Annotated in this window: 110 protein-coding genes, 4 tRNA genes and 3 rRNA genes (2 of these 117 only partly in view); 27 read left to right on the top strand and 90 right to left on the bottom strand. The window is 30.9% G+C overall.

From position 1 onward, the window contains the following. From QU666_RS01695 to QU666_RS01670, 6 genes are all read left to right on the top strand, one after another. Positions 1-909 carry the 3' portion of a PASTA domain-containing protein gene (locus QU666_RS01695; protein ID WP_021768080.1) on the top strand. The gene continues 45 nt to the left of window position 1, outside the view, so 909 of the gene's 954 nt are visible here — the last part of the coding sequence; the start codon falls outside the window, past its left edge; it ends in the stop codon at positions 907-909. Between the two features lie 57 nt (positions 910-966). After that, positions 967-1,878, top strand: a complete 912-nt coding sequence (rsgA, locus tag QU666_RS01690; protein WP_232218388.1) for a ribosome small subunit-dependent GTPase A — start codon at positions 967-969, stop codon at positions 1,876-1,878. Positions 1,879-1,911: 33 nt separating this feature from the next. Beyond that, positions 1,912-2,550: a ribulose-phosphate 3-epimerase gene (rpe, locus tag QU666_RS01685; protein ID WP_021768078.1), complete on the top strand. Its 639-nt coding sequence runs from the start codon at positions 1,912-1,914 to the stop codon at positions 2,548-2,550. A 64-nt stretch (positions 2,551-2,614) separates the two neighbouring features. Then, positions 2,615-3,277: a MarR family winged helix-turn-helix transcriptional regulator gene (locus tag QU666_RS01680; RefSeq protein ID WP_021768077.1), complete on the top strand. Its 663-nt coding sequence runs from the start codon at positions 2,615-2,617 to the stop codon at positions 3,275-3,277. A gap of 22 nt (positions 3,278-3,299) precedes the next feature. Beyond that, positions 3,300-4,931, top strand: a complete 1,632-nt coding sequence (locus QU666_RS01675; RefSeq protein ID WP_021768076.1) for an NFACT family protein — start codon at positions 3,300-3,302, stop codon at positions 4,929-4,931. A 123-nt stretch (positions 4,932-5,054) separates the two neighbouring features. Next, positions 5,055-5,315, top strand: a complete 261-nt coding sequence (locus tag QU666_RS01670) for an HPr family phosphocarrier protein (RefSeq protein ID WP_006805017.1) — start codon at positions 5,055-5,057, stop codon at positions 5,313-5,315. Positions 5,316-6,045: 730 nt separating this feature from the next. Here the strand turns inward: QU666_RS01670 and QU666_RS01665 are convergent. Continuing rightward, positions 6,046-7,659 (bottom strand): CTP synthase, encoded by a 1,614-nt coding sequence (locus tag QU666_RS01665; protein ID WP_021768075.1) that lies wholly within the window; start codon positions 7,657-7,659, stop codon positions 6,046-6,048. Positions 7,660-7,943: 284 nt separating this feature from the next. Here QU666_RS01665 and QU666_RS01660 point away from each other — a divergent pair, with 284 nt between their 5' ends. Continuing rightward, entirely contained in the window at positions 7,944-8,069 is a 126-nt protein-coding gene (locus QU666_RS01660; protein ID WP_304984854.1) for a hypothetical protein, read from the top strand. Between the two features lie 238 nt (positions 8,070-8,307). Here QU666_RS01660 and QU666_RS01655 read toward each other — a convergent pair whose 3' ends face one another. The 9 genes from QU666_RS01655 to acpS form a co-directional block, all read right to left on the bottom strand. Then, positions 8,308-9,291, bottom strand: a complete 984-nt coding sequence (locus QU666_RS01655; RefSeq protein WP_006805020.1) for a class II fructose-bisphosphate aldolase — start codon at positions 9,289-9,291, stop codon at positions 8,308-8,310. Between the two features lie 216 nt (positions 9,292-9,507). After that, positions 9,508-10,227, bottom strand: a complete 720-nt coding sequence (locus tag QU666_RS01650; protein WP_021768074.1) for a GH25 family lysozyme — start codon at positions 10,225-10,227, stop codon at positions 9,508-9,510. A 154-nt stretch (positions 10,228-10,381) separates the two neighbouring features. Further along, on the bottom strand, positions 10,382-11,653 hold the full coding sequence (serS, locus tag QU666_RS01645; protein ID WP_021768073.1) for a serine--tRNA ligase: 1,272 nt from the start codon (positions 11,651-11,653) through the stop codon (positions 10,382-10,384). A gap of 189 nt (positions 11,654-11,842) precedes the next feature. Further along, on the bottom strand, positions 11,843-12,622 hold the full coding sequence (locus QU666_RS01640; protein WP_021768072.1) for a hypothetical protein: 780 nt from the start codon (positions 12,620-12,622) through the stop codon (positions 11,843-11,845). A 137-nt stretch (positions 12,623-12,759) separates the two neighbouring features. Continuing rightward, positions 12,760-13,773 (bottom strand): tetraacyldisaccharide 4'-kinase, encoded by a 1,014-nt coding sequence (lpxK, locus tag QU666_RS01635; protein WP_021768071.1) that lies wholly within the window; start codon positions 13,771-13,773, stop codon positions 12,760-12,762. A gap of 28 nt (positions 13,774-13,801) precedes the next feature. Next, complete coding sequence (whiA, locus tag QU666_RS01630) at positions 13,802-14,704, bottom strand: DNA-binding protein WhiA (protein ID WP_021768070.1); 903 nt, start codon at positions 14,702-14,704, stop codon at positions 13,802-13,804. Between the two features lie 500 nt (positions 14,705-15,204). After that, complete coding sequence (locus tag QU666_RS01625; RefSeq protein WP_036069701.1) at positions 15,205-16,020, bottom strand: toxin-antitoxin system YwqK family antitoxin; 816 nt, start codon at positions 16,018-16,020, stop codon at positions 15,205-15,207. Positions 16,021-16,138: 118 nt separating this feature from the next. After that, positions 16,139-17,428: a thioredoxin family protein gene (locus tag QU666_RS01620; RefSeq protein WP_021768068.1), complete on the bottom strand. Its 1,290-nt coding sequence runs from the start codon at positions 17,426-17,428 to the stop codon at positions 16,139-16,141. A gap of 21 nt (positions 17,429-17,449) precedes the next feature. After that, on the bottom strand, positions 17,450-17,818 hold the full coding sequence (acpS, locus tag QU666_RS01615) for a holo-ACP synthase (RefSeq protein ID WP_036069698.1): 369 nt from the start codon (positions 17,816-17,818) through the stop codon (positions 17,450-17,452). A gap of 524 nt (positions 17,819-18,342) precedes the next feature. Here acpS and QU666_RS01610 point away from each other — a divergent pair. After that, positions 18,343-18,468, top strand: coding sequence for a hypothetical protein (locus QU666_RS01610; RefSeq protein ID WP_304984853.1), 126 nt, complete (start codon positions 18,343-18,345; stop codon positions 18,466-18,468). Positions 18,469-18,663: 195 nt separating this feature from the next. Here QU666_RS01610 and tyrS read toward each other — a convergent pair whose 3' ends face one another. The 28 genes from tyrS to QU666_RS01470 form a co-directional block, all read right to left on the bottom strand. Beyond that, the gene (gene tyrS, locus QU666_RS01605; protein ID WP_021768778.1) at positions 18,664-19,902 is read right to left on the bottom strand and encodes a tyrosine--tRNA ligase; all 1,239 of its coding nucleotides are present in this window, start codon (positions 19,900-19,902) and stop codon (positions 18,664-18,666) included. A gap of 220 nt (positions 19,903-20,122) precedes the next feature. After that, on the bottom strand, positions 20,123-21,049 hold the full coding sequence (locus tag QU666_RS01600) for a phosphatidate cytidylyltransferase (protein WP_021768777.1): 927 nt from the start codon (positions 21,047-21,049) through the stop codon (positions 20,123-20,125). Then, positions 21,039-21,848: a polyprenyl diphosphate synthase gene (gene uppS, locus QU666_RS01595; protein ID WP_021768776.1), complete on the bottom strand. Its 810-nt coding sequence runs from the start codon at positions 21,846-21,848 to the stop codon at positions 21,039-21,041. The genes QU666_RS01600 and uppS overlap by 11 nt, the downstream gene beginning before the upstream one ends. A 404-nt stretch (positions 21,849-22,252) precedes the next feature. Further along, positions 22,253-23,296 (bottom strand): glycosyltransferase family 4 protein, encoded by a 1,044-nt coding sequence (locus tag QU666_RS01590; protein ID WP_232218414.1) that lies wholly within the window; start codon positions 23,294-23,296, stop codon positions 22,253-22,255. After that, the gene (locus QU666_RS01585) at positions 23,190-24,446 is read right to left on the bottom strand and encodes a glycosyltransferase family 4 protein (protein ID WP_021768774.1); all 1,257 of its coding nucleotides are present in this window, start codon (positions 24,444-24,446) and stop codon (positions 23,190-23,192) included. Before QU666_RS01585 ends, QU666_RS01590 begins: the two co-directional genes overlap by 107 nt. Before the next feature lie 76 nt (positions 24,447-24,522). Then, positions 24,523-25,398, bottom strand: a complete 876-nt coding sequence (ylqF, locus tag QU666_RS01580) for a ribosome biogenesis GTPase YlqF (RefSeq protein ID WP_021768773.1) — start codon at positions 25,396-25,398, stop codon at positions 24,523-24,525. 206 nt (positions 25,399-25,604) lie between these two features. Then, positions 25,605-25,775: a hypothetical protein gene (locus QU666_RS01575; protein ID WP_021768772.1), complete on the bottom strand. Its 171-nt coding sequence runs from the start codon at positions 25,773-25,775 to the stop codon at positions 25,605-25,607. 462 nt (positions 25,776-26,237) lie between these two features. Next, positions 26,238-26,927 carry a 16S rRNA (cytidine(1402)-2'-O)-methyltransferase gene (gene rsmI, locus QU666_RS01570; RefSeq protein WP_021768771.1) on the bottom strand — a complete coding sequence of 230 codons (690 nt, stop codon included), beginning with the start codon at positions 26,925-26,927 and terminating at the stop codon, positions 26,238-26,240. 44 nt (positions 26,928-26,971) lie between these two features. Beyond that, positions 26,972-28,288 carry a S41 family peptidase gene (locus QU666_RS01565; protein ID WP_021768770.1) on the bottom strand — a complete coding sequence of 439 codons (1,317 nt, stop codon included), beginning with the start codon at positions 28,286-28,288 and terminating at the stop codon, positions 26,972-26,974. A 253-nt stretch (positions 28,289-28,541) separates the two neighbouring features. Beyond that, positions 28,542-29,279, bottom strand: coding sequence for a TlyA family RNA methyltransferase (locus tag QU666_RS01560; protein WP_021768769.1), 738 nt, complete (start codon positions 29,277-29,279; stop codon positions 28,542-28,544). A 216-nt stretch (positions 29,280-29,495) separates the two neighbouring features. Continuing rightward, positions 29,496-29,957 (bottom strand): divergent PAP2 family protein, encoded by a 462-nt coding sequence (locus tag QU666_RS01555; protein WP_021768768.1) that lies wholly within the window; start codon positions 29,955-29,957, stop codon positions 29,496-29,498. Positions 29,958-29,996: 39 nt separating this feature from the next. Further along, positions 29,997-30,329, bottom strand: coding sequence for a ribosome assembly RNA-binding protein YhbY (gene yhbY / locus QU666_RS01550; RefSeq protein ID WP_021768767.1), 333 nt, complete (start codon positions 30,327-30,329; stop codon positions 29,997-29,999). Position 30,330: 1 nt separating this feature from the next. After that, positions 30,331-32,202 carry a ribonuclease J gene (locus tag QU666_RS01545; protein WP_021768766.1) on the bottom strand — a complete coding sequence of 624 codons (1,872 nt, stop codon included), beginning with the start codon at positions 32,200-32,202 and terminating at the stop codon, positions 30,331-30,333. A 20-nt stretch (positions 32,203-32,222) separates the two neighbouring features. Next, positions 32,223-34,190, bottom strand: a complete 1,968-nt coding sequence (gene mrdA / locus QU666_RS01540; RefSeq protein ID WP_036070303.1) for a penicillin-binding protein 2 — start codon at positions 34,188-34,190, stop codon at positions 32,223-32,225. Positions 34,191-34,268: 78 nt separating this feature from the next. Beyond that, positions 34,269-34,634 (bottom strand): ribosome silencing factor, encoded by a 366-nt coding sequence (rsfS, locus tag QU666_RS01535; RefSeq protein ID WP_021768764.1) that lies wholly within the window; start codon positions 34,632-34,634, stop codon positions 34,269-34,271. Between the two features lie 184 nt (positions 34,635-34,818). Next, complete coding sequence (locus QU666_RS01530) at positions 34,819-35,532, bottom strand: 16S rRNA (uracil(1498)-N(3))-methyltransferase (protein WP_036070299.1); 714 nt, start codon at positions 35,530-35,532, stop codon at positions 34,819-34,821. A 128-nt stretch (positions 35,533-35,660) separates the two neighbouring features. Beyond that, complete coding sequence (gene ruvB, locus QU666_RS01525; RefSeq protein ID WP_021768762.1) at positions 35,661-36,671, bottom strand: Holliday junction branch migration DNA helicase RuvB; 1,011 nt, start codon at positions 36,669-36,671, stop codon at positions 35,661-35,663. 480 nt (positions 36,672-37,151) lie between these two features. Continuing rightward, positions 37,152-37,778 (bottom strand): DUF445 domain-containing protein, encoded by a 627-nt coding sequence (locus tag QU666_RS01520; RefSeq protein WP_036069890.1) that lies wholly within the window; start codon positions 37,776-37,778, stop codon positions 37,152-37,154. Positions 37,779-37,856: 78 nt separating this feature from the next. Next, complete coding sequence (locus tag QU666_RS01515; protein ID WP_021768305.1) at positions 37,857-38,279, bottom strand: flavodoxin domain-containing protein; 423 nt, start codon at positions 38,277-38,279, stop codon at positions 37,857-37,859. A gap of 66 nt (positions 38,280-38,345) precedes the next feature. Beyond that, on the bottom strand, positions 38,346-39,542 hold the full coding sequence (locus QU666_RS01510) for an acetate/propionate family kinase (RefSeq protein ID WP_021768306.1): 1,197 nt from the start codon (positions 39,540-39,542) through the stop codon (positions 38,346-38,348). 36 nt (positions 39,543-39,578) lie between these two features. Further along, positions 39,579-40,583 (bottom strand): phosphate acetyltransferase, encoded by a 1,005-nt coding sequence (gene pta / locus QU666_RS01505; protein WP_021768307.1) that lies wholly within the window; start codon positions 40,581-40,583, stop codon positions 39,579-39,581. A 33-nt stretch (positions 40,584-40,616) separates the two neighbouring features. Beyond that, on the bottom strand, positions 40,617-41,807 hold the full coding sequence (ftsY, locus tag QU666_RS01500) for a signal recognition particle-docking protein FtsY (RefSeq protein ID WP_021768308.1): 1,191 nt from the start codon (positions 41,805-41,807) through the stop codon (positions 40,617-40,619). Beyond that, on the bottom strand, positions 41,807-42,559 hold the full coding sequence (gene tsaB / locus QU666_RS01495) for a tRNA (adenosine(37)-N6)-threonylcarbamoyltransferase complex dimerization subunit type 1 TsaB (RefSeq protein ID WP_232218395.1): 753 nt from the start codon (positions 42,557-42,559) through the stop codon (positions 41,807-41,809). The genes ftsY and tsaB overlap by 1 nt, the downstream gene beginning before the upstream one ends. A 60-nt stretch (positions 42,560-42,619) precedes the next feature. Then, positions 42,620-43,072: a tRNA (adenosine(37)-N6)-threonylcarbamoyltransferase complex ATPase subunit type 1 TsaE gene (gene tsaE, locus QU666_RS01490; RefSeq protein WP_021768310.1), complete on the bottom strand. Its 453-nt coding sequence runs from the start codon at positions 43,070-43,072 to the stop codon at positions 42,620-42,622. 438 nt (positions 43,073-43,510) lie between these two features. Further along, positions 43,511-43,960, bottom strand: coding sequence for a D-glycero-beta-D-manno-heptose 1-phosphate adenylyltransferase (gene rfaE2 / locus QU666_RS01485; protein ID WP_036071041.1), 450 nt, complete (start codon positions 43,958-43,960; stop codon positions 43,511-43,513). Between the two features lie 576 nt (positions 43,961-44,536). After that, positions 44,537-45,007 carry a GNAT family N-acetyltransferase gene (locus QU666_RS01480; RefSeq protein WP_021769355.1) on the bottom strand — a complete coding sequence of 157 codons (471 nt, stop codon included), beginning with the start codon at positions 45,005-45,007 and terminating at the stop codon, positions 44,537-44,539. A 50-nt stretch (positions 45,008-45,057) separates the two neighbouring features. Further along, entirely contained in the window at positions 45,058-45,906 is an 849-nt protein-coding gene (locus QU666_RS01475) for a hypothetical protein (RefSeq protein ID WP_021769356.1), read from the bottom strand. A 313-nt stretch (positions 45,907-46,219) separates the two neighbouring features. Further along, positions 46,220-47,197: a cell division protein FtsZ gene (locus tag QU666_RS01470; protein ID WP_021769357.1), complete on the bottom strand. Its 978-nt coding sequence runs from the start codon at positions 47,195-47,197 to the stop codon at positions 46,220-46,222. 403 nt (positions 47,198-47,600) lie between these two features. Here QU666_RS01470 and QU666_RS01465 point away from each other — a divergent pair, with 403 nt between their 5' ends. From QU666_RS01465 to upp, 9 genes are all read left to right on the top strand, one after another. Further along, positions 47,601-49,433 carry a site-specific DNA-methyltransferase gene (locus QU666_RS01465; RefSeq protein ID WP_021769359.1) on the top strand — a complete coding sequence of 611 codons (1,833 nt, stop codon included), beginning with the start codon at positions 47,601-47,603 and terminating at the stop codon, positions 49,431-49,433. An 18-nt stretch (positions 49,434-49,451) separates the two neighbouring features. Next, entirely contained in the window at positions 49,452-50,141 is a 690-nt protein-coding gene (locus QU666_RS01460; RefSeq protein WP_021769360.1) for a hypothetical protein, read from the top strand. Beyond that, on the top strand, positions 50,142-52,160 hold the full coding sequence (locus QU666_RS01455) for a DEAD/DEAH box helicase family protein (RefSeq protein ID WP_021769361.1): 2,019 nt from the start codon (positions 50,142-50,144) through the stop codon (positions 52,158-52,160). A gap of 162 nt (positions 52,161-52,322) precedes the next feature. Further along, complete coding sequence (locus QU666_RS01450; protein WP_021769362.1) at positions 52,323-52,949, top strand: TetR/AcrR family transcriptional regulator; 627 nt, start codon at positions 52,323-52,325, stop codon at positions 52,947-52,949. A 22-nt stretch (positions 52,950-52,971) separates the two neighbouring features. Then, complete coding sequence (locus QU666_RS01445; RefSeq protein ID WP_021769363.1) at positions 52,972-54,246, top strand: TolC family protein; 1,275 nt, start codon at positions 52,972-52,974, stop codon at positions 54,244-54,246. 36 nt (positions 54,247-54,282) lie between these two features. Then, complete coding sequence (locus tag QU666_RS01440; protein ID WP_021769364.1) at positions 54,283-55,398, top strand: efflux RND transporter periplasmic adaptor subunit; 1,116 nt, start codon at positions 54,283-54,285, stop codon at positions 55,396-55,398. A gap of 152 nt (positions 55,399-55,550) precedes the next feature. After that, complete coding sequence (locus QU666_RS01435; RefSeq protein WP_021769365.1) at positions 55,551-58,616, top strand: efflux RND transporter permease subunit; 3,066 nt, start codon at positions 55,551-55,553, stop codon at positions 58,614-58,616. A gap of 67 nt (positions 58,617-58,683) precedes the next feature. Then, a complete protein-coding gene (locus QU666_RS01430; protein WP_021769366.1) occupies positions 58,684-58,944 on the top strand; it encodes a PG0541 family transporter-associated protein in 261 nt (86 codons plus the stop codon). A 55-nt stretch (positions 58,945-58,999) separates the two neighbouring features. Next, complete coding sequence (gene upp, locus QU666_RS01425; protein ID WP_021769367.1) at positions 59,000-59,623, top strand: uracil phosphoribosyltransferase; 624 nt, start codon at positions 59,000-59,002, stop codon at positions 59,621-59,623. A 540-nt stretch (positions 59,624-60,163) separates the two neighbouring features. Here the strand turns inward: upp and QU666_RS01420 are convergent. The 11 genes from QU666_RS01420 to msrB form a co-directional block, all read right to left on the bottom strand. Then, on the bottom strand, positions 60,164-60,343 hold the full coding sequence (locus tag QU666_RS01420) for a hypothetical protein (protein ID WP_084410133.1): 180 nt from the start codon (positions 60,341-60,343) through the stop codon (positions 60,164-60,166). Between the two features lie 27 nt (positions 60,344-60,370). Beyond that, entirely contained in the window at positions 60,371-60,544 is a 174-nt protein-coding gene (locus QU666_RS01415; RefSeq protein ID WP_232218449.1) for a hypothetical protein, read from the bottom strand. A gap of 666 nt (positions 60,545-61,210) precedes the next feature. Further along, the gene (locus tag QU666_RS01410) at positions 61,211-61,384 is read right to left on the bottom strand and encodes a hypothetical protein (RefSeq protein ID WP_021769370.1); all 174 of its coding nucleotides are present in this window, start codon (positions 61,382-61,384) and stop codon (positions 61,211-61,213) included. Between the two features lie 14 nt (positions 61,385-61,398). Next, complete coding sequence (locus tag QU666_RS01405) at positions 61,399-61,560, bottom strand: hypothetical protein (protein ID WP_021769371.1); 162 nt, start codon at positions 61,558-61,560, stop codon at positions 61,399-61,401. Positions 61,561-61,576: 16 nt separating this feature from the next. After that, on the bottom strand, positions 61,577-61,753 hold the full coding sequence (locus QU666_RS01400) for a hypothetical protein (RefSeq protein WP_021769372.1): 177 nt from the start codon (positions 61,751-61,753) through the stop codon (positions 61,577-61,579). Positions 61,754-61,767: 14 nt separating this feature from the next. After that, the gene (locus QU666_RS01395; protein ID WP_036071035.1) at positions 61,768-61,929 is read right to left on the bottom strand and encodes a hypothetical protein; all 162 of its coding nucleotides are present in this window, start codon (positions 61,927-61,929) and stop codon (positions 61,768-61,770) included. Between the two features lie 476 nt (positions 61,930-62,405). Next, on the bottom strand, positions 62,406-64,076 hold the full coding sequence (locus QU666_RS01390; protein ID WP_021769374.1) for a sensor histidine kinase: 1,671 nt from the start codon (positions 64,074-64,076) through the stop codon (positions 62,406-62,408). Further along, a complete protein-coding gene (locus QU666_RS01385; protein ID WP_021769375.1) occupies positions 64,073-64,855 on the bottom strand; it encodes a response regulator in 783 nt (260 codons plus the stop codon). Before QU666_RS01385 ends, QU666_RS01390 begins: the two co-directional genes overlap by 4 nt. Next, positions 64,856-65,326: a redoxin family protein gene (locus QU666_RS01380; protein ID WP_021769376.1), complete on the bottom strand. Its 471-nt coding sequence runs from the start codon at positions 65,324-65,326 to the stop codon at positions 64,856-64,858. Positions 65,327-65,452: 126 nt separating this feature from the next. Beyond that, a complete protein-coding gene (locus QU666_RS01375; protein ID WP_021769377.1) occupies positions 65,453-66,091 on the bottom strand; it encodes a cytochrome c biogenesis protein CcdA in 639 nt (212 codons plus the stop codon). A gap of 24 nt (positions 66,092-66,115) precedes the next feature. After that, positions 66,116-67,195, bottom strand: coding sequence for a peptide-methionine (R)-S-oxide reductase MsrB (msrB, locus tag QU666_RS01370; RefSeq protein WP_036071038.1), 1,080 nt, complete (start codon positions 67,193-67,195; stop codon positions 66,116-66,118). A gap of 322 nt (positions 67,196-67,517) precedes the next feature. Between msrB and QU666_RS01365 the strand changes: the two genes are divergently transcribed. Further along, positions 67,518-68,267, top strand: a complete 750-nt coding sequence (locus QU666_RS01365; RefSeq protein WP_021769270.1) for a vWA domain-containing protein — start codon at positions 67,518-67,520, stop codon at positions 68,265-68,267. Positions 68,268-68,450: 183 nt separating this feature from the next. Here QU666_RS01365 and QU666_RS01360 read toward each other — a convergent pair whose 3' ends face one another. Next, positions 68,451-70,118 carry a tetratricopeptide repeat protein gene (locus tag QU666_RS01360; RefSeq protein WP_021769269.1) on the bottom strand — a complete coding sequence of 556 codons (1,668 nt, stop codon included), beginning with the start codon at positions 70,116-70,118 and terminating at the stop codon, positions 68,451-68,453. 350 nt (positions 70,119-70,468) lie between these two features. On the opposite strand from QU666_RS01360, the gene QU666_RS01355 reads away from it, so the two are divergent. Next, a complete protein-coding gene (locus tag QU666_RS01355; RefSeq protein ID WP_021769268.1) occupies positions 70,469-73,411 on the top strand; it encodes an autotransporter domain-containing protein in 2,943 nt (980 codons plus the stop codon). A gap of 294 nt (positions 73,412-73,705) precedes the next feature. On the opposite strand, the gene QU666_RS01350 is transcribed toward QU666_RS01355, so the two are convergent. The 5 genes from QU666_RS01350 to nagB all read right to left on the bottom strand — a co-directional run bounded on the left by QU666_RS01350 (position 73,706) and on the right by nagB (position 82,167). Continuing rightward, positions 73,706-76,759 carry an alpha amylase N-terminal ig-like domain-containing protein gene (locus QU666_RS01350; protein WP_021769267.1) on the bottom strand — a complete coding sequence of 1,018 codons (3,054 nt, stop codon included), beginning with the start codon at positions 76,757-76,759 and terminating at the stop codon, positions 73,706-73,708. Between the two features lie 29 nt (positions 76,760-76,788). Further along, complete coding sequence (locus tag QU666_RS01345) at positions 76,789-78,162, bottom strand: aminopeptidase (RefSeq protein ID WP_021769266.1); 1,374 nt, start codon at positions 78,160-78,162, stop codon at positions 76,789-76,791. A 198-nt stretch (positions 78,163-78,360) separates the two neighbouring features. Continuing rightward, positions 78,361-79,719, bottom strand: coding sequence for a glucose-6-phosphate isomerase (locus QU666_RS01340; protein WP_021769265.1), 1,359 nt, complete (start codon positions 79,717-79,719; stop codon positions 78,361-78,363). A 447-nt stretch (positions 79,720-80,166) separates the two neighbouring features. After that, positions 80,167-81,318, bottom strand: coding sequence for an N-acetylglucosamine-6-phosphate deacetylase (gene nagA, locus QU666_RS01335; RefSeq protein ID WP_021768580.1), 1,152 nt, complete (start codon positions 81,316-81,318; stop codon positions 80,167-80,169). Positions 81,319-81,333: 15 nt separating this feature from the next. Then, positions 81,334-82,167: a glucosamine-6-phosphate deaminase gene (nagB, locus tag QU666_RS01330; protein WP_021768579.1), complete on the bottom strand. Its 834-nt coding sequence runs from the start codon at positions 82,165-82,167 to the stop codon at positions 81,334-81,336. 215 nt (positions 82,168-82,382) lie between these two features. Between nagB and QU666_RS01325 the strand changes: the two genes are divergently transcribed. Together QU666_RS01325 and rfbC are read left to right on the top strand one after the other, a co-directional pair. Next, positions 82,383-83,588, top strand: a complete 1,206-nt coding sequence (locus QU666_RS01325; RefSeq protein ID WP_021768578.1) for a dTDP-glucose 4,6-dehydratase — start codon at positions 82,383-82,385, stop codon at positions 83,586-83,588. A 30-nt stretch (positions 83,589-83,618) separates the two neighbouring features. Continuing rightward, positions 83,619-84,191, top strand: coding sequence for a dTDP-4-dehydrorhamnose 3,5-epimerase (gene rfbC / locus QU666_RS01320; protein WP_021768577.1), 573 nt, complete (start codon positions 83,619-83,621; stop codon positions 84,189-84,191). A gap of 470 nt (positions 84,192-84,661) precedes the next feature. Here the strand turns inward: rfbC and QU666_RS01315 are convergent, their stop codons facing one another. The 8 genes from QU666_RS01315 to QU666_RS01280 all read right to left on the bottom strand — a co-directional run bounded on the left by QU666_RS01315 (position 84,662) and on the right by QU666_RS01280 (position 92,080). Further along, positions 84,662-85,684: a family 16 glycosylhydrolase gene (locus QU666_RS01315; protein WP_021768575.1), complete on the bottom strand. Its 1,023-nt coding sequence runs from the start codon at positions 85,682-85,684 to the stop codon at positions 84,662-84,664. A 699-nt stretch (positions 85,685-86,383) separates the two neighbouring features. Continuing rightward, a tRNA-Asn gene (locus QU666_RS01310) sits at positions 86,384-86,460 on the bottom strand. Positions 86,461-86,475: 15 nt separating this feature from the next. Further along, positions 86,476-86,588 (bottom strand): 5S ribosomal RNA (rrf, locus tag QU666_RS01305). A 61-nt stretch (positions 86,589-86,649) separates the two neighbouring features. Next, a 23S ribosomal RNA gene (locus QU666_RS01300) occupies positions 86,650-89,555 on the bottom strand. 115 nt (positions 89,556-89,670) lie between these two features. Then, positions 89,671-91,182, bottom strand: a 16S ribosomal RNA gene (locus tag QU666_RS01295). The 16S, 23S and 5S rRNA genes sit together here with 1 tRNA gene alongside, the layout of an rRNA operon. A gap of 628 nt (positions 91,183-91,810) precedes the next feature. Further along, positions 91,811-91,887: transfer RNA gene (locus QU666_RS01290), tRNA-Met, on the bottom strand. A 3-nt stretch (positions 91,888-91,890) separates the two neighbouring features. After that, positions 91,891-91,967, bottom strand: a tRNA-Met gene (locus tag QU666_RS01285). A gap of 25 nt (positions 91,968-91,992) precedes the next feature. Beyond that, a tRNA-Leu gene (locus QU666_RS01280) sits at positions 91,993-92,080 on the bottom strand. A 284-nt stretch (positions 92,081-92,364) separates the two neighbouring features. Here QU666_RS01280 and QU666_RS01275 point away from each other — a divergent pair. The 5 genes from QU666_RS01275 to QU666_RS01255 all read left to right on the top strand — a co-directional run bounded on the left by QU666_RS01275 (position 92,365) and on the right by QU666_RS01255 (position 97,451). Continuing rightward, positions 92,365-93,261, top strand: a complete 897-nt coding sequence (locus QU666_RS01275; protein WP_021768826.1) for a peptidyl-prolyl cis-trans isomerase — start codon at positions 92,365-92,367, stop codon at positions 93,259-93,261. Between the two features lie 182 nt (positions 93,262-93,443). Next, on the top strand, positions 93,444-94,949 hold the full coding sequence (locus tag QU666_RS01270) for a hypothetical protein (RefSeq protein ID WP_036070401.1): 1,506 nt from the start codon (positions 93,444-93,446) through the stop codon (positions 94,947-94,949). 106 nt (positions 94,950-95,055) lie between these two features. Then, positions 95,056-95,805 (top strand): phosphonate ABC transporter ATP-binding protein, encoded by a 750-nt coding sequence (gene phnC, locus QU666_RS01265; RefSeq protein WP_021768824.1) that lies wholly within the window; start codon positions 95,056-95,058, stop codon positions 95,803-95,805. Positions 95,806-95,817: 12 nt separating this feature from the next. Further along, positions 95,818-96,612, top strand: coding sequence for an ABC transporter permease (locus QU666_RS01260; RefSeq protein WP_021768823.1), 795 nt, complete (start codon positions 95,818-95,820; stop codon positions 96,610-96,612). Positions 96,613-96,644: 32 nt separating this feature from the next. Beyond that, positions 96,645-97,451, top strand: a complete 807-nt coding sequence (locus tag QU666_RS01255) for an ABC transporter permease (protein ID WP_232218417.1) — start codon at positions 96,645-96,647, stop codon at positions 97,449-97,451. Positions 97,452-97,655: 204 nt separating this feature from the next. Here the strand turns inward: QU666_RS01255 and secY are convergent, their stop codons facing one another. The 27 genes from secY to QU666_RS01120 all read right to left on the bottom strand — a co-directional run bounded on the left by secY (position 97,656) and on the right by QU666_RS01120 (position 114,780). Further along, positions 97,656-98,963, bottom strand: coding sequence for a preprotein translocase subunit SecY (gene secY / locus QU666_RS01250; protein WP_036070397.1), 1,308 nt, complete (start codon positions 98,961-98,963; stop codon positions 97,656-97,658). A gap of 46 nt (positions 98,964-99,009) precedes the next feature. Continuing rightward, complete coding sequence (gene rplO / locus QU666_RS01245; RefSeq protein WP_021768820.1) at positions 99,010-99,624, bottom strand: 50S ribosomal protein L15; 615 nt, start codon at positions 99,622-99,624, stop codon at positions 99,010-99,012. A 5-nt stretch (positions 99,625-99,629) separates the two neighbouring features. Continuing rightward, complete coding sequence (rpmD, locus tag QU666_RS01240) at positions 99,630-99,809, bottom strand: 50S ribosomal protein L30 (protein WP_006806072.1); 180 nt, start codon at positions 99,807-99,809, stop codon at positions 99,630-99,632. Positions 99,810-99,830: 21 nt separating this feature from the next. Beyond that, positions 99,831-100,340: a 30S ribosomal protein S5 gene (rpsE, locus tag QU666_RS01235; protein ID WP_021768819.1), complete on the bottom strand. Its 510-nt coding sequence runs from the start codon at positions 100,338-100,340 to the stop codon at positions 99,831-99,833. A gap of 18 nt (positions 100,341-100,358) precedes the next feature. Beyond that, on the bottom strand, positions 100,359-100,721 hold the full coding sequence (rplR, locus tag QU666_RS01230; RefSeq protein WP_006806074.1) for a 50S ribosomal protein L18: 363 nt from the start codon (positions 100,719-100,721) through the stop codon (positions 100,359-100,361). A 13-nt stretch (positions 100,722-100,734) separates the two neighbouring features. Continuing rightward, positions 100,735-101,268 carry a 50S ribosomal protein L6 gene (rplF, locus tag QU666_RS01225; protein WP_006806075.1) on the bottom strand — a complete coding sequence of 178 codons (534 nt, stop codon included), beginning with the start codon at positions 101,266-101,268 and terminating at the stop codon, positions 100,735-100,737. Between the two features lie 32 nt (positions 101,269-101,300). Continuing rightward, a complete protein-coding gene (gene rpsH / locus QU666_RS01220) occupies positions 101,301-101,696 on the bottom strand; it encodes a 30S ribosomal protein S8 (protein WP_006806076.1) in 396 nt (131 codons plus the stop codon). Positions 101,697-101,717: 21 nt separating this feature from the next. Next, positions 101,718-102,005, bottom strand: coding sequence for a 30S ribosomal protein S14 (rpsN, locus tag QU666_RS01215; protein ID WP_006806077.1), 288 nt, complete (start codon positions 102,003-102,005; stop codon positions 101,718-101,720). Between the two features lie 30 nt (positions 102,006-102,035). Beyond that, complete coding sequence (rplE, locus tag QU666_RS01210) at positions 102,036-102,590, bottom strand: 50S ribosomal protein L5 (protein ID WP_021768818.1); 555 nt, start codon at positions 102,588-102,590, stop codon at positions 102,036-102,038. A 25-nt stretch (positions 102,591-102,615) separates the two neighbouring features. Beyond that, positions 102,616-102,999 carry a 50S ribosomal protein L24 gene (gene rplX / locus QU666_RS01205; RefSeq protein ID WP_021768817.1) on the bottom strand — a complete coding sequence of 128 codons (384 nt, stop codon included), beginning with the start codon at positions 102,997-102,999 and terminating at the stop codon, positions 102,616-102,618. 15 nt (positions 103,000-103,014) lie between these two features. Continuing rightward, positions 103,015-103,383 carry a 50S ribosomal protein L14 gene (gene rplN, locus QU666_RS01200; RefSeq protein WP_012806357.1) on the bottom strand — a complete coding sequence of 123 codons (369 nt, stop codon included), beginning with the start codon at positions 103,381-103,383 and terminating at the stop codon, positions 103,015-103,017. 96 nt (positions 103,384-103,479) lie between these two features. Next, entirely contained in the window at positions 103,480-103,683 is a 204-nt protein-coding gene (rpsQ, locus tag QU666_RS01195; protein ID WP_231284815.1) for a 30S ribosomal protein S17, read from the bottom strand. A 68-nt stretch (positions 103,684-103,751) separates the two neighbouring features. Further along, positions 103,752-103,943: a 50S ribosomal protein L29 gene (rpmC, locus tag QU666_RS01190; RefSeq protein ID WP_006806082.1), complete on the bottom strand. Its 192-nt coding sequence runs from the start codon at positions 103,941-103,943 to the stop codon at positions 103,752-103,754. Then, on the bottom strand, positions 103,943-104,368 hold the full coding sequence (rplP, locus tag QU666_RS01185; RefSeq protein WP_006806083.1) for a 50S ribosomal protein L16: 426 nt from the start codon (positions 104,366-104,368) through the stop codon (positions 103,943-103,945). Before rplP ends, rpmC begins: the two co-directional genes overlap by 1 nt. A 1-nt stretch (position 104,369) precedes the next feature. After that, on the bottom strand, positions 104,370-105,026 hold the full coding sequence (gene rpsC / locus QU666_RS01180; protein WP_006806084.1) for a 30S ribosomal protein S3: 657 nt from the start codon (positions 105,024-105,026) through the stop codon (positions 104,370-104,372). Positions 105,027-105,051: 25 nt separating this feature from the next. Beyond that, the gene (rplV, locus tag QU666_RS01175) at positions 105,052-105,390 is read right to left on the bottom strand and encodes a 50S ribosomal protein L22 (protein WP_006806085.1); all 339 of its coding nucleotides are present in this window, start codon (positions 105,388-105,390) and stop codon (positions 105,052-105,054) included. Between the two features lie 46 nt (positions 105,391-105,436). After that, positions 105,437-105,709, bottom strand: coding sequence for a 30S ribosomal protein S19 (rpsS, locus tag QU666_RS01170; RefSeq protein WP_006806086.1), 273 nt, complete (start codon positions 105,707-105,709; stop codon positions 105,437-105,439). Between the two features lie 212 nt (positions 105,710-105,921). Then, positions 105,922-106,749, bottom strand: coding sequence for a 50S ribosomal protein L2 (rplB, locus tag QU666_RS01165; RefSeq protein WP_021768816.1), 828 nt, complete (start codon positions 106,747-106,749; stop codon positions 105,922-105,924). 200 nt (positions 106,750-106,949) lie between these two features. Continuing rightward, positions 106,950-107,234 (bottom strand): 50S ribosomal protein L23, encoded by a 285-nt coding sequence (gene rplW / locus QU666_RS01160; RefSeq protein WP_006806088.1) that lies wholly within the window; start codon positions 107,232-107,234, stop codon positions 106,950-106,952. Continuing rightward, a complete protein-coding gene (gene rplD, locus QU666_RS01155; RefSeq protein ID WP_021768815.1) occupies positions 107,234-107,878 on the bottom strand; it encodes a 50S ribosomal protein L4 in 645 nt (214 codons plus the stop codon). Before rplD ends, rplW begins: the two co-directional genes overlap by 1 nt. A gap of 21 nt (positions 107,879-107,899) precedes the next feature. Next, entirely contained in the window at positions 107,900-108,526 is a 627-nt protein-coding gene (gene rplC, locus QU666_RS01150; protein ID WP_021768814.1) for a 50S ribosomal protein L3, read from the bottom strand. A 67-nt stretch (positions 108,527-108,593) separates the two neighbouring features. Then, positions 108,594-108,899 carry a 30S ribosomal protein S10 gene (rpsJ, locus tag QU666_RS01145; RefSeq protein ID WP_012806349.1) on the bottom strand — a complete coding sequence of 102 codons (306 nt, stop codon included), beginning with the start codon at positions 108,897-108,899 and terminating at the stop codon, positions 108,594-108,596. A gap of 193 nt (positions 108,900-109,092) precedes the next feature. Further along, positions 109,093-110,277, bottom strand: a complete 1,185-nt coding sequence (gene tuf, locus QU666_RS01140; protein ID WP_071123693.1) for an elongation factor Tu — start codon at positions 110,275-110,277, stop codon at positions 109,093-109,095. 78 nt (positions 110,278-110,355) lie between these two features. Further along, entirely contained in the window at positions 110,356-112,440 is a 2,085-nt protein-coding gene (gene fusA / locus QU666_RS01135) for an elongation factor G (protein WP_021769640.1), read from the bottom strand. A gap of 157 nt (positions 112,441-112,597) precedes the next feature. Next, positions 112,598-113,068: a 30S ribosomal protein S7 gene (rpsG, locus tag QU666_RS01130; protein WP_012806346.1), complete on the bottom strand. Its 471-nt coding sequence runs from the start codon at positions 113,066-113,068 to the stop codon at positions 112,598-112,600. Positions 113,069-113,100: 32 nt separating this feature from the next. Then, a complete protein-coding gene (gene rpsL / locus QU666_RS01125; protein WP_006806098.1) occupies positions 113,101-113,469 on the bottom strand; it encodes a 30S ribosomal protein S12 in 369 nt (122 codons plus the stop codon). 597 nt (positions 113,470-114,066) lie between these two features. Beyond that, complete coding sequence (locus QU666_RS01120; protein WP_036071325.1) at positions 114,067-114,780, bottom strand: N-acetylmuramoyl-L-alanine amidase; 714 nt, start codon at positions 114,778-114,780, stop codon at positions 114,067-114,069. Between the two features lie 260 nt (positions 114,781-115,040). Here QU666_RS01120 and QU666_RS01115 point away from each other — a divergent pair, with 260 nt between their 5' ends. Next, positions 115,041-115,343: the 5' end (the start) of a carbon starvation protein A gene (locus QU666_RS01115; RefSeq protein ID WP_021769637.1), read on the top strand. 1,173 nt of this gene lie beyond the right edge of the window; the window shows 303 of its 1,476 coding nt (coding positions 1-303); its start codon is at positions 115,041-115,043; its stop codon lies off the right edge, out of view.

The following is a 115,343-nucleotide window of genomic DNA, read 5'->3' as shown; positions in this document are numbered from 1 at the left end:
ATTATTGTACTGCTTTGTTTAGTGGCATTAATAAGATTTGGTAAGGATGTTTTTGAACGTCACTTTTTTAACACTAGGCTTACAGTTATTCCTGATGTTATGAATCTTGACAAGAAGGATGCTGTAAAATATTTGAAAAAAGCTGGGTTAAAAGTCAAAGTTATTAATTCCAAGACAGAAAAAGTACCGCTGGATACGGTTTATAATCAGGATCCACGTCCAGGCAAGGAAGTAAAGGTAAACAGAGTTATAAGAATCTGGGTAAATAATGGGGAAGATGTAAAAGTCCCTAATATTATTGGATTGGAGCTACTTGAAGCAAGATCTCGGTTAAAAGGGCAAAATATTCAGATTGAAACGATTGACTATTATCCGTCTAATCAGAAATATAATACAATTTTGGGAGTTTATCCAAAACCAGGTACAAAACTTGAGATTAACCAAAAAATTTCAATACTGGTTTCTTCACAGCAAATGGTAGATCCGTCAGTTATGCCAAATATAACAGGACTTGATTTAAACGATGCGAGAGAACTGTTAAAACAAATTGGGCTTGATATTGGAAATATTTCACGTACAAGTGACCCAACATTGCCTGTAAATACAATTATTTCAACAAATCCTGCGGCTGGAACGAAGATTCAGAGAGGACAAAAGGTATCAATTGTATTGAATACTGGAGCTGCTCCGCAAAAACGTGAAAAATCAACAGAGGAAATTATCAATCAATCTCAGGAAGAAATAGATAATCAAGAAATAGAAAGAATTATCGACAACACCATTAACCAAATGGATCGGCAAGGTACCGAACAGCAAAACAATGGAAATTCACAGTCTTCGCCACGTAATGGTTCAAGAGGCGGCGGAAATAACCACGATTCTGGTGGCGATGAAGATAGCGACGAATAGTTAAAAGGATTAAAAATTTAGAAAGGAGATGGGAGTTATTTTGAATGTTATTTTGAAATTTCTCCCAAATATTTTATCAAAGGAAAAGTTATTAGAAAAATAAAAGGATTTTACTATGTTTTAGATGAAAATTCCAAAAATTTGAATGAAGAAAATATTTATGAATGCAAGTTACGTGGAACATTAAAAGTGAAAAATAATAAAATGAACTGTATTATCGGGGATATTGTAGAATTTGACGAAAAGGAAAAAGTTATTGAAAAAATTGAAAAAAGGGAAAACTTTTTATATCGTCCACTAATTGCAAACATTGATTTTATTGGTATTTTATTTGCAATAAAAAGTCCAAATTTTGATTTTACAAATTTTCAAAAAATGCTGTTAAACGCAAATTCTCAAAATATTCCAATTGTGCTAATATTATCAAAAATTGACTTGGTTTCAGAAGACGAGCTGAAAGAATTTTTTAATAAGTTTAGACAAATTTTTAAAGAAACAATTTCTATTTTCCCAATTTCAACTGAAACGAATACTGGAATTAAGGAATTACAGCAATATATAAATAAAAAATCAGTTGTAATTTCAGGACCATCGGGAGCTGGAAAATCCACGCTTATAAACACTCTAATTGGTAAAGAAGTACTAGTTACAAATGATGTCAGCCAGAAAACAAAAAAAGGGCGACATACAACAATAGAAAGCCGATTTTTTATGTCAGCACCACATTCGTACATAATAGACACTCCAGGATTTTCGACATTGGACTTTCCAAAACTGGAAGAAAAAAAGGAACTGGAAAAGTTATTTCCAGAATTTTTAGAATTTATTCCTAACTGCAAATTTCGAGACTGTATTCACGTAAACGAGCCAAACTGTGCAATAAAGGAAAATGTGGAAAATGGTAATATTTCGCAAGAACGATATGATTTTTATCTATATTCATTACAAAATATAAAATTTAATAAATAATTTAAAAATAAAAAAAGGAAAGAGTTGATTTTTATGATTAAAGAAAAAAGGACAATAATCGCACCTTCACTGCTTGCTGCAGATTTTAGCAAATTAAAAGAAGAAATTACGGAAGTGGAAAAACTAGGAGCAGAATATCTGCATTTAGATGTTATGGATGGAAATTTTGTACCAAATATCAGCTTTGGAGCTCCTGTTATTTCATCTTTACGAAAACATAGCAATCTTGTATTTGACGTTCACCTTATGGTAAACGAACCAGATTACTTAATAGAAGATTTTGCACAATTCTCAGACATAATCACAGTCCATGCTGAAGCTACAAAGCACTTAAACAGAACAATCCAGCTAATAAAATCTTTTGGAAAAAAAGTAGGAGTTGCATTAAATCCTTCTACTCCACTGGATGTTATAAAATATGATCTGGATAACATTGATATGGTGTTAATTATGACAGTAAATCCAGGATTTGGCGGGCAGAAGTTCATTCCTGAAATGCTTCAAAAAATAAAAGATTTGCGAAAAATTAACCAAAATATTGATATTGAAGTGGATGGAGGAATCAACGCTGAAACTGGAAAACTTGTAAAAGAAGCTGGAGCAAATGTGTTAGTTGCAGGTTCATATATTTTTAGCGGAAATTATAAAGAAAAAATTGAATCTTTAAAATAATAATTTTAAAAAATAAATAAAGTTATGAAAAAGTCAGAAATAAAGTAAGAAAGGAACAATTAAAATGTATGAAAAAATAGAAAATCTATTAGACAAATTCTATAAAACATATTATAAAATTGAAGAAATAAATTTAAATCAGGTAATTAAATGCTTGACTACATCTGAACTTCATATTATTGAAGCGATTGGGGAAAATGAAATTACAATGAATGAACTGTCTGACAAACTAGGCATTACAATGGGAACAGCCTCAGTCGCCGTAAACAAGCTGACTGACAAACAATTTCTGGAACGCTCCCGGTCGGATATTGACAGGCGTAAAGTTTTTGTAAGACTTACTTCAAAAGGAAAAGTTGCGTTAAACTATCATGGAGATTTTCACTCAAATATTCTTGAAAAAATTACAGATGATATTCCATCAAAGAAATTAGAAACATTTATCGAGGTTTTTGAAACAATTGTACAAAATCTGGATAAAGTCAAAAAGGATATTCAGCCTGAATCAATACTAAATTTTGAAAAAGACGATTTGGTTCAAGTTTCTTCAATAAAAGGAAGTGTTGCAATCAGAAAATATTTAAATGAAAAAGGTGTTATGATAAAATCACTAATAAAAATCATAAATATTGATAAATATTTGATAACTTTGCTCGTAGATGGGGATGAGAAGATACTAAATATTGAAGATGCAGAAAATATTATGGTTAGAAAAAATGCTCTTTAAAATTGTGAGAAAGGAGTGAAATATGCTTTATTTAGATGGAATTGGAATTTCATTTTTGATAAAAGAGATAAAAGAAAAAATATTACGATATAAATTGACAAAAATTTTTCAATATGATAGAGTTTCATTTTCACTTTTTTTTGGAAAGAATAACTTGATTTTTCAAGTAAAGGACAATTCAACAATTTTTTACTTAAAAGACGAAAAAGATCCAAATACTGATTTTCAATCAAAATTTTTGTTATCACTAAAAAAATATTTACAAAATTCAATTTTAATAAATATTCGTCAGGAAGGTTTTGATAGAATTGTATATTTTGACTTTGAGAAGTTAAATCAGTTTGGAGATGTGGAAAAATACACATTAATTATTGAAATTATGGGAAAAGCGAGCAATATTTTCTTAACTAGCAAAGATAAAATTCTCTCTGTGCTTTATTTTACTTCAATTGATGTTGGAAACCGTGTTATTATGACAGGTGCAAGATATACTTTGCCATTTGAGGAAAAAAAGATTTCGCCACTTTATCTGGAAGACGAAAATTTTCCATTTGAAACTGAAACTTTTATGGAAAAAATCGAAGGTGTCGGACGTGCCTTTGCACTGGAATGTTCTCAGGATTACCACACTTTTAAAAAATATTTATCCAGTTATAAGCCAGTAATGTATGAAATCATAAATCGTGGAAAAATCCAGAAAGTGCTAACTTACAACGAATTTTCTGAATTTAATCAAAAGGAAAATGCAACTTTAGAAAATGAAAGAAAATATTTTGAAACTTTAAATGAAGGTTTAAATGCTTATTTTAAAACAACTATTACTTCCAACGTTATTAGTGAAAAAAAGAAAAATCTACTAAAATACGTTGATTCACAAATAAAAAAATTCAAAAAAATTAAGAAAAATATAAAAGTTGACTTAAAAAAAAATGAAAATTTTGAAAAATATAAAAATATTGGAGATATTTTGGCAGCAAATATGCATCAGATAAAATATGGAATGAAAAAAATCACGGTTTTTGATTTTTATAATAATGAGGAAGTTACAATAAATATGGATCCGCTTTTGTCTCCAAATGATAATTTAAACTTTTATTACAATAAATATAATAAAGGAAAACGTACAATTTCAGCCTTAGATTCCAGATTTTTAGACATTCAAAATGAAATAAGATATTTTGAGGAAATAAAAATGTTTATCGAAAAAGAAAATGATTTTATTGGAATTGAAGAAATTGAAAACGAACTGAATTTAACAAATAATGGACATAAATCAAAAAATAAAATTAAATTGAATAAACCAAAAAAACGTGATTTATTGTCGTTTGACTACAAAGGCTTTCAAATCTTCGTTGGAAGAAACAACAAGGAAAATGAAGAAATATCCTTTTCAAAAGGACAGCCTAACGACATTTGGATGCACATAAAAGACATTCCTGGAAGCCATGTCCTTATTTTGCGAAACAATCAGAAAGTTCCAGAAGATGTTCTCCTGCACGCTGCAAACCTTGCCTGTGAATATTCTAAAGCAAAAAAAGGGGACAAAGTTACAGTCGACTACTGCGAACGAAAATTTCTAAAAAAAATAAAAAACAGTAAACCAGGAAACGTGGTTTATACAAACTTCCACTCTTTATTAATTGATGTTCAATAATTTTTTTCTAAACAAACTATATTGTTTGACTGACTAACAGAAAAAATGTCTTTCATACTTATTGACAAATATCAAAAACTGTTGTAAAATTAAGGTAGAGATATAATTAAGGAGGATAAATAAATGGCAAGTAAAACAGTTACTATGACAAATCCTACAGGATTACATACAAGACCAGGTGGAGTATTTGTTGCTAAAGCAAAAGAATTTGAAAGTTCAGTAGAAGTGGAAAACGAAGGAAAAAAAGTAAATGGAAAATCTTTATTGAAATTATTATCAATTGGAATTAAAAACGGTTCAGAAGTTACAGTTCATGCTGAAGGACCTGATGCTGATGAAGCAGTTGAAGTATTAGGAGAATTATTAGCAACTATCAGAGACTAATAAATTTGTAGTAATTAAGTAAAATAAAAATATTGTTTTTTATAGATTTGTTATAGAAAATATGTTTTATTGAACTAGAAAAAAAGACTTTCTTATTTTTAAGATTGTCTTTTTTTATTTATTTTCAGACTAACTATTCTGTGAATTTATATTTTGAACTGTTTTGTTTAATAATTGTTTTTTCTTATACTAAATCCTATTTAAATAACGAATTTATTACAAACTTCTCCAATAAAGGATAAAAAACTAGTATTTCAAAATAATTAAAATATAATTTTTTTGTTTTAATAAACCGACGGAGCTTTTATTTGTTCAACTGCGACTGTTTGACGACTGTAAGGAGGAGTTTCGGAGTTGGGCAAATAAAAGTCGTAGTCTAGCCATAGGTTGTAGGATTTGCGGCAATGAGCAATCCTACGAAAAGAAAAAATTAAAAAGTTAAATGATTAGGAATCAGTTTATGAATTAGCTATTGAACAACCAAATTTATTCTCATTTTTAAACAGAAGATAATATAATAATTATTTTTTATTAATTTTATACTCAAATCTATTTAAAATTAAACTACTAAAAATTATACAAATTTAAGGTTTGAGTCAAATAGTCATAACTTTTGAATTCAGTTTTAAAACAGTTTTATATAGAATTATTTTAAAATTTATAAAAAAAGCAGAAAAACTCCTAATTAATAAAAATTTTCCTGCTTAAATTATTTTTTAATTAATTACTATTATTTTTCGCTTCGTTTCTTTAATGCCGCTTTTATCCAGCCTGTAAACAATGGATGTGGACGATTTGGACGGCTTTTGAATTCTGGGTGGTATTGTGAGGCTATGAAGTATGGGTGATTTTTTATTTCGATTACTTCTACGTAATTTCCGTCTGGAGATAATCCTACGATATCCATTCCAGCTTTTTCAAATTCTTCTCTGAAAGCGTTATTAAATTCGTATCTATGTCTGTGTCTTTCAGCAATCTGAGTTCTTCCATAAACTCTTGCAGCTAAACTGTCGTCTTTTAATATACATGGATATGCCCCAAGACGCATTGTTCCTCCCATATCTTTCAAACCTTTTTGCTCTTCCATAAGGCTTATAATTGGATATAAAGTGTCCTTTTCAAATTCTGTTGAAGTAGCACCTTTATAGCCAAGCACATTTCTTGCAAATTCTACACACGCCATTTGCATTCCAAGACAGATTCCAAAAAATGGAATGTTATTTTCCCTTGCAAATTTAATCGCTTCAACTTTTCCATCTATTCCTCTGTCGCCAAATCCACCTGGCACTAAAATTCCGTCATAATCAGCCAGTTTTTTCACGTCAAATTCTCCAGCCTTAAAATAGTCAATTTCAACTTTTGTATCAAGATTAAACCCAGCATGCTCTATTGATTCATGAATACTTATGTAAGCATCCTTTAATTCGATATATTTTCCAACAACTGCTACTTTTACAAGCTTTTTAGGATTTTTGAATTTTTCCACCATTTTAGTCCATTCAATCAGTAATGGCTTTTCATTTTTTATTTTAAAATGTTTACAGATTACATCGGCAAGTCCTAATTTTTCCATAGTTAATGGTATTTCATAAAGGCTTTTTGCATCAAGTGATTCAATAACCGCCTCTTCATCAATATCACAGAAAAGAGAGATTTTTTTCTTAATATTTTCATCAACAGGATGTTCACTTCTCACTACAATCACATCTGGCGAGATTCCAAGTCCTTGAAGCATTTTTACGCTGTGCTGTGTAGGTTTAGTCTTAAGCTCCCCAGCTGCTTTCAAATACGGCAATAACGTTACATGAATGTAAGCAATATTCTCTCTTCCAACTTCTCTTTTCAACTGACGAATCGCTTCAATAAACGGATCACTTTCAATATCTCCAATTGTCCCTCCAATCTCAGTAATTACAATATCCGAATCATTTTCTTCAGCTGCTTTTATAACATTGTACTTAATTTCATCTGTCATGTGAGGCACAGTTTGTACAGTTCCTCCTAAAAATTCCCCACGACGCTCTTTCGCAATAATTTTTGACATAATTTTCCCAGTTGTCAAATTATTATACTTTGTCAGATTCTCATTGATAAATCTTTCATAATGCCCCAAATCCAAATCAGTTTCTGCTCCATCCTCTGTAACAAAAACTTCCCCATGCTGATAAGGGCTCATAGTTCCTGGATCCACATTTATATATGGATCAAACTTTTGAATTGTAACCTTATAGCCTCTTTCTTTAAGTAATCTCCCTAAAGAAGAAGCCACAATTCCTTTTCCAAGCGATGAAACAACTCCACCTGTAACAAATATATATTTTGTTGAATCATTATGTGTATTCATTTTTCCTCCTATTTTCTATTCCTATTTATTCAATTTTAAATATTTTTGGCATTTTTATAAAATATCACTTAATTTAGTAAGCTATTATTTTTTAAATTATTCTATTAAATCTCTTTTTTTCTGTTTTAGTTATTCTGATTAATACTAATCCACATTTAAATAACGAATTTATTATAAACTTTTCTAATAAAAGATATAAACCTAATATTTTCAAGTAATTTAAGATATAATTTTTATTTTTTAAATAGAGATTAGTATAAACTAATCCGTCGGAGCATTTTTCTGTGCTGGCAAAACTGTCTGAGCATAGCGAGTTTTTTGTCAGTGCAGAAAAATATCGTAGACTAGCCATAGGTTGTAGGATTTGCGGCAATGAGCAATCCTACAAAAATAAAAAAGAAAAAAGTTGAATGATTGTAAATTAACTATTGAACAACCCTATTGTAAAAATTTATTCTCCTTTTTAAACAATAACTATTTTTCTATTTATTTTTAAATAATCATGTTGTTTTTTCCACAAAAAAAGAGGAAAAAAAAAATTTTCACCTCTTTTAAACAAATCTTATTTATGTAAAACTCAAAAGGAATATCCCAAGTTTGAGAATAAACTTGAGATAATCCAAATTAATTTTCATTTTTTATTTGTTATTATCTTGCAGCTCCAGCTTTGTAAGCTCCATTTGATCCAAATACGTTTCTGATTTTATCTTTGTAGTATTCTTTCATGTAATCTTTTGCAGGTCCTACATATTTTCTAGGATCAAATTCTCCAGGATTTTTAGCGAATACTTCTCTGATTCCTGCTGTGAAAGCTAATCTTCCATCAGTATCTACGTTAATTTTAGCTACTGCTGATTTAGCGGCTTTTCTTAATTCTGAATCAGGGATACCAATTGCGTCTGCAATTTTTCCACCATATTGATTAATCATTTCAACAAATTGGTGTGGTACTGCTGATGAACCATGTAATACGATTGGGAATCCAGGTATTCTTTTTTCGATTTCTTCCAAGATATCCAATCTTAATTTAGGATCGTCTCCTGGTTTGAATTTGTGAGCTCCGTGAGAAGTTCCAATTGCGATTGCTAATGAATCAACTCCTGTTTTTGTTACGAAGTCTTCAACTTCATCAGGTTGAGTATAAACGTGTTCTGCTGCTACTACATCGTCTTCAATTCCAGCTAAAACTCCTAATTCAGCTTCAACTGTAACATCGTGTTGGTGAGCGAAATCAGCAACTTGTTTTGCTTCTGCAACGTTTTCATCGTAAGGGTGGTGAGATCCGTCATACATTACTGAAGAGAATCCGTATTCGATACAGTCTTTTGCTTCAGCGAAGTTTGGACCATGATCCAAGTGCAATGCTACTGGAATGTCTGATCCTGATGCTTCTACATAAGCTGTTGCAGCTTTTGCAAGCCAAGGTAACATTTCTTTACCAATATATTTTCTTGCACCTGTTGATACTTGAAGAATTACTGGTGATCCTTCTTCAACACACGCTTCGATAATTCCTTGTAATTGTTCCATGTTGTTAAAGTTAAAAGCAGGTACTGCGTAACCTTCTTTATTTGCTTTAGCAAACATTTCTTTAGTGTTGCTTAATCCTAAATCTTTAAAATGATATTTCATTTTACGCCTCCTAATATTTATTAATTAGATTAACTTCTTTAATTATATGTTACCAAATTTTTGTATAAAAATCAATAGAAAACAAAAAATAATAGTTAAAAATAAAATATTTTTTTAAATATATGCTTAAATACCACCAAAATAAAATTTTAAATTAAATTTTGGTATTGGTAACTTACTTCCTATTAATTTTAAAACTTTTTATAACAATGGTTGTCAATTTATTTTATTTTGATTTATCAATTCTTCCACTGTCATTCCTTTTCTAAGTACATTTTTATCTGTAAAGCCTGGAATTCCTTCAATTCTTCCACGTCTTGAAACTTGCCAGATTATCCACCTGCTATCTTCTTCTATTTTAGGAAAATATTTATAATCTGTAATCCAAATTTTATTTTCAGGAAATTCACCTTTTATATATGCATTATAAGTGTTATAATTTACATAAAAAATTACTCTCTTTTGATAGTGTTTTTCAAGTTTTTCAACCATATCTTTTAAATGCTTGATTACATCTGGTTTTTTATATTTTTTTGTAGATATTTCCAAATCAATCATTGGTGGTAAAGTTTTGTCAGAAGCTGGCACTTTGCTTATGTAAAAATCAGCTTGTGCTTCTCCACTGCTCGTCATTGTAAAAAAATGATATGCTCCCACTATAAAGCCATTCAATCTGGCATTATTCCAGTTATATAAAAAATCTGTATCAAGAAAATTTTGTCCTTCAGTTGCTTTCAAAATAATAAATTTGTATTTCTTATCTACACGAGTCCAGTTGACTTTTTCCTGATGATGTGAAATATCCAGCCCCTGAACTTTATATCCAGCTAATTCCGCCAAAATATCATTATGATACAAATACCCGTTAAATTCCAAAAACCCCGCTATCCCTCCAAAAATTATCATAATTGTCAAAAATTTTATAAATTTCGCCATATTTTCTCCATTCAGTCGTTTTTAATAACAAAATTGTTTTCAAAATTTTAATAATTTATTTCTATTATTGAATTATTGAATTTCATTTTTAAGTGGTTTTTTAACAGTTTATGAAAAAATCAGATTAATTTGATAGCTGGTTATAACGATTTTATTATTTTATAACTGTCATTCCACCCATATAAGACACTAGTACTTCTGGAACTTTTATAGTTCCATCATCTTGCTGGTAATTTTCCATAATTGCAAGCAATGTTCTTCCCACTGCAAGCCCCGATCCATTCAGAGTATGGACAAAATGGCTCTTTCCAGTTTCTTTTTCCCTGTATTTAATCATTGCACGTCTAGCTTGAAAGTCCTCTGTATTTGAGCAAGAAGAAATTTCCCTGTATTTTCCTTGGCTTGGTACCCAAACTTCCAAATCATAAGTTTTTGCCGCACTAAATCCTATATCTCCGCTGCAAAGTGCCAGCACTCTATATGGCAATTCGAGTTTTTGCAATATTTTTTCTGCACAGTTTACCATTTTTTCAAGTTCATCGTAAGAAGTTTCAGGTTTTACAATTTTTACCATTTCTACTTTGTTAAACTGATGCTGTCTTATAAGGCCTTTTAAATCACGCCCTCCAGAACCGGCTTCCTTTCTGAAGCAAGCTGTGTATCCACAGTAATATTTAGGCAATTCCTCTTCATCCAGAATTTCGCTGTTATGTAAATTTGTAAGTGTAACTTCTGCCGTTGGAATCAAATACATTTCATCGCCTTCAATTTTATAGGCATCATCAGCAAATTTTGGAAGCTGTCCTGTTCCCACCATCATTTCCCGTCTGACTAATTGTGGCGTAAAAATCTCTTCAAACCCATGTTCCCCAGTATGAACATCAATCATAAACGCAATCAACGCTCTTTCCAGTCTTGCCGCCGCATTTTTATAAACTGTAAATCTTGAACCGCCAAGTTTTGCCCCTCTTTCAAAATCCAAAATCCCTAATTCTACTCCTAGTTCATCATGTGATTTTATTTCAAAGTCAAATTCTCGTGGAGTTCCCCATTTTCTAACTTCTACATTATCATCCTCATCTTTTCCAACTGGAGTTGTATCACTTAATTTGTTTGGAATCGTATAAGCAAGTTCCAACTGCTTTTCATCAATTTCTGCCACCTTTTGGTCAAGTTCCTTAATTTTTGCACTGACAGTCTGCATTCTCGCAAGTAGTTCAGCAGGATCTTTTCCTTCCTGTTTATATTTTCCTATCAATGCACTTGATTCATTTCTTTCTTTCTTTAACATTTCCACTTCCTGAAGCAAATTTCTTCTATCTTCATCAAATTTCAGCAACGAATCCAAATCAAAGTCACTATTTCTATTTTTTAAATATTCTCTGACTTTATCAGCATTTTCCCTTATATATCTCATCTCTAGCATAACTCTATTTAATTCCTTTCTTAATTAATATATCTATTTAATTTGTTTTTTACTATTAGCAATTTAGTAAATCTTTGTCTTAATATTACTTTGATTAACAATTTTATATTTCTAAACTTCCTTTTAACGTAAAGACATCATACGCCACGCTCTCTTTCACAATAATTAATCTTATAAAAACTAAAAACTTTAAAGATACTCATACAACACTTTTTTACTTTCACTTAAATTTTCAAAATCATAATTTTTACTAAATTCTATTTTTTTTACATTTTGAATATTATACTTTTCCACAATTTTATCATAATTTTCCACATAAATTTTTTTGTAAAGTTCATCAGCTTGATTTTCCACAAAATAGTTTAAGTTTTCCACATTTTCAAAATTTAGAAAAGCTGAATCAGATTTTATGAAATAATTTATGACATTTTTTATTATCTCATCTATTTTATCACGAATTTCGTTAAATTTTGAACCATTTTCAGTTTCAACTTTTTCTATCATTTTTTCTGCAAAAAAAGTTTTTACAAGTTTATTTGTATCTGTTGAAATTAATGAATAGTTGTATAAAATTTCAAAAAATTTATCTTTATTCCGATAAAGCAGTTCATTTCCCAATTTTACAGCATAAATTGATTCTTTATTAAAAATGCTTCTTCTAAATCCATCTATTAATTTGGGAAGTTCAACTTTGCTTAACCGTTCTATTTTTTTGTCTTTTTCTTTAAATGTTTCCAAAAATTGTTCACTTATGATTTGTTTTGTATCTTCATTTTTTTCATTTTCACTAAAATAAATATATCCCAATTCTAGTATAAATGATGGTTCTTTAGCTGTTATCTTAAAATTTTTGTCAAGCTGGAAATATTTTCGTTTTTCAAAATTATTTTTATATTTTAGAATAAATTGTGAAAAATTTTCTGTATTTAAAAATACATTTTCACTTTCCAGCTTTTTATTTTCAGTCAAAATTTAATTCCTCCCTCTTGCTTCATTTTATAGTCTTTGTAAAAAGCCTAAAATTTTTAATAATTACAATATTTTTATATTTGATTTTATAACTTTTATTTGTAAAATTTTGATTTCACCAAAACCTTAAATTCAATTTATTTTTCAACAATTTTAAATTGCATTTTCAAAATCATTAAATTTTCTATATTTTTATCAATTTTCACAATATCCTTTTCCGTTGTCAAAACATAATCATAATTTTGAGATTTTTCCTTTATTTTCAAAATTTCTTCATTTGTGTAAACGTGATGATCTGTAAATTTTATTTCATCAATATTACTTGGGTTTAATTTTTTTATTGTCTGATAAAATACAGCTGGATTTGCTATTGAAGAAAAAATCAGAACATTTTTATTTTTAATAATTTCTAATGGAAATTTTTCATTTTTTATATTGTTTTCATTATTTATTTTACCAAACTTTTTCCTATTTTCAAAATTTAATTTATAAAAATAACTTTCTTCAAAAGTGGCAACAGAAATTGGTTTTTGATATTTTGCCAATCTTTCCTTAATTTTCGCAATTTCTTCTCTTGAAACATAATTGCTTTTTGTAATAATAATTTCATCAGCTCTTTTTAAAGAATCAAGTGACTCCCGCAATCGGCCTTTTGGCAAATAATCGTCCATTCCAAAAGGATTTGTTGCATCAATTAGAATTATATTTTTATCTTTTTTCAATTTTCTATGCTGAAAGCCATCGTCCATAATAATTGTTTCCACACCGCATTTTTCTTTTAAAAAAGTTGCACCTTCGTAACGATTTTTACAGACTACGACAGGAATTTGAAAATTTAAGGCATGCAAATAGGCTTCATCTCCCGATTCCTTTGAAGTGGCATAAATCTCTTTTTCATCCCGTACAAGCAGTAAATCAGTTTCCCGTTTTCCCTTGTAACCTCGACTCAGAATTCCAACTTTTTTATTCTTTTCTAAATATTTTTGCACAAAATACTGCACAGCTGGTGTTTTCCCAGTCCCTCCTGCCACAATATTTCCAATGCAAATTATTTCCACTCCATCAACTTTTTTTTCCTTAAAAATTTTCAAGTCATAAAGTTTATTTCGTAAAAACACGATAAATCCATATATAATCGACAATAATTTCATTAATTCTTCCTCAGCTTAGCTTTCTTAATTAGTTTTCTATCAGTCCCTTGTAAATTGTTTCTAGCCGTCTAAATCTATTTTTTATTCCGGATTTGGAAATTTCCATTAAGTCTGCCAGTTCCTGTAGGGACATTTCCTGATTTTCTAGCCGAACTCTTGCTGTTTCGCTTAATACGTCTGTCAATTCTGAAAGCCCCATTTTTTCATCAATTACTTTTATCATGCGTATCTGCTTTTCAGAAGCGGACAGTTTTTTAGTTTCATTTGCTATTTCCCAGTTCATGTTTCTATTAATTTTATTCCGAATTTCCTTATTTATCGTAACTTCTTCAAATTCAAAAAACGAATTTATTCCCCCAATTAAAAAAATTATATCCAAAATGTCTTCTGAATTTCTTAAATAAACAAGACTCTTATTTTTTTTCTCTGTCTGAAAAACCTTTTTCCCCATCTGTTTAAACAAGTAATACAAATAAGTGGCAGAATCTTCGGTATCCACAAAAAAGTCCATTGCGTAAGCCTTTTCTGGAGACTTTATATATCCACAGCTAAGGAAAAAACCTCTAATTATACCAGCTAGCTGTTTTTCATTTTCCACAACTGAAAAATTTTTGTGAAAGTATATTTTTTTTAAAAATGATTTGTATTCCTGCTGATTGTGCTGAGTGGGAAAAAGTATCACTTCATACAGCTTATGTGTTCCCAGACGCTTACTAATAACGTATTTTAGCTGAATTGGAATATTTGTTACTGCCCGTAAATTTGAATAAATTCTTTTAGCAAGCGATACATTTTCAGTACTGAAATAAATTCCATGTTCTGTAATTACATTCTTTGCAATAAAAATTCCAAAAAGCTCTGCATAAATAGTATCCTTATCTGAATTTTCTAAATTAAAGATTTCTCTTTTTACATTTGCTGAATACGACATTTTTCCCCCTCTCTTTATATTTTTTTCTCTGTTCCTAAATTAAAGTTTTTGACTTTTTGCTGTTTATTATTGCTCTATTTTTATAAGACCTATACACTTGTTTATAAAATTTCGTTAAAATAAGGACTTTCAGACTTTTATTAATACTAAATCCCATTTAAAAATGAAAATAAATTTTTATAATAGGGTTGTTCAATAGATAATTTATAATCATTCAACTTTTTTCTTTTTTATTTTCGTAGGATTGCTCATTTCCGCAAATCCTACAACCTATGGCTAGTCTACGACATTTTTCCATGCTGACAAAAAACTCGCTATGCTCAAACAGTTTTGCCCGCACAGAAAAATGATCCGACAGATTAATTTATATTAGATTCTTTTTAAAAAATGAAAGTTATATCTTAAATTACTTGAAAACATTAGGTTTATATCCTTTATTAAAAAAGTTTGTAATAAATTCGTTATTTAAATAGGGTTTAATAATTAAAACTACAACAAGCCTAATAATTTACTTTTCTAGGATTCCCTGATTTATCATAATAAGTCCAAGTTCCTGTTCTTCTTCTGCCTTTAATACTTCCCTCAAATCCAAGGCTTCCATCCGTATAATATCCTCTTACAGTTCCAGTTTCTCCATTCATGTTTGCTTCGTACAAAGGTCTTCCACTTTCGTAGTAAACATTCATTTTCCCATTTATTTCATCATTTACATAATTGATTTCAGATTTTTTACCTCCGTTAGTGTTCCATTCACTAAATAATCCATTTTTCTGTCCATTTGAATAATTTCCTTGTGATTTTTTCGAGCCATTTTCATAATACTCAGTCCAAGTTCCTGTCATTTTTCCATTCTCATAGTTCCCAACTGTTTCCTGAGACCCTGTTTTTCCATAATATGAAGAATAACGTCCATTTAACTGATCGTCTTTATATTGATATTTTTTCCAGACTTTTCCATTTTCAGTATAAACCGTCCATTCTCCTTCCTTTTTCCCATTTTTATAATTTCCTATTGTAAATCTATTTCCGTTTGCATAAAATTCATCATATTTCCCATTGAGCATCCCATTGCTCAAATTAACAACAAGCCGTCTTCCACCTTCTTCCATAATTCTGTACTCTCCGCTTCCTGTCAATTCATAAGTGCTAGAATCTATTCTTTTTACATCTTCCATATTTGATGAGCTAAGCTTCGATAATCTAACTTTCCCAAAATTTGTCCCATAATTTGCAAAGACATCTTTTCCGTATCCAACTGCTGATAACATCATCATTCCAGCGATAAAAAATATTTTTTTGCTATTATTTTTTTTCATTTTCATATCTCCTATTATTTTATAAAATTTGTTTTTTTATTTTATTAATTTACCTTTTTACATTATAACAAATTTTTTCCATTTTTTAAACTAAATTGTTGATTTTTCTAGTTCTAGTTTACATTATAAGCAAACTTGGCTTAATTAGCATTATGAGTCCCAAAATTATCATAAGAATTCCACCAAACAGATTTACCCATTTAGAATATTTTGTAGTCAATTGCAATTTATTTACACTCATTAAGGCAAATCCAAAAACTATTATATCATCTATCATATAGCCAATTATGTAGATAAATGTGTAAAATTGTCTAGTCCAGAAAGGAACTTCGTTTATTTGAAGTATTTTTGTGTATGTTTGAGGAATTCCAACTGAACAAGCAAATTCTATTACGTTTACTGAAAGTGCTAAACCAATAATTGCAAGTGCTGTCAGTAATGTAAATGGCTTGTTGGCAATATCCTTTATCTTTTTAGAAATTTTTGCCCTCTGCTCAAAATCTGTCACTTCACATTCCAGCGTATCACCTTTTTTCAAGTAATTTCTAATAAAGAAGATTCCACCAGCAATTCCAATAATTCCAACAAGCGGAGTTACCCATTTATCCAGTCCTACAAAGTCCCAAGCATAAATCCAGGCATTCAAAATAAAAAAATACATCGCAGCTTCCGCAAAAATAAACAGCCCTGCAACACGAAACATTTTCACTTTATTTCCAACAGCAATCAAAGCTGTCAAAAATAATACTAGAACCCACATTGCACAAGGATTAAATCCGTCAATTGTTCCCAAAATTATTGACATTGTAAGCAGCGAATAATTTGTCAAGTCAACAGTCTTATTAATAATCGGAATATTTACAAGAACTTGATTTTCAGCACCTTTCGTAAGTCCTGGCACTTCACATACCGTATCGCCTGTACAAACTGCACCATTACTACTCACATTTCCCGTCTGTCCACTTTCCACATATTCCTTCAAAGTCAAAATCTTGTCCTTTATTTTCCCAGAATTTATCAAGCTTTCAATTTCTTTTCCAGTTGTGTCTGCTGTATTAAATCCCTGAATAATATGTCCGTCAATGTAAATAATCGGAGTCCCCTTCACAAGTTTTAACTTCGATGCAGTTTCATCAAAAAACGCTTTTTCTTCCTTGCTTTCATCAATTTTATGCTCCACATATTGAAAATCATCCCTTTTAGTAGATAATTCCTTCAAAAATTTCTCCAAATTTGCACAATTTTTACAGTCTTTTCTACCAAAGTACTCAATTTTTACTTTCTTTGCCTGACTATTTTCAGCAGAATAACCAATCTGACTTATACAAAATATACCAAAAAGCATAATCATCAACGCAAAAAATCTATTTTTCTCTATCCCAATATTAAAATCTTTTCTCCAAAACATCTTTTTTCACACCTTTCTTTTTTATTTTTTATAAATGATTACCGTACTAACCGCATATTCTCTGCTATGCGAAATACTAATCTGAATTTTAAGCCCCTGTGCCTTCTCCTTTATCGCATTATAAAGCGTTACATAAGGCTTTCCCAGCTCATCATTCAAAATCTCAATATCACTCAGCGAAAACCCATGCACCCCAGTCCCAAATGCCTTAGAAACCGCCTCTTTCGCAGCAAATCTCCCTGCATAGCTGGCATACGGATGTCTCTTTTTTTCAATATGCTCAATTTCTTTTTCCGTATAAACTTTCCTTTTAAAAAGGCTTGTCTGGTTAATCGCTTTTTCAATTCGGGATATTTCAATAATGTCCGTCCCAATACCGTATATTTCCATATTTCTCATCTTCCCTCATTTTCTATTTATTTAAAAACTAATTTTATGAATAATTATTTTTTTATTTATATAGCTATCTTTTTTTTTATAAAATTATTTGTTATAATCAAATAAAAATATTGTGATTTTTTGGAAATAAAATCGACTGTTTGAGCGAAGTTTTACGTAGAGAATTTCGATTTTGTTTTCAAAAAATGCTTAGACAAGCGGGGATTAGTGCATAGCACTTTCGCCAAAATCTTCAGATGTTATAATTTGAAGAAATTGAAATAACTAATATTGGGAAATAAAAGGGCATGGCGACTGTTCCCCTTTGCTTTATAAAAAAAGAAAAAATATAAAAATAAAAGAATTAACTATTAATAACAAAAAATTTATATTTTGCTATTGTTAGATTATACTACAAATTTTTAAAAATACAAAATTTGTATAATTTTAGTAGTTTAATTTTAAATAAGTTTACGTATATTTTTTTCATTTTTCAAACATAGTCTAGCATAAATAACCCGTCGGAGTATTTTTCTGTGCTGGCAAAACTGTTTGAGCATAGCGAGTTTTTTGTCAGTATAGAAAAATGTCGTAGACTAGCCATAGGTTGTAGGATTTGCGGCAATGAGCAATCCTACGAAAATAAAAAAGAAAAAACATAGTAATATGAAAAAATATTTATTAATCAAAATATCTAAAAAATAATTTAATTGAATAATTACGAATTTGCTATTAAACAACTTTATTATAAAAATTTATTCCTATTTCTAAACGGGATTTAATATTAATATTTATTAAAAAAAAACTCTACATAAGAAAAATAATTCCTAAATAGAGATTTTTTATTTTAAAATTTACTATTTCACTTTCACAATTTTCTTTTTCCCAGCCCTAATAATCATTCCGCTTTCGACATTTACACTTGCCTTAATATCTTTTATTGGCTCATCATTTATTTTGAATCCACCTTGTGAAATTAGCCTTCTTGCTTCACTTGTTCCTCCAAGTAATTTTGCTTCTTTTACAAGCAAGTCAATTACATTAATTTCTCCATAAGGAACTTCCACTTCTGGCAAATCTACGTCAAGATTTCTTTTATTGAATACATTTTCAAACCAGTCTCTTGCTTCCTTAGCGGCTTCTTCACCGTAGTAAATTTTTACAACTTCTGCCCCCAAATGCTTTTTAGCTTCCATCGGATGTAAACTTCCATCTGCAATTTGAGCCTTGATTTCTTCAATTTTTTCAAAAGGAACATCTGTTATCATTGTATAGTAATTTTCCATCAATTCATCTGAAATTGACATAACTTTACCAAACATATCGTTAGGAGTGTCCTTTACACCAATGTAGTTTCCAAGTGATTTAGACATTTTTTCCACTCCGTCAAGCCCTACCAGAATTGGCATTATCATACAGACTTGCTGCTCCTGTCCAAAGTTTTTCTGTAAATCTCTCCCTCTTAGCAAATTAAATTTTTGTTCTGTTGCTCCCAATTCCACATCAGCCTTCAGTTCAACTGAATCATATCCTTGTAAAATCGGATACATAAATTCAATCAATGAAACTGGTTTATTTTCAGCCAGCCTTTTTGAAAAATCCTCTCTCGAAATCATTTGCGATACAGTAAACTGTGACAATAAATTCAACGCATCTGAAAGTGATAATTTTTCAAGCCAGTCAGCATTATAAACTACTTTTATTTTATCCAAGTCCAATATCAATTTTACTTGATCCAAATATGTTTTTATATTTTCACTTACTTGCTCCTCTGACAGCATCTTCCTAGTTTCAGATTTTCCTGTTGGATCCCCAATTCTCCCTGTAAAAGTTCCAATCAAAAACAGTACTTCATGCCCCAAATCCTGAAACTGCTTCAATTTTCTCAAAGGTACAGCATGTCCCAAATGCAGCTCCGAACCTGTCGGATCTATCCCCAATTTAACCCGTAGCGGAGTATTAGTTGAAATTGATTTTTCCAACTTTTTCTTAAATTCATTCTCATTAATTATTTCATCGCACCCACGGCTCAAAATATTAAATTGTCTTTCTACTTCATTTTTTACTTCTATTTCATTATTTCTATCTATACTCATTTTTATTTTTTCTCCTTCTTATGTTTTATTTTTTTATCCATTCAATAACTTGATTTTATAACTTTATCCTTAAATATTCTAATTTTGATTAATATCTATTTCTTTAATTATTTTTATTACATTAGTTTTTTAACGCAAAGGTATTATAATTAAACTAAAAATTGTCGTGATTTTTTGGAAATAAAAATTTCTGTAACGGTTTTAAAGTTACACTTAACTTTTATAAATATGCTACGTATTTCATAAAATAATATACGATTGGCAATACGAACAACGCACTGTCAAATCTATCTAAAAATCCACCATGTCCCAAAAGCAAATTCCCAGAATCCTTTACTTCAAGTTCTCTTTTTATCTTAGATTCCACTAAATCTCCTAATTCTGCAAAAATTCCTATTGCAAGTGCTAAAATAAAGGCTTTTCCTCCACTAATCGCCACATAATCATAATTTACTGAACAGTTTGAAGACAAAAAGGAGATTCCACATACAAAATTTGCTATAAATAAATATATTTTATCAAAAAATAAAATTACTAAAAATACTCCCAAAATTCCTGCTATCGCACCTTCAATTGATTTTTTCGGACTGATTTTTGGTGCAAGCCTATGCTTAAATATTTTTCCACCAATTGCCATTCCAACAAGGTAAGCAGAAATATCACATGCCCAAATTAGCATAAATGTCATTACAACTAAAATATTCCCATTTGGAAATTCATATTTTATAAGCAAAATATGTGAAAATAAATATGAAACATAGATTATTCCAAACAACGTGTAGGAAATTTCTGCCATTGCATTTTGAATTTTTACCTTTAAAACCTGCCTTAAAGCCAGTAACATTATTGCAAATACAATAAATCCACCCATATCAAAGTTAATTTGTTTAAAAAAAGCAAATTTAAAATATGAAAATATATTTTTTGAATTTTCCTGAAAATATATTGCTAGAGGTAAAAACAGACCAAGTCCCATTCCAATCCTGCTTGCAACCTCAAAGCCTTTATCCTTTAACATTTTATAAAATTCAAATAGTGACATTCCAGTTATTACAAGTGTAAATACTAGAAACATCACATTTCCCTTTAAAAATATCCATAAAAGGAAAGGTACAAATAACAAAATAATAAATAATCTACTTAACATTCAGTCCTCCGTATCTTCTATCCCTTTTATTAAAGGATAAAATAGCTTTATCTAATTCATTTTCATCAAAATCAGGCCAATAAACGTCTGTTATGTAAAACTCTGAATAGGCAACTTCCCAAAGCAGAAAATTACTTATTCTAAATTCTCCACTTGTTCTAATTACAAGCTCTGGATCTGGAATTTCTGGACGATACATAAATTTAGAAAATTCTTCTTCAGTAATCTTCAAATTTTCTTTTTTATTTGCAAATCCATTCACCACTTTTTCCGTAACGTTCAATCCATTATTTTCATTATTAAACTGTTCAGACACTACTCCACTTATTTCATTCAAAAGTTTAGTTTCCAAAATTTTATTTACAGCGTCAACAATTTCACGCCGTCCACCATAATTAAACGCTATATTAAAAACAATCTTTTCACAATCTGCCAAATAATTTTCGGTTTCTTCAATTTTCTTTAATAATTTTTGTGAAATATTTTCCTTTGACCCTGTAACAAGCAATCTTACACCTTGTTTTTTCAAATTTTTCTTTTCTTTATCGAGATATTTTGCAAACAAGTCCATAAGTCCTTTTACTTCCTTTTCAGGTCTTTTCCAATTTTCAGTAGAAAATGCATACACAGTTAAATATTTTACACCAATATCTCCTGCATACTTCAATATTTTTTCAAGACTGTTAGCTCCTGCCCTATGACCTTCCAGCCGAATTTTTCCACGCTCCTTAGCCCAACGCCCATTTCCATCCATAATAATAGCAATATGCTTAGGAATCACCAATTCATCTCTATCCATACATCCCTCTCAAGATATTTTTTACATTTTTTCAAAAATATTATTGCTATAATTATAACAGCCAAATCATTATTTTTCAAGGTATTTGTAAAATTATTATATAAAAAATAAATATAAAAAATTGATTATTATTCTCGCCATGTAGAAAAAGATTAATAGTTGTTTTTTAAATATCTAATAAGTAGAAATGATTAAATAGAAATTGAAATGTATAGTAAAACTGCCTTAAAATTAAACTCAAAAGCTATGACTATTTTACTCAAACCCTAGATTTTTAAATTTTTAACATTTCTATTTTAAACGGGTTCGAGTATATATCAAAGAGAAAACCATTTTTTAATTTTATATCGATGGTTTTCTCTTATTAATTTATTGAAATTATTTGCTTTTCTTTTTATGAAAAGTTATTTATTTTTTTGATTTAATATGTACTCGTAATATTCCTTATATTTTTTCCCCACATTTAGTAAATCGCGTTCTTTTGCAATATTATAACCAGCTTCTGTAATTTCATCCAAATTTTCCACATTGTTTTCCACAATATCTCTTATTTTTTGGCAAAATTCCTCATTATTTCTAGCCTTAAAACAATTTTTTCCATCTTCCAGCCAATCATTATAGACAGGAATATCCCTTACTACTAATGGTAATTTAGCGGAAAGTGATTCCAGCACCACAATTCCTTCATTTTCTTCATAAGTCATAAATAAAAAGGCTTTTGCAGCACTAAATGCTCCAATTAAAATATCTTTATCGACATATCCTGGAAAAATTAAATTTTTTGGAGGATTTTCAATAATTTTCTGGATTTTGTCAGGAAGCATTGATTTTACGCTTGACGAACCAAACCAAAGAAATTGATAATCGCTGCATTCCTGTGCCACTTTTACAAAATCTTTTATCCCTTTTCTCTCAAAAGGCAGTCCAGCTGTTATAATTAAGGGTTTATTTATGTCATACACTGATTTGTATTCATTTAAAAATTTTTCTTTTAAAACTTCATTTTTATTAAATTTATTTATGTTTACACCGTTTGAAATTACCCTAATTTCTTTGTCCTTTTCCAAATATTTTGATTTTATCAAGTTCTTAGTGTATTCTGACGGAGAAATTAAATAATCTGCTTCATTGTATAATTTCTTTGTCCAGAATTTTATAATTGGCGACAGGACATAACTTCCCTTTATACTTCCACGAAAATCTTCATAAGTTGTATGTGTGTGATAAATTACAGGTTTTCCTTTTTTCTTTGCCTGTTTCAACACTTCATAAGATTTTAACGCAACAGTATTTATATGTGCCAAATCATAATCATCTTCAGGATCCTGCGTAACTTCAATATTATTTGCTCCAAGGGCTTCTACCTGATGATTTAAGGCTTGTCCAACGCCGGATTTGCTGAAGGAACTTTTCCCCTCTGAATATAGTAAAACTTTCACGACTATCATACTCCTCTATTGTTTTTTTGTAAACTTCTTCCACTCTTTCACCAAATTTTTGTGCTGTATAATCCTGTGAAGCGACAAAAGCATTTTCAATAATTTTTTCTCTAAATTCCTTATCTTCTTTTAAAAGCATTATAGAATTAATAAATTCTTCTTCAGTTTTGTAAACAAGCCCCGCCTCATTTTTTACAAGCAAGTCTTCTAAATTCAAGTCATATCTTGCCACAACAGGAGTTTTAGCAGCCATTGCTTCTACAAATGTAAGCCCTTGTGTTTCCGATATACTTGCATTTAGAAATACATCTCCCATCTGATAATAAGCTGCAACTTTGTCATGCGGAACTTCCCCAGTAAAAATAACTCTATCTGAAATACCAAGATCTTCAGCTTGTTTCTTCAAGTCAGCCAAAATTCTCCCACGCCCAACAATCATAAACTTAAAGTTTTCATCCTTAATTTTAGAAAACATATCAATTAACAAATCAATACTTTTCTCTTCGGCAATCCGACCAATATATACACAAAGAAAATCACTTTTCTCTATTCCAAAATTTTCTCTCATAAATTCCAAATCTTCATCAGAATAATTTCCACGATAAAATTTATCCAATTCTAATCCAGTTGGAATAATATTCATTGTCTGATCAACGCCATAAGAATACAAAATATCTTCAACTTTTCGTGTAGGTACAATTAGAGCATTACATTTTTCACAATAAAACTTACTAATCGCAGCCGCAATCTTTTTACCAGCCGAAACAAATCTTGAACCAAAAATATAATGTGTGTAATATTCATATAGTGTATGGTATGTATGAACAAGCGGTATTTCCAAATTAACCGCAGCAAATCTTGAAAATGTCCCTACACCCCATTCTGTCTGGGAATGAATAATATCTAACTCCAGTCTTTTTATTTTTTTTATTATTTTTGAAGAATATATCATTCCTAGCCGATACTGAGGCAACGGCTTGAATTCCATACTTGGTATTCGTAAAACATTTGGCTCGACTTGAGGTGCATCAGGATCAGTTGTAGTAATAATATACACCTTATGCCCCAACTTTCTAAGCTCCTTTTCAAGCGTCATAATCGAACTCACAACCCCATTTACCTGAGGTCTGTATGTATCTGTAAATATTCCTATTCTCATTTTACACTTCTCCTTCTATAGCAAAACCCTCTTTCAAATTCTATTTCTTCCCTTTGATAATTTTCATGATCTTATTCTAATTTTTAGGAATTTCTAAAAAGAATTTTCCAATTTTCCCCATTCTATAATCTCTCAATAATCTTCTCGAAATAATCTCATAGTTATGTTCATCATTTTTAGATACTCCTAATCTCTTTTCCAAAATTTCCAGTATCTTATGATTTTCCATTGTAAAAATTTCCTCATCAGTTGTATATTCTTCCAGATTATACACTTTTACTAGATTTTGAATTTTCCCCAAATCCTTTAATTTATCCAAAAACTTCATAGCAACTTGTTCTAGCTGCAATACATTATCCTTTATTGAACCAGTAATTGCTAAATTATAAGCCACTTCATCATCTTCAAACTTTGGCCATAAAACTCCTGGCGTATCTAGCAACTCTAATTTCTCATCAATTTTTATCCATTGCTTTCCACGTGTAAATCCTGGTGTATTACCCACTCTTGCCTTATTTTTATTCACAAATTTATTAATAAATTTAGACTTCCCAACATTAGGAATCCCAACAATCATGGCTCTTACTTCAGTTTTACGAAGCCCTTTTTTTTTCATTTTTTCCAATTTTTCTGCATAAATCTTATCTGTAATTTTTCGCAGTTCATTAAAATTAGTCCCTTTTTCCACACTCAAAGCTACAAAATAATCAGAAAAATTATTTTCCAGAAAATAATCTTCCCAAACCTTCAATTCCTTATTGTCAATTAAATCAACCTTATTCAGTACAATAATCTTTTTCTTATTGTTTGCCAGCTTTGAAATATCTGGATTTTTACTAGAAATCGGAATTCTTGCATCCAAAATCTCAATCACAATATCAATTATTTTGAGATTTTCGACAATTAAATCCTTTGTTTTTTTCATATGCCCCGGATACCAGTTTATATTCATTCTTTCATTCTCTCCATTTTCTCTCTAAATTTTTATTTTTAATCCTAAAATTAAGATTAATTTTAAAATTAAAGATAAAAACTCAATATTATTAAATTTTTCTATCCATTCATTCAACTAATACTAAACCCGATTTAAAAATAGGAATAAATTTTATAATAGGGTTGTTTGAAGGTTAATTTATAATTATTCAATTAAATTATTTTTTATTGTTTTTTGGATATTTTGATTAATAAATATTTTATTATATTACTATGTTTTTTCTTTTTTATTTTCACAGGATTGCTCATTGCCGCAAATCCTGTACCTATGGCTAGTCTACGACATTTTTCTGCACTGACAAAAAACTCGCTATGCTCAGACAGTTTTGCCAGCACAGAAAAATGCTCCGACAGATTAATTTATACTAGATTCTGTTTAAAAAGTGAAAATTATGTTTTAATTATTGAAAAATATTAAGTTTTATCCTTTAATTAAAAAAATTTTTAATAAATTCATCGTAATACATCATATAGCCTATGTTTAATTTATTTAATAATCGTTTCTTCATTTTTATTTTAATTAAAATGATTATTATAAACAAATTTAAAATGTCGTGATTTTTTTGGAATGAAATTGATTGTTTGAGCTTTTTCTAAACTTTTAAATTATAATTGGTTTAAGAATTTATAATAACTTTTATTAAAAAGCGAGTTTCAATTTTATTTCAAAAAAATTCTTAGACAAGCCGGGTTTGCAAAGGGGATGGTGACTGTTCCCCTTTGCTTTATAAAAAAGAAAAAACATATAAATTATAGAAAAAAATATTTATTAACAACAAATCATTAAAAAATATATTTTTATTGATTTTTTAAATAAATACCATCATCATTTATAGCCCTTATAAATAAAACAATTTCTCCCTTAATTGGCTTTTCTTCAAGCTTTTCTATAATTTCAGAAACATTTCCACGGATTATTTCTTCATAAATTTTGGTAAGTTCTCTTGTAATTACAACGTAACGTTCTCCCAGATATTCTTTTATATCTTTTAAAGTTTTTAAAATTCTGTTGGGGGATTCTAAAATTACGATTGTACGCTCTTCTTCCTTTAATTTATTGAAAAGTGTCTGTCTACCTTTTTTCTTTGGTAAAAAGCCTTCGTATGCCATTCTTCGCATATCCAGCCCTGAAATACTTGCACCTGTAACAATTGATGAAGCTCCTGGTATTCCAACGACTTTTATTCCAGCTTTTAAAATTTCATTTACTAGTTCAAAGCCTGGATCTGAAATACACGGCGTTCCAGCATCTGTTACAAGTGCAATTTTTTTTTCATCTTTTAGAAGATTAATGATATTTGTAATTTGATGAAGCTTGTTATGTTCATGATACTGGTACACCGTTTTTTCTATTTCATAATGGGAAAGAAGTTTTTTAGTTACTCTTGTATCTTCTGCAAAAATATAATCAACTTCCTTCAAAACTTTTATTGCTCTAAAAGTTATGTCTTCTAAATTTCCAATTGGCGTACCAACAACATAAAACATATATTTCTCCTAATTTTAATTTCTTTTATTAATTTTGATAATGGTTATTTTCTTTTTCCTGTTCCACTTATTTTTTTATTCATTTCTTCAATTGCTCTTTTTAACTGAACGTCTCCAGCTGAAATAATTTTAGCTGCTTCTTCTTTACCTTTATCTTTTATAATAATATCTTCTATTTCTTTTTCTCTATTTTTTCTAGCTTGTTCGCTGTCGTTTGCATACCCTTTTAATGCAAGCAGTTCTTCCATTTTTACTTCTATATCAGGCTCAATTCCCTTTTCATGAATGTAGTTCCCTTTTGGTGTAAAGTATTGGGCAATAGTAAGTTTTATGGCATCCTCTGTTCTCAAAGGTATAACTTGCTGAACAATTCCTTTTCCAAATGTTTTTTCTCCGATGATTGTACCACGTTTGTAATCTTTAATTGCACCTGTTACAATCTCAGAAGCACTTGCACTTGCTTTATTTGTCAATACAATTAACGGAAAGTTCCCTAGGTTTTTTGAAGTTCTGTTATAATTTCTCTGTTGTCCATTTTTATATTTTAAGTAAACAATTAAATCTTCTTTTACAAAAAGTGAAGAAATATCTTGTGCTTCTTGTAGCGAACCTCCTGGATTAGAACGTAAATCTAATATTAATCCTTTCATTCCTTTAGCTTGTAAATCTTTAATAGCTTTTTCAACTTCTGCTCCAACGTGATTTCCAAATCTTAAAAGACTCACGTAACCAATGTTATTTTCAAGCATTTTGCTTTCAACCATTTCCAGTTTAATTTTAGCTCTTGTCAATGTAAATTTCATTGGTTCCTTTTTACCTTCCCTAACTACTTCGACATCAACTTTTGTTCCTTCTTTACCTTTCAGAAGTTTTACAGTTTCATTTGCTGTAAGTGGCAAAATATCTTTCCCATCAACTTTTATAATTTTATCTTTTATTTTTATTCCGACTTTTTCAGCTGGACTTCCGATAAATGGTGAAATAACTTCAAGAAATTCTCCTTTTTTCTTACTGATACTCATTCCAACTCCAACATATTCACCTTCCATATCCTCAGAAAAATCTGCTAAATCAGCTTTAGTCAAATATTCTGAATAAGGATCTTTAAGTCTGTTTACAACTCCTGCCACTGCTCCTTCATAAAGTTCCTTTTTACTTGGAGTTTCTTCCTTTCCAACATAATTATTTTCAATAATATTTATTACATCCACAATTCTGTTTAATTCTGTTGCATCTTTGGAATATCCAGCACTTGTATTTTTGTCATTTCTTGATGTTTTTATTATAGTAGTTGCCGCAAATAAAGGCATACTCACTAACACTAATCCCAATACTGCCTGTACGATTTTGTTTCTTTTCATTTTTCCTCCTAAATATACTTAAAATAACTAAATGTAAAAATCTAAAATCTAGATTAACATTACTATTTAATTAATTTGTAATTGCCATTTTTCAAAAACAGACTTTACAATTAGCTATTATATTTAAATTAACTCTTTTAAATATTTTGTTATGATAAAACTGTTTTAAAACTAAATATAAAAATTAAAATTATACTACCAAACTTCAAAATTAATTTAGTTTTATTTTTTTAGAAATTTGAACTATTTATTTTTATGAAAATGTTAGCAACATTAAAAATTCCTTATTACCTTTTGCTCCTTTTATTGGTGAATCTTCTACACCAATCAGTTCATATCCACATTCCTTTGAAAAAGAAATTATTTTTTTTATGGCTTCATCATGATATTCTTCATTTTCTACAACACCATTTTTACCAATCTTTTCCCTTCCAACTTCAAATTGTGGCTTAACTAACATTACAATTTTTGCATTTTTTGCAAGAAATTTTTCAAAATATGGAATAACTTTTGTTAAAGAAATAAAAGAAACATCAATTACAATGTAGTCAACTTTTTCATCCCCAATATCCTTTTCCTTCAAATCCTTTATGTGCATTTCCTCAATTGATACAACTCTTTCATCATTTCTAAGTTTCCAATCAAGCTGATTTTTTCCAACATCAACACTGTATACACATTTTGCTCCATTTTGCAATGCACAATCTGTAAATCCGCCAGTAGATGCTCCAATATCAAGTACCAATTTATCTTTAAAATTCAAATCCCAAGTCTTTATTGCTTTTTCCAGCTTTAGACCACCACGGCTAACATATTTTAATTTGTCTTTAATACGAATATTAAGATCATCATTGTCCTTAAACATTGTTCCAGCTTTTGTTACAACTTGCTCATTTACAATAACGTTTCCAACCATTATTTCACGTTTAGCTTTTTCTCTTGTTTCAAAAAACTCTCGTTCTACTAGGATTAAATCCAGTCTTTTTTTCATCGTTTTCTCTTTCCAGTTTTTTATAAATAAAAGATAACTTATAATAAATCATATCCCTTATTTTTCTATTTATTTTTTATTACTAAAATCATATTTATAAAAAATAATTTATAAACTTATTCATTTTACCACATTTTAAGGCATTTTTCAAATTTTTAAGTAAAAAGAAAAAGAAAAAATCACAGCCAATATAACTGCGATTTATTCCAAATTTTTTTACCCTAATATATATCCTTTGAATAAAAGCCCTATAACAATTCCAAGAATACTTCCCCAAAATACTTCTACTGGCGTATGTCCAAGAAGCTCTTTAAATTTTTCATTAATTATTTCTATACCTTCATGATGTTCAATAGCTTGCACCAATGTATTTAAAGCTCTTGCATGTTTCCCAGCCTGCTGTCTTACTCCTGTTGCATCGTATAGTACAATTCCTGCAAATACCATAGAAATTGCAAATTCAATTGAACTAAATCCTTTTAGTAAAAATACACCTGTCACAAGGGAAACAACCGTTGAGGCGTGGGAACTTGGCATTCCACCTGTCTGGATAAGTCTTGCCCACTGGGGTTTCTGTCCCTTGAATACAGGAAAAAAAACTTTGTAAAACTGTGCTGAAAAGCATGAAATCGCCGCAACATCAAGAAGTCTATTTCCAAACAGTATTCCTCCACTCATTTACTTTTTCCTCTCTATTTTCCTTAAAAAATTTACTTTTTATTTTTTTTTACTTTTTCTAAATTCATTAAATTCAGGCGTAATTTTTGCATCCTTTGTAGTTTTAGGCTTGAAAAATATTAACACACTTCCTATTTTATCTACAAATACTGATTTTGTTTTTTGAGCAATTTCAGTTGCCATTTCCCTGTCAAATTCAACTGATGAATTTTGCAAGATTTTTACCTTTATCAATTCTCTTTTTTTCACAACTTCAGAAATTGATTTTAATACATTTTCATCAATTCCATCTTTCCCAATTCTTACAATTGGATCCAGATTATGTGCTAATTTCTTTAAAAAAGCTCTCTCTTTACTTGAAAGCTGTATCATTCTAAACCTCCATTATAATTGGTAAAATAATAGGCTCTCTATCTGTTTCTTTATTTAGGAACTCTCCTATTTTTGCTCTTATTCTCTGTTTAATCTTACCAATCTCTTTTATTCCTTCATTTTCCATACTGCTAAGTTCCATCTTAACTAGTTCTTTTGTTTCAGACAATAAACTTTCTGCATCTTTATTATACACAAAACCTCGTGTTACAAGCTCAACTTGTTTATTAAATTTCCCATTTTTATATTGAGAAATTGAAATGATTACTATTCCATCATCTGCCAAATTTTGTCTATCTTTCAACACAGCATTTCCAATATCTCCGATTCCAAATCCATCAATAAATGTTGCACCACTAGGTACCTTTCCAACGTTTCTAAATTGACTCTTAGATAATTCTAATTTTGCACCATTTTCTGACAAAATAACATTTTTTTCAGGTACTCCAACAGCCATTGCCAGTTCCTTATGTTTTTTTATCATTGCATATTCTCCATGCACAGGAAGGAAAAATTTAGGTTTTACTAGATTTAACATAAGTTTCTGTTCTTCCTGGCATCCATGTCCTGATACATGAATTCCGATTCCTTTTTCAAATACAACATCTGCATTACGTTTCATAAGCTGATTTATATTTTTAGTTGCCGCTTTTTCATTTCCAGGAATAGGTGTTGCCGAAATTACAACTGTATCTCCTTCTCTTAAAGAAATATGCTTATGTGTTCCATTTGCAATTCTTGAAAGAGCTGCAAGCGGTTCTCCCTGTGTTCCAGTACACAAGATAAGTACTTTATTTGCTGGATAAGTTTCAACTTTATCAATATCAATCATTATATCTTTTGGTATTTTCAAATATCCAAGATTTGAACAAATTTCAAAGATTTTTACCATGCTTCTTCCATCAATTGCAATTTTTCTTCCATGTTTTAATGCAATATTTACAATTTGCTGTAATCTATGTACATGTGAAGCAAATGCAGCTAAAATAATTCTTCCATTAGCCTTTGCAAATTCATCTTTCAAGCTTTCACCAACTGTTCTTTCTGATGGTGTAAATCCAGGAATTTGTGCATTTGTACTATCTGACAGCAATAAATCTACACCTTCTTCACCTAGCTGAGCCAATCTTCCAAAATCAAATCCTTCTCCGTCAACAGGCGTTAAGTCTACCTTAAAATCTCCAGAATGTAAAATTGTTGCTGCCGGAGTCTTTATACAAATTGCATAACAGTCTGCGATACTGTGTGTCACACTTATAAATTCAACTGTAAAATATTTTGAGACTTTTAAGATCGTTCTCCCACTAATTACTTTTTCTTTTGGTAATTTTGCATCTTTTTTCTCAAATTTTGCTTTTGCAAGAGCAAGTGTCAGTCTTCCACCATACATTGGTATATTTTCTGTCCCTAATTTTTGGTAAAAATAAGGGATTGCTCCTATATGATCTTCATGTCCATGTGTCAAAAGTAAACCTTTTATTTTATGTCTGTTTGATTCTAAATATGAAAAATCTGGAATTATAACATCTATTCCCAAATGTTCATCTTCTGGGAAAGTAAGTCCTGCATCCACTACAATAATTTCATCTTTATATTGAAAAGCTGTCATATTTTTCCCAACTTCCTCAATACCTCCAAGCGGAATTACATACATCTTTTCTTCTTTTCCATCCACTTCCTTGTCTATATGTCTATTCCTGTCATTTACTCTTGGAATATAACGTACTTCATTTTTTTCATCTAAATGTCTTCGATTCGTGTTTTTTCTTCTAAATCTTTTCATTCCAGATTTTATTTTATTAATATCTTCTTTTTTAGAAAAGTTTCTTTTAAAAGTTTGATTTCCAAACTCATTTTTTTCTTTTTCTGACATTTAGTAAACACCTCCTTATTTTATCTTTTTGCTAAATTTTTATTATTTGCTTGCTGTTTTTTCTTTTCTTCTTCCTCTCTTTTTTTCTGCATTTCTGCTTGAGCTTTTTTTATAACATATTTATCTCTATATTTTAATATGAATTTAAGAGCCATATTTCCAGAAGCTACTCCTCCGTATCCTCCACCTTCTACAATGGACACAAATACAATTTGAGGATTATCTGATGGAAAATATCCTGCAATCCATGAGTGATTATCTCCAAATCCTGTATTTTGTGCAGTTCCTGTTTTTGCAGAAACTGGATAGCCTCCAATTCTTAACAGTTTTACAGTTCCTCCATAACCGCTTACAGGCAATCTTAAGGCATTTTGCATTAATTTTAAGTTTTTTGAACTTACATTTAGTTTTCTAACAACTTTTGGCGCATTATTTTCAACTTTTCCTGAATAAGTTACAAATCTGTCCACAACTGTAGGTTTTAACTGAACTCCATTATTTGCGATAGCCTGATAGGCAGAAGCAATTTGAATAGGAGTTGTAAGTACATAACCTTGTCCTATCGACATATTTATCAAATCTCCAGGTAGCCATCGCTGATCCTGTTTCTTCTTAAATCTTTTTTTCTTCCATTTAGGACTTGGTAAAGTTCCAGCCAGTTCTCCTGGAATATCAATTCCAGTTTTAGACCCTATTCCAAATTCTTTTGCATATTTTACTATCTTCTCTACTCCAGCTTTTTGAGAGAAAACATAATAATACGTATTTACAGATTGCTCAATAGATTTTGCGAAGTTTGTTGATCCGTTTCCGTGTTTATGAGAATCTCTAAATATCATATTTCCATATTTATATTGTCCCGTTGAATACACTGTCGCATAAGGCGAAATTCCAGATTCCAAAATCCCCATTCCAGTTATTGCTTTAAAAGTTGATCCTGGCGGATAAAGTCCTGCAATTCCCTTATTTACAAGTGGCTTTGCTTTTGAATTTACCAATTCATTCCATTGATTATCAGGTATTCTTGAACTTAATAAATTTAAACTAATTTCAGGATTACTCACAAATGTAATAATTTTTCCAGTTTTTGCCTCCATTGCAATAAAAGCTCCACTTTTACCGATAAAAGCATCCGTCATATATTTTTGTAGTTCCAGATCAATCGACAAATAAACATTCTTTCCTGCCGAACTTTCACTTGTTTCTATTTGTCTTATAACATTACCTTTGGCATCAACTTCGACATTTTCCTTTCCATCCTGCCCTTTCATTTCCTTATCATATGAACGCTCTACACCTTTTTTTCCAATCAAGTCACTATTTCTGTAACCTTCTTTTTCCAAATCCTTAAATTCCTTTTCACTAATTGGTTTTACATACCCAATCACATGCGAAGCTAGAGAGTCTTCTGGATAATATCTCTTGTTATACTCTACAATATCAATTCTATCATTATCAATTTTTTCAATTGCTCTTAATGCAACTTGTTTTTCTAAATCTTCAATAACAAGAATTCTTTTATCTGTTCCCATTCTTTGCTGCTTAAAAAACCTGTCAATCAAATAATCAACTTGATAACCTGTTATCTGACTTATTTTGTTTATATCACCTATTGTTTCCTTTATACGTTCTGCAACCGCTTTTCGCTCTTGTGAAAGTCTCGCATCTATCTGTTCTTGCGTCATATTCTTTACTTCTTTTAATAATGCTACATCTTTAGGACTTAATGGTTGCGTATGAGAATGAATTACTTGATAACCTGTTGTATTTTTTGCAAGTAATTTTCCTTCTCTATCGTAAATTTCTCCACGTGTAGCCTTTATTACATTGGTTCTAATTCTATTTTGTAACGCCTGTTCTGCATACTGAGATGCATCTAATACCTGTAATGTAAACAATCGTGCTACCAACAGTAAAAAAACTGCTCCTACAAGAACAAGAAAAACTATAAATCGTACATTTTTTTCTTTTTTATCTAATTCTCTCATAATTTTCCTCTTCATATTTTATTGCATTTTTCCTCAATTAAACTTCCAAAAACATCTTAATTTCACTAAAATAGGTATCTATTCCCCATCGTTTTTGCCAATTTCTCTATCTTTTTCATTTACCCCATTATAAAAATCATCTAATCTGTAGTATTCTCTTGCATCCTTGCTAAACACACTAATAATCAAATCTCCAGCATCAATTAAAACCCAGTTTGCCTCATCAAGCCCTTCCACACTTTTCACATTCTCAAGGCTTTTCTTTATATCAGTTGCTATTGCCTCAATATTTCTGGAAGAACTACCTGTACATAAAATTGAATAATCAAAAAATGGAGATTTTCCTCTCATATCATATACCTTTATATCCTGTGCTTTCTTATCTTCCATAATATTAACTATCTCTTGAACTTCTTTTTCATAATTATTATTTATTTCACTCATTCTAAAAATTCCCTTTCTTTTTTTATTATTTTTATTTATAAAATCTATTTCAATTTTTTATTTTAAAATTTTTTATTTATCAAAATTTCACAAAAAAATTATTACGATACCACTACTAAGGTATATTATATTATATATTTGACTAATTTTCAATTTATTTCTCAATTTTTAGCAAAATAAAAAATTATATATAAAAATTGGCAATAATGCCACACACCACAATTGCCGCAGTTTCTGCTCTTAAAATACGTTTTCCTAGGCTAATTTCTATTGCTTTATTTTCTTTTAAAAAATTAACTTCCTCTTGGGTAATCCCACCTTCTGGACCAATTATGTATAAAATATTTTTATCTTCTTTTTTTATTATTTCTGGTAAAGATTTTGATTCATCGCTATTTTCATAAGCAAATATTATTTTATCATATTTAGAATAATCAATTTCTGCAAGTTTTTTCACAGGTGTAATTTCAGTAAATTTTATTCCTCTGCACTGTTTTAATGTTTCTCTTACAACTACGTCCCATTTTTCTTTTTTTTCATTAATTTTTACAACAACTCGTTCAGTTTTTAAGGGAATTATGCTATTTACACCAATTTCCGTCAGCTTCTGTATTGCCAGATTCATTTTATCATTTTTCAAAATTCCCATTGCAACATCAATATTTACATTTAAAGAGTAGCTGTCTTCTTTTTTTTCCGATATTTTTACAGCAACTTCCTTTTTTGAGATTTCAATAATTTTTGTAAAATATTCATATTCACCATCAATTATCCGTAATTCATCGCCTATATTTAGACGATAAACATTTTGGATATGATTGCAGTCTGATTTATCTTTTATCAAAATCTTTCCATTATTTTCATCAATATTTTCTTTTTCCGCTATTACTGTCAACAACAGTTTTTCACCTCATTTTTTTACTTTTTATCATATTTTAGCCCTATCTACATAAAAATTTTAAAGATTTGAGCAGGCAAAAATAATCATAAATTTTAAGTCTTGTTTCAAAATAATATTATCACATTTTATTCTTTTTCACTAAATATTTTTTCAATTCCTAAATGTTTATATCCAAATTCTGTCACAACTCTACCACGTGGCGTTCTTTTTATAAACCCTATTTTTACCAAATATGGCTCATAAACTTCCTCTATCGTTCGTCTGTCTTCCCCAAGTAAAAGTGACAATGTCTCAATTCCAACAGGTCCTCCGTTGTACACATTTATAATTGAAAGCAAAATATTTCTATCTAATTCATCAAGTCCGTTATCATCTACTCCCAAAAGCCTCAAAATCCCATCAACGCTTTCTTTTTCCAAAATACCCGAACCTTCCACCAATGCAAAGTCCCTTGCTCTTTTCAATAATCTATTTGCTATTCTAGGAGTTCCTCGGCTTCTTTTGGCGATTTCTGTAATTCCGTCTTCATCATAGGAAATATTCAGAATATTTGCCCCTCTTCGTATAATTTCCTTCAAGTCTTCCAATTGGTAATATTCCATCCTATGAGTAACTCCAAATCTGTCACGAAGCGGCGTACTTAACTGTCCTGCCCTTGTTGTCGCACCGATTAGCGTAAATTGTGGCAATTCCACACGTATACTTCTCGCAGACGGACCTTTTCCAATAAGAATATCCAGTTCCCCATCTTCCATTGCAGGATACAAAATTTCCTCTACCGATGTATTCAATCTATGAATCTCGTCAATAAACAAAATATCATTTTCCTCCAAAGACGTCAAAATAGCCGCTAAATCTCCCGCTTTCTCCAGTACAGGCCCTGTCGTTATCTTCAAGTTCACTCCCATTTCTGTGGCAATAACTCCTGCAAGCGTAGTTTTTCCCAATCCTGGAGGCCCATACAATAAAATATGATCAAGCGATTCATTTCTCATTTTAGCAGCTTTTATAAATATATTCATTTTTTCTTTTAAATCCTGCTGGCCAATATATTCCTTAAAAGTTTTTGGCCGTAAACTTCTTTGAATATTGTCCTCCCCTAATTCCTTAGGTTCCAATATTCTTTCCTCATTCATTCCTTCTCCTCAATATTTCTTCTTTATTTCTTTATCTAATTTTTTTTATTTATAAATTAATTTCTTAAATACTCTAGTTTAGTTATTTTTATTTAAATTTTATAAAAAGAATTCTTGTTAATAGATATTTTACATGTTATTTCTTTTTCTAAATTACAAGGATATATCCTTTTTTCACAATAATGATTAATTTAATACGATTAACTAGTTATAACCTAATACTAATGACAAAAGTTCCACGAACTCTCTCTGCTTATCGAATTTTAATCTTATAACAAAAATTTTTATGATTATTAAAATAATAAATTTATCTATTGAATCTTTATCAAAATAATTGTTATGATTAAACATAAAGTGTCGTGATTTTTTGGAAATAAAAATTACTGTTTGAGCGAAGTGAGTTTAATTTTTATTTTCAAAAAATGCTTAGACGAGCCGGGTTGTAAGGGCATGGCGACTGATGCCCTTACGTTAAAAATTTTATATCTGTTTTAATAATAACATTATGAAAAACTGAAATAATGCAATTACTCCTCCTAATATTCCACCAATAATCTCAATATGTTTCAATTCATTTTTAGACACAGACAAAATGATTTTTTCCATTTCTTCTAATGAAAAATTTTTCATTTTTTCCAGCATAATTTCTTTGAAGTCTATTTTGTCTTCTGCTATTTTTATTATTTCTTCCACTATTTCCTCTTTGTTTTCCAAAATCGACTTTTTAAAATATGATTTTATTTTTTCAATTAATGAATCATTTAAAAACATTTTTAATAGAGGATTTTTTTCTAACACACTGTTTTTAAGCTTTTCTCCTATAATTTTATCCAATAGCTTATTTAAAACTTCATCATTGATAACATCACTGTCTTTTAGCTTTGCTGTAATATGTTCTACTGAAATAAGCTCCTTTTCAATTGTTTCAGCAAGGTTTTCTGATATTCTATCTCGATTTTTAGGAATTAATCCTTGTATTTTAAAAAACAGAAAGTTTACTTCCTTATACGGTCTAAATAATAGCTTTATTGCCAGATAATTTGTAAACCATCCTATAAGCGTTCCAACAAAAACCATTATACCAAGCTGTATTAATATATTTCCCAATTTTTCCTCCAAATTTATAACTCACAAAAAATTATTATAAACTTTTACTCAAAGATTATAATATTTTATATTTTTAGATTATCCAACAATTGCTCTTCCATACTCTCTACATTTTTCAATTTTCTCATCATCATCAACAGCCAAATGAACTATCAATCCGTCTTTTACAACCGAAAAATTTTCAGCAATCATTTCTTCACGCCAAGTTTCCATCCAGCCACCTTGTCCCCAGTCATAAGATCCAAAAAGTCCAACTGTTTTTCCAAAAATTTTGTCTTTTATTCCTTCGATAAATTCTACCATTTCGGGTGCAACTTCTTCTGCTCCTCCAGCTGGCGAACCAAATGCTACAAAATCAGCATTTACTGCACTTTCATCAGCTTCTTCCACATTTATTAGTTTTACAACAGCTCCAGCATTTTCTGCTCCTTCGCCAATGTATTTTGCCATATCTTCAGTATTTCCAGTACCTGTATAATAAATTATATTTAATGTTGCCATTATTTTCCTCTTTTCTTTATAATTTAAAAATTATTTAAAGCCAAACTATAAAGTCTGGCTGTTTTTTTATTTTGTTAATCTGTAAGTATCCCTTGCAATTACAAGTTCTTCTGCTGTTTCAATCTTATAAATTTTAACTTTTGAATCTTTTGTTGACAATTCAACATTTCCTGGTAATCTTTGTGCATTTTTTTCTTCATCCAGTTCAATTCCAAAATATGAAAGCGATTCACAAATATGCTGTTTTACTCCAACTGAATTTTCCCCTATTCCACCTGTAAATGCGATTGCGTCAATTCCGTTCATCGCTGCAACATAAGCTCCGATATAAAGTTGTATTCTGTAACAGAACATTTCATAAGCTAAAATAGCCTTCTCATTACCTGATCTTCTTGCTGTATCTAAATCACGAAAATCTGAACTTTCTCCAAATATTCCCAAAATTCCAGACTGCTTATTCATTCTCGTATTCATTTCATCCAAAGAAAGACCTCTTTTTCTCATTATATAAATGACAGACGCGGGATCTGCATCTCCAGTTCTTGTTCCCATCATAACTCCTGCAAGCGGGGTCATTCCCATTGATGTATCTACAACTTTACCATTCTGAACTGCTGAAATGCTCGCTCCATTTCCAAGGTGGCAAACTATAATTTTAGAATCTTCTTTTCCTAACATTTCTCTTGCCACTTCACTTACATATCTGTGAGAAGTCCCGTGAAATCCATATTTTCTAACTTTCAAATCAGTATAGTCTTCATAAGGATATGGATACATATATGCTTTTCCTGGCATTGTTTGATGGAAAGCCGTGTCAAATACAACTACATTCTTTTTACCTGGAAGCAATTTTTGAACAACTTTTATTCCCATTATATGCGCTGGGTTATGTAAAGGTGCAAGTGGTGCTATTTCTTCAAGATTTTTCATAACTTCATCATCTACAATTACCGATTTTTCATAATATTCTCCACCATGGACAATTCTATGTCCTATCGAATCAATTTCATCCACGCTTGAAATTACTCCTATTTTTTCATCCTGTAATGTCTGTAAAATTAGTTCCACCGCAATTGTGTGATTTTCCATAGGAACTTCCATTTTGTCAATTTTTTCCCCAGTCAATAAATTTTTGTAACTGAAAATAGGATTTGTAATTCCTATTCTTTCACAATTTCCTTTAGCTAGTGATTGCTCATTTGTCATGTCAATAAGTTCAAATTTTGCTGATGAACTCCCACAATTTATTACCAAAACTTTCATAATTTTCCCTCCAAATTTTTTATTTATATTTTTATTTTACATTTCTGATTCAACGGCAGTAATTGCCACGACTTCCACAATATCTTCCACGCTGCATCCTCTTGAAAGATCGTGAACTGGACGTGCCAATCCTTGAATTAAAGGTCCTAATGCTTTTGCCTTAGCCAATCTCTGCGTTAATTTATAACCGATATTTCCTGAATCTAAATCAGGGAAAATCAATACATTTGCCTGTCCTGCCACTTTTGATCCAGGTGCTTTTGCAGCAGCTACTTCAGGAATAATCGCAGCATCCAGCTGTAATTCCCCATCAAATTCAAAATCAACATTTCTAACTTTTAAAATTTCGATAGCTTCCCTAACTTTGCTTACAGACACTCCATCTGCACTTCCCTTTGTAGAATATGATAAAAAGGCTACTTTTGGCTCTTTTATTCCAGCAGTGAATTTAGCTTTTTCCGCTGCAGAAATAGCGATATCCGCAAGCTGCATAGCCGTAGGATCAGGGATTACCCCACCATCTGAGTATACAAATGTCCCATTGTAGCCAAATTCAGGCGTATTTGTTATCATAATAAAAGAACTCGATACTGTCTTTAGTCCTTCCTTTGGTCCAATTATGTGAATTGCCGCTCTTAAAATATGGGCTGTTGGTGAAGCTGAACCTGCTACCATTCCATCAACTCTTCCTTGATGTACAAGCATTGCCGCAAAATATCTTGGATCTGACATAAGTGTCGCTTTTGCAGTTTCTAATGTCATACCTTTTTTCTCTCTTCTTTTTCTCAAAAGTTCCGACATAGCGTCAATTGTTGCACACGAATCAGGATTATAGAAAATCGCTCCTTCCAACGAAACCCCCAGTTCAGCCGCTTTTTCCTTTAACTTTTTCTCATCTCCGACCAGCGCTATTTTTGCGATTCCTTCATTAATGATTTTTTCTGTTGCCCGCAAAACTCTCTCATCTTCTGTTTCAGGTAAAATGATTGTCTTGTTCAGTTTTTTTGCTTTTTCTTTTAATTCATTTGCTAATGTGTTCATAAATTTCCTCTCCTTTTCAATTTTCTTTTTTTATTAATCAAACATAGCTTCAACAAATTCCTTTGTATCAAATTCCCGCAAATCCTCGATTCCTTCCCCGACACCTATAAATTTAATCGGTTTTTTCAGCTCTTCTGTAATTGGGAAAATAATCCCTCCTTTTGCTGTCCCATCAAATTTTGTCAGAATAATTCCTGTCAAATCTACAATTTCATTAAATATTCTAGCCTGTTCCAATCCATTCTGACCAGTTGTGCTGTCAATTACAAGTAAAGTTTCAAAATCCGTTTCTCCAGACTGTTCACGTATAATTTTATTTATTTTTTCAAGCTCCTTCATCAAATCACGTTTATTATGAAGTCTTCCAGCCGTATCCAGTATTGCCACATCAAATCCACGATTTTTCGCAGTTTTTACTGTATCAAAAATTACAGCGGCAGGATCGCTCCCATGTGCCTGCTTTACAACTTCCACTCCAGTCCGTTTTCCCCATTCCTCAACTTGCTCAATCGCAGCGGCTCTAAATGTATCTCCAGCCCCAATAATAACTTTTTTCCCGCTATCCTTCAATTTTTTGGCAATTTTACCAATGGAAGTAGTCTTTCCAACACCATTTACTCCCACAACCAAAAGAATATTAAGCTTTCCATCCTGCAATTTTAATTTTGTGCTGTTTTCATCATTGTAAATAAGTTTTGCTTTAAGCAATTCCTTTAATTCATCGTAAATTTGCTCCGACGTTTTCAGTTTTTTTCGTGAAACTGATTTTTCCAGCTCCTCCACAAGCTGCATTGTCATATTCATTCCAATATCTGACTGAATAAGCAACTCTTCCAGCTCCTCGTACAAATCGTCATCTATTGCCTTACCCAGCAGCACTTCCTTTAATTTTCCAAAAAAACCTTTTTTAGGAGTTGCCAGCCTATCCTTTAAAGGTTTTAATTTAGGCTTTCCTTTTGTTTTCTCATTTGATTTTTCTTCTATTTCTACACTTTCAGTTTTTTCTCTTTCAGTTTCAAAGTTTTTTTCATTATTTTCAGTTTTTTTAGCATTTTTTCCTAAGATTTCCTCAGCTGTTTCCTTTATTTCCTTTTCAGTTTCAGCTTTAATTTTATCTATTTCACTTTGGCTTTCTTCAATTTCTTTTTCTATTTGATTTTCCAAAGTGTTCTTCTGATCTTCATCTTTTTTCTTTTTTCCAAATTTAAAAAAATTTTTCAGCATTATTTCTTATCCCTTTCCGCCTGTGATTTTTCCAGATAATCTGGTTTCAGATTAAAAATATCAGTCTTTCTTACCACACCAGCATTTTCCAAATTTTTATCTAAAAGCATCTGTACAAATGTCATTGTATTAATTGTCAAATTCTTATCTTCAAATATTTTTACACAATTTCCCAATTTATCTAGTATCTTAGCCTTATAATTAAAAACTGCATCTCCAATTAGATAAACTTTTTTATTATTTCCCTTATTTTCAATTATTTCATCAATTACATTGTCCAGTTTTGCAACTTCATAATTTTTTACCAATTTTAGTTTATTTTCACTTAAAGTTTCATAACCCGCACAATAAATCTTTTCCTTTCGTGAATCAATCATCGAATATATTTTCACATCTTCATCATTTTTCAAACTTGCTTTCAAATTATAATACCCCTGATATCCAAGTGCATCCAGTTCATTCACCTCATAAAAATTCACATTCCGTCCAAAAAAAAGCCCCTTTACAACTGAAATTGCTATTCTAACCCCTGTAAACGAACCTGGTCCTATCGAAACAATTACATTTTCAATTTCATCTAGCTTTTTCCCAGTCCATTTCAAAAGGCTGTCAATCTGCTCCAAAATCGTAGTAGAATGTGTTTTTGCCATTTCCACATGAATTTCACCCAGCAGCTTATCTTTCTCATAAAGCGACAATCCAGCCAGCTTAGTTGTAGTCGTTATCGCAAATATCAACATATTTTTCTCCATTTTCATTTTTCTTTACTTTTATACTCGAATCCATTTAAAATTGAACTATTAAAAACTAAATTATTCTATTTCAAAATCTATTTTTTCACCATTTTTAAGTGTATAAACAGAAACTTCACGAGCGGTATCAGAATAATGATTTATCTCAACAAATACGGCATCCCCTGGCATTTCATCCAAAATCTTGTCCGCCCACTCAATAATCACAACACTTCCATCTTCCCCAATGTAATCCTCAAACCCAATCTCATAAATTTCCTCAGAATCATTAATCCTGTAAACATCAAAATGATACACAGGCATATCTCCAGAACTATACTCAATCACATAAGTAAACGTCGGACTCTTCACATTCTCTGTAACATTGTAACATTCACAAATCTTCTTAGTAAACGTAGTCTTCCCCGCTCCCAAATCTCCAATAAGTCCTAGACAGCCTCCGTTTTTTAATTTTTTTGCTAAATTTTTTGCTAATTTATCTATCTTATCAAATGTTAATATTTTATTTTTCATAATTTTTCCTATTTCTAAATTTTATTTTATGTTTAACTAAAATTTTTTGATTTTTATATTATAAATTATTTTTTTATAATTTTATATTTGTCTTTTTAACGTAAGGGCATCAAACGCCATGCCCTTTTTCGCAATAGCAGTTATTTTGACATGTATAACTGGTTACTATTTAGAGATAATGGCGAAACGTTCTACGAACTACCCCGCTTTACGCAAAACTTTCTTATAAAGAAAAAATAAAACTCGATTTTGAATTAGGTTTATTTTAACGCAAATAACAAGATACAATCTAAAATTTATTCCAAAATCTCAAACAGTTATTTTCTCTTTAACGAAATTTTGCTTATTATTTTTATTGAAAAAATGTTATGATTTTAAAATTAATAGTAAATGTTTCCTTTTACATAAAAAAGAATATCTTAAAAACAAAAATATCCTTTATTTATACACTTCAATAATTTTATTAATAATTTCAGTTGTGGAAATGTTATCCACGAAGGATAAAATTTTTACTTCTCCGCCATTTTTTTCAACAACTTTTGTTTCTGGCAAGTCTTCTTTTTTGTAATCTCCACCTTTTACGTGAATATCTGGCTTTAAAATATCCAACAGTTTTTCTGGTGTTTTTTCGTTAAAAATTACTGTATAATCTACAAATTTTGTACCTAAAAGCACAAAAGCTCTATTTGTTTCACTATTTATAGGTCTTTTATCTCCCTTGTTCACTTTAACCGAAACATCGCTATTTACACCAACAACCAAAACGTCGCCTAAATTTCTGGCTTCCTCCAGATAAGTCAAATGCCCAACATGTAAAATATCAAAAACTCCATTAGTAAAAACTACCTTTTTCCCGGCCTTCTGCAATCTCACTATTTCATTTCTCATTTCATCAGCAGTCAGCAAATTATCCTTAAAACTTTTTTCCAATTTTCTCTCCAATATATTTATCTATTCTATTTATAATTATAATGTTTTTAATTCATAATTTACTCAATCCCTAAGTTTATTTAATTTTAAAAAGGTTTGAGCATACATCAAATTATACCACATTTTTTCCAAAAAAAGAAAATTTTTCTATTTTTTTTCAACTTTTATTTTTTCAAATTTCAACAATTTGATTTTATTATTTTTTGGATATTTTGATTAATAAATGTTTTTTCTTTTTTATTTTAGTAGGATTGCTCATTGCCGTAAATCCTTATCTTGCAGTAAAGGTTTGTATCCTTTCTTAAAAAAGTTTGTAATATACTCAAACCTATTTAAATTAAACTGCTAAAATTATATAAATTTATGGTTTGAGTTTTTGAGTCTGATTTTAAATAAGTTTTACTGTAATTTCGTTATTTAAATGAACTTTAGTATACGCATATTCTCACAATTTTTTTATCAAAAAAGAAAAAGAAGCATAAGCTTACTGCTTTTACTTCTCTTAAATTTTAAAATTTTATTATTAGCACCTCTTTATCGAAATATTTTTATAAAACGTTTTTGAGTTTTATTACAAGTATAACCTATATTCTCATAAAATTTATGTGCTTCTGAACGATGAGAAGCCGAATTTAATCTAATGAAATTAATATTATTGTTTAAAGCATACTCTTCAACAAAAACCATCAGTTTTTTCCCTATACCCTTGCCTTGAAAATTGGAATTTACTGCTAATCCTAATATATTTAACCCAATATCACTATATAAACTTTCATACATCTCTGCGTGAACAAAACCAACAACCTTACTTGTTTTTTTGTCTTCATATACTGCGATAATATGATGTTCATAATCAATAGATAATTTTTCAATTTGCGTCTTGACAGTCTTAATATCAACATTATATCCTAACTCATCTTTACAAATTTCTTGTATATCCTTCGCATCTAGTATATTAATCTCTCTTATCACATTTTTACCTCTATAACTTCTAATCTTTGACATTTACTTTTTTAATAATACATACTTCAATTTTAGTATTATTTTATATACATTTATTTAGAAAAATCCGTTATCAGCATTTCCACTTCAATTTTATCTTCAAGATCAATATCCATAATATATCCCCATAGCATATTTGTTTGATCTGCTCCAAATTTTTCATTTATAATCATAGTTATTTCCTGTAAATCCGTTAATCCAATGTCTGGTCCTGCTGTAATCCTTAACAGCATCTTTCTCGCTTTTGGAATATTTTTTGTAAAAGGACTGTTTATTGTTTGTTCTGTAGCAAGTTTTACCTTATCCTGCCCTTCACCTTTACCAAATGCTGTTATGCCTTCCCCTGAATTTCCTAGCATTATTTTTACATCATCAAAATCAAGATTCACTACCCCTTGTTTTTTTATTAAATTTGTTATAAATTCTACATTTTTTATAAAAATTTTATCTCTTTTTTCAAATAATTTATCAAAAGTTGCACTAGAATCTGTTTCCACTAATTTTTTAAGAGGCAAAACTATGATAGTATCAGAAACTTCTTCTAATTTCTTAATTTCTTCAGTTCCTCCATTTGAATTAATTGATGTAGCAACTAGAACTACTGTCAATATTCCCATTGTTTTTGCAACTTCTGAAACAATGCAGGCTATTTCGTTATTCTTCTTTTCCGACATTTCTGTCAAAATAAATACTAAATCTGTATTTTTGAATGTACTCTGCACTTTTTCACTTAAATCCTCAGAAGCCAATATTTTTGATTCTACATTCAGTTTATCCAAATTCCCTTGATTTGCATAAATTCCCACAAGTTCAACTTCCGCAATCTCTTTTTTCATCATCTTATTCAAGACATCATTTCCCACTGTACCGATTCCGACAACTTTTATTCCAACACCATCCATTTTTCTTCTCCTTTATATACAAAGTTTTCTTTTCTAGATTTTAACATATTTTTATCAAATATATTAGAACTTTTTACTGTTTTTTATACAATTTCGCCTTTTCTTCTAATAATAACAAAAAGCTACCATAATTGGTAGCTTTGCATTTAAAGTTGCTTCATTTTAAGGTATGCAACACCTGTTTTTATCTGTCCTTCATTTTAAGGTAGTGGAACACCTGTTTTTAAACTTTTTCTTTCAATGTAATTATATCATATCTAATTAATTAGTCAATGTTTTTTCTTTTTTTATTTATAAATTTTTAATTTTTTTATTAATCCGAAAAATTTGTTGCAATCAAATATACCTTTACACAGCTCCCTTTTTGTTCAAAATCTTCAGAATTTTCAAATTTAGTTTCTTCAAAGACTGTTCCCCATGCGAGAAATAATTCTGGATTTTGGGAACTTTTGGCTACTGCTGTGGCAATTTGGCTAATTTCTTCGAGGCGTATGTCATTTCCTGAGGTTATGTTCATTAGTATTTTTCCTGCACCTTTTATTGAACGTTCTAGAAGTGGGGTATTTAGTGCTTGTTCTACTGCCTTTTTTGCTCTGTCCTCTCCATCTGCTTTCCCAAAGCCCAATACTGTTTTGCCTGAATTTTGCAATATAGATTTAATATCTGCAAAGTCTAAATTTACAATTCCTTGTTTTTTTATTAAGTCCAATATTCCTTTTACAATTGTTACAAAGGCTTTTTCTCCTTTTTCATAGATATTTGCCAATGAAAGGTTTGCGTATAAATCATTTAATTTTTGATATGGAATAACTATTACAGTATCAGCGAAATGTTTTAATCTTTTCTTTCCTTTTTTAGCAAGTTTTATTTTATTAGGAGCTTCAAATTTAAAGGGTTTTGATACAATAGCAACAGTTAATACATCCATTGATTTTGCAATTTCTGCAATAATAGCTGAGGCAGGGGTTCCAGTTTTTTCACCCATTTCAGCTATAATAAATGCCATATCTGTCTTTTCTAGGTCTTTTTTGATTTGTTTTTTTAAACCCTCTACGGCTTCATAAGAAATCATCGAAGATACAAATATTTTTGTATCAGCTTTTGAATTATCTAGATTAATTTTTTCAGCATCAACTGCTATAAAATTAGCTTTTATATCATCTCTTACTGCCATTTTATTTATTACATTGTTCCCTATTTTCCCTATTCCTATAATTTTTATTTTTACCCCATTTAACGTTTTTTGCTCAATATCCCTTCTTTCTTCAACATTTTCGGCAATGTCCCACATTGTCCTATCCTCCCAAATAATCTTACTACAAAAGTCTTTCTTTTTTTATTATATGCAGCTTTGAAGTATAGCATACAAATCTTTGTTTTTCATTTTAAAAACTATTATTTTTATTTTTTATTTTAAAACTATGTAAATTTTAACTTATAAATATCTAAAATTCTCACTAAATCTGTTCTTTCAAACACAAAATAATTTATAATAAAACTTCTTAAAAATGATTTTTCTTGAAATAATTTTTTTGAAATAGTATAATCAAAACAAGAAACAGACATAATTTTATAATAAATTTAACATTATTTAGTAGCAATAATTACTAAATTATTAAAATTGATAAATACAATAACAAAAATTTAAAATATGAATTTGGAAAACATTATATATTCTAACTGGGAGGTAAAAAATGAATAAAAATATTTTTGAAATAGTAATTGATGTACTATTAACATTAAAAAAGTACGTATCAGAAGATGGAAAATTACTTAAAGCTAGTGTTTATCAGGATATAATAAACATGGATAACGACTTGCTTTTTGTACTTATTTCTAACCCCAAAATTAAAGAAAGATTTTTTCAAGAAGTAAGTGGGACACTTGTTTTTGATAAGCAAAAATTTGCTTGGTTTATAGAATCAAAAGAATTTTTGGCAAACTCGTACACAAGATATATAAATAAAATTGGTTTAACTAAAAATGAAGAATTTATTTCTAAATCCAATGATGTAGTATTGAATTTTCCATATAAAGATTGTGTTCTTCAAGGAGGGCAAAATAAAGAGGATCAAAAAAGTAACGAAATTTTTTATAATGAAATAATTGCAAGTGATGAAATAACTCGTATGCTTAATCCAAAAATATTAACAAATGCTAAAAGATATACAAAAAATGGAATAGAAAAAAATATAATTTTTAATGATAATGATAATTTAATAATTAAAGGTAATAATTTAATTGTATTGTCTAGTCTGTTAAAAAGATACGGCGAAAAAATTAAATGTATCTACATAGACCCACCTTACAATACAGGTTCTGATAGTTTTAAATATAACGATAAATTTAACCATTCAGCTTGGCTAACGTTCATGAAAAATCGATTAGAATTAGCTAAAAAACTGCTAAGCAACGATGGTTTTATTTTTGTTCAAATTGACGATAATGAACAAGCATATTTAAAAGTTTTAATGGACGAAATTTTTGGTAGAGAAAAATTTATTGGAACAATTGTTTACAGAAGAAGAAAGTCGCAGGCTAATTTAAGTAAAAATTTATCAATTATCCATGAATATATACTAATTTATAAAAAAAGCGAACTAGCAACTCTTAATAATATACTAAACAATACAGACTCTAAAGATTATAAAAACCCAGATAATGATATTAGAGGTGCATATAAGACAATGCCGTGCACTAATAAAGGCGGTTCTTTATATACTATCACAAGCCCTACTGGGAAAAAAATAACAGACGAATGGAGATTTAAAGAAGAAACATTTTATGAACTCTTAAATGATAATAGAATTGTTTTTCCTAAAAAAGGAGAAGGAAAGCCTAGATACAAGTTATTTTTATCAGAAAAAAATTTAAAAGGGGTTATTGTTAATTCTTGGTGGGATGATGTCGCTACAAATCAAGATGCTAATAAAGATTTGAAAGAATTATTTGGAAAAAATGTTTTTGATTATCCAAAATCTGAAGATTTGATAAAAAAAATAATCGAAATTTCCACAAAAGAAAATGATACAGTACTAGACTATCACCTTGGTTCGGGAACAACTTGTGCTGTTGCCCACAAAATGGGGCGTAGATATATAGGAATCGAACAAATGAATTATGTGGAAGATATATCTGTGAAAAGATTATCTAAAGTTATCGAAGGTGAGCAAACAGGTATCTCTAAAGCCGTAAATTGGAAGGGTGGAGGTTCATTTGTATATTGTGAACTTCTTGAAAATGCAAATTTAATTATAAATAAAATAAACTTAGCAACTGAAAATAATATTTTTGAAGTAAAAGAAGAAGTATACAGTGATGAAAGAATTATTCCATACGTTACAAGGGAAGAACTAAAAAAAGCAGATGAAAATTTTAGATACTTATCATTGGAAGAGAAAAAAATGGCTCTTATTAATATAGTGGATAAAAATAAACTGTATGTAAATTACTCAGATATAGAAGATGAAACTTTTGAAATAACTGAAAATGATAAAAAATTCTCAGAATCATTTTATAAAATTTAATTAGGGGGAAAATATAATATGTATATTAATTTTGATTTAAAGGAAAATAAGTATAAAAATATAATTTTAAATGCTAAAAAATTTTCAAATTTTAGACAAAGATGTAAGGAATTTTTAAAAAATAATGGAATAAATCATGATAAATTTACAGTTGTAGAACATGATAGTGAATTAGGATATATATCTGAGCAAATTGTATTGAATTATTTAAAAAATAACTTAGATCTTTCTAAATTCAATATTAATCATTGGAAAGAACAATTCAATTTTTCAAAAATAGAAAATATTTTAAAAAAAGTTAAACCTACTACAGAAGAAATAAATGTAATTAGAGAATATTTTTATGATAAATATGATATTGCGATAAATAATAAGAACAAAACTTTTTATTTAGATGTAAAAACTGCTGAAACTATTTATACTCCAAATAAAAATTGGAATTTCTTATATCCAGTTATCCAGGCAAATAAGTCTGATGATTATTTTGTAGTTTTAACATATATAATTAAAAATGATATCGACAAAGTTTACACTAAAGCTTATATTATGGGTGCTATTGATTATCGAGAAATTAAAAATTCAAAAATTCAAAAAAAGGGAACTTGTACAAGATTCGATACAGAAAGCCAAATTAATAATTATATAACAGAATTAAAAAATTACAAAGATTTATTAAGTTATATAAAAAATAAAATAGAGGTTAAGTAAATGAATGAACAATTTTTATACCAAAAAGTAGATATTTTAAAAGAAGAAGCTATTTCCATTGATATACCTGAAATTATTACAAAAGGTTTATCTAAAAAAATTATACTTAGAGAATATCAAATAGAAGCATTTAAAAGCTTTTTAGTGTATTATGAAAATGATAAGCTAAAGAAAAATAAACAAGTACATACTTTATTTCATATGGCAACAGGCAGTGGAAAAACTGTTATTATGGCAGGACTTATATTATACTTATACACAAAAGGATATAGAAAATTTTTGTTTTTTGTAAATCAAACGAATATTCTGGAAAAAACAATAGAAAATTTTACTAACCCTTTATCAAGTAAATATTTATTTAATGACGTTATTGAATATTTGGATAATAAAATTAATATAAAAAAAGTAGATAATTTTAGTGATAACAAGACTGAAGATATAGAAATTTTATTTACAACTATCCAAAAACTTCATATTGATTTATTTGAAGCTAAGGAAAATTCATTGACATATGACGATTTTGAAAATAACAGAATTGTATTTATTTCAGATGAAAGCCATCATGTAAATTCATTAACCAAAAAAACTACTAAAAATGAAGAAGAATCAAATAGAAAATGGGAATATTCAGTAATGAATGCACTAATACAAAATAAAAATAATATTATGCTCGAATTTACAGCGACTTGCGATCTTAAAGATGCTAATGTAAATAATAAATATAAAGACAAAACAGTATTTAATTACTCACTTGTTTCCTTTAGAGAAAGCAAATACACAAAAGATTTTCAAAATTTCGCAACAGATACAGATTTGTGGACTAGAACGGTAATAGCACTTGTACTCAGTGAATATCGTAAATTTTTATTTGCTGATTTGAAATTAAATATCAAACCTGTAATTCTGTTAAAATCACGAAAAATTACAGAATCAAAATCATTTTATAATAATTTTTTTAAGAAAATAAAAAATCTAACTAGTTATGAACTTTCAAATTTAGAATCAATTGGAATTGATATTTTAAGTAAAGCAATTCATTATTTTAAACAAAAAGATGAAAATTTAGAAATTTTATTACATTCTATTAAAAATGGATTTTCACAAGACACTGCTTTAATTATAAATGGTACAAGTGATGATAACAAAGAAAAACAAATTTTGGTAAATTCTTTGGAAGATATTTCTAATCCTATAAGAATCGTGTTTGCTGTAGACATGCTAAACGAAGGATGGGATGTATTAAATTTATTTGATATTGTACGATTATATGACACAAGGCAATCTAGTGGAAAATCAGGTAAAATTGGTTCTTACACAATTAAAGAAGCACAACTTATAGGACGAGGAGCAAGATACTGTCCATTTGTAATAGAAGATGAAGAGTTAAAATTTAAGCGAAAATATGATAATGATGTATCAAATAAAAATCGTATTTTAGAAACAATGTATTTTCATAGTAAAAATGATTCAAAATATATTTCTGAATTAAAACAAGCACTTATCAAAACAGGACTTCAATCAGAAACTCCTGCTATACATGAACAAAAGATTAAAAATAAATCAAAAGAAAATGATTTTTATAAAAAAAGTCTTGCTTTTTCAAATAAAAAGTTACTTAAAGATAGAAAAAATATCGATACTATTGAATCCAACATGAGAAATAAAATTTACCACTATAAAGTTCTTACTGGAAACGGAAATTTAATCGATTTATTTCATAACGACAGTGCAAATACTTCAATCAAAACAAATATTAAGACAATTAAATTTAAAGAAATATCATTAAACATATTATTAGGTGCAATTGAATGTTTTGAAGAACTTAGATTTGATAATTTAAAAATAAAATACCCTGTATTAACTTCGACTAAAGAATTTTTAACTTCAGATAAATTTTTAGGAAATTCAAAATTGGAAATTACATATTCAAAAAATGAGTTAACAGGAAAAGACTTGTTTTTAGCAGTAAAATATGTATTAACAAAAGTAGCTACACATGTAATGTCTTTAAATCCATAATATATTAACTCTAAAAAATTTTTTTCTTCCTGTCTTAACCTAGAAAAATAACAAAATTTTACTATATAATTTCAAATACAAAATTAATTGACAAAATAGAAAAAACAGTATATTATATAAAAATGACTTACAGGTCAATTTTATTTGTTAGGTGGGAGATGCTTGGAAAAGAAGAAGAGTGCGAGATGTCAGAAAAGAAAAAAAATAATAGATAAAGCGTGGGAACTGTTTGCAAAAAATGGATATGAGGAAACTAAAGTTGAAGATATTACGAAAGACCTAGGAATATCTAAAGGGAGTTTTTATACATATTTTGCAACTAAGGAAGAGCTGCTTTATGAAGTTTTAGAAAAAATAAAAAAAGAAATAATTGAAAATCTTGAAAATATAAATGTTAATCAAATGCCAGAAAAGGTTTTAGAAGATTACGTAAAAGCTAAAATGAATCATGCTGTTAAAATTTTGAATAATATGAAGCTAAAAGCAGTCGAGAAACATTTAATTGATCCAAAATTAAGGATTTTCTTTCAAGAACTGCGTGAAAAATCAACTAATTTTATAAAAATAAATATTGTTGAAAAATTTAACAGTAAAAATGGCAATAAATATAATACAGATGTTATATCAGAATTTATATTAATTTCAATAGAGGAATTTTTATATGATGAATTTGTCTTGAAAAATTTGCAAAAGATGAAAGATGATGACCTGATTAATATCCAAAATACAAGAAAAGTCGAAAATTCGTTGAAGGAAATAATAAAATTTATAAATAATGCGTTAAAATAAGTTCAGGAAGGAAGAAGGGAAAATGGAAAAAAACAGAAATAAAATAGCAGTGTCAATATTGCTGTTATTAATGGCAATTCCCAATTTTGCACAAAAAATAACAATTCAGGAAGCCGCTGAAATGGCTGTGAAAAACAACAAAGACATAAAAATAGGAATGTTAGAAATGGATAGAGGGCAAATTGATGTAAGCAGAACTTGGAAACAAAAATTTTTTACAGTAAGCTATAATGCTTCGGCAAATGCTTATTTTAAAGATATTATTTCGAAAAAGACAGGGGAAGCGTACCAGCAATATCTGTCACTGTCACAGCCACTTTTCACAGGGGGGAAACTAAAATTAGGAAACGAAATAAGCAAAGACAGCTTAAAATTAACTGAGCTGAAATTGGATAAAACAAAGAAAGATACAGTATTAAGTACTGTTCAGGCATATATTGACGTATATGAGGCAGTCAGTACGCTTGGGGTACTGCAAAAATCAAAGGAGGCATTGGATGAAAACTATAAAATTCAGACTGAAAAATATAACTTGAGAATGGTTACACAGCCTGAATACAAAGAAGCAGAAAGAAGTCTAAAGGCTATGGAAGCACAGATTGTAGAACAGCAAGGAAACATTGAAATAGCAAAAGAATCTTTGGGAATATTAATTGGAGTGCCAAATCCAAGCAGCATTGAAATCGTTCCGTTTGGAGTGGAAGACAATTTTACTAAGACAATTGATTTGGCAAAGGATATGGAAAAATTAACAACACAAAATACTGAGTATAAAATTGCACAAAAACAAATTGATATAAGCAGAAAAAATACAAAACTGGAAAGAGCCAGTTTTTTTCCAACAATTAATGGAACTATAAATTACGGGGCATTAGGTTCGAGAAATAAATTAAAGGATGTATTTGAAGTGAAGGATTTTTCATCGGCTGCTGGAGTGACATTTACTTGGAATATTTTTGACTGGGGCAAAAGAAAAGAAGATGTAAAATATGCTAAAAAAACTGAAGAAATTGCAGAAGTAAAATCAGAGCAGACATTGGAGCAAGTTAAGGCAAATATGAGAAAAACATATTATAAGCTACAAGCACTTGAAAAAAGTCTAGAAACATTGAAAATTGCAGTAGAAAGTGCAGAAGAAACGTACGAACTAGAAAAAGAAAGATACAATTATAACTTGATAACAATGAATAATTTACTTGATGCAGAGGCAAAATTACGTCAAAGTCGTGTAAATTACGCAACTTCAAGACTTAAATATTATTATCTTGTATCGCAATACGGAGCTTTTCTTGATTAATCAGATTTAAAATATGAAAACGGGAGGAAATAAATAATGAAATTATATAATAAAAAAATTATAGTAGGACTAGCGATACTTGCGATGTTTACCATATCTTGCGGAAAGAAAAAACAGCCTGCAACAAATAATGCAAGACCAGTAAAAGTCCAAGTTATTGGACAAAACTCAATTTCTTTGGGCTATACAGCGAGCGGAACTTTGAAAGGTATCGAGGAAGTTCCTTATACAGCGACTTCTTCTGGAGAAATAGTTGTAATAAATGCAAAAAATGGGGATAGTGTAAGAGCAGGACAGGTAATTGTATCAATTGACAATCAGGCTGCAAGATCAAATGTTGCAAGTGCAACTTCAAATGTGAATACCGCCTCATCAAATATCAGCTCAGCCGCTGCCGCACTTGAAGAAGCTAGAATAAATTATGAAAAATACAGTATGCTTTATAATAAAAGGCTAGTAACTGAAACAGATTATTTAAAGGCAAAAACTAATTATGATGCTGCAAGAGCCCAGTTAAATGCTTCAAAAAACAGCCTAAGCTCAGCACGGGCAGCACTGGATTCGGCAAATGACACAAATAGAAAATCTGTAATAAAAACAAATACAACGGGAACTATTGCAAATATGAAGCTGGAACTTCATCAGCAAACATCAGCTGGAAGTGCTTTATTTACTGTGGTAAATGAATCAGAAATGCAGCTGGAAGTAGGAGTTTCAGCAGAAGTAATAAATAAAATTCATGTAGGAACACAGGCAAAAGTAAAAATTGATGAGCTGCAAGGGGAAGAGATGGTAGGAACAGTATATGAAGTATCAGCTGCAGCAAATTCAGCAACAAGACAGTTTATTGTAAAAATCAAAATTCCTAATCCAGATAGAAGGCTAAAAAGTGGAATGTATGGAACAGCAAGTATAGATACTGGTGCTGAAAACGGAATAATTGTCCCTAAAAAAGCCATTGTTGTAAGAGGAGTAGAGCAAGTCGTTTATATAGTTCAAAATGGTAAGGCTATTGCTATTCCTATAAAAGTTACAAATCAAAATCAGGATTATGCAGCAGTTACAGGAAATGGATTAACAAGTGGAGTAGAATTAATAGTAGATGGACAAAATGTTGTGCAGTCTAATGAAGCAGTTAGAAAAGTGCAATAATTTTTACTATTGATGACGAAATTAATATTTTTTATAATCAGTCAGACAGATTTTGAAAGTTTAATTTTTTCTAGATTTGTTTGACTGTATTTATAAAAACAGAGATAAAATGAATTTAAAACAGAAGCAAAAATAAAATTAAGGAGAAAAAAATGACAATAGCAGATTTTGCAACGAAAAGAGTTGTTTCTACAACAATGATATTAGTATTTATGGTCTTTTCAGGTGTTGTAGCAATGCGGTCAATGAAGCAGGAATTGATACCAGATTTTAACTTTCCGCTGGTAGCTGTTAATACAACGTGGACTGGAGCAGCTTCTGAGGATGTTAAGACTCAGATTTCAAAAAAGATAGAAGATGCGGCACTTAATGTTGACGGTATTAAAAATATTTCTACAAGTTCAACTTATGGAAGTTCGAGTGTAATGATAGAATTTAACTTTGGTACAGATACTGATATAAAGCAAGTACAGATTCAATCTGAAATTGATAAAATAAAACAGGATTTGCCGTCTGATGCCAATGATCCAGTAGTTTCAAAATTAAATACTTCTGGTGGAAATTCGGATATGGCGATGATGATTGCGATAAGAGGAGCGGATCAGGCGATAATTACTTCATTTATAGAGGAAACGCTAGAACCAAGGCTTAAAAGAAATAGAGGAGTTGGAAACATATCAGTATTTGGTAATGCTACAAGACAGATAAAGGTAAGGCTGGATCCATATAGATTGCAGGCATACAATTTATCTCCGAGTGAAATATATTCTAAAATTAAGGCAGCTCATACAATTGTGCCAGGTGGAACAGTAAAAGATGGATCAAAAGAATTTATCTTAAGGGTTGATGGTGAATTAAAGCAGCTGGATCAAATACAGAATATTATTATTTCAAACAATAATAATCAGACACTAAGATTAAGCGATGTTGCAAATGTTGAATATGGAACAAAAGATAAAACTTCTTATTCTAAATATGATGGGCAAGATATGGTATCAGTTATAATTCAAAAAAGTAAAGATGGAAATCTAGTTGAAATTGCGAATATTGCAAAAAAGGAACTGGAAAATATGAAACCGTTATTTCCATCAGGTTCAAAGTATGAAATAATAGTTGATAATAGTATAAGAGTAAAAGATGCAATTTCTAATGTAACGAATAATGGATTACAGGCATTAGTAATAACAGTAATTGTATTATTAGTATTTCTGAAAGATTTAAGAGCGGCACTTGTGGTTGGGATGTCTATTCCAATATCAGCGGCATTTACTTTCTTTCTTTTAAAAACACAGGGAATTTCATTAAACTTGATTTCACTTATGGGACTGGCACTTGCGATTGGATCGCTGGTTGATAATGCGGTAGTTACACTGGATAACATATTTGATCACATTCAGATTAATAAAGAGCCGGCACTAGTTGCGGCAGTACGGGGAACAAATGAAGTAATACTTCCGATGATAGCCTCTACTGCGACAAATGTCTGTGTATTTTTGCCAATCGTATTGTTTCCAGGATTCTCTAAAGAGGTATTTTCGGGAATTTCCTACTCAATGATGTTTGCAATGACAATTTCAATTGTTGTGGCAATGCTGTTTATCCCAATGGCTTCAAGTATATTTCTGAATATTGAAAAAATATCGGGAGCAGCAGGAAAAGCAGTTAAATTTAATGCGTTTAGAGATAAATATAGAGATCTTGTAGAAAAGGCATTGGAGAATAGAAAAGCAGTTATAATTGGAATAGCTGTATTATTTGTTGTGGTTGTATTTGGACTTGGAAGAACTGTAAAAACAGGATTTTTCCCAACAATTGATAATAATGAGTATTCGGTAGTTGCACAGCTTTCGACAGGACTAGATGTAGAAGTGGCACATGAAATTTCTAAACAAATGGAACAGATAGTAAGAGAAGATCCTGTTACAAAAAATTATACTACAATAGTAAATGCTCAGGCGGCAATAGTCAATGTCGATGTAAAAAAAGATACAATGAAGGCTATGGAGAGAATGCGTCAAAAAATGAGCAATATTCCAAATGTTACAATTGCAGTTTCTGCATCAAAAGCAGGAGGGCGTTCAGTTTCAAAAGATTATTCATTCCAAGTGGAAGGGGATAATGCTGAAGAAATCAATAGAATTGCCAATGCGATTATGGCAGATATGAAGCAGCAGACTTGGTTTAAGGATGTAAAATCTTCATCAGAAGGTGGATATCCACAGGCACAGCTTGAAGTAAACAGAGTAAAGGCTGAAAGTTATGGGCTAAGTGTTACAGACATAACTAGAATGTTAAATCAAACTGTATTGGGAGTAGATCCGATAGAAATTACTGAAAACACAGAAACATTAAAAGTTTATATGGAATTTGAAGATCAGTACAAAAATTCACTTGACAAAATACTGAATATAATGATAAAAACAAGTGGAGGGCAATTTGTAAGATTAGGAGATATTGCCACAATGAAACAGGTGGAAGGTGCAGCCTCTATAGAAACTTATAATGGTTCTCAAATTGTAACAGTAGGAGCAAATCTTGATAAATCAAAAGGTCTGAATGATGCGGCAAAATTTGTAAATGAATCATTTAAAAAGACAAATCCTGCATCAGGATATAAAATAGCTCCAGCAGGAAATGCCCAAAGTCAGCAGGAAATGGGTGGAGAAATTATGAATGCCCTTATCCTTTCGGTAGCACTTATTTATGTTGTCTTGGCAATACAGCTGGAATCATTTGTTTTACCGCTAATAATGATGTTGGCATTGCCATTATCGATGATTGGGGTAATGTTTGGGCTGGCTATAACAAGAATACAGCTTAATATGTTTGTTATGATTGGTATTTTGATGTTATTTGGTATGGCGGTTAATAATGCGATTGTATTACTAGATTTTGCATCAAGCTTACGACAAAAGGGCATGGAAATTCGAGAGGCAATTGTTGAAGCAGGAAGTTCACGGCTTCGTCCAATACTTATGACAACTCTTACAACAATACTTGGATGGCTTCCTATGATATTTTCAAGCAAGGGAAGTTCGGGTTATTATCAAGGAATGGCGGTAGCAGTTATGTTTGGACTTTCGTTCTGTACATTGCTGACATTATTCTTTATACCCGTGGCTTATTCTATAGTTGAGGAAAGAAAAGAAAGAAGACAAAAGGCAAAAGAGGAAGCAAGAAAAGCAAAAAAAATGGCTGAAAGATCACAAAATAAATAATAATAAACTTTAAAGAAAAGGAGGTGTTTTCTTGAAGAGGGTAGAAATATATTTTGATTCCTACTTTATGGATAAAATAAAGGAAGAAATGCGTGAATACGGAATTGAGCAGTATATAATAATTCCACAAGTTTACAGCCGTTGGAGCAAAACGTTAAAACATTTTAATAGCCACGTCTGGCCCGGAACTGACAGCGTTCTTGTAACGTATCTGGAAGATGAACAGGCAAATGAAATTATGCGGCTTATCAAAATTATGAAAATAGATTTAGGTAAGTCAATCTCAATGGGTGCGGCACTTTTACCAGTAGACGATATTATTTTGTAAAAAATATGAATTTAAAAAAATAGTTTGAGTATAAAAAAGAACGGAGTGATTATTAATGGCAGTTTTTGAATTGAAACATCCACTAATTGAACATAAACTTTCAAATTTGAGAAATAAAGATACAGATACTAAACTTTTTAGGGAAAGCTTAAACGAAATAGCGGGACTTATGGTTTATGAAGCAACAAAACATTTGCCGCTCAAGGAGATTGAAACAGAAACTCCTATTCAGAAAACCACTACAAAAGTTCTGGATAAACCAATAACATTAGTTCCCATCCTAAGAGCAGGACTTGGAATGATAGACGGAATATTGCAGCTTCTTCCAAACGCAAAAGTAGGGCATCTAGGAGTTTACAGAAACGAAGAAACTCTAGAGCCAGTCTACTACTACGCAAAAATGCCAACAAACGTTGTCGAAAGTCAAGTTTTCGTAGTAGATCCAATGCTTGCAACAGGAGGTTCAATGATTTACACACTTGACTATTTGAAAGAAAAAGGCGTAAAAAACATAACCGTGCTTTGTATCATTGGTGCTCCTGAAGGAATAAAGAAATTTACTGAAAAACATCCCGATGTTGATTTATATATTGCGGCAATTGATGATGGACTTAATGAAAATGCGTATATCTATCCAGGATTGGGAGATGCGGGAGATAGAATATTTGGAACAAAATAGTAAAATGGATTTTTTAGGAAGATACTCTAATTAAAATAATTAGGGTATTTTTTGTATATTTTGATTAATAAATATTTATAAAGCAAGGGAAATCAATCGCCATTTCCCTTCATTTCGCAATAAAAGTTATTTTAACATCTTTAAATAATGGCATATTAAAGAGAATGGCGAAAGTGCTACGCACTATCCCTGGCTCGTCTAAGCATTTTTTTGAAATATTCCCAAATTTTATTTGGGAAAGTAGTCTAAACATTTATTATTTGGATAAACTTGAATTACTACGAAAACGAAACTCGCTGACGCTCAGACAGTCGTTTTTATTCCAAAAAAATCACGACATTTTAAGTTTAATTACAATGGTTATTTTAGTAAAAATTATCAAGTAAAATTTTACTAAATATAAAAGAAAAGCTCAGACAAGTTGTCTTTTCCTGAAAAATTAAAATTTCAGAAATTTTTAAAAGATATTTTTATCATTTTTCTTTCAAAATAAAAAAGAAGCAGAATCTCAAAAATTCCACTTCTTCACATGAGGATTTATTAATAACGATTTCCATTTCCGTCTTCGCAAAATATATTTCCATAACTATTTCTATAACATCTTCTTCCGCTTCCTGCTCTATCTTTTTCATATTTTGCCCATCTTGAAGGACTAAACAGACTGCAACTAATTACAGCCATTCCCAAAATAGTAATCAAAATTAACTTTTTCAAACTCATCAACTCCAATCAACAAAAAATAATTTATTAATAGTTATTTCCGTCTGCATCTTCACAAAATATATTTCCATAACTATTTCTATAACATGTTCTTCCTCTATCTGCTGCTTTTTGTCTTGCTCTATCCCACGAATTTGAATCAAAAAGTTCACAACTTACTATAGTCAGAGCAAGAATTGCAATCAAAATCAATTTTTTCATATTTATCATCTCCGTATATTCTTTTTTTTGTATTATAACACATTTTTACGATAATTATCTTTTTTTTTTTTTTGAAATTAGAATAACATTATAAAAAACTGTTTTTAAACAATAGTTTAATTTTTTTGATTTTAAAAGGGATTTATACTATTTCCTGTCTAAATAGTAAAAACTAGAAAACTAATGGAATTAAATCCTTTTTTATAAGATTGTATTGTTATACAATTGGAATAACCTTTAATTAAATTTAATTATTTAAACATTAATTTTATTTATAAATATTATAATTAATAATCGTTTTTTCTGTTTTTTCATTCAAATTTTTTGTAACGTAAGGGCATCAAACGCCATGCCCTCTTTCGCAATAACAGTTGTTTTGACATATTTAACTGATTACTACTTGAGATTAATGGCGAAACGTTCTACGAACTACCCCGCTTCTCGAATTTCAATTTTACAGCAAAAGACAAAACTCGCTTTTAACAAAAGTTATTTTAAATTTCATAAAGTTATTACAAATTCAAATAAAGTAGAAAAGCTCAGACAAGTTGTCTTTTTCTATAAAATTAAAATCTCGGAAATTTTTAAAAGATATTTTTTCATTTTTCTTTCAAAATAAAAAAGAAGCAGAATCTCAAAAATTCCACTTCTCCACATAATGATTTATTAATAACTATTTCCATATTTATCCTTACAATACACATATCCGCTACTTGTTTTATAGCATTTTCTTCCTCTTTCAGCATCTTCTCTTTTTGCTTCATTCCATTCTTCTATATCAAAAAGACTACAACTAACTGCTGTTATTGCAAGGATAATCAATATTATCAGTTTTTTCATATGTATATTTTCTCCTATTTTGTATATTCACAATGTACATATCCACTAGGATATTTATAACATTTTTCTCCTCGTTCTCTTCTATATTGTGAAGTTTTTTCCCATTCACTAGGATTAAGCAATTCACAACTTATCGCAGTTACAACGAGTATTAATATCAGTATTATTTTTTTCATATAATTTTACTCCTATTTAATATACTCTGTTTCCATATTTATCTTCACAGTATGCATATCCGCTACTAGTTCTGTAACATTTTACTCCTTTTTCAGATTCTTCCCTTTTCATTTCCTGATATGCCTCATTATCAAGAAGACTGCAACTAAATGCTGTAATTGCAAGGATAATCAATATTATCAGTTTTTTCATATATATGTTCTCTCCTATTTAGTATTTTCACAATAATAATATCCACTACTTGTTTCATAGCATTTTCTTCCTCTTTCAGCAGCTTTTTGATGTGCTCTATCCCAAGAATTTGAATCAAGTAGTTCACAACTTACTGTAGTCAGAGCAAGAATTGCAATTAAAAACAATTTTTTCATATTTATCATCTCCGTACGTTCTTTTTTTGTATTATAACATATTTTTACGATAATTGTCTTTTTTTTTTTTTTTTGAAATTAGAATAACATTATAAAAAACTATTTTTAAACAAGAGTTTAATTTTTTTGATTTTAAAAGGGATTGATACTATTTATCATTTAAATAGTAGAAATCACAAAATTCATCGAATTAAAGCCAAAAATTTAAATATGATAATCTTCTATAATTTAATATAGAATGTCGTGATTTTTTTGAAATGAAAACGACTGTTTGAGCGTTAGCGAGTTTCGTTTTTGTTTCAAAAAAATGCTTAGACGAGCGAGGGTTGCAAGGGAAATGGCGATTGATTTCCCTTGCTTTACAAAAAGAAAAAATATAAAATTATGAAAAAATTTGATTAAAGGATATTTTAATAATGTGTAATAACATAATTCTGTAAAATGGGAAATAGTATTAAAAGAAGTATGAGAATACATTATAATCTTGATTTAAAAGGAATTTTTATAATTACTTCTGCTCCTTCGGTTTTGCTGTCTTTATTTATAAATACGCCATAATTTTTGCCGTAATAGAATTTTATTCTTTTATCGACATTTTTTGTTCCTAGACCGCCTGTCTTGCTTTTTTTGAACTGTTTAGCTTTTTCAAAGCCTATTCCGTTGTCTTTGACTGAGATATTGACAGTGCTGTTTTCTCTGTAAACGTCGATTGTGATAATTCCGTTTCCAGAAAGGTTTTTTATTCCGTGATAGATGGAGTTTTCTACAATTGGCTGAATTATGATTTTTGGAACTTCAATGGAAAGAAGGCTTTCATCTTCTATGTTGAAAAAATAGGAAAGTTTGTCTTCGTATCTCTGCTTTTGTATGAATAAATATTCTTTAGTGTGCATAATTTCATCTTTTAACGGTATTTTTTCGTGACCGTTGCTAAGAGAAAGCCTAAAATAGTTTGCAAGTGATTTTGTAATGCTGATTACTTTTTCGTTGTCTTCAAATTCTGCCATCCAAATGATAGTATCTAGCGTGTTATACAGAAAATGTGGATTAATCTGGCTGTGAAGAGCCTTTATTTCATATTCCCGCAAATATTTTATCTTTTCAACCATTACATTAAAATGTTCTACAAGGTTCTGAATTTCATAGCCTGTTTTTTCACTTAAATGAAATTCCCGCAGATTATTTTCAAAGTTTTGCATATGATTTTCCAGTTTTATTAAAGGCTTTAGAATCTTTGTTATTACGATAAATGTAATAATGGAAGAAAAAGCTAATGAAACTAGGAAAATAACGATAACTATGTGAGAAAAATTTTTCTTTAAGGTAACTAAGTCATTTGTGTTTGCAAGGCTTCTTAAATTCCAGTTTGTATTTTCAATCTGTGTTTCGTATAGATATGTATCTTTATTTTTATTTTTTTCTGAAAATTTTGCAAGGCACTTTTTATCAGCAAAGCATTTCACATCTTTGTAGTAAATAATATTGTTGTTTTTGTCTACTATAATATTGTCGATTTGTTTTCCAAAAGAAATGGAATTTAAATATCTTTCAAGAATTTCATATTTAATGTCAAAAACAATAACACCAAGATTTTCTCCCTTTGAATTTTTTATGTCACGGCTGATTGACAGAAACCAGAGAGCTGAGTTCATAGAGGAGGAGGAATTTTTTCTGCTGGGATTAAAAACGGGCATATCTGAATTGTTTATAGCATCGACATACCATTTTTCCTTCATCATATTTTCTGATATTTTCATATCATTATTTTTGTCACTGGATACAATGTTACCATTTTTCCCGATTACAGTAATATTTTTAATTCCTTTATTACTATCAAGAATCGAATAAATCATTTTTTCAATGCTCTTTTTTGAATCTTCATTTCCTGATATTAAAAAATTTCTAACATCGGCATCAACAGATAAGAGATTAATTATATTTTTCAATTTATCTGCATAGAGTGTAATATAACGGGATGTACTTATAACATTTTCGTTAGTATATTCAATTTCCTTGTTCATTATGATGTATTTTGAAGTATAGTAAAAAATACTGCTTAAAAAAAGTACAAACAGAAGATTTCCAATAATATAATAAAAAAACAGCTGAAGCAGCATAGAGTTTTTCATAGTTCTTTTTAATTTCATAGTTTCTCCAGGACGCTTTTCTTAAATTCTTTCGGTGTCATTCCAAAAGTTTTTTTAAATTTTGAATTAAAATAATTAAAGTTTTCCATTCCTACAAGCTCCCCAATTTGATAATTTTTCAAATCCGTTGTCAAAAGCAGCAGCTTTGCTTTTTCCATTCGGATATTATTCAAATAGTCCTGAAAAGGAATACCAAACAAATTTTTAAAAAGTGAACTCAAATATCCAGAAGACAAATTCATTTCGTCCGCTAAAGAATTTAAGTTAAAGGAAATATTGCTGTATTTTTCTTCAATTTTTTTTGTTAAAATATCTTTATACTTGCTATAGGAAATATTTTTATCAGATTTCTCAGCTTGGCTAATTTTGTTAATAATTTTTCTTGCTTCGTTATATTTTTTATCTTCTTCCAGCTTATAGATAAGTTTTGAAATTATCTCATTTATATCTGTCTTTGAAACAGGTTTTAAAATATAGTCTTCAACTCCGACTTTTAAAGCTTTTTGAGCATATTCAAAATAGTCATATCCAGAAATAATGGCTATTTTAACATCACTTTTCAGCTCTTTCATCTCTTCGGCAAGATTCAGCCCATTTTTAAAGGGAATATTTATATCCAGCAAGACAATGTCAGGCAAGACTTCAGAAAAAGTCTTAAAGGCAGAATTACCATCTTCTGCCTCATAAACATCACTTATCTTATATTTTTCAAAATCAATAAAGGTTTTAATACCTCTTCTTATAATCGGTTCATCATCAATTATTAAAATACTATACACTTATTTAACAGCTCCTTTGATTTGTGCAGCAGTCAGATGTCCCGGCAAAGTTTTAACAATATTCAAGTTCCCATCCAGTATAATGTTTGAAGGATATCCCAAAACTTTTGCCCTTTTTAGCACTTCCCCCTTTTCATCCAGTAAAACAGTAGTATTTTTGTAATTAAGCCCTTTATACCACTGAATAAATTTGGCTGTCGGTTTTTCCCCCTTTTGCCCTGGAGAAGCAATTGTTATAACTGTAAAATTCTTACTTTTATCTGCACTTAAAGAATTAATTTCGCTTAATCCCGAAAGACAGATAGGACACCATGAAGCCCACATTTTAATATATATTTTCTTCCCTTTGTACTTGTTAAGGGAAACAGGTTTATTATTAATGTCCTTTAACTGAACTCCCTGCAGTGTATTTCCAAATGAAACTGCTCCAAAACTCAACAAAGTTGCAATTGCTACAATTAATTTTTTCATAAAAATTACTTCCTTTCTGTATTATACCAAATTTAAAATATTTTTTGTAAGTATTTTTGTAAGTTATTTTGATTACTAATTGTTTTATAAAATTTAAAAAATTATAATTTTTAAAAAATAAAATTATTAAAACTTATTCATTATTAGCAAAATTCCCATAAATATAATTAGAAATCCTCCAAAGATTTTAAAATAATTTGTGTATTGATTTAGAGATCGTACTTTTTTTAGCAATTCCTGAGAAAAAAAGGAAAATAGAACGAATGGAGTGGCAAGTCCTAAGACGTATATAAACATCATTAACCCTCCATAGACTGCAGATCCTTTTTCCCCTGCAAGAGTAAGCACTGAGGCAAGAATAGGGCCTACACATGGAGTCCATCCTAGACTAAATGTCAGTCCTAGCAAAAAAGCCTGTAATGAAGAATTTTTCCCAAATAAATCCAAATTTACAGATTTATTTTTTTCTAAAAAGTTAAATTTTAAGATACCTGTCTGATGTAGTCCCAGTATTATTACAATTATTCCTGCTAAAACTTTAATAGTGTCATTAAAGAAAATTCCCGTAAGGAAACTAAAACTAAAGCCTATGCTTACAAAAGTAAGTGAAAGACCTAAAATAAATAAAAAGGTATTAAGCACAGTTTTTTTTCCTTTGCTTAAAATTCCCAAATATACAGGAACAATGGGAAGAATACATGGAGATAGAAAACTTGCTACTCCTCCTAAAAATACGCTTCCTACCAGTAATGGCTGATTAAACATAAATTATCTCCTATCCTGTTCATTTTACTGAACTAATTTTATTAAATATCCGTAATGTTCTTTTTCCATATCTTTCAATGGGATAAATTTAATTGAAGCACTGTTTATGCAATAACGAAGTCCGCCTTTGTCTTTAGGTCCATCATCAAAAACATGTCCCAAGTGGGCTTTTCCACTTCGACTAAGCACTTCTGTCCTTACCATATTAAAACTTGTATCATTTGCATAAGTTACAACATCTTTTGAAATAGGTTTTGTAAAACTTGGCCAGCCACAGCCAGAATCATATTTATCCTTTGAGGAAAATAATGGCTCTCCTGTCGTTATATCCACATAAATTCCAGCTTCATGATTGTCCCAGTACTCGTTTGAAAAAGAATGTTCAGTATTTTTTTTCTGTGTAACGCTGTATTGCAGTGGAGTAAGCCGTTTTTTCAATTCTTCATCACTTGGTTTTGGATAATCTTTCGGATCAATGATAACTTCATCTGCTTTAGTAATATCAATGTGGCAATATCCGTTAGGATTTTTTCTTAAATAGTCCTGATGGTATTCTTCTGCGAGAATATAATTTTTCAAAGGCTGAATTTCAACTTGAATTTTATCTGTATATTTTTTCTGCTCTTCTTCAATTTCCTGTGAAATGATGTCCTTGTCTTTAGGGTTGGTATAGTAAATTCCTGTTCTGTATTGTCTGCCTCTATCATTTCCCTGCTGATTAATGCTAGTAGGATCTACAACTTGAAAATAATATTTAAGCAGTTTGCTCAAAGAAATTTTGTTTGCGTCATACTTTACGTGAACTGTTTCTGCGTGATCCGTTGATGCGACAATGTTGTAACTCGTTTTTTCAGTTTTACCATTCGCATAGCCAACTGTAGCATCCTTTACTCCGTCGATTCTTTCCATATATGCCTCAAGTCCCCAGAAACAGCCACCAGCAAGATAGATTTCCCTGATGTTTTCGTTTCCTGTCTGAATCATATTTTCTTTTTTCGGTTTATTTTCATTTCTGTTTTTACGATTTTTGTTTTTATTTGATAATACTACTGAAAATAAAGCTAAAGATAGTATTAAAAATAATAGTAGACTTCTAGATTTCATAAAACCGCCTCCTGATTTATATTTAAATATTTTTGTATCTACAACAATAGTATAGTACAAAAATTTATAAAAAAAAAGGAAATATAGTAATATTTTTCTATAATTTTATCATATCTACGAAAATTTGATTATTTTCTTGTAGTTTGAGAAAAAATTTGATACATCTCTATTATCTTTTTTTACCTTTTCTGTTAACTAAATCTTATTTTCTTAAATCTTTTTATTTTATATTGTAATAATATTTTATTGACTTTTTTGTTTAATTGGATATACTTTAATTGGAAACATTAATTTTATTAAAAAGATAAGGATGTGATTTTTTATGAAAAAAGTTTTTTACTTATATGTTTTTCTTTTATTAAGTTTAATTATTTTTCCAGCTTCAAAAACTAAAAAACCTCTTATTAAAAAAAATAAAAATTCAAACAAAATGGAACTGGTATTTATTTTAGATAGAAGCGGTTCAATGAGTGGACTGGAGTCTGATACTATCGGAGGTTTTAATTCTGTTCTGGAAAAACAAAGAAAAGACAAAAATCAAAATGGACAAATAAACGTAACAACTGCTTTATTTGACAACGAATATGAATTGCTGCACAACAAAATCCCAATACAAATGATAAAACCTTTGACTGAAAAAGAATACTTTGTAAGAGGTACTACAGCTCTTTTAGATGCAATTGGAAAAACTATTTCCCAAGTAAAATCTGAACAAAACAAATTGGATGCCAAGGAAAAATCTGGTAAAGTTCTATTTGTAATAATTACTGACGGAATGGAAAATGCAAGTAAAGAGTACACAGTAAATTCAGTAAAAAAACTAATTAGTGAACAAAAAGAAAAAGAAAATTGGGAATTTCTGTTTTTAGGAGCAAACATAGATGCAATAAAAACAGCTGGAAGTTTTGGAATAGACGAATCAAGAGCCGCCCAATATAAATCTGACAGCATTGGAACTCAACTAAACTATGATTCAATAAACAACGCAGTAAAAGAGTTTAGATCCAACAGTAAACTTAATGAAAACTGGAAAAAAGAAATAGAAAATGATGTGAAAAAAAGAGGAAAATAGCATATACAAATATTCTTCTTAAAATTTGTATAAGTTAATCAAAAAATATTCTTTAAAAAATTAAAACAAAATACTACAACAAATTTGAACAAAAACAATCAACACAAGATTATTTTAACACATAAAAAAGATCCCATTCTTAGTTGAGTAGGATCTTTTTATTACAATATTTTTTATAAAAAATTATGACTTCATAATTTCTTCTGCATAATTTTGTATTTTATAATTTAGGTTCAATATTCCTTTTTCATTCAGTATCTTTCTAGCCCATTTCTTAACTTCTACTTCGTCATTCTTTTCATAATAGTAATACATTGCTTTAAACATTGAAATACTATCTTTCTGTTCAGCAGCTTTTTTAAACCATTCTAATCCTTCTTCCTTTTGATTATTTTCAGTTAGTATTTCACCGTAAGATTCCTGACATTCTAAATTTCCTTTTTCTGCACACATCTTTAATAATTTTTCTGCCTCTTTCTTGTTACCTTTATTATTTTCTAATATTGCAAGTGAATACGTAGCATGTGAAGAACCTTCAGCATGGCCTTTTCTGTATATTTCTATTGCCTTGTCTTCCTTGTTATAATATAGATAATACAAATCTCCTAAGTCATTGTATGCTCTTTTATTATATTTTATTGCTTCGTTGTATAATTTTTCTGCTTCTTTATATTTTCCCTCATCTTTCAAATAACCTGCTTCTAATAAAAGTTTTACATATTTCCTGTCATTTTCATTTCCCGTAGCATACAATACCATATCTCTTTCATTAACTGAAAGATTTCCTATCTGAGGCATGTCAAAAAGTTTTTCCTTCCATTTTTGCATTTCCGTTTCCTTATTTGTTTCAAAATACAACAAAATTAACTGATATATTGAACTTTTATCATCCTTCTCGGCTCCTTTAAGAATCAGTTTTTCTGCTTCATCCCACTTTTTTTCTTTTTTGTATAAAAAAGCCATCGAAAGTTGTGAAAAAATATCTTGTTTTTCAATTCCTTTTGCATACCATTCCTTCGCTTTATCTATGTTCCCTTTTTCTTCCTCAGCTCTTCCGAGCATACCAGCTGCTGAATAAGCACCTTTTTCATAGGCTTCCTTTAATTTCTCTATTCCTTTTTCCTTATCTCCGCTATCGTAATACATCGTACCTATAACCGCATAAATCTCTTTATTATATTCAGCAGCTTTTTGGTAATACTCCTCAGCTTTTTCATAATCTCCATTATTTTCGTATTCTTCAGCTTTTTCCATCCACTCTCCATATAAACTTGTTATGCTTTGACTAGCTATTTCCTGATTTGATGTATAAGATTTCCTATTTGCATTATCTATACTGTTACAAAAACGAAAAAGTGCAACAATAATTCCAAACACTACCCACCATGGAGATTTCTTTCTTTTGGGTTTTATCATCCAATCATTTTCTTTTATTTTTTTTGGTTGATCATATTGATTCTTCTTAATTTGATATTTTAACTTCTCCTTAGTTACATACGTATTATTTCTATTTTCCCAATTATTACTAGGATTATTTATTTCATTATTTTGATTATGTAAATTATTTTCATCTTCATGGTTAAAGTCATTATTTTCATATTTTTTATCATCATTCAATTTATTTTCAACATCTGAATTACTGTATTGCTGTTCCTCATAGTTAGAATCCCTTACTTGATATCTCGTCTCATCATTTGTTCTATCAAAAAGTTTCTTTTCTTTTCTCTTTTCACTTTCCCACGAAAAATCATCAAACTCATTCTTTTCTTTTCTGTTTTTAAAAAAAATTACTATAGTAGCAATTATAACTGCCAATACCATAATCCATGCAAACAAAAGTAAACCTGACATTTTATTTTCCTCCTTTATATAATTTTAAATACTTTCTATTTTTTTAATCATACTAAAAATCAAACTATTAAAAAATTATATTTATTTAGATAGTCATATATTTTATGTTTTATTTTAAGCAACTTTAATATAATTATACCTTAAAAAAACATAAAAATCGAATAATTTAAAAAAATAACTAGAACTAAATATAGTGTAATGATCAAATTTTTTTATTTTTTTGAAAAAATAACTTGATATTAGTAAATATATGTTGTATAATTATAACAGAAATAAAGTTACTGTTAAAATATGCGAAAATAAAAAATATATAATAATTAGAACGTGAAAATAAAAAGGAGAGATGAAAAATGAAAAAATTTGTATTTATTTTAGTTTCCTTGTTTGCACTTGTATCTTGCGGTGGTGGAGGTGGATCAGGTGGTGGAAGTTCTACGAATAACCCAACTCCTTCAACAACGCCATCCTATAATAACAACAGTGGTACTAACAATAATAGCAGCAGCGGAAATAGTAATACTGGAAATAGTGGTTCAACTAGTAACAATAGTTCTTCGGTTGTCGCTGGCTACAAAACTTATAATGGAGAAGTTATAGATGCTGAAAATTCTTACACTTATAACAAGCCTTATGTGAGAAATTTGACAAATATAGATGGAGGAGAAGACTATAAATTTGGATATGATGGAAATATTGAATGGCACGGAAATTTTTTCTATAATAGACACAATCCACAGAAAAATTCAGAAACTTATTATACTGGATACGGAGTAAAAGTTGGGGTTATTGATAGTGGTTTTAATGGGAAATACTACAATGATTTGTATAACGAAGTCAAAAATATAACACGAATTTACAGCCAAAGAGACCCACAAGATGAAGATCATGCTTATATGGTAACAAGTCTTATTGCTGGAAAAGAAGGTATTGCACGAGATGCTAATATGTATGTAATTGACGGAACACATCCTTATTCAAGCGGATCAGTTAAAGATACTGTTGATTTATACGAAGCTCTTTATTCAAGAGGAGTAAGAATATTTAATCAATCTTTTGGATATACAATTGAAACTTATTCTAATAAATCCTACAATTTTTACAAAGATCAGCTTAATGATGGTGTAGAGGATTTTTATAAAAAGGCAGTACATAACGGAGCATTATTTGTATTTTCGGCTGGAAATAAAGAATATAGAACTTCTGGAGTTCTTGCAACACTTCCATACTGGGTTCCTGAACTAGAGGAAGGCTGGATTAATGTAAATGGTCTTACTTCTAAAAGCAGTAGTAAAAAAGGTGATTTAAGTTGGGATAATTTAAAACCTTTAGCAGGAGCAGGAGCAGCAAAAAACTGGACTGTAACCACAATTGCAGATTATTTTATAGAAGTGGATGGAGATAGAAGAGTTCATACTGGAACATCTTTTGCAGCACCACGTGTAACTGCAACAGCAGCCTTAATAAAAGAAAAGTATCCATTTATGACAGGAGATTTATTAAGACAAACGATTCTTTCAACTGCGACTGATATTGGAGATGAAGGAGTAGACGATGTTTATGGATGGGGACTTTTGAATATTGATAAAGCTTTGAAAGGACCTGCATTATTTGACAAGAGGCTTGCACTTGGTGATGATGTTTACATTACTCTTGACGGAAGTAATAAGACTTATCAATTTGACAATGATATTTCAGGAGATGCAGGACTTGTTCTTCGTGGCTCAGGAACACTCATATTAAATGGAACTTCAACTTATACAGGTGAAACTAACGTAGGAAATAACGTTTATCTAAAAATGAAAAAAGTAATTTCTCCAAGTAAACTTTCTATTGGAAAATCTGCTATAGTGGAAGTATCTGATTCAAATATAAATAATATCCAAAATGATGGTACTTTCATAAATAATGGAAATTCTGCAGCAAACACAGTTATAATGTCGACTGACTCGCAAATGTATTCTGATATTAATGCTAACTTAAAGGTTGAAAATGCCGAAGTAAACGGTACAGTAACAATTACAAATAATAACGGAGAATATTTGACAAAAAATGGTAAAAATATTGATATAATTACTGGAAATGTTAAAGGAAATGCACAAATTAAGAGTGATAACGGACTAATGACTATCAATAAAACCGAAACTGGAAATTTATCAGCAAATGCTTCCAGAACTGATACAGTCGAATATGCCAAAACCTTAAATGCTGATACAGAACAACTAAATACCGCAACACAAATTGAAACAGCATTGGAAAATGTAGATGCAAATTATGAAGCTGGAAAAACTGAAGCTGGAAAACTTGGAGCAAAATTGCAATCTTTAAATTCCAACACTCTTGACAGTATGTCTGGACAAATTTATGCTTCTGCACAGGCTTTGACTTTTGAACAAAGTGAAACAGTTAATAGAAATTTATCAAATAGAATGACAATGTTAAGTAAAAGTTTAGAAAATGACAATACTTTTGGATTATGGACTGCTGGAATTTATTCAAAAGGAAAAATTGAAAAAGATGGCTTTGCAAAAGGTAAGACAAATGTAAAAGGCGAACAAGTTGGATTTGATATAAAAATAAATCAAAATGCAATTTTAGGTGCAGCGGCTGATTACAGTAAAGGAACAGTCAAATTTAACAGATATAACGGAATCTCAAAAGCTGATATGACAGGATTTTCTATTTATGGTAGACAAAATCTTGGAAATGGTTATTTATCAGGACGTGCAGGTATAGGATTTGTTGACAGTAAAGTTGAGCGTGATATAATCGTGAACAACAACTATATTGAACATTCAAAAGTGAATCACAGAGACAAAATATTTGCAGGTTATTTTGAAACAGGATATGACATAAAAAACAAATCAGGTAATTTCGCAGTTACTCCATACGTTGCACTAGGTGTAGACCGTGTAACACGTAGTAAATTTTCTGAAGAAAATACAAACTTTGGAATGACTGCTAATAAAAAAACTTATAACATGCCATACACAACAGCAGGAATAAAAGCAGTTAAAACTGTTAGAAATACAGATATAACAGGATATTTAGGGTATACTCACGGATTAAATAAAAAAGACTTGACTTTTGATGCTGCATACAATTTTGCACCAGATGCCAAATTTGAAGTAAAAGGTATAAATTATTCAAGAAATAAATTAACAGCAGGAATTGGAATAAACACAAAAGTTACTGAAAATATGAGCTGGTATGCAAATTATGACTACAAACATTCAACTGATAATTCAAAAGGTAATAACAGCATAGTTACAACTGGAATTAGAATTGAATTTTAAAATAAAAAATTTATTTTTAAAGTATTGATTTTTCAAAAAAAGTTTGTTATAATTACAATGTTAATATTATTATTAATCTTTTCATATATCACAACCGAAGAAAAAAATTGGTCATAAAAGGCAGTCCATATACCTCTTTCTCGTGGACTGTTTTTTATTTACTATTTTTTCAAGTATTAAAAATTAAACTTAACAAATACTATTCAATTAAAATAATTTTATACAAAATAAGGAGCCAATATATTTAGCTCCTTAATTTTTTATGTACTTTCAACACATTATTTTACAAGGTTCTTATTCATAATCTCCATCTATTCTAACTTTTCGCAAAATCATTCCTTCTTTAGCTTTTATATTTAGTTTTATCTTTCCGTTAGAACTTGTTCTGAATGTTCTTCCTTCTGTTACCAGATCTATAAACCTTTCATCTTGATAATGCGTTTCAAATTCCAAATTTTCCCAATCATTAAAAGAATTATTTATAACAACTATTATGGAATTATCTTCAATCACTCTTTCATAAACAATTAAATCTTTTTCATTATCTGCCATAATTTCTCTAAATTTACCATAAACAAGCGTTTTATTTTCTAGTCTTATTCTGATTAATTTTTTATACCATTCAAATAAATCACTGTCAACTTTTTGCTGGTAAACTTCATTTTGGTTAATGTGTGATGGATTTTTTTCATCATCGTACAAATATTCTTTCCATAACATCGGTTTTCGGCAATATGGATCAGTTGCTCCCCACATTCCTACTTCATCACCGTAAAATAACATTGGTGCTCCAATGTATGTCATTTGGAATACTGAGATTAATTTTAATATGTCTTTTGGTTTAATTTGGCTGTTTCGCCAGTCTATTGTTGTGTTTGGGTGATAATTTGAAGCTAAATCTGGACGAATTCCGTTATAACCTTTTTCCAGCTGTTTTCCTTCCTCCAGATTTCTTCCAAGCACATCATTTACAATTCTAGAATAAAGCCTGTCGGTATCATGCGAACCGTTTAAGTTCTGGCTTGCCTGCAATGCCTGATATGGATACCAAGTTCTTTTTTCCCTAAGCTCGTTGAAAAAGTCCTGTGCCTTCAATTTATATCTTACGCCACCTTCACGGCTTTGATTAATAAAAAATCCAATAACTGTTTTTAACCATTCGTAGTTCATCACAGTGTCAAATTTATTTCCACCGTTAATATCGCCTGCTGCATTTCCCCAAAGTTCAGCAGTTATGTAGGAATCCTTCTTGCTGCCTTTTACAACTTCACGCCATTCATTCCAAAAATTCTGATTTTCAAGACAGTTTGGAACATCAAGACGCCATCCATCAATTCCATCATCTTCCATCCAGTTTTCACTTTCTTTTCCATCAGGCCCATACATCCATTTTCTTGTAATATTAAAAATATATTCTTTATATTCTTGATTAAACGAGTTAAATTCAGGTAACGTGTCAAATCCTCCCCAAGCATTGTAAATAGTTCTTTTTCTATTTGCAATAAGAGTTTCGTATGCCTGTTCCTCGCTCATTTCATCAGTTATTGGAACATGCTGTCCAAAATCTGTAAATTTATACCAGTCCTTATATTTAGAATTTTCCCCATCAGCAAGAACCATATTGAATGTCCAATGTTCACTGCTACTATGATTGAAAACTCCGTCAAATATCACACGAATACCATTTTTATGAAATTCCTTTATCAAATCAACCATTATCAAGTCTGATTCTGTCCAGATCCATGTTGATGGATCTTCTGTTTCCCCATAGCCATTTTTCCCACGGTTTTTACCATTCAGATTTACTTCCAGAAGTTTTAGCTCACTGCTTGTTGAAGCTTTGTTGCCAAGTATATCCACATACGACTTATTTCCATATTTATTTTTTTTATTAATTTCCACGCCATGAGTTTTTCCACTTGTCTTTATTGTCCCAAAGTCTGGCGAAATATGTCTAAAGTCGTTTGCTCCGTATTTATGATTTTGGTATGAGAAAAATACTGGATTTAGCCACACTGCATTAATTCCCAATTCCTTCATGTACGGTATTTTTTCTTTTATTCCTTGTAAATCTCCACCATACATTCTGGCATATTTTAAGCTGTAGTCAATTTCACGCTCTCCCAGTTTTTCCCAAATTACCTGTTCCCTAAAATCAGCAGTCCAACGATTTCTATCAAACTGACTTATCACATTATTGCTTTTTTCCCATTTATAATCTTCGATAAAGTTCTGCTCATGAAGTCTGTTAGGCTTAAAAGCTTCAGGTCCAAATTCATTAAAAATAGGATCGTTATAGTGGTTTCCATTATAAAATCTGTCTGGAAAAATATTATACCAGATTGCCTCTTTTGCCCAGTTTGGTACATCAAATAGCTGTATATCCTTAGAAGTTGTGTTTACAATTAATCTTTTTGGCTTGCTGTAACTCAATGTTTTTCCGTTAAAATAGGCTCTTGAGCCGTTATCTTCAAGAATAAAATAATACAAAAGTTTTTTTGCTTCTTTACCAAAATTTATTATTCTTTCAAAATAATCAAATCCGTTTGTCTTATCCTGATACCTTTCCAGCTCATAAATCATTTCATAATTATCTTCTTCATGTAAAACAACACTAATATAGGCACGTTCTACATCATTCATCTGAGTTCTTATTTTAAACTCGTATTCATTATCTGAAAGCTTGTTAAAATATTGCAAGCTGTCATAATTATGTACGATAGCCTTCAAATTTGTATTTTTGTCAATGGCTTCATATACAAATTTTCCAGTTCCCAAATCTCCTTGTGGAAACAATGCTCCATTTTCTCCAACTATTAATTTTTTATTTTCATTCTCAGGATACCATTTACCGTCAATCAGGTATTTATATTCATAAACTCCCTCAGGTGAAGCCAATATTACTTCATAATTTGTTCCTTCAAAGTGATGAATAGACTCAGTATCAGGCTTCCAGTTATTAAAGTTCCCTGCAATTTCAACTTTATCAGCCTTTTCCAATCCAAAATCAGCAATATCCAAGTTCATTCTGTAAAATTTCATTTTTGTGAATGAAATCGTCTTTTTAGAAGGATAATACTCTACATAAATATCTATTCCTTTTTGAAATCCTGTTATTGACTTTGGTGGCAAGTCTTCATCCACCACAGCCTCAAATCTTTTTGCAAATGGAGCTGTGTGATTATAAGTTACGCCACTTATAACATCTGTTTCCTCATTTTTTATTTCAAAAAAATAGCTTCCTGATTCGATATTTCCCCATTTATATATAAAATTTTCCCAATTTTGTTTCAAGTTCTCTTCTTTATAAAATTTATTATCCTTATAAATTATAATTTTATAACCCATTTTTATCTCCTAATTTATCTGCTCTTTCCTTAATCTAATTCAAAAAACACTTTATATGCTCTGTATGTTTCATACAAATCTGCTTTTGATGAGATTTCAAATAAAGAGTGCATTGATAAAAGTGCAGGCCCTGCGTCTACCGTTCTGATTCCATAGTAAGCCAAGAACTTAGCAACAGTTCCTCCACCACCTTCATCTACTTTTCCAAAGCCACCCGACTGATATTTAATCTCATTTTTGTCAAATATTTGTCTTATTTCCTGAATAAATTCTGCATCGGCATCGTTTGCCATAACTTTTCCACGGCTTCCTGTATATTTTGCAAATGCCAGTCCATAAGATAATCTTGCCGCGTTTTCCACATCATGAACTGACTTAAATACAGGATTTAACGCAGCCGTAACATCTGAGGACAAGGCTTTTGAGTTCCACAAAGTTTCCCTCAATATCTGATCATTGTAATTTTTTTCTGTAAGTGAAAGCATTTTCCCAACAACATATTCAGGCAATGTTGACTTCAAGCTGGTAGAACCTTCACTTCCAATTTCTTCTTTATCTGTCAAATAAATCATAACAGTTTTCTCAGTTTCCTTAACATCAAGCAAGGCTCTTAACGAAGTATATGCACAAATTCTGTCATCTTGACCATATCCTCCAATCATACTCTTATCAAGCCCCACATCCCGCAATTTTCCAGTAGGCACAACTTCCAGCTCTGCTGTAAAGAAGTCATCTTCTTCTATTCCGTAATCTTTTTTCAATTTATCAAGCACAAACTGCTTTATTTTTTTATTTACATTTTCATCATTTAAAGGCATATTCCCAAATAATAATTTTAGTTCCTCACCTTTAATAACATCTCTTGCCTTTCTTTCATCCTGCACATTGTAAGACAGATGCGGTAATATATCAGGCATGCTAAATACAGGCTCGTCATCTTTTTCTCCAATAGAAAGTGTCACTTTTTCTCCGTTTTTTAAGAAAACAACACCATGTAATGCAAGCGGAGTTGCAGCCCATTGATATTTTTTAATTCCACCATAATAATGTGTATTTAAAAGTGCAAACTCTTCTTCTTCCATTATCGGATTTGGTTTCAAATCCAGTCTTGGAGAATCTACGTGGGAAACAATCATATTAATTCCGCTTTTTATATCATTTCCGACAATTACTGCAATGATATTTTTATTTCTGTTGTTAAAATAAATTTTATCTCCTTTTTTCAATTCACTTTTTTCATTAATATTGACAAAGCCATTTTTTTCAAGTTCCTTTTCTGTCAAATCCACAAATTCTCTCTCAGTTTTGGCAGAATCCAAATATTTTTTATAATCTTCAGCAAAGTCAAAAATCACTTTTTTTTGTTCATCTGTATAATTTTTCCACAAATTTTCCTTTGTCATTTTCTACATCCTTTCCAAAGTTCAGAAAATACACAACAAAAGATGGCTACTTGAAAAAATGTCCCAAATCAGCCACCTTCTTTCCAAACTAAATTAACTTTTCAATTTATCAAATTTATTAAAATTTACTAGAATTTTTCAAAATTAAACTAGATAAAACATAATGCAAGATATTTTAGAAATATCCCAGTTAAAATACTATTTAACTTCGTTCAATTTTTTTTCCAATTCTTTTCCAGCTTCTTCGTATCCAGGTTTTCCTAACAATGCGAACATATTTTTCTTGTATGCTTCCACTCCTGGTTGATCAAATGGATTTACACCTAAAAGGTATCCGCTTACTCCACATGCTTTTTCAAAGAAATAGAATGTATACCCTAAATGATAAGGAGTAGCTTCAGGAATGTTTACACCTAAATTAGGTACATTTCCGTCAATATGTGCCAAAATTACTCCATCAGTTGCTTTTTTATTTACATAATCCAATGTTTTCCCAGCAATAAAGTTTAGTCCATCAAGGTTATCTTTATCACTTTCAATGACAAATTCCACTTCTGGTTTTCCAATAGAAACTACTGTTTCAAAGAATAATCTTTGTCCTTCCTGAATATATTGACCCAATGAATGCAAGTCTGCTGAAAAATCTGCCGAAGTTGGGTACAATCCTTTTCCATCTTTCCCTTCAGATTCTCCAAACAATTGTTTCCACCATTCTGCCAAATAGTGAACTCTTGGCTCATAATTTACCATTAATTCCAAGTCTTTTCCTTTTCTATGCAAGATATTTCTCACAGCCGCATATTGTAAAGCCTGATTTTCATCCATATTTTTGTTTGCAAAATCATTCATTGCATCTTTTGCTCCAGCCATCAATTCATCAATATTAATTCCAGCCGCAGCAATTGGTAAAAGTCCTACTGCAGTCAATACAGAAAATCTTCCTCCAACATTGTCAGGTACAACAAAAGTTTCATATCCTTCAGCTGTAGCAAGCGTTTTTAATGCCCCTTTTTCCTTATCTGTTGTAGCATATATTCTTTTTGCAGCTTCTTCTTTTCCATATTTTTCTTCTAGCATTTTTTTGAAGACTCTAAATGCAATCGCAGGTTCAGTCGTAGTTCCAGATTTTGAAATTACATTTACTGAAAAATCTCTATCTCCAACAACTTCTATTAAATGTTGCAAATAAACACCACTCATATTTGTTCCTGCAAAGTAAATTTCAGGAGTCTTTCTTTTATCTTTTGGCAAGTTATTGTAAAAGCTGTGTGATAAAAACTCTATCGCAGCTTTTGCCCCTAAATAAGATCCCCCAATTCCGATTACTATTAAAACTTCTGAATCATTTTTAATTTTTTCAGCAGCCTTTTTTATTCTGGCAAACTCATTCTTGTCGTAATTTTCAGGCAAGTCAACCCATCCTAAAAAATCATTTCCTGCTCCACTTTTTGAAGTCAATACTTCATTTGCCAATTCTACATACGGTTTAATCTGTCTTAATTCATTTTCGTTAAAAAAATTTTTTGCAAATTGATAATTAAAATTCAATTTTTCCATTTTTTTCTCCTTAATATAAATATTTTATTTTTCAGATTTTCTTAAAATCAAAAAATCCCTGTTATTTCACACATAGTAATCCAACTTTAAAATTAAATAATAATATAAATACTCTAAAAGACAAACTTCTAAAAATTATAGTCAATAATTATATCCCATTTTAAAGTAATTTTTTATTAAAATATTTTTTCAACTAAAGTATAACAAAAAAAGCACTTTTTTTCAAATTTTTCTAACATATTTTTGGATTTTTAAAAATTTTTTCTAAAAATTTTAAATTTTATCACATATTGTCCAAGTTTCTCAAAATAAAATTAATTTTAATTACATACATTCAGCCTTTTAACTTGAGTTTTAAAACAGTTTTACTGTTATTCCCTTATACTGAATTAATCAAGATTAAACAAATTTAACATTCTAACAAAATATCATAATTTCAAATTTAACTTATTCGTATTTTGTTAAATTTCCCTTACTTACAGTCCCCTTAATATTAAACTTTTCATCAAAATATGTTAAATCAGCAAAATATCCTTCCTTTATAAATCCATATTTTTCACCTACAGCCACGGCTTTAGCAGGATAAGAAGTTGCCATTCTAAGTGCTTCCTCAAGTGAAATATGCACCTTTTCCACAAGATTTTTCACTCCATCAATCATAACTAGGGCAGAACCTCCCAAAGTCCCTTCTGGCGAAACACATTTTCCATCTTTATATAAAACTCTATTCCCTTCAAACATAAATTCTGTCATATTCTCAGTTCCAGCAGGGCTAACAGCATCTGTCACAAGATAAAGCCTGTCTTCCAATATTTTTTTAGCAATCTCTACAGAGGCAAAGTCCATGTGAAGCCCGTCAACTATTATTCCACAGTTTGTAGTGTCATTATTGAATAAAAATCCTACAACTCCTGGCTCTCTTGAATCCAATGCTCTCATAGCATTATACAAATGTGTAGCACAATTAAAATAGTCTTTCTTTTCCATACATTCCTTATACGTTGCATTCGTATGCCCCACAGCAATGTTAATCCCTGATCCTTTCAACTTTTCAAGATGTTCAACTTTAGCCTTTTCAGGTGCAATTGTTATTATTTTTGTAACTTCAGGTCCTGAATTTGCTATTTTTTCTACCATTTTATCAGATAAAACTCTTATATATTCAGGACGATGAATTCCTTTTTTCTCAACACTTATATAAGGTCCTTCTATATGAAGCCCTAAAACTCCAATTTCCTCCTTATCTTTTATTTCCTTCATAAGATTCAGAGCTTTTTCTATTTTCTCATCTGGAGAAGTTATAAGCGTTGGCAAAAACGAAGTACATCCGTATCTCTTATTAGTTTCATTCATTATCTCAAGTGTCTTTTGCGAAATATCATCATTAAACAGTACTCCTCCACATCCATTAAGCTGTAAATCAATAAATCCTGGCGACAAAACCATCCCTTTGGCATCAACTACTTCATGATTTTCTAATTCTTTTTCATCAATCAATGAAAAATTCGTTACTTTCTTTATAAATTTTCCTTCCAAAACAACGGCATCTTCCTCAATAAATTTTTCCCCATCAAATATCTTTGCATTCTTTATAATCATCTCAATAATTCCTCTCTATTTTGCTAATTCTATTAAATATTTTTTATATTCTTCCAAATCCAAATTTTTTGCCTCAATTTCCTTGAAATATCTATATGTCTTGACTTTTATATCTGAAGCCGCCATTTCATCAATTACCAGTACAGCCCTTCTATGCAGCTGCAAAGCCGAAATTGTCCATAGATGATTTACTCCGCCTTCTACTCCGTGATAAACTGCACGAGCCTTTTTATAGCCATTTGCAAGAATCATGACTTCCTTTGACTCCATTAGTGTTCCTACACCTATTGTCAAAGCCAATTTTGGTACTTTTTCGATATCATTGTCAAAAAATCTAGAATTTGCCAAGATTGTATCATAAGTCAAATCTTTATCACGTGTATGTGAAGAAAGTGATGATCCAGGCTCATTAAAAGCTATATGTCCATCCTCTCCAACTCCGCCTAAAAATAGATGTATTCCACCAGCCGCTTTTATTTTGTTCTCATAATCTTCACATTCTTTTTCCAAATCCTTGGCACATCCATCCAGAATATTTATATTTTCTTTTTTTATATCAATATATTTAAAAAAGTTTTCGTTCATAAAATAATGATAACTTTGTGGATCTTCTGGTTTTAATCCCACATATTCATCCATATTAAAAGTTACAATATTTTCAAATGACAATATTTTTTCATTATATAAATTTATCAATTCCTTATAAGTTGCAAGCGGTGTAGAACCAGTAGGAAGCCCTAATACAAAAGGCTTTTCCTTTGTAGGTTTAAACTTCAATATTTTTTTAGCTATTTGATATGCACTCCATTTTGCAACTTCATCAGCATTTTTAAGAATAATTACACGCATTTAATTCACTTCCTTTAACAATTTTAAAAAATTTAAATTTTCATTAAAATAACCTTTACTATTATTATATAACCTTTTTTCATTATGTCAAGCATATTTTTACTTTTTATAAAATCTTGGGAATTTCTATTGGAAAAAATTGAAAAAAATTGTATAATTTAGTTAAGATGATAAATAAAAAAACTATAATTATAGTGAATTAATTAGGAGAAAATATGAAAACATACTTAGTAACAGGTGCAGCTGGCTTTATCGGTTCCAACTATTTAAAATATATTTTAAATAAATACAAAAATGAAGAAATTAAGGTAATTGTCGTAGATGTGCTAACTTACGCTGGGAATTTAGGTACAATTGCTGAAGAAATTAAGGATAAAAGAGTAAAATTTGAAAAGGTTGATATTCGTGACCAAAAGGAAATTGCTAGAATTTTTTCTGAAAATGAAATCGATTTTGTTGTAAACTTTGCGGCAGAATCACACGTTGACCGTTCTATCGAAAATCCGCAAATATTTTTAGAAACAAATATTCTTGGTACGCAAAATCTTTTGGAAAATGCTAAAAGAGCATGGACTGTTTCAAAAGATAAAAATGGATATCCAGTTTACAGAGAAGGCGTAAAATATTTACAAGTTTCCACAGATGAAGTTTACGGAAGCCTTTCAAAAGATTACGAAACAGCAATTGACTTGATAATTGACGATGAAGAAGTGAAAAAAGTTGTAAAAAATAGAACAAATTTAAAAACTTACGGAAAAAATTTCTTCACAGAAAAAACTTCACTTGACCCAAGAAGCCCATATTCAGCTTCCAAAGCGAGTGCCGACCACATCGTAATCGCCTACGGTGAAACTTACAAAATGCCAATAAATATTACAAGATGTTCAAACAACTACGGACCTTACCATTTCCCAGAAAAATTAATCCCACTTATGATTAAAAACGTACTAGAAGGTAAAAAGTTGCCAGTTTACGGAAAAGGGGACAATGTAAGAGATTGGCTTTACGTAGAAGATCACTGTAAAGGAATCAACTTAGTTTTAAGAAATGCCAATATTTACGAAATTTACAATATTGGTGGTTTTAACGAAGAACAAAATATTAATATTGTAAAACTGGTTATCGATATTTTAAAAGAAGAAATTGAAAATAATGACGAATATAAAAAAGTTCTAAAAACTGACTTGCAAAATATAAATTATGATTTGATTACTTATGTTCAAGATAGACTTGGACACGATATGAGATATGCTATTGACCCTTCGAAAATTGCAAGGGATTTAGGATGGTATCCAGAAACAGATTTTGAAACAGGTATCAGAAAGACTGTAAAATGGTACTTGGAACATCAGGACTGGGTAAATGAAGTAGTTTCAGGAGATTATCAAAAATATTACGAAGAAATGTACGGAAATAAATAATCAAATTTATACAAAAAAAGGAGCAAATCAATGAACAATTTTACAATAAAAGAAACCCCAATAAAAGATTTAGTAATAATCGAGCCAAAAGTTTTTGGAGATGAAAGAGGATTTTTCATGGAAACTTACAACCAAAAATCCTTTGAGGAATTAGGACTTACAATGAACTTCGTTCAAGACAACCACTCAAAATCCAAAAAAGGCGTTTTACGTGGACTTCACTTCCAGACAAAGCACACTCAAGGAAAATTAATCCATGTTATAAAAGGAAGTGTCTATGATGTAGCAGTTGATTTAAGAAAGGATAGCACAACTTTTGGAAAATGGTACTCAGTAAAACTATCTGCCAAAAACAAATTGATGCTCTACGTTCCAGAGGGCTTTGCACACGGTTTTTTGACACTCGAAGATGAAACAGAGTTTGTTTACAGATGTACAGATTTATATGCCCCTGAATACGACAGCGGGCTTTTATGGAGCGACAAAACTCTAAATATCGACTGGAAATTTGAAGAATTTGGAATAAATCCCAATGAACTGACAATTTCTGAAAAAGACAAAGTTCAACAAAAATTTGATAAAAACAAAAATTATTTTGAATAAAAAAAAAGTAGTTTAAAATTAGCTATTTCTTAACCGAGATAGCTTTTTTTCTTTTACAAAAAAAGACAGAAAAACTTCTTTTCAAAAGTCTTCCCGTCTAATTCACCTATATGCACGCTAATCAAATTAATACTAAACCCCGTTTAAATAACGAAATTATTACAAACTTTTCTAATTAATAAAGTATATAAACCTAATATTTTCAAATAATTAAAATATAATTTTCATTTTTTAATCAGATTCTAGTATAAATAACCTGTCGGAGCATTTTTCTGTGCTGGCAAAACTATCTGAGCATAGAGAGTTTTTTGTCAGTGCAGAAAAATGTTGTAGACTAGCCATAGGTTGTAGGATTTGTGGCAATGAGCAATCCTACAAAAATAAAAAAAATAATTTAATGATTATGAGTTAACTATTAAACAATCCTATTATAAAAATTTATTCCTATTTTTAAATGGGTTTAGTATAAATTATTTTTTCTGATATACCCTTACATAATCAACTTTCATTTCTGTCGGAAAATCCACATCCCCATCTTCTCCAGTTTTTTTGCTCAAAGCTACATTTATCATAATAAAATAAGGCTGTTTAAATGGATTTTGCAACCCTTTCTTGTCCAATTCCTTATAAGAGAATCTTTTATACACTTTATTATTAAATAGCCATTTTATTTCCTTTTCGTCCCATTCCACTGCATAAGTGTTAAAATTAGTCAATTTTTCCCTAGGCCATTTACTTAGTTTATAATCATCTCCATCAAATGTCTCATAAGTATTATCACTTTTTAATACATGAAGCGTCCCTGTAGCACGATCCATTTCATCTCCATAAGTTTCTACTATGTCAATCTCACCTACTGCTGGTTTTCCATCCATAAAAGAATACCCTTCAGGCCATAACCAAAATGCAGGCCAAGTCCCAATTCCTTTAGGCATAGCAGCTCTCATTTCAATTTTTCCATATTGTACATTGTAAAGATTTCTTGTATGAATAGCTCCCGAACTATATAAAATCTTTCTATCTACACCATCTATTTTTACTTTTTTATCTGTCTCTTTCTTCAATGTTATAATCATGTTCCCATTTTCAATTTTAACATTATCTCTTAAATAAAAATGTTTCGCATCAAATCCATACTGATTAACCAAATTTCCATTTTCATCCAAGTAATTTCCTGCATGCCAAGGATTTCCATTTTCCCAATAAGTCCATTTTGTAGTATCTAGCTGATTTCCATTAAATTCATCATTCCAAACCATCTTCCAGTTTTTCCCTGTTACTTTTGAAATAAACTTATTCAATTTATTTTTTTTAAAACTTTTTACTTCAACCTCAGCTTTGCCCACTATTTCATTTTCAATCTTTTGTCGCACATCACTCGCCTTAACCTCTACGTTCTGAAAATTCTCTATTTTCTGATTCTCCGCTGCAGCAAAAATCATGTTACCTGTCAACATAAACAAAACTACCCTTAAAAAAATCTTTTTTTTCATACTTTTCTTATTCTCCTTTTTTTATTATTTTGATACTCACTTGTAAAAGTCCAACATTTTTAATTTTTAGAGTTTTACTTTCTGTTATTTTTTTTAGTATTTTTATAATAAAAGTTCAATAGCATAAGTAAAATCACTCTATTCATTAGTTTCCTTTTACAATCACCTTATGTTTAAATCAAACTAAAAATGAAACAAAACTAAAGTTTAATAATCTAAATCGTTACTTTTTTAGTTTAACTCTAAACTAATTTTACCATATACTCAATTATTTTATACTAATTTTTGCATAAAATCAACTAAATTTTTTTTATTCAAAAAAATTTTAACCTATTTATATTGCCTCGTTAAATCAAACAAACACTAAGTTTAATTAATAAATTTATTAAAAACTTTTTTATTTAGAAATTAACGCTCAATATTTACAAACTAATTACATATAATCCTTACTTTTGAGCTATTAACTAACATAAAAACTTTTAACTGAAATTATAAAAATATTAGTAAATTTAAGAAAGTTTCAAAATATTTTTACAAAAAAAGACAAGAATCCTTTTTAAAGAAAGTTTTCTTGTCTAATTAACAATATTCTTGGAATAATTCACTATTTTGATATTTATAAAAGTTTCATTCATTAACATACTGTGCAATGCTTTATTCCTTTTTGCTTTAAACTCTTATGAAATTTTGCAAAAAAAATGGCGTCCCCGGTTGGACTCGAACCAACGACCCTCTGATTAACAGTCAGATGCTCTAACCGGCTGAGCTACGGAGACACACAAAAGAAAAAAGTTTGGCAACTACCTATTTTCCCGGGACGAATCCAAGTATCGTAGGCGTAAACAGACTTAACTGCCGGGTTCGAAATGTAACCGGGTGTATCCCTGCTGCTAACATCACCAAACTTTAAAAACTAAATTGTCAAGTTAAGACAATGAGAAATAAATAGTAGTAGTAAAAGATTAATTAAAAAGCAGATGTAATATTAGTACCAGTCAGCTGAATGCATTGCTGCACTTACACCTCTGGCCTATCAACCATGTGTTCTCCATGGATACTGCGAATACTCATCTCAAAGTCGGTTTCTCGCTTAGATGCTTTCAGCGATTATCCGTTCCAGACGTGACTACCCAGCCATGCCACTGGCGTGACAACTGGTACATCAGAGGTCTGTCCAACCCGGTCCTCTCGTACTAAGGTCAGATCTTTTCAGTATTCAAGCGCCTGCAGTGGATAGGGACCGAACTGTCTCACGACGTTCTGAACCCAGCTCGCGTGCCTCTTTAATGGGCGAACAGCCCAACCCTTGGGACCTTCTCCAGCCCCAGGATGAGACGAGCCGACATCGAGGTGCCAAACACTTCCGTCGATATGGACTCTTGGGAAGTATCAGCCTGTTATCCCCGGGGTAGCTTTTATCCGTTGAGCGACGGTCCTTCCATACGGAACCGCCGGATCACTAACTCCTACTTTCGTACCTGCTCGACCCGTCAGTCTTGCAGTCAAGCTCCCTTATGCGTTTGCACTCTTAGGCTGATTTCCATCCAGCCTGAGGGAACCTTTGAACGCCTCCGTTACTCTTTGGGAGGCGACCGCCCCAGTCAAACTGCCCATCTAGCACTGTCTCCGTTACCAGATTAGAATTTCAACGGCATATGGTTGGTATTCCAACGACGACTCTGTTAAAACTGACGCCTTAACTTCACAGTCTCCCAACTATCCTATACACACACAGCCAAAACCCAATGCCAAACTACAGTAAAGCTCCACGGGGTCTTTCCGTCCTACTGCAGGTAGTCGGTATCTTCACCGACATTACAACTTCACCAGGTCTCCAGCCAAGACAGCTCCCAAATCATTTCACCATTCGTGCAGGTCGGAACTTACCCGACAAGGAATTTCGCTACCTTAGGACCGTTATAGTTACGGCCGCCGTTCACCGGGGCTTCAATTCGAATCTCTCAATCCTCCTCTTAACCTTCCGGCACTGGGCAGGTGTCAGCCCATATACGTCGCCTTTCAGCTTAGCATAGACCTGTGTTTTTGGTAAACAGTTGCTTGGGACTCTTCACTGCGGCCTGTTTCCCCTTGAGGTGTTTCTCCTCTCAAGTATATCAGGCACCCCTTCTCCCGAAGTTACGGGGCTATTTTGCAGAGTTCCTTAGCTAGAGTTATCCTGTCGGCCTTAAGTTTCTCACTCTGTCCACCTGTGTCGGTTTACAGTACGGGCACTATTTCTCATCGATAGAAGTTTTTCTCGGCAGTGTAGGATCTGTGACTTATGCTAATGCACTTCCCCATCAGGTCTCACATTTAGACACGCGGATTTTCCTGCGTGTCCATGCTACGCCCTTAGAAAGACTATTCCGTCAGTCTTCTCACATACCTTCCTGCGTCACTCCGTCTCTCAAGCGATAATAGTGGTACAGGAATATTAACCTGTTTTCCATTCGCCATCACAATTTTGCTTATGCTTAGGTCCCGACTTCCCCAGGGCGGACAAACCTTCCCCTGGAAACCTTGGACTTCCGGCCGGCGGGATTCTCGCCCGCCTTCTCGCTACTCATTCCTGCATTCTCACTTCTGATACCTCCAGAATGGCCTTACGGCATTCCTTCAACGGCCTACAGAACGCTCTCCTACCAGGCGTGTAAACACGCCTCCGCAGCTTCGGTTTATGTCTTAGCCCCGTTACATCTTCGGCGCAGATACTCTCGACCAGTGAGCTATTACGCACTCTTTTAAGGTATGGCTGCTTCTAAGCCAACCTCCTGGTTGTCTGTGAATATCCACCTCCTTTCCCACTTAGACATAATTAGGGACCTTAGCTGGCGGTCTGGGCTGTTCCCCTCTCGTCCGCGGACCTTGTCATCCGCGGACTCACTCCTGACTATTAATATATGGTATTCGAAGTTTGCTTGATTTCGGTAAGCAGTACGCCCCCTAGACCATACAGAGCTCTACCCCCACATATCTTAACGTCAAGGCTGCACCTAAATGCATTTCGGAGAGAACGAGCTATCTCCTAGTTCGATTGGCTTTTCACCCCTAGACCTGCCTCATCTCCCAACTTTTCAACGGCGGTGAGTTCGGCCCTCCACTGAGTCTTACCTCAGCTTCAGCCTGGACAGGCCTAGATCACTAGGTTTCGCGTCTATGACTAGCGACTTAACGCCCTATTAAGACTCGGTTTCCCTTCGGCTCCACTTTATTAACCTTGCCACTAATCATAACTCGCAGGATGATTAACCAAAATCCACGCAGTCACACATAAAGTGCTCCTACCGTTTGTAAGCACACGGTTTCAAATTCTATTTCACTCCCTTGCTCAGGGTTCTTTTCACCTTTCCCTCACGGTACTCTTCACTATCGGTCAACAACAGTATTTAGCCTTGCGTGATATGGTCCACGCTGATTCACGCCAGATTCCTCGTGCCTGACGCTACTCGGGTGCTTCCAGTCACTATATGTATTTTATGTTCTACAGGACTATCACCTTCTTTGGTTCAGCTTCCCAGCTGATTCTACTTACATACATACAGTTTAAACATTATGACAATCCGTTAATGGAAGTCCCACAACCCCGTGCCAGCAATGCTGTCCGCTTGGCACTGGCACGGTTTAGGCTTTTCCCCGTTCGCTCGCCGCTACTTAGGGAATCGTTTTTACTTTCTTTTCCTCCCGTTACTTAGATGTTTCAGTTCACGGGCTTACCGTTTTCACGCATGTCCTCCAGACATGCAGGTTTTCCCATTCGGAAATCTGGGGATTAACGATTATGTGCATCTTCTCCCAGCTTATCGCAGCTTATCACGTCCTTCATCGGCTGTTGTTGCCTAGGCATCCTCCGTGTGCCCTTATTAGCTTTTTATCCAGAATAACTTTTACTCTAGTTTCATTGTAATCTTTTACCTACTATTCATTTCCCATTGTCCTAAAGACTATAAAGATATACGAAGAAGCAGTGTAATGAATTAACTCCTTAGAAAGGAGGTGATCCATCCGCACCTTCCGGTACGGATACCTTGTTACGACTTCACCCCAATCACTATCCACACCTTAGATGCCTTCCTCCTTACGGTTAGACCGGCAGCTTCAGGTGCAAACAACTCTCGTGGTGTGACGGGCGGTGTGTACAAGACCCGAGAACGTATTCACCGCAGCATTGCTGATCTGCGATTACTAGCGATTCCAGCTTCATGAAGTCGAGTTGCAGACTTCAATCCGAACTTGGACCGGCTTTAAAGATTCGCTTGGCGTTGCCGCTTTGCAGCTCTCTGTACCGGCCATTGTAGCACGTGTGTAGCCCAGATCATAAGGGGCATGATGACTTGACGTCATCCCCACCTTCCTCCTGCTCTTCGCAGGCAGTCTCGCTAGAGTCCCCAACTTAATGATGGTAACTAACGATAGGGGTTGCGCTCGTTGCGGGACTTAACCCAACATCTCACGACACGAGCTGTCGACAGCCATGCACCACCTGTCTCTACGTTCCCGAAGGCACTGCCTGTTCTCACAGGCATTCGTAGGATGTCAAGATCTGGTAAGGTTCCTCGCGTTGCGTCGAATTAAACCACATGCTCCACCGCTTGTGCGGGTCCCCGTCAATTCCTTTGAGTTTCAGCCTTGCGGCCGTACTCCCCAGGCGGATTACTTATCGCATTTGCTTCGGCACGGACACTCTTCATGCCCACACCCAGTAATCATCGTTTACAGCTAGGACTACCAGGGTATCTAATCCTGTTCGCTCCCCTAGCTTTCGCACTTCAGCGTCAGTTGCCGTCCAGTGAACTATCTTCATCATCGGCATTCCTGCACATATCTACGAATTTCACCTCTACTCGTGCAGTTCCGTCCACCTCTCCAGCACTCTAGCCAAACAGTTTCCAGGGCAGGCTTGCGGTTGAGCCGCAAGTTTTCACCCCAGACTTGTCTGGCCGCCTAGATGCCCTTTATGCCCAATAATTCCGGATAACGCTTGCGACATACGTATTACCGCGGCTGCTGGCACGTATTTAGCCGTCGCTTCTTCTGCAGGTACCGTCACTTTCTTCTTCCCTGCTGAAAGCACTTTACAATCCGAAAACCTTCTTCGTGCACACAGAATTGCTGGATCAGGGTTGCCCCCATTGTCCAATATTCCCCACTGCTGCCTCCCGTAGGAGTAAGGGCCGTATCTCAGTCCCCTTGTGGCCGTTCACCCTCTCAGGCCGGCTACCTATCATCGCCTTGGTGAGCCGTTACCTCACCAACAAGCTAATAGGACGCAAAGCTCTCCTGCAGCATCTCTTTTCATTGCCAGGCACATGCGTGCCGGCAATTGTATCAGGTGTTATCAGTCGTTTCCGTCTGTTATCCCTGTCTGCAGGGCAAGTTCTTTACGCGTTACTCACCCGTCCGCCTTGGCTAGGCTGTGCAAGCACAGATTTGCCAAAGACTTGCATGTGTTAAGCATTCTGTCAGCGTTCATCCTGAGCCAGGATCAAACTCTTCATTCAATATATTTTACATATATTTAAATTTCACCTTTATCTTGACGAGAATCTTGTTTTACAACAAGAGCTCTTGACTATTATTTATCTTTTACACATTATTGCTTCTTCTATTCTTATCTTAATTGTCCTGCGACACGATTTTGTATCGACAAGATATATATTATCATAACTGAATTTATTTGTCAACTACTTTTTTTCAAAAAATTTGCGTTTTTTGTAGTGGTGTATTTTATAATCAAGTATAATACTAAAATATATCATAAAATTACATATTAAATTTCTCTCTATTAAAGTAAAATATTTTCTTAACTATAAAACTTAGTTGATAAATAACTACACAAAAAATTAGAAAAAAGTGTCTAATATTTAATAATGATTTTTTTATAACTTTAGTTACGTTTGTTGTACTCAGAAATCAATGAGTTTTATTTAATATCAAAATTTGAAGATAGGATGAAATGTAAGTTTATTTTTCTACTGGAATATACTTAATTTAATAGACTCATTTTAATTTATCAATTTTTCCTTTTAAAACTTAACTAAGAATATGAATCCTTGTTAATTTAATATGTATATTTTTGTTTATAAAAAAATACCTACAATAATTGCAAGTATAACTTGATTAATATAGTGGTGCCTAGAAGAAGATTCGAACTTCCGACCCTACGGGTATGAACCGTATGCTCTAGCCAACTGAGCTATCTAGGCATTTGGTGGCGGGAGCTGGATTTGAACCAACGACCTTCGGGTTATGAGCCCGACGAGCTACCATGCTGCTCTATCCCGCGACAATTAATGTAGTTTATTATTAAGTGGTGCCTCGGGCCGGACTTGAACCGGCACGGGATAAATTCCCACAGGATTTTAAGTCCTGTGCGTCTACCGATTTCGCCACCAAGGCTTAACTTACTTAAAAAGTAAACTTACAGATAATATTATATAGTATTTTTTTGCATTTGTCAACAATTTTTTTAACAGAATATAATAAAAAATGTTCTATGATAATACATATGTAACAAGAGTATACAAAAAATAAAGGTTTTTGAGTTTTATCTTTTTTGATTTTATTTGTTTGAACCTAAATTTTTACTCTGTCAAAGAAATTAAAAGTTTGAAATGTTTGTAATGTTATGATATACTAAAAACATAAATTAAATATAAAAATTAGTTTGGAGGACAACTATAATGAAAAATAAAATTAAAGTAGGCATTTTGACCTTATTATGTATATTTGTAATTGCTTGTGGAAATAATAGTGGGCAAAGTGGGAAAGTTTTGTTTGAATCATCAGATAAAAAAATAAAGGTATATGAAAATGAAGTTAATAATGAACTGGAAAAGGGATTATTTTCTAATGGTCTAACTGCAAAAGATCTTAGTCCTGAACAAATTGCACAGATGAAACAGTCTATTATAAAAAATATTGCTATAAATAGAGCAATTGCTTTGAAAGGAAAAGAGCAAAAACTTAATAATGATAAAAAATATACTGAAAGCCAAAATATTTTACAAGAGCAGTTATTAGCTAATCTAGCTATATTTAATGAACTTAATGAAAAAGCAAAAGTTAGTGATGATGATGCAAAAAATATTTATGATGCAAATGCAGCTAATTTTACACGTCAGGAAGATACTGTGAGATTACAACTCATTGTATTTAACACTTCTGATTCTGCAAAGGCAAATCAAGTATTAAAAGAAGCTGTTGCAAACCCTGCCAATTTTACTGCCTATGCACAAAAATATAATGCAAGTATTCAAGGGGTTACTGAAAATGGTGAAACTCAAGAAATTCCATTGAGTCAATTAGAAAGCCGTTTTGGTCCTTTAAATGAAGCTATTAAAAATGTATCTGCTGGACAAATTGTAAATAACGTAGTTACTGTTGGAAATGATTTATACATTGTAAAAGTTTTAGAAAAAAATACAAAAGGATTGATTCCTTTTGAAAAAGTTAAGGAAGCTATAAAAAGTCAATTAAAAACTCAAAAAAGACAAGCTGAACAACAAAAATTTGTAAAATCTATAACTGACGAATATAAATTGTCAAATATTGATGAAGCAATAAAAAATATTAAATAACTTATTTGTATTTAAAATTAAATAAAAATTATATTTTAAAGTTTAAAATTCAATTTTGAATTATTTTGGATAAGTTTCAGAAAGGAGCTGTTTTAAATAGATATAAAATTTATAGCATCTATTTTTAACAGCTTATTTAATGTAAATATTAAAATAATAAATTCTTAAAAGGAGGTTATTTTGTGAAAATATTAAAATGGCTATTAAGCCTTGTTTTAATAGCTTTGTTCGTACTACTTTGTAGTGTAATGTTTTCCAGTAACATTGTTTCGTATATGACAAAAACTAAACATTCAGAATTTGAGAATGTAAAATTTTCTATAAAAAATAATGAGATGGTTTTTGATAATTTTGTTGTTAATGGAAAAAATTTCGGAAAAGGACGAGCTAATGTTGGAGTTATCGGAACTGGGCTGTTTAAGCTTGTTCCAAAATTGACACTATCTAACTTAAAGCTAGAAGATGTGAATCTGGAGGGTATTTATAACGAAAAAAGTTCTCAGATTGATACTTTTACCGATAAAATAAATTCTCTTACTACTCAGGAAAAAGCTGATAAATCAACAGCCGACTTTATTAAAGAAACAACAACTAAAGTTACAACTTTGACAACTAATACTGATAATTTTATTAATAGTAAATTACGTGAAAATATTGAAAAAGTTAATGTGTTAAAACAGGATTATGTGGGACTTACAGATTTAAAAAGTAAAGCTCAAAAAATTATGGAACTAAATAATGAAATAAAACCTTTGGCAAAATCTATTAATATTGAAAAGGAAAATATTGAAAAAACTATAACTGAAATCGAATTGGAGCGAGATATTGCTCTTACAAATGTTTCTGACAACTTGACTAAACTAGAAAAAGAAATTTCATTAAATGATTTTAACAACATTAATTCCAACAATAGTGTTCAAAATATGAATCTATACATATTTTTGGATAAAGGAAAAGACTTAGAAATTTCATTAAACAGTGCCTTAAAAGCAACTGCTCTTATAAAAGAAATAAAAGATTTAAATGTAAGAATAGCTGATATTGATATCAATGATGGAAAAATCGTTGCTAAAGGTCTAAATGGAGATAATACACAAATTAGTGGAGAAGTTGTGATGGAAAATAATGCAAAGGCATTTATAAAAGGACAAAATAATGGTTATGAAATTACGTATAACAAAGATAATTTTACTTCAAAAACAATGTTTTTTGCTAACAAAATCAGTACAATTATTGAATACTCAAAAAATGATTTACTCGAAGGAAAAATTATAAAATTAGCTTCAGAGCTTGTTCTTGAAAATAACAATTTTAAAAACTTGAATCACACTGTGCTAACTGACGAGGAAAAAACTTTATTGACTCAAAAAATTGAAAACTTGAGAAATAATAATTACCAACAAATTATGGCAAAATATGAAGAAGATAATAAAAATATTGAAACATTAATTGACAATGTGTATGTACAAAAAAACAAACTTGACAAACTTCAAAGAGATTTATTATCGCTAGGAACTATTATTACATTTGAACAACCAACAACTAATACAGCTACAGAAAATACTAATCAAACTAATAATACTTCGATTAATATTTTAAATAATTCAAGTAATAATAATAGCAATGGCAATATGAAAAATACAAACGAAAATCAAAATCCAAATAAAATTAACATTGGAAATAGATAAATTTTTAGAAACTATAATAGGCATACTACAACTGATATGCCTTATTTTTTAAACTTTTATTTGTATAGTAAAACTACTTTAATAATCTTATAGAAAGGAAATATTTATGTTATTAAGTATAAAAAATGTTGAAAAAAAATATAACAATGGGACAAATGCCTTGAAAAATATTTCATTTGACGTAGAAAAAGGTGAATTTATCTCGATTATTGGCCCTTCAGGCTCAGGGAAATCAACATTACTTAGAAGTATGAACAAAATGATTGATATTTCACAAGGTTCAATTTTATTTGAAGATAAAAATATTGAGAATTTGAAAAAAACGGAAATAGAAATTGTAAGACGAGAAATTGGAATGATTTTTCAAAGTTATAATCTTGTGGAAAGGCTTACTGTTATTGAAAATGTGCTTCATGGAAGGCTTGGATATAAATCGGTAATTGCTGGAATATTAGGTATTTATTCAGAGGAAGAGAAAAAGGAAGCTTTTAACTTTCTGGAAAAAGTAAATATGACTAAGTACGCCTATCGAAAATGTAACGAATTATCTGGAGGTCAGAAGCAACGTGTAGGGATTGCAAGGGCAATTATGCAAAAACCAAAACTATTACTTTGTGATGAGCCAATTGCCTCTCTTGATCCTAAAACTGCTGAAAATATAATGGACTATTTAAAAAAAATTGTTTCCGAACTGAAAATTACGTGTATTGTGAATCTTCATCAAGTTGATATTGCCAAAAAATATTCTGACAGGATCATTGCCTTGAATAAAGGCGAGAAAATTTTTGACGATAAAACAGAACGGCTTACAGATGATATGATCGAATTTATTTATAAAGATGAAGAAAATACTTGATAAGGAGGTTTTATGAAGTTAAGTAAAAAAGATATTTTTAAGCAAAGATTTTACTCTAAAATTATATTTATATCAGCAATTATTCTAATTTATACAATATCCTCCATTATTGCAGGCTTCCAGAATGGGATGGCATTTTCTTCAATTCCAGCTGGAATCTTTTGGCTTTTACAAAAATTTATCCCTACACAAAATGCTTTGCAGTATTTTCCAGAAATTATGGATTCCGTAATAAAAACAGTTTTACTTGCCATAACTTCCACAACGATTTCCGCAACTTTTGCACTATTTCTTGCAATAATCGGATCTAATTCAACTGGAATAAATATTTTTACAAAAATTATAACAAAGATAATTGCTTCTTTTTTTAGAAATATTCCAATTGTAGCATGGGCGTTAATACTTGTATTTTCCTTTAAGCAAAGTCAATTTACAGGATTTCTTGCACTATTTTTGATAACATTTGGATATTTAACACGTGCCTTTTCCGAAACAATTGACGAGGTGGCAAGTGATATAATTGAAGCACTAAAATCAGTGGGAGCCTCCTATTTTCAGATAATATTCTGCGGAGTTATCCCAAGCGTTTCCTCACAGCTCCTGTCTTGGCTTCTGTTCTTTATTGAAACTGGCGTGCGGGAATCTACACTGGTTGGTATTTTAACAGGAACTGGAATAGGATTCACATTTAACCTGTATTACAAAAGTTTTAGGTATGATGCCGCTGGACTCGTAATTTTAACAGTTACGGTTATTGTAATTGGAATAGAAATTCTGTCTAACAAACTTAGAAAAGAAATGATGTAAAACGAATTAACAGAAGGAAGGTGAATTTTCTTTTGGAAAAAATAAAGATAAGAAAACTTACAAAATCAAAAATTTATTTATACGCAACTTTATTCCTATTGTCAATTATTACAATTTATACATTGATTACAATGGATTTTGGCAATGTAAATATCGCTGAAGCTGCTGACCATTTTTTTAAAGATTTGAAAACAATGTTCTTTTCTCCAAAATTATCAGATAGATACACCTATAGCCAAGTTTTTCAAAGCCTTATGGTAACAATTGCTTTAGCAGCTTTAACAACAATTATAGGTTCTTTTATAGCTCTATTTCTATCTTTCTTTGCAGCGCAAAATTTATCAAGCAAATATGTTTCTAAAATTATAAAATTAGGCATAACATTTTTCCGTGCTATTCCAACAATATTATGGGTTATGGTATTTTCAGTCGTTGCAAATGTTGGTGTAGAAGCGGCAATTATAGGAATGACTTTTCACAGCGTTGCTTACCTTGTAAAAGCCTATTCTGAAAGCATAGAAGAAATTGACAACGGAATTATCGAAGCTCTTAGAGCAACAGGTGCTTCATTCTGGAAAGTTATTTTTCAGGCTGTATTGCCAAGTACAAGCACTTCTCTTCTATCATGGACATTCATCCGTTTTGAAATCAATTTTACAAATGCTGTTCTTGTTGGAGCTGCTGCAGGTGCAGGTGGAATTGGATACGATATGTTTATGTCGGGAAGCATGTATTTTGATATACGAGAAATTGGGATATTTGTATATCTGATATTTGGTGTTGCAATTATATTGGAACTTATTTCATATTTATTAAGAAAAAAATATTTGAAAAATTAACTACTACATTTTAATAACTATTATTTTTTAGTAATTTTTTTAGAAATGTTGTGAGATAATACATATGTGACAAGAATATACATTTGAAATTATCAATAGAATAAATATTATTATGCAAGGGAATCAAAACACCCTTGTTCAAACAAAAAAAGCACACATTTAGTGTGCTTTTAAAATTATATTTTAATTATTAAATTTTTATTTTTAACGATTTCTTTTGTTTATAAAACCTTTCATTTGCTTAACTGCCAAGTAAGAATCTATTTGTAATAGTAATTCTACTGCAGTTCCAACTAAGATTAGTAAACTTGTTCCTCCAAGCATAACTGGAAGTTTTAAGATATACCCAAACCATATATTTGGCATAATTCCCAATAATGATAAAAATATCGCACTTCCAAATGTTACTCTTGTTGCAACTTTTTCCAAATAATCAGCAGTTTCTTTTCCAGCTCTTACCGTTGGAATTGTTCCTCCGCTTTGCTTCAAATCATCAGACACTTTGTCTGGATCAAAAGCAATAGTAAGTGTGTAGAAAAATGAAAATACTGTAATTAATATTGCAAATAATAATAAATATAAAACTCCTTTTGGCTCAAACTGAGCTGCTAAAAAGTTTTTTAAATCTCCAGTTTTCATCATTGAAACTAAAAACGGTGGGGCTGCCATTAATACTGATGCAAAGATTATTGGCATTACTCCAGACATATTTATTTTTAATGGTAAATACGTTCTTTTTCCAACTGTACTTTGTCCCCCGCCAAATCCAAGACTACCTTTTCCTGCATATTGAATAGGTATTCTTCTTTCAGCAAGCTGTACAATTACCATTAGTGCAATAAATACCACAAATGCTACAATTGATAATCCTAATAGAACTTTTCCCATTCCGCTAGGTAATCCAGTAAACATAGCACTAATAACAGACGGAAGTCCTGCAACAATATTTAAGAAAATCAACATTGACGTACCATTTCCAATACCTCTTATTGAAATTCTTTCAGAAATCCACATTAAGAATGAAGTTCCACCTGTAATTAGAACTACTGTACTAAGTATGAATTTTGGACCTGGTTCCAATACTAATCCTTGATTTTGCATTAAAACTGCAATTCCAAATGATTGAATTATTGCCAATACAATTGTTACATATCTTGACCATTGAGTTATTTTATCTCTTTCTTTTCCACCTTCTTTTTGCATTTCATCTATTTTAGGGAAAATAACTCCTAATAATTGAAATACGATGGAAGCATTAATATATGGGACAATTCCCAACGCAAAAATTGAAGCTCTTTCAACAGCTCCACCCGAAAATAAGTTTAAAAATTGAGCAATTGCATTTCCCTGCTGGAAATTTTTAAAAGCCTCTGTATTAATTCCCGGAACTGCTATATGAATTCCAACTCTTGCAACCATTATCATAAGTAATGTAAATGTTACTCTTTTTTCTAGTTCGGGTATATTAAAAATAGCTTTTACCCTGCTTGTTACTGCTTCAGCTAGAGTCAATTCTATCACTCCTTTAGTGTATGAAGAAAAAGCAAGATATTAAATCTTACTTATTCCCATCTTCTTTTTTATTATTTCCTGCTTTAGCTGAATATGATTTTACTTCTAATAATTCTACATTTCCTCCAGCTTTTTCAATTAATTCTTTAGCTGTTTTAGAAACTTTGTGTGCTTTTACAGTTAGTTTTTTATTAACTTCTGCATTCCCTATGATTTTTAACAAACTTGTAAAATCTTTTTCCTTTACATATGATTCAATATTTACATTTAAATATTCTCTTACAGCTCTTCTACCTTTTGTATTTCTTAAAGCTTCATCCGAATATTTTGTTATAAATTTAGGGTTTTTAACTATTCCATTTTCAACTAATGTTTGTAAACTAACTACATCTCCATCATTAAATCTTTCAACAATGTCAGCCAATGTAATTACTATTATATCTTTTTTAAACGGTGCATTAGAAAATCCTCTTTTAGGAATTCTTCTAATAATAGGCATTTGTCCACCCTCAAATATAGGTGATACATATGAACCTGATCTTTGTTTTTGTCCATTGTGACCTTTACCAGCAGTTTTTCCCCAACCAGTTCCGTGTCCTCTCCCTACTCTTCTTCTTTCTCTTTTCGATCCAGCAGCAGGTCTTAATTCATTAAGATTCATCTATTCTAAACCTCCTCTACTTTAAGTAAATAAGAAACTAATTTAATTTTTCCTTCTATATCAGCAGTTTTGTTATGAACTGCGCTTTGACTGATTTTTCTTAATCCAAGTGATTTTACAGTCGCAACATGATTAGGTTTTCTTCCATTAATTCCTTTTACAAGCGTTACTTTTACTTTAGACATTAATTTTACCTCCTAACCTTATTATCCTAAAATTTCTTCAACTGATTTTCCTCTAAGTCTTGCTACATCTTCAAGAGAACGCAATTGTTTTAATCCTTCTAAAGTTGCTCTTGCAACATTATCTTTAGTTTTTGAACCTCTAATTTTTGTAAGTACATCTTTTACACCTGCTAGCTCTAATAATTCCCTAGTTGCTGAACCAGCGATAACTCCTGTCCCTTTTGAAGCTGGTTTCAATAATACAGAAGTTGCATTATATTTACCAATTTGCTCATGTGGCAATGTTCCACCTTTTAATGAAACAGTTACTAAGTTTTTCTTAGCATTTGCAATAGCTTTTCTGATTGCATCAGGTACTCCATTAGCTTTTCCTAAACCGATACCTACTTTTCCTTTTTCATCTCCAACAGCTGCTAATACTGAGAACGAAATTCTTCTTCCTCCTTTAACAGTTTTAGAAACTCTGCTTATTCTTAAAAGTCTTTCTTTATATTCACTTTCTCTTTCTCTGTTATCTCTATCTCTAGCCAAAATAAATCCTCCTTATCTTTAGAATTTTAATCCTGCTTCTCTCGCAGCATCTGCAACAGCTTTAACTCTTCCTGTGTAAACGTATCCTCCTCTGTCGAATACAACAGTAGTAATCCCTTTATCTAATGCTTTTTTAGCAATTCTTTCTCCTATTTGTTTAGCTGCTTCGATATTTGAACCTTTTTCAATTTTTGCACCTTTTTCAATAGTTGATGCAGAAACTAAAGTATTTCCTGTTGTATCATCAATTACTTGAACGAAGATATTTTGTAAACTTCTATACACAGCAAGTCTAGGTCTTTCAGCAGTTCCAACGATTTTTTTTCTAATACTTCTATGTTTTTTTTGTCTTAATTTATTTCTATCAAGTTTTTTTACCATTAAAATCTACCTCCTATCCTTTCTTACCTTCTTTTCTTCTAATTACTTCATCAGCGTATTTAACACCTTTTCCTTTATATGGTTCAGGTGGACGTTTAGCTCTGATGTTTGCAGCAACTTGTCCAACTAATTGTTTGTCAATTCCTTCAACAGAAATTTTAGTATTTCCTTCAACTTTGAAAGTAATTCCTTCTACTGCTTCAACTTCAACTGGATGTGAATATCCTAAAGATAATGTTAATCCTTTTCCACTAGCTTGTACTCTATATCCTACTCCAACTAATTCTAATCCTCTAGTAAATCCTTCACTTACTCCAACAATCATATTGTTTAAGTTTGCTCTTGTTGTTCCATGAAGAGCTCTGATATTTGGTAAATCATTTGGTCTTTCAAATGTAATTTCGTTACCATCAATATTTACTTTAATTTCACTGCTTAATTCTCTTACTAATTGTCCTTTTGGCCCTTTTACAGTAAAAGTGTTCCCATCCTGCTTAACTTCAACACCAGCAGGTATAGTTATAGGTTTTTTACCTATTCTTGACATTGTTTATCCTCCTAATTTATAAAATGCGTAAATTACCACACGTAGCAAAGAACTTCTCCACCAACGTTATGCTTTCTGCATTCCTTGTCTGTAATAACACCTTGTGGTGTTGAGACAATGGCAATTCCTAATCCACCTAATACTTTAGGTAAATTTTCTACAGATGTGTAAACTCTTCTTCCAGGTTTTGAAATCCTTTTCAATCCTTTAATTACAGCTTCTCCATCTACAGTTTTTAAAGAAACAACTATATTTTTTATAGCTCCTTCTTCTTTAATTTCGTAACCGTTTATATATCCTTCATTTTTTAATATATTTGCTATACTTTCTTTAATTCTTGAAAATGGTACTGCAACTTGTGCATGTTTAGCCATGTTTCCGTTTCTGATTCTAGTAAGCATATCAGCAATAGGATCTGTTAAATACATTAATTCTTCCTCCTCTCAAAATTACCAACTTGATTTTTTTACTCCAGGGATAACTCCCTCTCCTGCTAATTGTCTGAACATAACTCTTGAAATACCAAATTCTCTCATATATCCTCTTGGTCTTCCGTTAATTTGACATCTATTTCTAACTCTTGTAGGCGAAGCATTTCTTGGTAATTTAGATAATTCTAAAATTGCTTCTCTATCACCTTTTTTAGCTCTTGCTTTTAATTCAGCTCTTTTAGCTGCATATTTATCAACTGTTTTTTCTCTTTTTAAGTTTCTTTCAACCATTGCTTTTTTAGCCATTGATTAAATTACACCTCCTTCAAAATAATACTATTTTGCAAACGGCATTCCGAATGCTTTTAATAAAGCTCTTCCTTGCTCATCATTTTGTGCTGTAGATACAATTGTAATTCCTAATCCGAAGATTTTATCTACTTTATCAATTTCGATTTCAGGGAATACGATTTGTTCTTTTAATCCTAATGTATAGTTTCCTCTTCCATCAAATCCTTTAGGTGAAACACCTTCAAAATCTCTTACCCTTGGTAATGTGATACTGATTAATCTGTCTAGGAATTCATACATTTTTTCTTTTCTTAATGTAACTTTTGCTCCGATTTTTTGTCCTTCTCTTAATTTAAATCCAGCTTCTGATTTTCTAGCAGCTCTTGCTACAGGCTGTTGTCCTGTAATTTGTGCTAATTCAGCAATAGCCGTATCTATTAATTTAGGATTGCTTACTGCTTCTCCAATCCCCATATTCACTACTATTTTATCAAGTTTTGGCACTTGCATAACATTAGATAAATTTAATTCTTTCAATAATGATGAAACTATTTCATCTTTGTATAATTTTTGTAATCTTGGAATATATTTTTCAGCCATTTATTACATCCTCCTCTCTAAAATATTATATTTCGTTACCAGATACAACTGATATTCTTACTTTTTTTCCATCTCTTATTTCTTTTCTTACTCTTGTAGGTTTTCCTGCTCCTTCATCCCAAAGCATTACTTTAGATGAGAAGATTGGCATTTCTCTTTCTACAACTTCGCCTTGTGGGTTCATTGCATTAGGTTTAATATGTCTTTTTTTGATATTTACACCCTCAACAATTATTTTTCCAGTTTTAGGGAATACTTTTAATACTTTTCCAATTTTTCCTTTATCTCCAGTTTGTGTACTGTTTTCATTACGTAACAAATCTTTTGATCTACCACTAATTACAATAACTGTATCTCCAGTTTTAACATGCAATCTTCTAGGTACTGATTTTAAGTTTGGTTTAGCCACGTTTAACTCTCCTTCCTATAATACTTCTGGTGCTAGAGAAACTATTTTCATAAAGTTTTTCGCTCTTAATTCTCTTGCTACAGGTCCAAAAATTCTTGTCCCTCTTACTTCTAATGCCGTATTCAAAATAACTGCCGCATTGTCATCAAATTTTATATATGAACCATCTGCTCTTTTTAATTCTTTTCTTGTTCTAACGATTACAGCTTTAACTACATCACCTTTTTTAACGTTTCCGTTTGGTATAGCTTCTTTTACAGTTGCTACTACGATGTCTCCAATTTTACCGAATCTTCTTCTTGATCCACCTAATACTCTAATAACCATGATTTTTTTAGCTCCAGTGTTATCAGCAACATTAAGCATCGATTGTTGTTGAACCATTTAAAATTTCCTCCTCTCAAATATTAACTCACACTATTTTCTTCTTATTTTAATATAGAAAATAAAACATCAAGCAATTTTCTTAATAAGATCAAATTATTTAGCTCTTTCTAAGATTGTAACAACTCTCCATCTTTTATCTTTACTTAATGGTCTAGTTTCCATAATTTGCACTTTATCTCCGATTCCACAATCATTGTTTTCATCGTGTGCTTTATATTTTTTAGAAGTTTTTACTCTCTTTTTATAAAGTTTATGTAATTTCATTGTTTCTTCAATAACAACTACAGTTTTATCCATTTTATTAGAAACAACAATTCCTTCTCTTACTTTTCTTTCGTTTCTTTTATTTTCCACTCTTGATCCTCCTATTTACCAGTTTTTTCAGTTACAACAGTTTTTAGTCTTGCTATTGTTCTTTTAACATCTCGTATTTTAGCAGTGTTTTGTAATTGTCCAAGAGTTTTTTGAAATTTTAAATTAAACAATTCTTGTTTCAATTCATTTACTTTAACTTCCAATTCTTCCAATGATAATTCTCTAATTTCGTTAATTGTCATTACTTATCACCACCTACTTCTTCTTTTCTAACAAATTTAACTTTTATAGGTAGTTTATGTCCAGCTTTTCTTAATGCTTCTTTGGCTTTCTCTTCTGATACTCCACCAACTTCAAACATTATTTTATTCTTTTTAACTACTGCTACCCAACCTTCTGCATTACCTTTACCTTTACCCATTCTTGTTCCTTCAGGTCTTTTTGTATAAGGTTTATCAGGGAATATTCTAATCCAAATTTTACCTTCTCTTTTAAACGTTCTGTTGATTGTTACCCTACAAGCCTCAATTTGTCTTGAAGTAATCCAACCAAATTCTTTAGCGGCAAGTCCAAATTCACCAAAATCAACTTTATTTCCTTTAGTTGCTACGCCACCCATTTTTCCTCTGAACTGTTTTCTATATTTCGTTCTTTTAGGTATTAACATATTATTCGTTTTCTCCTTCCTTTGTAGTAGAAAGAACTTCACCATTAAATATCCATACTTTTAATCCTAAAGCACCGTATGTAGTGTGTGCAGTAGCTGTTGCATAATCAACATCTGCTCTTAAAGTATGTAGTGGTACTCTTCCTGAAAGTGTCCATTCACTTCTTGCAATTTCGGCACCATTCAATCTTCCCGATACCATAACTTTAATTCCTTTAATCCCAGCTTTTTCTGCTCTTTGAATAGCTTGTTGAACTGCTCTTTTATAAGCAACCCTTTTTTCAATTGCAGTTGCAATACTTTCTGCTACTAATTGAGCGTCTTTATTAGGATTTTTGATTTCTTGTACTTTAATTTGTACTCTTTTACCAGTTAATTTTTCCAATTTCACTTTTAAAGCTTCAATTTCTTGACCTTTTCTTCCGATTAAGATTCCAGCTTTTCCAGTTTCTATGATAACTGCTACTTCTGTAGGTGATGTTCTTTCTATTTGAATAGAAGAAATCCCTGCGTGGTAATAGTTTTTCTTAACATATTCTTTTATTTTTAAATCTTCGTGAAAGTTGTTTACGTATTCTTTTCCCTCAGCGAACCATTTTGAATCCCAAGTTCTTGTGATTCCTAATCTTATCCCCCTAGGATCTACTTTTTGTCCCACAGACTTACCTCCTTATTTGTCTAAATTAATCTTCTCTTTCATCAACTTCTACTGTGATATGAGCTGTTGGTTTTCTAATAACATCAGCTCTTCCCATTGCTCTTGGGCTGATTCTTTTTAGTACAGGTCCTTTATCAATTAATATTTTTGAAATAAATAATTTATCAGGATCCATGTTGTTATTATGTTCAGCGTTTGCAATTGCTGATCTTAATGTTTTTTCTATGTATAATGCTGCTTTTTTATTTGTAAATTTTAAAATGTTCAATGCTTGCAATGCATTTTTCCCTCTTACAATATCAGCAACTAATCTTGCTTTTTGAGGGCTTAATCTTTGGTATTTCAATTTAGCTACTACTGCCATTCAAAGTCCTCTCCTTTCATCAATGTATGTATATCGGTTATTTTAATTATTTTTTACCTTTTTTAGCGTCTTTTCCATGTCCATAGAAAGTTCTAGTTGGTGCAAATTCACCTAATTTATGTCCAACCATTTCCTCAGTTACATATACAGGTATATGTTTTTTACCGTTATATACAGCAAAAGTATGTCCAATAAATTGAGGGAATATAGTTGATCTTCTAGACCATGTTTTAATAACTTGTTTTTTACCTCCTAATGCTTCTATTTTTTCTAATAAATATGCATCAACAAAAGGTCCTTTTTTTAATGAACGAGCCATTCTTTCCTCCTTATTTCATTTTTTAAATCGAGAAATGTTACTCAATACATCTCATTTTAATATTCAATTCAATGTATCAAGCAATATTTTTACATTCAGCCAAACTGTTATTTAGATATGTTATCTGTTTGCTTGACTGGCACAGTCCATTTCTGCGTTTTTCATTTAAAAATCGTGTTGTCAATATTGACATTGACTTTATTTTTAAACTACTATTTTTTTCTTCCTCTAACGATGAATTTATCACTAAGTTTTTTACCTCTAGTTTTCTTACCAAGTGTAGGTTTCCCCCAAGGTGTAACTGGTGATTTTCTACCAATTGGAGATCTTCCTTCTCCTCCTCCGTGCGGGTGATCCACAGGGTTCATTACAGATCCTCTAACATGAGGTTTTCTTCCTAAGTGTCTATTTCTTCCAGCTTTTCCTAATGATACTAATGAATGTTCAGAATTTCCTACTGATCCGATTGTAGCCATACATTCTTTATGAATAAGTCTTAATTCTCCAGATGGTAACTCCACGTGGCAGTAAGTTCCTTCTTTTGCAACAAGTCTTGCAGCTGTTCCTGCTGATCTTGCTAACTGTCCACCTTTACCAGGCATCAATTCAACATTGTGAATAACTGTCCCTACTGGTAAGTCTTTTAATTTTAACGCATTTCCAGGTTTGATATCTGCACCTTCTCCTGCTAATACGATGTCACCTTTTTTAAGTCCATTTGGAGCTAAAATATATCTTTTTTCTCCATCAACATAGTGCAGCAATGCAATATTTGCAGTTCTATTTGGATCATACTCAAGAGTTGCAACTTTTGCAGGCACTCCAATTTTATTTCTTTTCCAGTCGATTACTCTATATAATCTTTTATGTCCTTTATGTCTGTTTCTACCTGTTCTGTGTCCATAGTTGTCAATTCCATAAGATGAATTTAATGGTTCAACTAAAGATTTCTCAGGTCTTACTTTATCTAAGTCCTTATTAACTAATATCGACATATGCCGTGTCCCACTAGTCATCGGTTTTAATTTTTTTATTGGCATAACTTATGTTCCCTCTCTTCCTATTTCTCTTTTTATTTGTATAATTATTCAAATAATTTCTATAATTTTACATAACTTATCTATTATAGCATTTTTACTAAATAATTTCCACAAAAAAATATAGTTATTTTTACTTTTTCTAAAAATTATTTTTCGGGGAAATCCCCGAGAAATAGATGTTATGATTCTTGTAATTTGTTTTATCCTTCGTAAGCCGCAATAGATTCTCCATCTTTCAACTTAACAATTGCTTTTTTGATAGCAGCTGTTTTATACATTGACATTCTGAATCTTTTGTTTTTTGGTTTAATGTTTAAAGTATTTACACCTTGAACTTTTACATTGAACAGTTTTTCAACTGCATCTTTAATTTGAAGTTTGTTTGCTCTTCTATCTACTATGAAAACATATTCATTGTTTTCCAATAAATTTCTTGCTTTTTCTGTATTAATTACAGGTTTTTTGATAATATCAGTAATATGCATTATGCTAGCACCTCCTCGATAGTTGCAAGAGCTTCTTTAGTTAAGATTACTTTATCTTGTTTGATTAACCAGTAGATGCTTAAATCTCTTGTATTAATTGCTGCAACTTTTTCAATATTTCTAGTTGATAAATATAAGAAATAATCTCTATCTATATTATCAGTATCATCATTTGTTATATATAATTGTTTTACACCATCAAAGTTTAATGCTTTTGCAAAATCAATGAATGTTTTTGTTTTTGGTGTTTCCAATGTGAAATCATCTAATACGATTACATTTCCTTCACTAATTTTTGTTGCTAAAGCTGATTTTAAAGCTAATTTTCTAACTTTTTTATTTACTTTTTTAGCATAGTTTCTTGGTTTTGGTCCGTGAACTACTCCTCCACCTACCATGTGTGGTGCTCTTGTAGATCCTTGTCTAGCTCTTCCTGTTCCTTTTTGTCTAAAAGGTTTTCTTCCTCCACCTCTTACTTCTGCTCTTGTTTTTGTTGAGGCAGATCCTTGTCTAGCTTCAGCTAATTCTGCTACTAAAACTTCGTGCATTACGTGTTTATTTGGTTCGATTCCAAATACGTCATTATTTACTTCAATAGTTCCTGCTTGTGAACCGTCTAATTTATATATATTTAAAACTGGCATGTTATCCTCCTCTCTTTCCTATTAATATTTCTTTACCGATTTTTTGATAACTAAGTAACCGTTTTTTGGTCCTGGAACAGCACCTTTTACTAATAAAAGACTGTTTTCTACATCGTATTTGATAACTTGTAAGTTTTGAACTGTTACTTTTTCAGCTCCAAGTCTTCCAGCCATTTTTTTACCTTTTGGCACATTACTGTTTGATGCGGCTCCTCCTGCATTAGAACCTCCAAGTCTATGGTTTCTTGAAACCCCGTGTGAAGCTCTGTTTCCACCAAAGTTATGTCTTTTCATAACCCCTGCAGTTCCTTTACCTTTTGAAGTTCCAGAAATATCAACAAATTCGATACCTTCTAATACATCTACTTTGATTTCTTGTCCTAATGCAAAGTCAGCTGGGTTAGTTACTTTAAATTCTTTAAGAAAACTTTTTGGAGTAACTCCTGCTTTTTTAAATATTCCTAATTCAGGTTTTGTTGTGTTTTTTTCTTTTTTATCTCCGTATGCTAACGTGATAGCGTTGTATCCTTCTTTTTCTTCAGTTTTTATTTGTGTAACGAAGTTAGTTCCTGCTTCAATTACTGTTACTGGAATTAATTTTTCATCTTCGAAAATTTGAGTCATTCCGATTTTTTTTCCTAATATCATTTTTTATTTTTCCTCCTTAATATATTGGTTGACAATTTTCTGTGAAATAGCCAACTTGTACTAAGCCTTATGATTGCTTAATTTCAACTCCCACACCTGATGGTAAGTTTAATGATGCTAATGCATTTACGATTTGTTGATTTGAATTTTTGATTTCTACAAATCTTCTGTGAATTCTCATTTCAAATTGTTCTCTTGAATCTTTATTTACGTGAACTGATCTTAAAACTGTATATTTTTTAGTTTTTGTAGGTAATGGAAGTGGTCCTGCTAATTCTGAACCATTTTTCTTAGCTACTTCTGCAATTTTTTTAGCAGATTGATCCAACAGTTTGTGATCATAAGATTGTAAATATATTCTTATTTTATCCAAAGTATTTCCTCCTGTTTTATTTTTTCTCTTTGTTTTAGCAATTAGAGAAATTAGATTATAAAACCTAATTTCTCTTTTTATTCAGCATTTGCGAACTATTTTCTATTACATTTCTAAATATTATAACAAATATTTTCATTATCTGCAATATTTATTTTTATTTTATTTCTTAAAGAAAGTTCCTTACAGAAAACTATTTAGTAATAGTTGCTACTACTCCTGAAGCTACTGTTCTTCCACCTTCTCTTATCGCAAATCTTAATCCTTCTTCCATTGCGATTGGGTGAATTAATTCTACTGTCATTTCTATGTTATCTCCAGGCATTACCATTTCTACACCTTCTGGCAAGTTTACTTCTCCTGTAATGTCAGTAGTTCTGAAGTAGAATTGTGGTTTGTATCCTGTGAAGAATGGTGTATGTCTTCCTCCTTCATCTTTTGTCAATACGTATACTTCTGACTTAAATCCTGTATGTGGATTGATTGTTCCTGGTTTTGCAAGTACTTGTCCTCTTTCCACTTCTTCTTTCTTAGTTCCTCTTAATAATGCTCCTATATTATCTCCAGCTTGTCCTGAATCTAATAATTTTCTGAACATTTCTACTCCTGTTACAGTAGTTTTTGTTGTTGGCTTGATCCCTACGATTTCTACTTCTTCACCAACGTTGATTACTCCTCTTTCTACTCTTCCTGTTACAACTGTTCCTCTTCCTGTGATTGTGAACACGTCTTCAATTGGCATTAGGAATGCTTGGTCTACTGGTCTTTCTGGTGTTGGAATGTAGTCATCAACTGCATCCATTAATTCCATGATTCTGTCTACCCATTGAGCTTCCCCATTTAATGCTCCTAATGAAGATCCTTTAATTACTGGTACATCATCTCCAGGGAATCCGTATTCTGTAAGTAATTCTCTTACTTCCATTTCTACTAATTCTAATAATTCTTCATCGTCTACCATGTCAACTTTGTTCAAGTAAACTACGATATAAGGAACTCCAACTTGTCTTGCAAGTAGGATGTGTTCTCTTGTTTGAGGCATTGGACCGTCAGCTGCTGATACTACTAAGATTGCTCCATCCATTTGAGCTGCTCCTGTAATCATGTTTTTTACATAATCGGCATGGCCTGGACAGTCAACGTGAGCATAGTGTCTGTTTTCTGTTTCATACTCAATGTGAGCTGTGTTGATTGTAATCCCTCTTTCTCTTTCTTCAGGGGCTTGGTCGATATTTTCAAAATCAACTTTTTCAGCTAGTCCTTTTTCAGCCAACACTTTTGAAATTGCTGCTGTTGTTGTTGTTTTCCCGTGGTCAACGTGACCTATTGTCCCTACGTTTACGTGTGGTTTGCTTCTCTCGAATTTAGCTTTTGCCATTGTTATAATTCCTCCGTTATTTTTAGTTTTTTTTAAGTTCTTTAATTATTTTTCTAAATTTATTCTTTTAAATTTTTATTATTTTCCTTGTCTTTCATCAATTACTTGTTGAGCAATATTTTTTGGAACTTCTACATATTTTTCAAATTCCATTGAGTAAGATGCTCTTCCTTGTGTTTTTGATCTCAAGTCAGTTGCATAACCGAACATTTGTGATAAAGGTACTTCTGCATTAATAATTTTTGCATTGTTTCTGTCAGTCATTCCTGAAACTTGTCCACGTCTTGAGTTCAAATCTCCAATTACGTCTCCCATGTATTCTTCTGGAGTAGTAACTTCTACTTTGAAGATTGGTTCCAACAATACTGGATTAGCGGCTCTAAGTCCTTTTTTAACTGCCATTGAACCTGCTATTTTAAATGCCATTTCTGATGAATCGACTTCATGGTAAGATCCATCATACAATGTAACTTTTATATCTTGAACAGGGTATCCTGCAACAACTCCTGCTTCTAACGCTTCTTGAATTCCTTTATCTACTGCTGGAATATATTCTCTTGGAATAGCTCCTCCAGTAATTTCATTAACAAATTCGTAACCTTTTCCATGGTTAGCTTCAACTTTCATCTTAACATGTCCGTATTGTCCACGTCCTCCAGATTGTTTTGCATATTTTTCTTCAACATCTGCTAATGCATTGATTGTTTCTCTATAAGCAACTTGTGGTTTACCAACATTTGCTTCCACTTTGAATTCACGTTTCATTCTGTCTACGATGATTTCCAAGTGTAACTCTCCCATTCCTGCAATAAGTGTTTGTCCAGTTTCTTGGTTAGTTGACACTTTAAATGTAGGATCTTCTTCTGCAAGTTTTGCAAGAGCTGTTCCCATTTTTTCCTGATCGGCTTTAGTTTTTGGCTCTACTGCAATTTGAATAACTGTATCAGGAAATTCCATTTTTTCCAAGATAATCGGAGCGTTTTCAGCACTCAATGTATCTCCTGTTGTAGTATCTTTTAGTCCAACTGCCGCAGCTATATCTCCAGAGTAAACTACATCAAGTTCCTCTCTCTTATTAGCATGCATTTGAAGTAATCTTCCCATTCTTTCTTTTTTACCTTTAGTAGAGTTTAAAACATAAGATCCTTTTTCTAATACTCCTGAATAAACTCTGAAGAATGATAATCTTCCAACAAATGGATCTGTAATAATTTTGAATGCCAATGCTGAGAATGGTGCTTCATCTCCCATTTCTCTTTCGATTGGTTCTTCAGTTTTAGGATCAGTTCCATTAATTTTCCCACCGTTAATATCTAATGGTGATGGCATATAAGCAACTACTGCATCAAGCAATGGCTGAATCCCTTTATTTTTGAATGCTGTTCCGCACAATACAGGTACAACAGTTCCTTCAATTGTTGCAGCTCTTAATGCTTTTTTGATTTCTTCTTCAGAGATTTCTTCTCCTCCAAAGTATTTTTCCATCAATTCATCATCAGTTTCAACTACAGATTCAATCATGTGTTCTCTTGCCGCTTGAGCATCATCTAACAATTCTGCCCTAATATCAACAACTTCATAATCTGCTCCCATAGTTTCATCTTTAAACAAATATTCTTTCATTGTTACCAAGTCGATAATTCCTTCAAAATTATCTTCTGCACCAATTGGCAATTGGATTGGTACACCATTTCCACCTAATTTTTCTTTGATGTCGTTTACACACATGTTAAAGTCTGCTCCGACTCTATCCATTTTGTTAAAGAAAGCCATTCTTGGTACGTTATATTTGTCAGCTTGTCTCCAAACTGTTTCTGATTGAGGTTGCACTCCGTCAACTGCTGAGAATACTGCAACTGCTCCATCTAATACTCTTAATGATCTTTCTACCTCAACTGTAAAGTCAACGTGACCTGGTGTATCTATTATATTAATTCTATGTCCATTCCAGAATGCTGTTGTCGCAGCTGATGTAATTGTGATTCCTCTTTCTTGTTCTTGTTCCATATAGTCCATCGTAGCAGCTCCTTCGTGAACTTCTCCGATTTTATGGTTTACTCCTGTATAAAATAAAATTCTTTCAGTCGTAGTTGTTTTTCCGGCGTCTATATGTGCCATGATACCAATGTTTCTAGTATCTTTTAAAGCAACTTTTCTTGCCATTTAATTTTTCCTCCTTGTTTTTGTAAGCTACTTCTTTATCTATGAAGTATGTATAAAATTTGAAACAATATTTTTATAAATCCAATTCTGAAAAAATGAATTTCGTAAAAATACAAACATTTTTGAATACTTAACAATCTTTTTTAAACAAACAAAATTACCATTTGTAATGTGCGAACGCTCTATTTGCTTCAGCCATTTTATATGTATCTTCTTTTTTCTTAATTGATCCACCTTCATTGTTAGCAGCTGCAATTAATTCTTTTTTCAATTTGTTTACCATTCCGTATTCTTTTCTTTCTCTCGTATATCTAACTAACCATCTGATTGCTAGAGTTTGCTGTCTTTCTTTTCTTACTTCAACTGGTACTTGGTAAGTTGCCCCTCCGATTCTTCTAGATCTTACTTCTAATTGAGGTCTTACATTTTCCATTGCTCTTCTGAATACCTCAATCCCTTCTTCTTGAGTTTCTTCAGTTATTTGTTGCAATGCTGAATAAAAAATATGCTCAGCTAATGATTTTTTTCCATCTTTCATTAATCCGTTAATGAATTTAGTTACTACTTTATCGTTAAATTGAGAATCTGGTAATACATCTCTTCTTTCCGCTCTTCTTCTTCTTGACACTTAATTGTCCTCCTTACTTTTTTAAAAATTAATTACCCTTTTTTCGCTCCGTATCTTGATCTACCTTGTTTTCTGTTTACAACTCCTGCTGTATCCAATGCTCCTCTGATTATTTTATATCTAACCCCTGGCAAATCTTTTGTTCTTCCTCCTCTTAAAAGAACGATACTATGTTCTTGTAAGTTGTGTCCGATTCCTGGAATATAAGCAGTAACTTCGATTCCATTTACTAATTTAACCCTTGCTACCTTTCTTAAGGCTGAGTTAGGTTTTTTAGGTGTAGTTGTATATACTCTTACACAAACCCCTCTTTTTTGTGGATTACCTTTCAATGCAGGTGATTTTTTCTTTTTCTCAGTTGTACTTCTACCAAATCTTACTAATTGATTAATAGTAGGCATCTGTTTTCCTCCTCTCAAATTTCTTTGATTTATATATTTATTCTCGCGTTATATTTCAAAACTAAAACTTTTTATAAAGCTCATTTCTTCAATCTACATTTGATAAAGCTGCATTTGACAAAGTTTTTTATTGTTGCTTTTCCTGCAAATTTACTTTATCAAACATAAGTGCATACCTATTTTAAGTATGTCGATTTACTCTAAAATTCACTTCAAAACACATTATTTTGATAAATAATATATTTTTTCAAAATTTAGTTATGAGTTCTAACCTAACTATTTTATACTATAAAAGCCCTTTTGTCAAGGGCTATAAAAGATTTTTATTCAATAATTTTTCAAAGGAGTTCTTATTTCAAAAAATATTTTAAATTTTCTTCCTGAATTTCCTATTTTCCATTCTGGCTTGTTCCTTCATACCTTAAAATATTCTTTTGCTTAAACTTTTTCATGTAATATTTTACTTTATTTACTGTCCAGTAGATTATACCCAAAATTTGGACTATTTTATAAAAACATAAATTATATTTTTCAACAAAAAAATAAAGCACCTATCTGTATTTTTCAAGGTACTTTATTTTACTTCAAGTAATCAAACTATTTTTCTCTTAAATATTTTTCAATACCATTTATCATTCCTGTTACCATTTTTTCCTGATATTCTGGTGTTGACATTTTTCTGTCTTCTTCTGGATTTGACATAAATCCAAATTCAATCAGCGTATTTGTAACTTTGGACCAGTTTGTTCCTGTCAAGTCGTCACGGTAGGATACTCCACGATTTTTGGCTCCTGTCGCTTTTACGTATTCTGATAATATGTCACGTGAAAATTTGTCGCTGGATTTTTGGACACTTTTTGTGTATGGATTTTTTGGTGAAGAAGTCAAAACTGAAGCTCCCTGTGTTGAGGAATTATTAATTCCATCAGCATGAAGTCTTATGTATAATGAACATCCTGCGTTGTTTGTCTTGATTGCACGTTCTTTATTACTAATATCTACATCGTTTGTTTCACGCACCATAAACACTTTATACCCTTTATTTTTTAAAGCATCTCTTAATTTTAACCCAACTTCCAGCGTAAGCTGATATTCGTATTTTTTAGTTGCCACTCCTCTTGTTCCCGATGAAACTTTTGGCTTTCTTGTAGATGAGCCTGGCGCAATTTCTTCCAAAGCTGAATTTCCTCTGACCTGATGTCCTGGATCAATACAAATTAGCTCATTATCATTCCCAGCTGCATTTAATGGAGCTGCCATCATCAAACCTGCTGTCGCCACATATAACATTTTTTTTATTCCTTTTATCATTTTTTCCTCCTGAATTTTTTTATTTAACACCAGTATATCTAAAATTCTCCTTTTTAATTTTAATTTCAACATACTGTCATCATTTCAGTTTAGCACATAATTAGAAAATTAACAACAACTTTTTTTAAATTTATGTTAAATATTTTCAAAATTACACTTGTTTTTTTTAAAAATCAAGCTATTATATTATTAATAGAATAATTTTAAAAATTTTTATATAGTAAATAAATAAATATTTAAAATTATAGGAGGTTTTTATTATGATTTCTTTCATTTTATCGATTGTCGCACTTATTTTAGGCTACGCATTTTACAGTAAATTTGTAGAAAAAGTTTTCGGAATAGAACCTGACAGAATGCCACCTTCAATCGAATATTACGATGGTGTCGACTATGTGGAAGTTAGCACTCCAAAAGCGTTTCTGATTCAATTTCTAAATATTGCCGGAACAGGACCAATTTTTGGAGCTATTGCAGGTGCTTTGTGGGGTCCAGCCGCATTTTTATGGATTGTCTTTGGATGTATTTTTGGAGGAGCTGTTCATGATTTCTTGATTGGTATG

Origin of the sequence: Leptotrichia sp. HMT-225 (assembly GCF_030644325.1) — a bacterium.
Classification (GTDB): domain Bacteria; phylum Fusobacteriota; class Fusobacteriia; order Fusobacteriales; family Leptotrichiaceae; genus Leptotrichia; species Leptotrichia massiliensis.
This window is presented reverse-complemented; position numbering and strand designations above follow the sequence as displayed.

Excerpts from the sequence above, each read along its gene's own strand:
- rpe (WP_021768078.1), top strand. The coding sequence starts at position 1,912 with ATGATTAAAGAAAAAAGGACAATAATCGCACCTTCACTGCTTGCTGCA.
- QU666_RS01680 (WP_021768077.1), top strand. The coding sequence starts at position 2,615 with ATGTATGAAAAAATAGAAAATCTATTAGACAAATTCTATAAAACATAT.
- QU666_RS01675 (WP_021768076.1), top strand. The coding sequence starts at position 3,300 with ATGCTTTATTTAGATGGAATTGGAATTTCATTTTTGATAAAAGAGATA.
- QU666_RS01670 (WP_006805017.1), top strand. The coding sequence starts at position 5,055 with ATGGCAAGTAAAACAGTTACTATGACAAATCCTACAGGATTACATACA.
- QU666_RS01665 (WP_021768075.1), bottom strand. The coding sequence starts at position 7,659 with ATGAATACACATAATGATTCAACAAAATATATATTTGTTACAGGTGGA.
- QU666_RS01655 (WP_006805020.1), bottom strand. The coding sequence starts at position 9,291 with ATGAAATATCATTTTAAAGATTTAGGATTAAGCAACACTAAAGAAATG.
- QU666_RS01650 (WP_021768074.1), bottom strand. The coding sequence starts at position 10,227 with ATGGCGAAATTTATAAAATTTTTGACAATTATGATAATTTTTGGAGGG.
- serS (WP_021768073.1), bottom strand. The coding sequence starts at position 11,653 with ATGCTAGAGATGAGATATATAAGGGAAAATGCTGATAAAGTCAGAGAA.
- lpxK (WP_021768071.1), bottom strand. The coding sequence starts at position 13,773 with ATGAAATTATTGTCGATTATATATGGATTTATCGTGTTTTTACGAAAT.
- whiA (WP_021768070.1), bottom strand. The coding sequence starts at position 14,704 with ATGTCGTATTCAGCAAATGTAAAAAGAGAAATCTTTAATTTAGAAAAT.
- QU666_RS01625 (WP_036069701.1), bottom strand. The coding sequence starts at position 16,020 with ATGAAAAAAAATAATAGCAAAAAAATATTTTTTATCGCTGGAATGATG.
- QU666_RS01620 (WP_021768068.1), bottom strand. The coding sequence starts at position 17,428 with ATGTTTTGGAGAAAAGATTTTAATATTGGGATAGAGAAAAATAGATTT.
- acpS (WP_036069698.1), bottom strand. The coding sequence starts at position 17,818 with ATGGAAATATACGGTATTGGGACGGACATTATTGAAATATCCCGAATT.
- tyrS (WP_021768778.1), bottom strand. The coding sequence starts at position 19,902 with ATGAGTATAGATAGAAATAATGAAATAGAAGTAAAAAATGAAGTAGAA.
- QU666_RS01600 (WP_021768777.1), bottom strand. The coding sequence starts at position 21,049 with ATGTTAAGTAGATTATTTATTATTTTGTTATTTGTACCTTTCCTTTTA.
- uppS (WP_021768776.1), bottom strand. The coding sequence starts at position 21,848 with ATGGATAGAGATGAATTGGTGATTCCTAAGCATATTGCTATTATTATG.
- QU666_RS01590 (WP_232218414.1), bottom strand. The coding sequence starts at position 23,296 with ATGATAGTCGTGAAAGTTTTACTATATTCAGAGGGGAAAAGTTCCTTC.
- QU666_RS01585 (WP_021768774.1), bottom strand. The coding sequence starts at position 24,446 with ATGAGAATAGGAATATTTACAGATACATACAGACCTCAGGTAAATGGG.
- ylqF (WP_021768773.1), bottom strand. The coding sequence starts at position 25,398 with ATGAATATAAACTGGTATCCGGGGCATATGAAAAAAACAAAGGATTTA.
- rsmI (WP_021768771.1), bottom strand. The coding sequence starts at position 26,927 with ATGTTTTATGTTGTTGGTACGCCAATTGGAAATTTAGAAGACATAACT.
- QU666_RS01565 (WP_021768770.1), bottom strand. The coding sequence starts at position 28,288 with ATGAAAAGAAACAAAATCGTACAGGCAGTATTGGGATTAGTGTTAGTG.
- QU666_RS01560 (WP_021768769.1), bottom strand. The coding sequence starts at position 29,279 with ATGAAAAAAAGACTGGATTTAATCCTAGTAGAACGAGAGTTTTTTGAA.
- QU666_RS01555 (WP_021768768.1), bottom strand. The coding sequence starts at position 29,957 with ATGAGTGGAGGAATACTGTTTGGAAATAGACTTCTTGATGTTGCGGCG.
- yhbY (WP_021768767.1), bottom strand. The coding sequence starts at position 30,329 with ATGATACAGCTTTCAAGTAAAGAGAGAGCTTTTTTAAAGAAATTAGCA.
- QU666_RS01545 (WP_021768766.1), bottom strand. The coding sequence starts at position 32,202 with ATGTCAGAAAAAGAAAAAAATGAGTTTGGAAATCAAACTTTTAAAAGA.
- mrdA (WP_036070303.1), bottom strand. The coding sequence starts at position 34,190 with ATGAGAGAATTAGATAAAAAAGAAAAAAATGTACGATTTATAGTTTTT.
- rsfS (WP_021768764.1), bottom strand. The coding sequence starts at position 34,634 with ATGAGTGAAATAAATAATAATTATGAAAAAGAAGTTCAAGAGATAGTT.
- ruvB (WP_021768762.1), bottom strand. The coding sequence starts at position 36,671 with ATGAATGAGGAAAGAATATTGGAACCTAAGGAATTAGGGGAGGACAAT.
- QU666_RS01515 (WP_021768305.1), bottom strand. The coding sequence starts at position 38,279 with ATGGCAACATTAAATATAATTTATTATACAGGTACTGGAAATACTGAA.
- QU666_RS01510 (WP_021768306.1), bottom strand. The coding sequence starts at position 39,542 with ATGAAAGTTTTGGTAATAAATTGTGGGAGTTCATCAGCAAAATTTGAA.
- pta (WP_021768307.1), bottom strand. The coding sequence starts at position 40,583 with ATGAACACATTAGCAAATGAATTAAAAGAAAAAGCAAAAAAACTGAAC.
- ftsY (WP_021768308.1), bottom strand. The coding sequence starts at position 41,807 with ATGCTGAAAAATTTTTTTAAATTTGGAAAAAAGAAAAAAGATGAAGAT.
- tsaB (WP_232218395.1), bottom strand. The coding sequence starts at position 42,559 with ATGGAGAAAAATATGTTGATATTTGCGATAACGACTACAACTAAGCTG.
- tsaE (WP_021768310.1), bottom strand. The coding sequence starts at position 43,072 with ATGAAAAATAAAATATTAACATTTGATAAGATAGATAAATTAGCAAAA.
- rfaE2 (WP_036071041.1), bottom strand. The coding sequence starts at position 43,960 with ATGAGAAATGAAATAGTGAGATTGCAGAAGGCCGGGAAAAAGGTAGTT.
- QU666_RS01480 (WP_021769355.1), bottom strand. The coding sequence starts at position 45,007 with ATGTCAAAGATTAGAAGTTATAGAGGTAAAAATGTGATAAGAGAGATT.
- QU666_RS01475 (WP_021769356.1), bottom strand. The coding sequence starts at position 45,906 with ATGGATGGTGTTGGAATAAAAGTTGTCGGAATCGGTACAGTGGGAAAT.
- QU666_RS01470 (WP_021769357.1), bottom strand. The coding sequence starts at position 47,197 with ATGTGGGACATTGCCGAAAATGTTGAAGAAAGAAGGGATATTGAGCAA.
- QU666_RS01465 (WP_021769359.1), top strand. The coding sequence starts at position 47,601 with ATGAATAAAAATATTTTTGAAATAGTAATTGATGTACTATTAACATTA.
- QU666_RS01460 (WP_021769360.1), top strand. The coding sequence starts at position 49,452 with ATGTATATTAATTTTGATTTAAAGGAAAATAAGTATAAAAATATAATT.
- QU666_RS01455 (WP_021769361.1), top strand. The coding sequence starts at position 50,142 with ATGAATGAACAATTTTTATACCAAAAAGTAGATATTTTAAAAGAAGAA.
- QU666_RS01445 (WP_021769363.1), top strand. The coding sequence starts at position 52,972 with ATGGAAAAAAACAGAAATAAAATAGCAGTGTCAATATTGCTGTTATTA.
- QU666_RS01440 (WP_021769364.1), top strand. The coding sequence starts at position 54,283 with ATGAAATTATATAATAAAAAAATTATAGTAGGACTAGCGATACTTGCG.
- QU666_RS01435 (WP_021769365.1), top strand. The coding sequence starts at position 55,551 with ATGACAATAGCAGATTTTGCAACGAAAAGAGTTGTTTCTACAACAATG.
- QU666_RS01430 (WP_021769366.1), top strand. The coding sequence starts at position 58,684 with ATGGATAAAATAAAGGAAGAAATGCGTGAATACGGAATTGAGCAGTAT.
- upp (WP_021769367.1), top strand. The coding sequence starts at position 59,000 with ATGGCAGTTTTTGAATTGAAACATCCACTAATTGAACATAAACTTTCA.
- QU666_RS01420 (WP_084410133.1), bottom strand. The coding sequence starts at position 60,343 with ATGAGTTTGAAAAAGTTAATTTTGATTACTATTTTGGGAATGGCTGTA.
- QU666_RS01415 (WP_232218449.1), bottom strand. The coding sequence starts at position 60,544 with ATGAAAAAATTGATTTTGATTGCAATTCTTGCTCTGACTATAGTAAGT.
- QU666_RS01410 (WP_021769370.1), bottom strand. The coding sequence starts at position 61,384 with ATGAAAAAACTGATAATATTGATTATCCTTGCAATAACAGCAGTTAGT.
- QU666_RS01405 (WP_021769371.1), bottom strand. The coding sequence starts at position 61,560 with ATGAAAAAAATAATACTGATATTAATACTCGTTGTAACTGCGATAAGT.
- QU666_RS01400 (WP_021769372.1), bottom strand. The coding sequence starts at position 61,753 with ATGAAAAAACTGATAATATTGATTATCCTTGCAATTACAGCATTTAGT.
- QU666_RS01395 (WP_036071035.1), bottom strand. The coding sequence starts at position 61,929 with ATGAAAAAATTGTTTTTAATTGCAATTCTTGCTCTGACTACAGTAAGT.
- QU666_RS01390 (WP_021769374.1), bottom strand. The coding sequence starts at position 64,076 with ATGAAATTAAAAAGAACTATGAAAAACTCTATGCTGCTTCAGCTGTTT.
- QU666_RS01380 (WP_021769376.1), bottom strand. The coding sequence starts at position 65,326 with ATGAAAAAATTAATTGTAGCAATTGCAACTTTGTTGAGTTTTGGAGCA.
- QU666_RS01375 (WP_021769377.1), bottom strand. The coding sequence starts at position 66,091 with ATGTTTAATCAGCCATTACTGGTAGGAAGCGTATTTTTAGGAGGAGTA.
- msrB (WP_036071038.1), bottom strand. The coding sequence starts at position 67,195 with ATGAAATCTAGAAGTCTACTATTATTTTTAATACTATCTTTAGCTTTA.
- QU666_RS01365 (WP_021769270.1), top strand. The coding sequence starts at position 67,518 with ATGAAAAAAGTTTTTTACTTATATGTTTTTCTTTTATTAAGTTTAATT.
- QU666_RS01360 (WP_021769269.1), bottom strand. The coding sequence starts at position 70,118 with ATGTCAGGTTTACTTTTGTTTGCATGGATTATGGTATTGGCAGTTATA.
- QU666_RS01355 (WP_021769268.1), top strand. The coding sequence starts at position 70,469 with ATGAAAAAATTTGTATTTATTTTAGTTTCCTTGTTTGCACTTGTATCT.
- QU666_RS01350 (WP_021769267.1), bottom strand. The coding sequence starts at position 76,759 with ATGGGTTATAAAATTATAATTTATAAGGATAATAAATTTTATAAAGAA.
- QU666_RS01345 (WP_021769266.1), bottom strand. The coding sequence starts at position 78,162 with ATGACAAAGGAAAATTTGTGGAAAAATTATACAGATGAACAAAAAAAA.
- QU666_RS01340 (WP_021769265.1), bottom strand. The coding sequence starts at position 79,719 with ATGGAAAAATTGAATTTTAATTATCAATTTGCAAAAAATTTTTTTAAC.
- nagA (WP_021768580.1), bottom strand. The coding sequence starts at position 81,318 with ATGATTATAAAGAATGCAAAGATATTTGATGGGGAAAAATTTATTGAG.
- nagB (WP_021768579.1), bottom strand. The coding sequence starts at position 82,167 with ATGCGTGTAATTATTCTTAAAAATGCTGATGAAGTTGCAAAATGGAGT.
- QU666_RS01325 (WP_021768578.1), top strand. The coding sequence starts at position 82,383 with ATGAAAACATACTTAGTAACAGGTGCAGCTGGCTTTATCGGTTCCAAC.
- rfbC (WP_021768577.1), top strand. The coding sequence starts at position 83,619 with ATGAACAATTTTACAATAAAAGAAACCCCAATAAAAGATTTAGTAATA.
- QU666_RS01315 (WP_021768575.1), bottom strand. The coding sequence starts at position 85,684 with ATGAAAAAAAAGATTTTTTTAAGGGTAGTTTTGTTTATGTTGACAGGT.
- QU666_RS01275 (WP_021768826.1), top strand. The coding sequence starts at position 92,365 with ATGAAAAATAAAATTAAAGTAGGCATTTTGACCTTATTATGTATATTT.
- phnC (WP_021768824.1), top strand. The coding sequence starts at position 95,056 with ATGTTATTAAGTATAAAAAATGTTGAAAAAAAATATAACAATGGGACA.
- QU666_RS01260 (WP_021768823.1), top strand. The coding sequence starts at position 95,818 with ATGAAGTTAAGTAAAAAAGATATTTTTAAGCAAAGATTTTACTCTAAA.
- rplO (WP_021768820.1), bottom strand. The coding sequence starts at position 99,624 with ATGAATCTTAATGAATTAAGACCTGCTGCTGGATCGAAAAGAGAAAGA.
- rpmD (WP_006806072.1), bottom strand. The coding sequence starts at position 99,809 with ATGTCTAAAGTAAAAGTAACGCTTGTAAAAGGAATTAATGGAAGAAAA.
- rplR (WP_006806074.1), bottom strand. The coding sequence starts at position 100,721 with ATGGTAAAAAAACTTGATAGAAATAAATTAAGACAAAAAAAACATAGA.
- rplF (WP_006806075.1), bottom strand. The coding sequence starts at position 101,268 with ATGTCAAGAATAGGTAAAAAACCTATAACTATACCTGCTGGTGTTGAA.
- rpsH (WP_006806076.1), bottom strand. The coding sequence starts at position 101,696 with ATGTATTTAACAGATCCTATTGCTGATATGCTTACTAGAATCAGAAAC.
- rpsN (WP_006806077.1), bottom strand. The coding sequence starts at position 102,005 with ATGGCTAAAAAAGCAATGGTTGAAAGAAACTTAAAAAGAGAAAAAACA.
- rplE (WP_021768818.1), bottom strand. The coding sequence starts at position 102,590 with ATGGCTGAAAAATATATTCCAAGATTACAAAAATTATACAAAGATGAA.
- rplN (WP_012806357.1), bottom strand. The coding sequence starts at position 103,383 with ATGGTTCAACAACAATCGATGCTTAATGTTGCTGATAACACTGGAGCT.
- rpsQ (WP_231284815.1), bottom strand. The coding sequence starts at position 103,683 with ATGGATAAAACTGTAGTTGTTATTGAAGAAACAATGAAATTACATAAA.
- rpmC (WP_006806082.1), bottom strand. The coding sequence starts at position 103,943 with ATGACAATTAACGAAATTAGAGAATTATCATTGGAAGAATTGGAAGTT.
- rplP (WP_006806083.1), bottom strand. The coding sequence starts at position 104,368 with ATGTTAATACCTAAAAGAACGAAATATAGAAAACAGTTCAGAGGAAAA.
- rplV (WP_006806085.1), bottom strand. The coding sequence starts at position 105,390 with ATGGCAGTAGTAGCTAAATTGAAATACCAAAGATTAAGCCCTCAAAAA.
- rpsS (WP_006806086.1), bottom strand. The coding sequence starts at position 105,709 with ATGGCTCGTTCATTAAAAAAAGGACCTTTTGTTGATGCATATTTATTA.
- rplB (WP_021768816.1), bottom strand. The coding sequence starts at position 106,749 with ATGCCAATAAAAAAATTAAAACCGATGACTAGTGGGACACGGCATATG.
- rplW (WP_006806088.1), bottom strand. The coding sequence starts at position 107,234 with ATGCATATTACTGATATTATCAAAAAACCTGTAATTAATACAGAAAAA.
- rplD (WP_021768815.1), bottom strand. The coding sequence starts at position 107,878 with ATGCCAGTTTTAAATATATATAAATTAGACGGTTCACAAGCAGGAACT.
- rplC (WP_021768814.1), bottom strand. The coding sequence starts at position 108,526 with ATGATATTAGGAAAAAAAATCGGAATGACTCAAATTTTCGAAGATGAA.
- tuf (WP_071123693.1), bottom strand. The coding sequence starts at position 110,277 with ATGGCAAAAGCTAAATTCGAGAGAAGCAAACCACACGTAAACGTAGGG.
- fusA (WP_021769640.1), bottom strand. The coding sequence starts at position 112,440 with ATGGCAAGAAAAGTTGCTTTAAAAGATACTAGAAACATTGGTATCATG.
- rpsL (WP_006806098.1), bottom strand. The coding sequence starts at position 113,469 with ATGCCTACTATTAATCAATTAGTAAGATTTGGTAGAAGTACAACTGAG.
- QU666_RS01120 (WP_036071325.1), bottom strand. The coding sequence starts at position 114,780 with ATGATAAAAGGAATAAAAAAAATGTTATATGTGGCGACAGCAGGTTTG.